The organism is Rhizobium acidisoli (assembly GCF_002531755.2).
Classification (GTDB): Bacteria; Pseudomonadota; Alphaproteobacteria; order Rhizobiales; family Rhizobiaceae; genus Rhizobium; species Rhizobium acidisoli.
The window spans coordinates 171879-286620 of the sequence record NZ_CP034999.1 but is presented as its reverse complement, the minus strand read 5'-3'; the positions used below and the strand labels follow the sequence as shown (position 1 = coordinate 286620).

Below are 114742 nucleotides of genomic sequence, written 5' to 3'. Positions count from 1 at the left end.
TTGACCGCGGCGGCATCGAGCGGCGTGCCGTCGCTGAAGGTCACGCCCTGTTTGAGATGAAACGTATAGACGCTGTTGTCGCTGTTGATCTCCCAGCGTTCGGCCAGCCACGGCACGAAACTATTGTCCTCGGCTTGCCCGACGAGGGAATCGACCAGGTTTCGGGTGATGACGGCGGTAATCGAGCTGCCTGTTATCGAAGGATCGATGATCGCCGTGTCGGTGGCGAGCCCAACGGTTAGCGTGCCGCCTTCCACCGGCTTTGCGCTCTCGGCCGCAGACGCCTGCGTGCCTGTAAATGCGACAAGGGAAAATGCCAACGCAACAGCGATGGGATTTCGTCTCGGGAATGTCTTGAAAGGCTTTACCGTCATCTCTGATCCCAGAATTGGTGATGCTTCAGCTCCGCTCGATGTCCATTCATATGTCGGCGAACAATCAGCGCGTCAGCATATATTGTCTATTAAATTTATAGACTAAAGGCATTCTGGTTCGTTTGCGCCCGCGGATGAAAAAATCCGTTCCGCAAGAATCTTGTCAGGGAGCTTTGGAAAAGCGGCCTCTTTACCGACATGACGGGTTGCGTCCTTCGCCGTCGTCAAAATGTGAAACGAAGGCCGTCGGTTTGAGCGGCGATCGAAATCGTCCCAGTCATCACCTCGTCGGTGCATGCGTCCTTGCTTGCTCATTGGCGCCCGCTGGAACGTGAGACAAGGGCGAAGGCTTAAACGGCGGCGGCAAGATTCGGCGTCGAATATTGCGCAAGCCGATCCGGCAGCCCGAGGTTGGAACGCAGCGTGGCCTCGACGTAGTCGGTCCGGTAGACGCCTCTTTCCTGGAGGATCGGCACGACCCGTTCGACGAATTCGTCGAAGCCGCCGGGGGTCAGGTGCGGTGCGAAGACAAATCCGTCGGCAGCGTCCGCCTGCACATAGTGGTTGATCTCCGTAGCGATCTCGTCCGGCGTACCCACGAAATGCTGCCGGCCGGTGACGCGAATGATCAACTGGCGAATACTGAGCTTGTCTCTCTCGGCCAGCTCGCGCCACACACGCGCCGTTTCCAGCCTGCTGGCGACGTCCTGATTGTTGGCGCGCCCTTGTGCCAGCCGCGTCTCGGAAATATCCGGCTCGATATCCGGCAAAGGTCCGTCCGGATCATAGTTCGAAAGATCCCGGTTCCAGACCTGCTCCAGAAAGACGATCGCATTCCTCGGGCTGACCTGCTGAAGACGGATTGCTCTCATTCTCCTGGGCATCCGCCTGCGTGTCGCCGATCACGAAATTGGCGCCGGGCAGGATCTTCAGCGCATCCGGGCTTCGGCCGTATTTCGTCAGACGACGTTTCACATCGGCATAAAAGGCCTGCCCGGCTTCGAGCGAGCCGTGGCAGGAATAGATCAGGTCGGCATGGCTGGCGGCAAGCACAGGCCGCTGCCAGATACATTGCTGCCGGAGGTGACCAGCATCAACCGCAGGCGCAGAAGAGTGGAAATTTTCCGTCGCTATGCGCGCCAGGGACTGACGCTGCGCGAACTGATCATTCAGGCGCAGGAGACCGGCCACTGGTCGATTGCCGGCACGCCGGAGCAGTTGGCAGATGCGATCGAGGAGCGCGTCAAGTCAGGCGTTCTCGATGTCTTGTCGCTGCACGGCCTAGGCAATCCCGATGAATGGATTGCTTCCGGAACTGCGGCGCCGTCAACTGATCGATACCGACTATGTCGGAGAAGATTTCCGTTCCAATCTGGAACTGCCGCCGCTGGCGCCGCCGACGGTCAGCCAGGCATCGCGAACGGCCTGACGGCAGGCCGTTCCCAGCTCTGGATGAAGCAGGTCACTCTTACACGTCGTCAAAGACATTGACGACGTCGCGGGCTTTGGCCGCCTCACCAATCCAGCCATTGAGCAATGACGCAGCCGCATGGCTTTGCGACACGATCTGAGGCACCAGATCGATATCCGGGAGGCTGCCGAGACCAAGCGGCCCCATTGCGAACAGCCCATGCAAGGCGGCCGACTTTGTCCGCCCGCTTTCGTCCACGACGATACCGATTTCGAGTTCGTCCCGCGTTGCAAGACCCGCAACGATCAGCGAGCGGACCAGCGGGCTATCGGTGCCGGACGGTCGGAAGCGGCAGTCTATCGTCAGATCCGCGGGAAGGACCTCGAGCCCGGCCGGGGCCGAAAACAGCACGCCGTTCGTGGCGACACGATCTACTTTTCCCTTCCTCACGGTAATCGCGCCGCTGGCGATCGCATGATGAAGGCGCTGATAGTGCTCAGGCGGCAAGCGGTTGCGATGGCTGTCGTAAATGGCCTTCACGTGGCGTTTGAACCGTGCCCGCTCTTGCGGCGTCAGTCCCGCCCAGAGATCGCGCGCGCGTGAACGAAAGCCGTTCATGATGCCTTGCCATCCTGTACCTTCCAGATCGGCCTTGTTCGCAGCCTCACGCAGGAAGCGGAAGGCGCCGCGCAGCGTGCCCGGCATGGGATGGTCGGTGAGAACAGCTCCGACGGCGGCAGGTGCATGCGACTGCGGCAGGAAACCCGATTCCGAAATCAAGGTGACATGCGAAATCTTGGCGTCTGCCAGCAATGCGAGCGCCCTGTCGACCGCGTGGATGCCGCCGCCGATCACGACAGCATTTTGCGCTCCGCCGGCAGGGGCTGCGTCCGACGTTTCCCGCAGGCCGTAACCGGTCGCGAGAAAGACGGCATCGAAGCGGGTTCGCTGCTCAGGCCCAAGGAAAACCGAATATCCCCCGCCGGGATGCCTGTCGATCGCCGTCACGGCATCCGAGCCAAACTGGACAATGACATCGGGCCGATGCGTCAGGGCTTCGGAGAAGCGTTTATACACATAGGTGCTGAAGATATCTCCGGGCACGAAGGCGTGTTCGAGACCGGCGGGATCCGAGGTCAGGCGATCGCGCCATGTGTCGTCCGTTTCCAACCACCGGCGAAAATCGGCCGGCAGCTCGGGATCAAGGGAAAGGTCGCGAACGCGGCTGGTCAGCACCGTCGACGCCGGCTGGCTGATGCCATCGCTAATATCGATCTTTGCGCGCGGGTCGAACATCACCAGATGGAAGGGCCGATCAACTCTCTTGAAAAGAGCGATCGCGGTCATGATCCCGGTAAAACCCCGACCGATAATCGCAATCCTTGCGAGATGGTCGGCATTCCTGTTCTCCGAATTCGAAGAACGTGACGAGAGAAGAGTCATTCATCGGCTCCTTCTGCGTTGGATCGCCCGGCCCTGTATCCGCCAGCTCCGATCGGCCGCATAATTCTCTACTAAAATAATAGAAAATGAAATCCGGAACGCAAGCCCTATTCGACGTGAAATGATGACGGCGTGGCTTGGCGCCTGGCGGAGCACAGGTGACAGCCGTCGCCCACTGGCTTTGGCATCACGACCGCCTCCATTTGGCGCGCCACATCCAGAGCGTATTTCTGAAGTTTTCGGTGTCGACATTCATCCCGCCGCAAAGATGGGCAGGAGCATCATGCTCGATCATGGGAGCGGCTTGGTTATCGGCGAGACGGCGGTTGTCGAAGACGACGTATCCATACTCCAGAATGCCACATTGGGAGGAACGGGTAAGGAGACCGGCGACCGGCACCCCAAGGTGCGGCGCGGCGCTCTGATTGGAGCGGGAGCCAAGATCCTTGGCAACATCGAAATCGGCGTCGGCGCCAAGGTCGGTGCTGGCAGCGTGGTCGTCAATGCCGTTACCGCCTATACATCCGTCGCCGGCATTCCGGCGAGGCAGGTGGGCAAGCGCCACTTCAACCTTCCCGGCATCACGATGGACCAAACCTTGTCTGAACCGGAGTACACGATCTAAGAGCCTGATTCAAAAGTTCATTCGTATATCCAACACCTTGCGATGCGCCTTGTGAGCATTCGGATTGAAGCGATTCGCCCCCATGCGGTTGCGCTTTCGATCGATTTCTCCCAGTCCTTGGCGAGACGGCGGCGGCGTCCAAACCCGGCGAAAGTCCTTTCCACCACCCATCGCTTAGGCAGGACGACGAAGCCTTTGGCTTGATCCGAACGCTTGACGATTTCGATCGTCCAGTCACCATGGCGGCGCATTGCTTGCCTCAACTTGCTGCCGGCGTAGCCGCCATCGGCAAAGATGTGGCGCAGCCAGGGAAAGCGGCGGCGGATCGCCTTGAGGACATAGGGAGCGCCGTCGCGATCCTGTATGTCGGCAGCATGGATGAGCACGAAGACCAGAAATCCAAGCGTATCGGTGACAATGTGACACTTGCGGCCTTTGTCTCAGCGCAAACGCAGCTTGTCGCGGCCTTGCCCGCATCATAGCCGGACATTCCGCAACTTTCCGTGGTCTTGACGCTTTGGCTGTCGATGATCCCTGAAGTGGGTTGCGCCTCCCGTCCCTCGAGTTCCCGCGTCGCCATCACCAGAAGCTGGTTGATACTCTGCCACAGTCCGATTGCACGCCAAGCATAAAAATAATCGCGCACTGTCGAAACCGGCGGAAAATCGCCCGGCAGCATGCGCCATTGGCAGCCGCTCGAGGCGATATAGAGGATCGCCTCCACGACCGAGCGCATATTCGTCGTCCGATGCCGCCCGCCACGACGCGCTGGCGGGATCAGCGGTTTCATCAACGCCCATTCCCGGTCCTTCAAATCATTTGGAAAACGAAGCACGTCTCGGCTATGCTCATGGCGAGCGATAGCAGTCCAACTCATCGAAACCCCATTTGATTTAGTACCAATAGGGAATCACAACTGCCCGTTATCGCTGAACTTTTTTTAAATCGGGCTCTCACAGAGAAATAATGGCCGCCTTGATGGGAGCTGAACCAACGACCCCGCCATTCCACAATCGTGCAGTCGATGGGACAGTAACCCGCGCGCCTGCAGCAAATATCACGCCGCTGGATTTGCACATCCGACGGCCGACGTATTGGAGTAAAGATCAGGCGTAGATTTTATCACCAAATGGTGCTATCCGTAACACCACAATTAGGAAGCCAGACGATGCGATCGACTATCAATCTCGACGACACCCTCATGGAAAGGGCTAGGTCTCTGACGGGCACGAAAGAAACCGCCACTCTGGTCCGCCAAGCGTTGGAGACGCTTGTTCGTGTGGAGTCGGGAAAACGTCTCATCGCGCTTGGCGGAACTATGCCGGATGCGGAGGCAGCCCCACGCCGCCGGAGCGCAGCTGCCAAGTGATACTTGCCGACACTTCCATCTGGATCGATCATTTCCGGCATGCCAAGATTGTGTGATGCGAGAGCACACAGCGTCGAGGTTCGGTCGATCTGCATCAACGGGCTTCAAGGAAGCCGAGGCCATCCGATTGCGGAAGATGCTGGACAAGCTGCGCTGCAAGCGAAAGCAGCCGCCCCCGCCCTATTCCTGAAGTGCCGCTAGTCGAGCCGACCCTGGTCGCCGAGAGCGAGTTTCCTGGACAGCTGATGGGAAACTTCGCCATCCATCCTAACGAGCGGAGGTGGCGCCTAAGGTGAAATACGCCGACTTCAACCAGATCACCCCGCAGCGAAAAGGTTCCGACGACCCTTCCGGCCATTGCGTACGGCCCCAGAACAGATCGTTAGCCTGCGGCTGACGCCAATCGTTCGGCCGCGGCTCACACAGCGCCACTTGGCGTATTCAAAAGCGCCGAGGCTCTTCGCGCAGCGCTGGAAGAGCGAAGCCATTGAATCTTGTGAAGCATTCGGTTGCGCGGCGGGCGGATTTCAACTAGGTTTCGCAGCGAGGCAGTACGCGCTGCCTTGGGGTGTGGAAACCCCTACAAGCGGTTGGTGTCGGCCGATTCGGCACCACACTCCTTGACCTTCGGTCGAGGAGCCTGTGGCGTATGTCCAGGTTCCTCGGAACTAAAGGCCACAGGACCGTCTTGTACGGTTTCCAACTCCCCGATCAGTGGGTTTAGCGAGTTTTCAGCGGGGGCGCACCGCGTGAAACTCTCCATCGGGGTGTCCACCATGAAGCGCTATGCAGCAGCACAGGTCCGGACTTCGAGGCCTGCGCAAGCCGAACAGTCGAATGTAGCGCGCGAGTTGGTGCATCCAGTTGATCGGCATGTCGGACAGCAAATCCGTATGCGCCGAATGCAGTCGAATGTATCCCTAGGGGATCTCGGCGCCGGCATCGGGGTCAGTTTGCAGCAGGTACAAAAATATGAAAGCGGTAAGAACCGCGTCAGCGCTTCGATGCTCTACGAGCTTGCCAATTGCCTCAAGATCCCTGTTTCGAGGTTTTTCGAAGGCCTTCCAGATCCCGAAACCACTCAGGGCCAGCAAATCATAACAGAGATCGATGAGAAGATTGCCTACATTTCTACGGCGGAGGGACGGCGTCTGATAGACGACGTTTTGCTCCTTTCCCCGCGTGTGCGTAGCCGCGTCGTTGCCCTCGTCAGCTCGATTGTCGATGAAGAGATGGAAGAACAGAAGTAAGCATCCGAGAGGGCCACTCAGGCGGCTTGATCTGTCGGTGGCGTAAGAGGTATTTGTGGAACTTCAGTGGCTCAGCCGTGGCTGGGTAGGTTCGATTGGTAGCGGTCCGTCTGTGGATACAGCCGACACGATATCTGTATAGTCATTTATTGATGGGTTGTTATGACGATAGGGCTGGTTCGACTCTTGCTATGGGTGAACGTTCTAGGCTGTGTGATGCAGACAATTGGACTTAGGTTGTCGGCGTGAGAAACGGTTGAGCGTAAAGTCTACAAGGCACCTCTGAGGCTAATAGCCTCGACGACTGTGCGTTCTGTTCGATGGCCGTAAACTCCGATCAACATCAGCGATGTGACAATCGTCGTGGTTATCGTCGATGTGATGAGGCTCCGCCTAACTTTGTCAGGCGTTCGAGAAATGACAAAAAGTGCTCCCCCGATCAACAATCCAAAGATCGTTTGAACACCGATCCCGCCGATCAGTTCACCGAAAAGGAACCAGAAACCGAGGTAAGGCTCTGTGAACATCGAGTCATCGCCCCAATGCAACCGCATCAGCTCGAGGACTAAGAAGGCGACAGCCCCAAACATAAAAGAAAGGCCGACAAATCTCAGCATTTTACCCTCCATACGAGAATGCGACCTTAGCTGCAACTTGCTTTCAATCTATGAAGAGAAATGATAAATTGCCGAACTGGCCAAGAACGTGAACACCATGGCAGCAGGCAGACGTCCCGCGCGGTCTCCCCAATCCACCGAAGCAGGACTTCGAGACGGCCATTGACGCCGTTCACGTTGTAACTGGCGATCACCGTCAGTGGCGATCAATCTCGGCCTCGACTTTTTTGCGGCTGTTACCGGCAGACTTGACCGCCTTCTTGACCGTATCCTTCGAAACGTTTTCCTTTTTCGCCTCGTATGCGACTTCATGCTTCTGACCGGCGGCGACGCGCGCCCGGTCCTGATTTCGTCCACGTGATGTAGTAGCCATGATAGAGCCTCCTGTGTTTCGACCATCTAAAAACGAACGCGGATTCAAGATGTTCCGGCCAATTCGTGCGGTGCAAGACATTCGTCGCAGGTGCCGCAACCGGCTGACCTCGATCCTGCACCGCAAAGACCTCCGCGGTGTCGCTCCGGCCGACTGGTAGTTGCTGGCTTCTCAAGGACGATAACGAAATCGAAGCTGCTGAGCACGTCTCTCCGCTGGGCGGGAAGCTGTCGATCAGCAAGGTGCAGGACGAAATCGGTTATCCCGTCGACCCGGCAGCTCAGTGAACGGCGGCCGACGTCGGCGCGTTTACGCGCGTCGCCCACCTGCCGACATAAGTGCCGATGAGCAACGTTGTGACATCCTCTAACGATGTCACGCCTTCGTTGAAGAACTCGATGGCGGCCGAGCACAAGGTTTGCGACGCCTGGTCGTCGGGTTCGACCTCGTAATAGCGGTACCAAGCCTGTACCGCTTCCGAAAGCATGCGGAAGTGTTCGTCGTGCGTTGGCATGTGACATCCTCCAGCTATCGACATAGCGGAGGAGCGATCTACAACAAGACCTCAGTCTCCAACTCTTCGGGATCCTGACGGCGGTCGTTCCTCACTCAAAGGACGCCACAGGTGGTGGTCGCAGCCGCAGTCTTTCCGTGAGCGGGTCAATCGGTCGGCGGCACGGCATGTTTTCGTGCAGGTTATACGGCAGGCAAGCAGACCACTGAACGCCGCTTCGTCTTCAGATCCGGCCGCATGCGCATCACCGTTTGGGCAACAGGCATCATGGAAGCGCCGCCAGGCAAGAAGAGCGTCGTCTGCGAAGAGAAAACCAAGCGGCTCGGCGTTGGCGGCTAACCGCTAACCAGCGACACCACGAAGGAGCCAGCCCGTCGGGGACAGATCGCCCCCTCAGCCGCTTCATCAATGTGATTTGGAGTTTGAAATGGATCAATTCGCTACCGCCGACAACACCTCCGCAGCCGCGAAGCCAGGATTGCGAGGGTTACAGTCTTGAGGACCTAGCCGTCGCCAGCGGACTTACGGTCGAGGAAATCGCAGCGGCCGAGGGACCCCTTCAGATCGTGCCTCAGTACCACCTCGAGCGCATTGAGCATGTGATCTCGTAGCTTTCCGTCTGGGTCAATCGCCGCCTTTGCGCAGATCCGACCTGCAAGGAGCGGCATGAGGGCGAGCCACTATCCAGGTGCGGCGACACGAGGCGGCGCGGCAGGAGCGCGACACTAAGCCCTCTTACCGGGGCGTGGCACAACAGGGCGCGATGTCGCTCGAGAAGTAAGCGCCCTCAACGCGAACCTTGCCCCGGAGACCATGGAACCAGTGGGCTTGGCAGCTCGCCCAACGAAGCCGGGAAGACGACAGTCGCCGAACAACGGCGGTCGCGGGGCCGGAGGCGCCAACTCGATCGTTGGCCGTGGCTCAAGCTGTCGCCATCATCGGCTGTATCTCAGTACAGCTGAGGATCCCTGTCCCGCGACATCCGAGAGACAGCAATGACCTGGTCTTCCGGCACCAGCAAATCGTGTTTTTCAGCGAACGCAGCGTACAGGCCGCGTGCCGTCTCCGGCTCGATCTCGCCGCGGAGCGCGGCACCGCAAGCCTTGAGAGCGATGGAATACGCACTATCCCGCAACGACGCCGGCCATTCGGCGAGATGCCGGTAGGCGTCCATCACGCTGCGGACCTCAACGGGAAATCCAAGACCAACAAGAACCGAAACAGGCTGTCTGAACATATCGGGCTTCATCATTCTCTCCTTCCCTAGCCGCGATGTTGATGGGCGCCATCGCGATGGCGCCGTTTGATGTCTTTGCGTTCGAACGTCGCCTGCGCTGAACAGTCGACGGCATCCGATTTGGTTTTTGGCTTTTTCGAATTCAAGAGGAATTGCAAAATAGCTCGTCCTCTCCCTGGCACTGATCCGCCCAGTGCCATGCGCTTTCAGCACGTCAGAACCAAACCATCCCATAGACAGAAAACAATGGAGGCACTCGGCCCTCTCTCGGTGGCAACAAAGCTGCTTCCTGTGAAAACATCAATGCGCTGAAGGTTTTGGAGGGGGGCGAAGGAAGGGCAACCTCGTCGACCGTCTTCAGCACCAAGAGAGTGTCATGGCGCCGCATGCGCGTGCGCCGGTTCAACAGCCGAGCTGATGCCGCTTTGGGATTGAATATGGAACGAGCCGCGTCCGCCCGTCGTGCGGTCGCAGCCCCGATGGCTGCTCCACCTCCACATCTGTGTCGTGGCGCCTCTGCTGAAATCAAGGCTCGACATCCGACGGGGGCCTGGCTCAGGCGCGCCGGATTTATGACGTCCACGACGAGTAGCTCGGACTTGAACCCGCTTCTATTCGTTTTGGTACGGTGCCGGACACGGTAGCGATGGGAACATGCAATTAGGAACTCTCGTGGATGCCTGAGGTTTAGGCCTCGCAAAGACAATCAACCCACAAAGGTGAACTCATGACTTTCAAGATCCTTGCGACGTCAGCACTCGCTCTTGCTCTTGCGACATCTGCCATGGCTCAATCCTCCGGAGGCTCTGGCGGCTCAGGAAGCTCCAGCGGCGGCGCATCGTCCGGCAGCGGTGCGTCCAGTACCAATGGCGGCGCATCGGGCACCAATGCGACGGGCGGCAGCAATATGAATGGCAGCAGCGTTGGTAGCAATTCCACCGGGTCTGGAGCTGACGCCGGCAATCCAACGGATAGCAGCAGCAACTCTGGCGCGTCAGGTGGTGATCCGAACGACTGCCAGCGCGCAGCGGGAAGTGGCACCGGCAATCCGACTCCCAATAGTTCCGCACAATCAGGCGCGGCCAATGCTTGCTGAAGTCATCCAGTCTGGTCGGTAGTAGCAAAGGTGCTCCAGGGACAAACGCAGGCTCGCCAGCTTTCGCGGGCCTGGGTGCCACTAGCGACCGCTTTCGACCTACCTTGTTGATCACGCCGAATTGCGATTTCGCAAAGCTGGGCGTCCGAACTCGCCTCAACGTCTTTGCGGTAGTGGAGATGCTTCCAATTACACTGCCTGGCGCCCCTGCAGCCTAACGGCTTCAATCTTGTCACGAAGCCCCGCTCAGTCGCCCGCTGTTGTGGATCGGCATGTGAGCCTCACTAGCAGCGCTGCCCGCTTCGGCGGCGGTATTTTGATGAGGGCGGCCCGGAGCAACATGCGGCGAGCGTTCCGTTCGTCGTTCAATAGAGCGATTAAGTCGAAGATCCCGTTCCCTTCTTTATCAAACTAACCACCCGCGCTATCTCCACGGGCTTGTCGAGGCGCTTTACCGTCTTAAATCGCGGAGGGATTCCACTGGAACCGTAACCGGTGACGAATGCAAAGGGTGCGTTCCGAGCCGCCAGCGCGTCTGCGATCGGGATAGCCGACTCTCCATCGAGATTCAGGTCAAGTATAACAAAGTCCAGGTGATCCGTTTCGTCGAGAAGTGCAAGCGCGTCACTCAAGGCGCCGACCGGCCCAACCACCTGCGCACCGGCACGTGAAAGCGAGCTCGCCAGTTCGTCGGCGATGAAATAATCGTCCTCAACAACGAGAATGGCCAGGCCAGCAAGGGTCTCAACAGTAATCGTGGACTATTCCTTCCGAGGTCGAAAGCTATGGGAGCGAGAATTGTGCAGCGGATGCCGCCGGCGCCCATTTCATAGGTGGTCTTAGCTTTGAGTTGATACGGGAGAGCGCGCTCGATGAGCTCCCGCCCATAGCCAGAGCCCTGCGCCGGCGCGTCGTCGCTCGGCATGTTTTCAACCCCGGTTTCCACCCACTCCAGGAGCAAGGCTGGCGATCGGCCGTCAGATCCATGCTCGAGACGCCATCGGATCGTAAGACGGCCTTGCTCCGATGCCAGCGCTCCGTATTTGACAGCGTTGGTTGCCAGTTCGTGGAGCGCCAGGGCGAATGTCTGGATCGCCCGTGACCGCAATCGGATGCCCGGCGGTCCATCGAGCGTTATCTTTTCCCTGTCGCTGACATGCGCGGCCAATTCCGCCTCAAGCCGATCATCGAGCGTAAGCCGTTCATATTCGCCCAGATGCGAGAGAAGACTTTGGACTCTAGCAACAGCGGCAAGCCTGTGACTGAAAGCCTCGGCGAAGTCTTCCAACGTCAGGCTTGACTCGATCGTCTTGAGCGACAGCGACCGTATGACCGCAACGATGTTGCGGGTTCGGTGCTGTAGCTCCGCCAGCATGACCTCCTGACTGGTCTGAAGTTCCTTCAGTTGCTGCACATCAGTACAGGTCCCGAGCCACTCGAACCCTAAGCCACTTCCTGGAAGCGAGCGGCTGTGGTGCCAGATATATTCCCCATCCGAAGCGCGACGGATACGATATTCGCAATCGAGCCCACCCTTGGCTTCCGCGTCCTCCCAGGCCGCCGTCACCAGATCGCGATCGTCGGGATGGACGGCCGCCAGCCAACCCATCCCAAGGCTGTCTTGATTATGTTGTCCTGTAAACCGTTCCCACTGCGGGCTTGACCAGATGCGAAGGCCAACGGATCGCGCCCGCCAGACCAGTTGCGGAACACCCGCTATGAGCGATCGCTGCAAGGCTTCGCTTTCCGAAAGCCGCTGTTCGGTTCGATGTTTCTCGGTGACATCCTGACCGATCTTGAGGAACCCTCTTACCGAGCCGTCCGGGTTTCGCAGGCATACGGTCGAGCCGTCAACGAAAACCTGCGAGCCATCCTTGCGCACGTGCCATCGCACGTCGGGAGCCGAACCTTCGCGTCTGGCCGTCTCGATTTCCTTGCGATCCTCGCCCTTCGCCCGATCTTCGGGAGTGAAGAGTTCGCTGCAAGACATTCCGGCGGCTTCCTTAGCCGTCCACCCGAAGACTTTCTCAGCACCCTTATGCCAGTCGACGATCCGATCCTGCGGGTCCGCGACGAAGATGGCATAGTCGCGGGCATTCTCAACGACGAGAGCGAAGCGTTCCGTCGTCGATTGAAGGGCCTGCATCTTGTGGAGCCTGTCGATCACCGGACCGAGGATCGTGGCGTAGGTTCTGAGGAATTGTGTGTCTTCCTCACAGAAATCCCTTGGCTCGACGTCGTCGACCTGAAGCAGACCGAAAGTGCGGTTGCCCGGTAAGAAGATCGGAACGTTGGCGAGCGCGGCGACACCGGCCGCTCGCATGAAATCGGGCGTTTTGAACCGCTCTTCCTTTGTGATGTCCTGAGTGATGACGGGCTCGCCGGTACGGATTGAATAGGTCTCCGACGAATGGTCCTCCATGTGCAATTCGAGACCGACGATGTCAGGCTCCCAGCCAACTGCCGCTCGCACGCGCAGCTTTTGACCACCCTCCTGAATTTCCAGTACCTTGGCGCGGCGCGTTTCGACTGCGTCGCTGACCAGACGACAGGCCTCGCGCAGGACTGCATCCAGATCGTCGGAGCGAAGCGCAAATTCCCCGAAGTCGGCGAGGACTTTCTGGCGCTTGACTAACTGCCCATGATCCAGCACTTGCTTCCTCGGGCCTGTCATTTGAATTCCCCCGAACATCCTTATAGACGATCAGTTCCCGGCGATGCGCGGCCAGCAGCTGGCATCATTCACCTGGAAACTGATTTAACGTTGGGACGGGATTTAGCTAGTTAGGGACGGAGGCCCTCCCAATCGTATGGCCACTGAAGCCATCGTCTTAGGAACTTACTCAAGGTTATCTGCCCGAGATAAGCGAGCGTCGCCAAATCTGCGGCGACACAGCTGTCCAGTCTCCCCCGCACCCCACCCACAATCCAGCCGCCCTCCTCCCTCGCCGACCTTGGGGAACCCAGACACCTCGGCGTTGTTACGCTCTCGGACCGCACGAAAATCAGTATCCAGTACGCTGCGCCCCATATGGCAGTGGTCGTGCGGTCCACCATACCTAAATCATTCGACCTCGCGATTGGTAGGACTTGCGGGAACTCTCGTCACTGACAGTGGTTAGGCGCTTGGATTGTTGGGTAGCGCATGCCTTGCGCTCTTCGCGATCCACCCCTTCCGCAGGGGTTCGGGCCGCGCAGTGGCAAGCTTTGGTCCCTTCCCACTTCGACCGCTGCTGCGCGGCCGCCTATTCATTGAGCTTCAGCGCGACGAGTTCTCCCGCGTGCGATAACTCCAAGGCTGGAAAGCTACAGAAATAGTCCCGCCGATTTATCGAAGATATCGAGGTCGAACTCAGCATGAGAGAGGCTATCCGGAAAGCACGAGGCTTTTGACCTTCTCCTCATATTGAGGAACTCGAGCGCAAGACGGTGGCGATCCGCGCGATGACCGCCACCCTGAAGCACTTGGTACTGCACTGTCAGGGATCCTGTCATTCTCCTCAGTAGTGAAGATGGCATACTCCAGCGTGCGCCGACGGAGGGTCTGAAGATGTCGCGACTACGCAAGGAGAAGAGCAAAAAGGGCGGCTAACTCTCGCCATGGAACTCAACGCCCCTTAGGACATTTCTTGCACGCAAATTTGGAGATGAAAAACATAGATCAGATTGTCATGTCAGATACGACCCCAGTAGCAAGCCGCAGGGCTGCTCGTATCTCCAGAGGCTACAGCCTCGAGGAGCTTGCAATTGCGACCGGACTTACGGTGGCGGAAATCGCCGCTGCCGAGGAACTGGCGAACAGTGCCGGAGCATCATGTCGAGCGCATCGAGCACGTTCTTGCCTAGCTGAAGGACGTCACCGGGAACTTCGCGGCGGCCTTGAAGTTATCAAGGCCGCTCAACAGACCGGAGATACCATGAACCGCCGTAAGATGTTGACGGGTTTCGCAGCCGCAGCCGCGCTTCCCACCCTGTTGTCGTCTACTTTCGTCCATGCTCAATCGCATTCCCCCGCCATGGGCGACGCTGAAAAGAAACATGCGGAAGATACCAAGAAGGTCGGCTCGCTGTCCTGGCCATAAGCCGCGTCGCGACCGAGAAGGCGTCCGACGGGATGGTGAAGTCGTTTGCAAAATGGGAAGTCGCTGAGCAGGAGACCATCGCCGCTCAGTGAGCTAATTGGTGAACGCACGAATTGGGTGAGTTTCGGCCAGCATATCGGCCTTTTTCAGGAAGCGACGAAAATTCTCCGCAACGGCGCTCACCGGAAATCTTCCAGCGGCAGCTTCGCGACACGCTTTGTACAAGGTCTCGTACGCCAGTCCCCGCCGCTCTTGCGGCCAGCTTTCCAGGTATTCTAGTACGTCGTCTAGGGTTTTGACGTCTTCAATGAGATAACCGCGTTGAACGCAGATGGCGCGATTAAATTGAGCAGTTGGTGTCATTCTCGGTGCTCCCTCCTACGCGGAACTTGGGAAAACGATGCGAGGCATCTGATAGGATAATCACCCGAAGGGTTGCTATCGGTTTCATATGCGCGAAGTCCTGTTCTTCATAATGTTCAGGAGCTCGTTCTTTCTGGTTCTTCCGACAAGCGGCCATCGCCACGCTTTCTCCAGAGCTTGAGTGGCTAACGCAGGTCCTCCAGCCTAAGAGCCAATAGTCGGCCGCCCAACATACAGGAGAACTAGATGCTCAGGGTGATAGCAACAAACAGTTGAGCGGCCTCATATTCAATATCAAAGAACAAGAAACGTTGTTACGTTTATTATACCTGCGCCGGGCTTTTGTCCTAAATCGCACAGTTCAAAACAGAGCGTTTTAACGAAGGATCGATAACTTAAATAGTATAATGACAAATAGAGCGTGTTCGCATAGATCTCTAACGTGCGATCGACGTCGGTCGCTTAGAACAAGTAGTTCGTCATTTGGGTTCTCCTTGCGCGTTGAGCCGCGGCGGGCCTTGATTGACGATCAGAGGATCGCTCGACGCGCGCATCGTCTCAATTACATGCGAGGTAATTGCCGTGCGCTGGCGGCTTGCCCTTTCCTCCTGGCGCGGAACGTCACCGCTCAATCCACGCGGCGACTGTCGCGCAGATTGTGCCTGTGAATGGGCGCGGGTGCAATTAGACGGGTCCGGTGCGACCGCGCGTGCTGTTTTCTTTAAGCAAGCCCCCGGGTCCGCGCCTCAACGTCTTTGCTAAGGCATTATGCTGCAGTGCGGAAGAACCTGGAACATCCGCCACCCGGAACCGTTCGTATCCGCCACGTCAAAAACAGGAGTCGACATGGAAAACGAAACCAGCATTGGACACCCCATACCGACCGCCGTCCTTACGCCCACCGAGATCATTTCGCAGGCTGATACCGCGGACCGGACGTCCCAGCAAACGAACCCGGTGGCGATCAACAGGCTGGAACTTCCTACGCCGGCGACAAACCTTCTGGTGGAAATGATATTCGCCCCGATCGGGTTCTGGGCATCGGTCTCGGCCTCATATTTCCGGCTCTTCGATCTCTCGGTCCAGGACCGTAGTTCCCTCCAGCGCCATCACTGATCTTGAGCGGCGGCCCATCATGAGCGAGCGTCGGCAAGGCGAACAGAAAGTCATTGCAACGCTCACCGTAAGCGTTGAAATTATTTGACCAGATCCCAACTTTCTTCAGCTCTGGAACTGCTTGGGTGGTCTGAATTCTTCGCGGACCAAGTCCAGCCCAGCGAAGCGGATTTGATCCCCCGACGCATCGCTTCAGTTCATCGGGCACGCATCGAGGCAATCGATGTCACCGGGCCGGTCGGACTCGAATTTCCATCCAATACCAGTACTGGTGATTACGCGGTGGGCGACTGGGTTCTTGCCGATCCACTGACTGACATGCTTATCAGACGTCTCGGCCGAAAAAGCGTCTTTCAACGACGCCCGGAAGGTGGGCGTGGCCAGCAACTTGTTGCCGCCAACATCGACACCCTGTTGATCGTGACCTCGTGCAATGCCGATTTTAATCTTGCTCGGCTGGAACGTTACCTGATCATGACCAACCAGGCCGGGAGCAATCCGGTGATTGTGCTGACGAAGGCTGACACCGCGGAAGATGCCGGCATATTCCAGACGCAAGCCGAGGCTTTGCAGCGCGATCTGAGTGTCATTGCCTTGAATGGGCGGTCCGCGGACGCCGTTTCCCTGTTGAGGCCCTGGTGTGGCGTTGGCCAGACGCTCCCGTTGGTGGGATCTTCTGGTGTCGGAAAATCAACGATGGTGAACACCATGACCGGGCCTGAATCCGACGCAAAGCAAAAGACAGGCACCATCCGCGAATATGATGCGCAGGGCCGCCACACAACCACGGCGCGATCCCTGCATGCAATTCAGGCGGCGGCTGGGTCATCGATACGCCGGGAATAAGAACGCTTCACCTGAGTGATGTCGGCGACGGTATAGACACCCTCTTTGCTGAAATAACTGAACTGGCGCCGCTTTGCCGCTTTCGCGATTGCACCCATGCCCATGAACCTGGGTGCGCGGTCCAGGCCGCTGTCGCAAGCGGTGCTCTGGTCGCCGAACGCCTGGAACGCTGGCGGAACCTGCTTACAGAAAACCGCGACCCAACACCGGTCGTGAGCGGACCCCGCGGCAACAAGATCGTCCGCAAGAAGAAAAATTGAAAGTGTAGAACGTTTGCGACGGTGCTCATCGGCGTCAGCCATGATCCGCCACCTGAATTGGCTGGGCTGAGGGATAGCGTCAGCGCTCAATGATTGGGATTGCGGTCACGAAGAAGAGCCTGCAAGCGGCCGCTCCCGCTTGTGAGGGACATGTCTTTGAACAATCGCGATATGAGGCGCGGTTGCAATCCTTGCCTCTCATCGATGAGGAGGAATGACATCCTCTTTATCTCGATCGTGATCACGCCTGCATTGTCATGGCGACGATAATTCCCGGAAGCCATCGCATGGAATCCATTTTCCACCGCCCAGGCGGCTATCATATCCGCGTTCATCAAGATCCTGCTTTAGGAGATGCGGACGTGCTGTCTCTAGCTGTCCCGCTCGCGCAAATCGCGTCGCAGTCCCAAGGGTATCGTAACTGAATCGCTTTAATCCAGCCAAATCCGTCCAACATTCCAGTTCCCGCTTAGGTGTTGCGAGAAAGACTCGGACGCAATCGTTGTCATCGGTGCGACTCAGCCGAGGCCGCGCCCGTTTAGTGCTCTTGAACCAATACGCACCGACCACCCGTCATTCCCTCCCGCGTCTCACTGAAAATTCCTGCTCTTCACCTTCAGCGTATCGATGTGAAGGTCAGGCACGAACATGTCGCGCGGGGTTACCACAGGCTTCGGCTTATCCCGTGGATCTGGGCCACCACCATGGGCAAACTCATCACCCCGCCCGGTCGGCAGTTTGAACTCTTGATCGCGATCCGCAAGGCCGACCAGGTCGCCTGACAGGTCGAACAGCTGCTGGGCAACAAGGTGGACAACCTCCCCTTCCCTCTGGATCCGGCCATTGATCCCCATCATCGAGGATCCGAGGACGACCCGGCGGCGTTTTTCAAAGAGTGTCGGCCAGACAACGAGGTTGGCTGGCCCCGTTTCGTCTTCTATCGTGATGAACATGACGCCTTTTGCCGATCCCGGCTTTTGCCGCACCAGGACGAGGCCTGCAGTATAGACCCACCTCCCGTCCCTCGAACTCATCGCCTCGGCACACGTGATGATGTTGCGTGCTGACAGGTCCTTGCGCAGGAAGGCGATCGGATGCTGCCGTAGTGTCAGGCCGGTATGGCTATAGTCCTCAATGACGTTATGGCCGTCCGTCATCTGTCGAAGCGCGACCTCCGGCTCTTGCTGCTCGGCAATGGCGGCCATTTCCCGTTCGGCCGCAGCTGCAAACAAGGGCAGCGGTTCGTCGCGCAGCGCCTTGATCGCCCAGAGCGCATCGCGGCGCTCAAGCGTAAGCGACGGAAGAAAGGCGTCCGCCTTGGCAAGCTGGACGAGCGCCTCGGTTGGCACGCCGGACCGGCGCCACATATCATCGACGGAGGCAAAGGCGCTGTTCCTGCGCGCCGCGACGATCCGCGCGGCATCAGCGACAGCCAATCCCTTCACCTGCCGGAAACCGAGCCGGACGGCGTGCCGGTCGGACCTGCCGATCCGCTCCAGCGTGCAGTCCCACCGGGAACGGTTGATGCAGACCGGCCGCACCTCGACGCCGTGCGCTCTCGCATCACCGACGATCTGCGCCGGCGCATAAAACCCCATTGGCTGCGAGTTCAGCAGCGCCGCACAGAAGACGTCCGGGTAGTGGCATTTCACATAGTTGGAGGCATAGGCGATGAGCGCGAACGACGCCGCATGGGATTCCGGGAACCCATAGCTGCCGAATCCTTCGAGCTGGGAGAATGTTTTTTCGGCAAATTCCGGCGTGTAGCCATTCCTCACCATTCCCGACACCAGCTTGTCCTTGAACCGCGAAACGCCACCGGTGAACTTGAAGGTCGCCATCGATTTGCGGAGCTGGTCGGCCTCCCCGCCGGTAAAACCGGCGCAGACCATCGCCACCCGCATGGCGCTCTCCTGGAACAACGGCACGCCGAGCGTCTTGCCAAGCACCGCCTCAAGTTCCGGCGTCGGATATTCGACCGGTTCCTTCCCCTCACGCCTCCGCAGATAGGGATGCACCATGTCGCCTTGGATCGGTCCGGGCCGGACGATCGCAACCTGCACGACGAGATCGTAAAAGGTACGGGGTTTTAGACGCGGGAGCATTGCCATCTGCGCCCGGCTTTCGATCTGGAAGGTGCCGAGCGTGTCTGCTCTGCGGATCATCGCATAAGTGGCCGGATCCTCCTGCGGGATTTTCGCCAGATCGAGATCATCCTCCTTATGATCGCAGATCAGATCGAACGCTTTCGCCATACAAGTCAGCATGCCGAGCGCCAGCACATCGACCTTCATGAACTTCAGCGCTTCAACATCGTCCTTGTCCCATTCGATGATCTGCCGGTCCTTCATCGTCGCCGGCTCGATCGGCACCAGATCATCGAGCCGATCATGCGTGAGCACGAAACCACCGGGATGCTGACCGAGGTGACGCGGCGCGCCCATCAACTGCTGTGCCAGTTTCAGGGTCAGCACTAGACGGCGATCATCCGGATTGAGATTGAGCTCCCGGATATTGCGGTCGCAGATCTCTTCCGACCAGGACCACATGCCCGACGACAGCGCCTTGATCACATCCTCTGGCAAGCCAAGCGCCTTGCCGACATCGCGGATCGCACCACGGGCGCGGTAGCGGGTGACGGTCGCACAGAGTGCTGCCTTTTCTCGGCTGTAGGTCTGGTAGATCCACTGAATGACCTCCTCGCGCCGCTCGTGTTCGAAATCGACATCGATATCCGGCGGCTCGTCGCGCTCCTGGGATACAAAGCGCTCGAACAAAAGATCGTTGGTCGAGGGATCGATGCTGGTGATGCCGAGAATGTAGCAGACGGCACTATTGGCCGCCGAACCCCTGCCCTGGCAGAGAATGCCTTGGGAGCGCGCATAGCGCACGATCGAGAAGACGGTGAGAAAATACGGGGCATATTTCATGGTGCGGATCAGATCGAGCTCGTGCCGCACGGTTTTCAAAACACCAGGTGGCAGACCTTCTGGATAGCGGTTTGGCACGCATTCCCAGACATAGTGCTCGAGCGAGGCCTGGGCGTCCTTGCCTGGCACGATCGCCTCCTCCGGATATTGATAGGTGAGTTCCTCAAGCGAAAACTTACAGCGGCGGACAATCTCCATTGTCCGCGCGAGCGCCTCGCTGTAGCGGGGAAAAAGGCGCTCCATTTCTTCCGGCGGCTTCAGGTATCGATCGGCATGGCGCTCGCGCTCGAAGCCTACATCGTCGATCGTCGTGCGGGTGCGAATGCAGGTGACGATGTCCTGCACCTGCCGGCGGCCCGGTTCATGGAAGAGCACATCATTGGTGACCACAGTCTTCACCTTGAACCGTGCCGCCAGATTGGAAATTTCATGCAGCCGCATCTGGTCGTTTTGCCGACGCCGCAGGCAAAGCGACACATAGGCGCGATCGCCGAATACCTCGGCCATCTTGCGCAGCTGGAGCCCACAGGTGTCATCCGGCAAATCCGGTACCAGGATGCCGATCATGCCTTCGGAATATGCGATGACGTCGTCCCAGTGCAGGATGCAGTTGTTTTTGCCGCCGCGCGACTTGCCGAGCGTAATCAACCGAGTGAGCCTGGAGTAGGCAGGGCGATCCGTCGGGTAGACCAGCACGGACATGCCATCGGTGAGATCGAGCCGGCAACCGACGACGAGGCGCAAACCGGTGGCGCGCGACGCCTCGAGCGCCCGCACAATCCCGGCCAGCGAATTGCGATCGACGACGCCGAGGGCCTCGATACCGAGAGCCTTGGCGGTCTCGAACAGTTCCTGCGCCGAGCTTGCACCGCGCAGGAAGGAAAAATGGGTCGTCACCTGCAGCTCGGCGTAGCTCATGCGAAGATCCCGTGCATGAACCAGCGGTGGCTACCGGTTTCAGGATCGATGCCATCACCCGAGCGAAAGACCCAGAGGCGTTCGCCAGCCTCGTCTTCGATGACAAAATAATCCCGCACCGCCTCCATCTCGGCGTCGCGCTGCCACCACTCGCCAAAAATCCGCTCAGGGCCATCGGCCCGCTTGACCTTGCGGCGCTTGCCACGCCAGGTGATGGAGACCGGCGGGCGGTCCGGCAGCAAGGCGATCGCCTCGATCAGCTCCGGACGCGCCAGCAACCGGACCGGCCGGCGCCAATGACTGACCCAGGTGACTACGACCGGATCGGCCGCGGCACTGATGCGCTGGACGGAGCGCTCCGGCACATCGGAGGCAACGGGCGCCACCCGATAAACACGCTGGCCACGGTTGCCGTAGATATCGATCAGCGGCGTCACGTCCGTGACTTCCTCCTCGACCAGCGATGAGGATTTCTGGCGCTCCTCCAGCGGCTCGGCCATGACAGCGACCAGGGTGAGCTTCTCTATCCCGAAGCCGGGCTCGATCTTTTCCGTCCGATCGCGAAACAGCTTCGTCAACCAGGCGACATCGCGCACTGGCTTCACCGTGCCGGCGCGGATCGCCTGCCGCGTTCCGTCGACCTTCTCGACGATCAGGTCAGCGCGTCGAACACCAAGGCCGCGCTTTTGCAGTTCCTCGATCAGTTGCACGACCAGCCGGCCGACATATTTGTCGATCGTCTCGGCAGCACCGATCGGCTCGGCAAAGGCTCTGGAGACCTCGATCAGATCGGCGGTGCGGATCGGGTCGATCGGTTCGGAGATACGGCCGCACATCTGGTCGAGCCGCCGGCCGATCTCCGGGCCGAAACGAAGCGTCAGCGGCGCGCGCGGCGTGTTTGCCAATTCGCCGATCGTCTGGAAGCCGAGCGTACGAAGGTCGCTGACGACCTTCCCCGGAAGGCGCAATAGCGATATCGGCAGTTTTTCGACGGCGCGCGCGGTCTCACCGATCGGCACGATAACCGTATCCCGACTGATGGCGCGCGCGCAGGCATGAGCTGCTCCCCAGGTGTCGGCGACAGCGACACGGGACGTGAGCTTTCTGGCCAGAAACTGATTGGCGATCTTCGTCAGCATCGGCAGTTCGCCGCCTTGCAGGTGATCGGCGCCCTCGGTATCCATGACAATGCCATCGATCCCATCGACCGCGACGATCGGGGAATAGAGCGTCAGAGCCCAGAGCGTGATCCGCTCGAGTGCTGCGGCATCCGTTGCAGGATCCGCATCGACCAGCATCAGGCCACGGAATAGAGCCTGCGCTTTCGCCGCCGGCATGCCGACATGAACGCCGGCTTGTCTGGCGGCCACGTCAGCGGCCGACACCCAGCGCTTCGAGCCGCTCCTGGCAATCACGGCGATTGGCTGTTCAGGCGGAATGGACGGATCGGCGCGACGAATGCGATCCGTCGGCAGATCCGGGAGATAGATCGAGACAACCCTTGTCATCGCACGCCCTTACGAGAAATTCAGCACATTCACCGGCTTTTACGCGCATCAATTCCAGCAACCATTGGGGCCTTCCGACACCCGGCACTGGCAGCTCCTCCGACGGCATGACGCTGACCCGCCACCTTGTGGTCGATGCCGTGGGTTGGCCAAGATCATTCGCCTCCGTCTGCCTGCGCCAGCGTCGGACGGCGAGCGCCATCGTCCCTGTTTTCTCGGCCGCCAGCTGGAGCCGGCGCGAGCCGACCATCGGCAGGCGGACGAGTTCACCGACCACAGCACCCAATCCGCCGAAGGACAGCCCCTCCTCCATATTGGCGAGCACATCCTCTTCCTTGTCGGACTCGACGAAAATCACCCGGTCCGCATGCAGCCCGACCTCAGCGAGTGCGGGAAAAAACAGGTCCGGCCGCGTCAGGCACCAGACCACAGGACCTTTGGTGCGCGCCGCGATGCCAGCTGCGCAAAGCGCCGCCGCGGCACCATCCACCGTGCCTTGCCCGCCGCCGGCAAACTCATGCAGGGCGCCATAGGCAAGACCACCGCCTGGGAGGACCGCATCAATTTCCGGCACGCCGAAGGAAAGACAACCAGCCTTTCTGGCTGACACGCCTTCCAGCGAGGCGATGCGCTCGCGCAAATCGGAAATCACCCTTTCGCGGGCAGCAGTCATCGTTCACGGCTCCCTCGTGTTGGCCGCCGACATCATGTCGAGCAAAATGCGGATGTTCTGTTTCTGTTCCCGCCGAACTGAAGAGTCAAGCAACCGGAATGATGGGAATATTATCCTGAACATGAGGAATCAGAAGAATATCCATGGGAATCAGGCCGGTAGCGACCGGCTGAGTTTTTTTCGCAGCGCCTGCACATCTCCAGCGTGGATTACGGGGACAAATGCCGTATCGTCACAGTGTCTTTAAGGTTTTTCTGCTGAACTGCCACGATGACGAAGCCTCCGAGATCAAAGCCGCTCCTTCGTGATACCGAGGCTCCGATTCGTTCGCGGCCGCGCAAGAAGCGCAATCCGGCCCAGCCACAGCTGCTTTTCGATCCGATGCCTGACCGTGTCGAGCCCGCGCTGGCGCAATTGAAGAGCCATGCTCCGAAGGGAGACAAGTGGAGCTGGGAGGTGAAGTGGGATGGCTATCGCCTCGCCGTTCATATCGAGCCGCAGGATATCCGGATCCTCACCCGCGGCGGCCATGACTGGACGCGCCGGTTTCCGGCGATCCTAGAAGCGGCCCGCGCGCTCGGGCCGGCGACGATGATCATCGATGGCGAGGCCGTTGTGCTCGACGCAGAGGGGCGGCCGGATTTCGGGCTGCTGCAGCAGTCGCTCGGCGCATCCGGCAAACAAGCGGGTAACCGAGCTTCCGGCGCCATCTTCTACGCGTTCGATCTCATTTATTTCGACGGACACGATCTGCGCGGCGTCGAATACCGGTCGCGCCGGCATCTCCTCGATGACCTGTTGACCGGCAAAGACGGTGGCATTCGGCTATCGGAGACACTCGACGTCGAACCAGCCGTCCTCCTTGAGCATGTCTGCCGCCTCGGCCTGGAAGGCATCGTCGGCAAGCACCTCGATCGGCCCTATCGTTCCGGCCGGACCGGGGATTGGGTGAAAATCAAATGCGTCCAGAGCGAGGCTTTCCTCATCATCGGCTATGAGAAGTCATCGGCATCCCCTGCCGGCTTTGGCTCGTTGGTGCTTGCTGCCTATCGCGGAGCCGATCTCGTCCACGTTGGAAGTGTCGGGACGGGCTTCAAGGAAACGGAAACCGTCCGGTTGCGGAAGATGCTGGACAAGCTGCGCTGGAAGCGAAAGCAGCCGCCCCTGCCCTATTCCGGAAGTGCCGATATTGTTTGGGTCGAGCCGACCCTGATTGCCGAGATCGAGTTTCGTGCCTGGACGACAGACCGGAAACTTCGCCATCCATCCTACAAGGGTTTGCGCGATCGCCAGGACAATGCCGACGTCTTCCGGCTCGACTAGCGAAATCAGCGCCATAGGCTAGATTGTCAGCCAGTCGAGCTCAGCGGAATAGATAGCCTACAATGTGCAATCTTTATCGCATGGAAGACAAGGACTGGGTCGCGAAGTTGGCCCAGGACGCCGAAAGCCTGATCAACTTGATGCCCGCCTACCAGATGAACCCCGATCAGATGGGGCCGATCGTCCGCAATACCGCGGACCGGAAGAAACAACTGGTCCATGCGCGCTGGGGCCTGCCCTCGCCGCGCTTCACGCTTGAGAAGGCCGCCAAAGCGAAAGCCGAGAAACTTGCGGCCAAGGGCAAGCCATTCGATCTCGAAGAGCTGATCCGCATGGAGGCCGACCGCGGCACCACCAATGTGCGCAAGCTCAATTTTCCGCATTGGAAGCGATGGTTCGGCGTCGAAAATAGATGCCTCGTCCCGGTCACCAGTTTCGCGGAACCGGATCCGGCCAGCCAAGCGGAAGGTGGTAAGGTGCCAAATGCCTGGTTCGCCCGCGACGAGCAAAAGTCGCTGATGTTCTTTGCCGGCATCCATGTGCCGCAGTGGCAGAGTGTCCGGAAGGTCCGAGACGGGCTGACCACCGACGATCTCTGTGGGTTTTTGACCACGGATCGCAACGACCTGGTGAAGCCAATCCATGGAAAGGCGATGCCAGTCCTGTTGCTGACGAAGGAAGAGACGGACACCTGGATGCGGGCGCCATGGGAAGAGGCCAAGGAACTGGCCCGCCCATTATCGGATGACGCGCTGATCATCTCGTCCCGCGAACCGTACGGATCCACGATCATTTCGAAATCCGGAGAGCCGGTGGAACATGGCAGCTTACTGTAGTCGAGCGGGTGCCGGTGAAATTAGGCAGAGGTTTGGTAAGCCTCAGTTGTGTCACCGTCGCAGTTCATCCAAGTCGCGATCGAGTCATGCAGCATCCAAGGTGATGGCGCGCTGAGGGTGACCTCAACGGTGTCGACTGCGGTGAAATGACACCACTCTTCATCATCTGAAGCCCATTCGCCGATAATTTCGCCGTCGACGCGCAATACGTCACCGTTAAAAGCACGGTTGTGATAGCCCGTCATAATTATACCGTTACGAACCATGCCTCCTGCATCGGTCATTTCACAGATGGCTCGAAACTGAGCCCTCACAGCCCCTACACTGGAACCGGAGATAAAGCCGACCTCGAAGATCCTGTAGCGCAAGGTTCCGACGTAGTGGTCCATCTCCTCATTAGCATCGATTTGACACGACATCTCACCATGTTGTTCAGTCTCAATATGCATGATGCAGAAACCCTCCTGTATATTAAGATGCCAACCGACTTCATCGCCTTGAAGGGATGTGAACCCACGACCCGCAATTCGAAAATCCCAACTGCCTGACAATTTGGGATAATCTCTATTAATGCTTTTCTCGACGGTGGTCCGTAACATATCCTCCCGATGATGGTGTAGACGCGTATGGTGTACCCGCTGTTCGGGATGTGCGGCGTAGTTACAGCTATGTGACGGGTGCCCCGTCCGGCAAATGAGCGTGGGGTTCTGTTGGCTGCGCGGCATAATCGCGCAAAAAGCGAGGTGAACGGCGTGGAATTCGATCCGGGTGTTTTATTGATCGTGGGGGCAGGTTTCTCAAAGACTGCCGGGCTGCCACTCGCTACCGATTTCACAGAGCACCTGCTCGATACGGCGTCCCTGAAAACTGACGGGCCGAGCGTCAAACAGGTCGAATTTCTCAGGAAGTTCGTAGACGATACTTTCAACGGTGGGGAGACGAATCCAAGCAAGCTGTGGCCGGAGTTGGAAGATATTTTCACACTTGTCGATCTTTCAGCCAACACGGGTCATCACTTGGGAACTTCGTATTCGGCAGCGAAACTCCGTCTCGTCCGACGGGCGATGATCGTTCGGATCGTTCGCATGCTGCAGCAGGACTACAACAGATACCTTCGGTCGCGATCTGCCGAAAGCAAGTTGCTAAATACTCTGTTCGACGAACTCAATGTCGACAATACGGCTGTTCTGAGCATGAATTGGGACATGGTCATCGAACGGGGGGTTGCCCTGCGTCAGAAAATCGATCGCATCGATTACGGATGCAATGCTTCGGATGCGGGCTTCTCAAAGGGAGAGGTCAGTCTTCGGCCTGCGGCCCCGCCGGAGGCGAAAACGCTGCGCCTGCTCAAACCGCATGGTTCTATCAACTGGCTCTACTGCGATGCTTGTCGAGAACTCTTTTGGGTCAAACCCGACCAAACGGAGGGGGTTGCTAGGACGTTGTTTCAAGCACGCGACTGGAAAGCGATGCCGAACCTCGACCCTGCGATGGAAATACCAAAGTCGTATGAACCGCATTGCCCTCATTGCAGGGCGCAGGCGCTTGGAACGCGCATTGCCACCTTCAGCTTTCGAAAGGCACTCGATTTTCCGATGCATGCGGCCACTTGGCGAACAGCCGAAAGCCACCTCAAAGACGCTCCTAGATGGATCTTTTTTGGCTATTCGATGCCCGCGGCTGACTTCGAGTTCAAACACCTACTAAAACGCATCCAGTTGACTGAAAGGATCAAGCCAAAGATCACGGTCATTACCGGCGGTGCGACGAGAGCCGCCGAGGATACTCTTGCGCGTTATCGGAAATTCTTCGGGAACGACGCGATTGAGCGCACCTTCACAGGTGGCCTGAATCAAGAAGTCATCGACTATTTTCGGAAAATTGGCGCTTTGAAGCGACCTTCGAAGAAGAAGCCGTCGAAAGTTCTGTCATCTGGCGCATAGCTCTCCGCTTTGAATACTGCGGATTGCTACGACCGCGCTCACAAGGTTGGTATCCATGCTGCAGATGACTGGTTACGCCTGGCGAATTCCAGCAATGCAAGTTCGTAGTCGTAGCCCATCCTACAGGTAATTGTGGCTCGTAGATCAGTACGGCACCATTCCTCAGCCAGGATTATTCCTTCGCAACCCGATCCGCCGACGGGACTATCCACTTCTATCAGATTGGCAAGGCGCCGCCCCGGCGCTGCGAGGGCAAGCCTCAAAACAGCCAAAAATTAATGCTACCGAAACTCATGGTGAATGACGAGCCCATCTCTGCGGTCAGATCGAAAATTATGGCGAGCGTCCGGCAAGTCAACACGAAGCCGGAAATGGCAGTAAGACGAGTTGCACATGCTCTTGGGTACCGCTTTCGCATCAACCGTAAGGACTTGCCCGGTAGCCCTGACGTAGTGTTTCCACGACGTAAAAAAGTAGTTTTCGTGCATGGGTGCTTCTGGCATCGCCACGCCGGCTGCAAACATGCCACGACCCCACGAACACGCGCCGATTTTTGGCAAGAAAAATTTCGCCGAAACAAGGAGCGGGATGCCTTGGCCGAGAGCAAACTTGAGGCCATGGGTTGGAGTGTTGTTATCGTCTGGGGGTGCGAAACACGTGATGCCGTTTCGCTAGGGAAAAAGTTGATTTCTTTCCTATCCTGACCTTTTCCTAACTGTTTCCTCGCATATCTGACTAGCTTCTAATCCGTATGGTCGCGCCGGGAATTTCAAATGCTTCTATCCATGGGGAAAATTTCGCCGCAACGAAAACTTTCCAGCCACACCCGGGGCGCGACCGCCGCCGGTAGCTGACTTCCTGTCGAATGGCTAAGTGGGGAACGACCGGCGTTGTGAAAAAGCCTCTGGTACGGCGTTACAAGCGCAAATGTCTTGCGCCAATCGCCTTCAAAGCCCCGCACAGATTTCAATACATCCAGCCGGCCTTCGCATCATGTGTCATAAAGCCATCAAAGTATGTCGCGTATACGGCGAAGCCGAGGTCAATGAAATCGTTCCGTGCTTTGTCGAGCCGTTGGGGCAGCTGGCTGCCGTTCCTGATCCACCACAGCGAATAAATGATAATTGCTAACGCATATCGATAGAGATACGCATCATAGCGATGGTCTGGAGAAACATGGCCAATAGACGTCTCGTACCTTGTCAATCAGCACCGAACATTGACCCCTTTTGCTTATCCAATTTTGACCCCCCTGTGCTGTAGATCAGCGCTTGGCCTTCCCGGCGCTGGCCGGGTTGCAGAGGGTAGGCCAAGTGCGGGTGATGGGGCTCTTCGGCTTTAGCTTTGAGAGCGGTTCTTGAAGCGCCAGGATTCGTTTCCGGTCTCGACGATCTCACAATGGTGCGTCAGGCGGTCGAGAAGTGCCGTCGTCATCTTGGCATCGCCGAACACCGTCGGCCATTCACCGAACGCCAGGTTCGTGGTGACAATGATCGACGTGCGCTCGTAGAGCCTGCTGATCAGATGGAATAGGAGTTGGCCGCCGGCCAGGGCAAATGGCAGGTATCCGAGTTCGTCGAGGATGATGAAGTCGAGACGATTGAGATAGTCGGCCGTCCGCCCTTGCTTGCCGCTGCGCGTTTCCGTTTCCAGCCGATTGACCAGATCGACGACGTTGAAGAAGCGCCCGCGTGTTCCGTTGCGGATCAGTGCACGGGCAATCGCGATGGCGAGATGGCTCTTTCCGGTTCCCGTGCCGCCGACGAGGACGACGTTACGCTGATCGGCGACGAAGGTGCCGGTAGCCAGCTCCCGCACCAGGGATTCATTGACCGGCGTATCGGTGAAGTCGAAATCGTCGATGTCCTTAGCGAGGGGCAGCTTGGCGATGCTGAGTTGGTAGCGAATGGAGCGGGCCTGCTTCTCGGCGATCTCCGACTGCAAGAGATCACCGACAATGCGCGGCGGTTCGTGCTGCCGTTTGATGCCGTTGCCCATGACCTCGTCGTAGGCGCTGCGCATTCCATAGAGCTTCAGCGTGCTCATCAGTTCGAGAACCTGTGTGCGTTCCATCAGCTTGCCCTCCTGAGGCTGTCATAGCGTGCGCAGTCGGCGACCGGTTCATGGGTCAATCGAAGCGCATCCGGGGTTTGCAGGGTTGCGGCCGGAGCCGGGTCACGACTACGAGCCAGAATGTTGATGATCACCGAGGCCGAGCAGACGCCTTGGTCCAGCGCCTCCTGACAGGCCGCATCGACGGCCGTCAGACCATCGGTGGGAACGCATGCAAGGATTGTGACCATTTGCCGATCACCGTCGTGGACGCTCTTCAGGCGCTTGCGGACCTTCTCCATCGCCGCTGGCAACACCCAGTCCCTGAACGGCGCACCATTGCGCAAAGCGCCGGGTTTGCGAGCCAGAACGGGTACATAATGCCAGGGATCGTAGATCGTCTCGCCACGGCCAAAGCAACGCGGATGCTCACCGACGTTCACGCCGTCCTGCCTGATGACGATCTTCTCGGCATAGGCGTGAACCTCAACAGGGCGGCCGACCGCAGTCGAGAGGACGGAGTATTTGTTGTTGTCGAAACGGACCGTGCAGGTCTTCGACACCGAGGCCGGGACGCTGTGGAAACCATCGAACGGCCCGACGTAATGCACGAGGCTGCCGCGTTCCTCCTCGAACACCTGCCAGATCATTCGCTCGGTCTGTTCAGGATGACGGTGTGCCTTGGCGTAAGCGATGCACTTATCGAGCAGCCAGACGTTCAGCTCTTCCAGGCTTTTAACCCGAAGACGTGGTGTGAAGAAGCGTTCTCGAACCAGTCCGACCTGGTTCTCGACCTGTCCCTTCTCCCATCCGGATGCGGGCGTGCAGGCAACGGGATGGACCAGATAGTGGCTACACATCTGCAGGAAGCGGCGATTGTATTGTCGCTCCTTGCCGACGAACACCGCCTCGACCGCAGTCTTCATGTTATCGTAGATGCCGCGCGTACAGGTGCCACGGAAGAAGGCGAAGGCCTTGTCATGGGCATCGAACACCATCTCCTGGCTCTCACGCATATAGGCTCGGGCGAACATCATCCGGCTGTGGCAGAGCCGGACATGCGCGACCTTCACGGTCGTAGTCACCCCGTTGATCAGAATGATCTCGTGGCTCCAGTCGAACTGGTAGGCTTCGCCCGGCGCGTAATAGAGGGGCACATAGGCTTCCGCCGTCACGGCTCCCCGGTTCTTCGCCCAGGTCTTGGCATATCGCCGGATCGCGTCATAACTGCCGTCGTAGCCGAGTGCCCGAACCTCCTCGTAAATCCGGATCAGCGTCAGCCGTTCGCGCGATGCCTTGCCTTCGTTGGCAATGAGGAACCGTTCAATATCACCCTTCCAGGCTCCGATCCTGGGCAACGGTTGATGTTCTCGTTTGTAGACAAAATCAGTCGCATCAGAACGCAGGATTTTGCGAACCGTATTACGCGAAACATTCAGCTCTCTGGTGATCTTCTTCACCGACCAGCCCTGAACATGGAAGGCTCGTCGGACACGGGCAATCGTATCCACTCTCTTCAACTCCCCACCCCATCCACTGGCAAAAGCCGGATGGTCGGATGAAATCCAAGGGGGGTCAAAATTGGATAAGTATCACCCCGCCAGAGGGGTCAACATTCCATGCTTAAACACACGTACCTACCTATAAATTCTTCGTAAAGCTGGTCAGCGGCTCCAAAAATTTTCTCCATCATCTCCAAGGTATATTTGGAACTCGTCCGACAGCGGCGCTTCTCTTCCGCGGTGAAGATGTCCGCAATTTCGGGAAGCGATTGGACGATATCTTCCGCACCTTCGAGCATCCCATCCATGTTCGCAGAAGCCGCCGACCAACGCTCCGCCAATTGCTTCAAGACCCAATCCTCGCCCTGCTCAGCAAGGACTATGGCCTCAAAGGTCGATCGCATCTTATCCGGCACGTCTTGATAAAGCATCCGTTCGACGAGATCAGCGCTCCTAGGATCCAGGCACGCCAACTCGCTCGCCGATCGCAGGCCGACGAGACGATCCGGAAAGTCGCGGATCACCGAGAAAGCGGACGCTAGGCTCATGATTGATTGCTGCTTGTAGATTTCAGCCCAGAGAAAATCCGGCATCACCACCAAATTATCGGGTGCTGCCAGGAAGTAGGCGCGCAAGCCCGGCTCTTGGAGCATGTTGCTGTCGACAATTACGCGCTGCACCAATCGAACCCTCCAAAAACAGCATTGTCCTTCTCACGCTACGGTGCCGCATCACTATACTCAAACTGATAGGCGTCGGATCGCGCGACGAGATCCCAGGATCAAGCGTCGTCCGAGCTTTGCCGATCAATGCGTGCGCCCATGGCCCTTAGAAAAATCGTGCGCATGTCGCCGCCATCAGGATCTCTTGGATCGACGAGCGCGGCCAAATCGTCGGCCAAATCGCGTCCTTGTATGTCCGGAAATACCAACTGTTCAGCCCCGTACCTGAATTCGCCGGCAGCCATGCGGATTAAGGTCGTACGGTCGAGTGGCTCAAGCTCGCGCTTCAAATAGTGCAGCTTCAAATCCGGGCCGAAGCCCACCACATCGCTATATCCCACAGGCACGCCAATCGCCCGCTCCGCGTCATGCATGGTGTATCTGAGGTACGCCATCCCTTCGATGGTAAAGGCAGCAGCGGGGCATGAGTAGAACGGGAAGGTGTTGGCGCAATCGGCAACCACGCCAGCAACCTTACGAAGTTGCTCGGCGCAGCAGCTACAGATGTCCCTATTATGCAATTCTTCAGGGACACGCTCCGAGCCATGAACAAATCTGTAGGTCCAGCCGCCATTGAGGCGACCCCCACCTACATAAGAGACGGGGCCCGCCTTTTGGGAAAGGTTTCGTAGTTTCAGGAAAAATACCATCGCCTTGTCCGCGGCCATTTCGACGCGGCGCTGCTCATACCACTCCAAAAAGCCGGGAACTTCAGAAAACGCGGACTGCAGTAGGAAGGTAACACTGCGACAGGCCGACAGGAACGCGTTAAGTTCGAATTGAAAGACGATCCCGTCAGCCTGCACCAGACGTGCTAGAAAGTGCTCGGCCTCCAAGAGCTTCTCAACCGGATGACGCAATGTAGTAAAGGTGTGCGCCATCTCCGGCCTCCCACAGGCAGTTTCAGGTCAACATGACGCTCAGGGAAATTCGGGTCAATTTCACTCACTGGATGTAGAAAAATCATCAATAGCGTTGAACACGCCCCAGAGATTATCAAGCTTCTCATGTGCTTCCAGATAATCTGCGTAGGATCGTTGAGCATTCTCCAGCAACTGATTGTAGAAGACGATTCGGGCATTTACGCCCGCCAACGCCGATTCAACACCTTGTGGACCGGTACCGTCAACATCGTAATATTCTGGTGGCGCCTTGCCGACGAGGCAAACTATCTCAATCGGCCAGCCTTTGTTTTGGGTAGTCGCCAGAACCTTTCTGGCTCCGTCGCGATATTTTCGGACTTGAGCTACTAGTGTATCGAGCGGAGTTGCGACATCGGCCCGTTTCATTTCGACGATGATGTGCTTACCTGTCGCGGTCCGATAGCCAATGTCGATGCGGCCCTTCTTCTCTTTCGCGGTCAGAGACGCGGTGTTCGAAGCGAGGTAGGTCTGAACGAGTGTTTCCACATGTTCGCTTCCTTTTGCCCGCTCCCAAGACGGATCGAGTAGCCACAAGTGCTCAAACACGTAAGCTTGTAGAAGCTTTTCCTTCTCGTTGTCATTGACCTTCTTCTGGAGCGTCTCAATGACTTTCACACGTCCCCGGACAATTTGGCCATAATAACTGACCTCAAGATCATCAATGCTTTCGAAGATCGGAAGTATCTCAGCAAGATTGGAGTCGCTGATCGTATCTAACCGGTCTAAGTCTTCACGGCGGCGATAGCTTTCGAACGCGAGGATTGATGCTTTCAACAGTTCGCGCCTATCGCCCTCATCGTTCGCCCTAATCGTATTCAGGCGTCCTATCCAGCGTTCAGCCTTCTTCTTCGTGTCTCCCTGCAGTCCATTAAGCCATGTGGCCACGGCAGGGACGCCAGCTGCAGCTTTTGCTCCATCTGATCGTCTCCAGTCGCTCCACTTGCTCGCTATATATCGCAACTCGGAAAGGACGACTTTCCGAAGAGCTTCAAATCTTGGATCGTCCTCTTTAAGCGATTGGCGGCTACTGGTGGCGATATCGCCATGGTCATCCAAGTCTAGTTCTTCACAGTGAAGCTCCCCAATTAGGTAGTCCGCATAAATCTCTTTTTGGCCAAATTCGTCCAAGATGTCTTCCTGCGCCATCTTACCGCGCATGAAGATCGCCAGGCGGTTTAGATTATCGCCTTCCTCGTCCTTCAATTGGTCTGGCTTTGCGACGCTCCCAAGCCATCCCGTAAGTGTAAGGCCGGCCTTCTTCAGCTCAACCGATATGTTTGCAAGTCGCGCCTCTGCTGGGCGCTCCAACTTCTTGCACTGACTGACGAACTCACTCTGATCGCCGTAGGTCCAGATATACTGAAGAGAGTTGTGGTAAGCGCGATCTTCAGGACCGATCTCGCTACCGTTTACTTTCACTTTGAAATTGTGCTTGGGACCGATTACCGAAAAGCGACGCGCCACCCGGCGCTTCAAACCCTCCACAGTCATCCCCGACAGTGATTTGGAGATTTTCGACAGGACGATCCGAGTACCTTTCGTCAGGCCTGCTGGCCAGGTCGTCAATTCTGTCGGTTCATATTCCTGCTGACCTTTTCCGGCAATTGCCTTTCTGATCACTTCTCGGTCCATACTAAAAGCCGTGTTCTGACCGTTGACCGTCGTGTAAACTTCAGCGACTTGGGCAATTGAAAAGATCGAAAGTTTTCCGATCCCCTTTCGGCCCATCGGCCGTCGCCCCGACGCCGTTTCCTCTCCGAGTTCGTCCCGGCGCTTGAAGCCAACGGTCAGAAAACGATCAATTACGCCATCACGGTCCATCCCCGTTCCGTCATCCTCAATCGTGATCGTTTCCGCGGCCTTGTCGATGATGACGGTGACCTCTTCCGCATCAGCATCCCAGGCATTTGCAACGACTTCTGAAAGGACGGCTGGAATGTTGCTATAAAGATTGATCCCTAAATGTTCGAGCGCGTTGAGACTTATGCGCATGACGAGCTTGCGGGGAATGGTCATTCGTATTGCCCTAAATGTAATTTGACGGCCTTAGCGATCGCATTTGCGAGTTTTACGGGCACAGCGTTTCCAATCAGGCGCCCAACTGCCTTGAAGTGGATACGATCACCCGGAGGGGCAAACTCGTAGTCACGAGGAAAACCCTGAAGCATAGCGCCTTCGCGCAACGAGAGGGCGCGCTCCTGTTCAGGGTGTCCGAACCTACCGTTTCCGAACCCGAAGAACTGCGTGGTTATCGTTGGCGATGGAGAATCCCATGTCATGCGGCCGTAGACAGACGAATACCCCTTGCCTGTTGTCGTTGTATGGCAACGAGCGACAAGCTCCTTCGGCCAATCGCGCCAAGTGCCGCCAGGCCTTGATGCTTCGATACGCTTGACGTTAATTTCAGACAACCGGCTTGCACAATGCAAATGGTCGGTCGGATCGACACTGCCATGCGTGAGTGCCGGCAAATCCCCAATTTCGTCCCGGACAGTCCGATAGCCATCAATGTGGGTCGGCACAGGTAGTTCAATCTTTCCAAGCCTCGAGGCCAAGAGAACTAATCGGGACCGTGTCTGGGCCATCCCAAAGTCTGGGCCATACAAGACCTTCCAGACGACATCATAGTCCGCATTGCGCAGCGTTGCGACGAAGTCGTTGAAGAGTTGCCCGTCTTTGAAGTCCAAAAGGCGGGGGACGTTCTCCATGGAAACGACGTCAGGACGAACCTGGTCGATCAGCTTGGCGAACTGCGAGAGCAATTCCCACTTTGGATCATCATTCTTCTGATTATAGGTCGAGAAGGGCTGACACGGAGCGCAACCGATCAGGACCCGCGGCCGCCCTGACAGGAACAAGCTATCGATTTCACGCGCAGTGAGCTTGGCGACATCTCGCCGGATGAAAGGAGCATCATTGTTCGCCTCGAAGGCGTATCGGCAGTTTTCATCGAAATCGACGCCACCGACGATCCTGAAGCCTTCCTGATAGAAACCATGAGACAGACCGCCTGCCCCACAAAAAAGATCGACTACAGATGCGACGGGGCCTGCCTGATCTATTGTCGGTTGGGCTTGTATTTGATCACCGGCTGTTGCGCCCTGAATCATTTCCTCTTCCTCCGATCCTGCAACTCCCCATCCGGCACTTGGATGCCGGCCTCCGCCAATGCCCGAAGGACGATTACTCGCATCGAATCTCCGCTTTCCGCAGCTCTAATCTTGAGGCTTTTCTTCGTTACGCTTGGGACCGTCACTTGAAGGTTCTCTTCCCCGTCCGGTGTCGTAGTTCGCATCGGCCCCTCCTCATTTAAAGAAATCATGATACCATGTTTTCATGGTCTATCAACCGGGACAACTGTCAGTGACCATCAAACGGCGGCTTGAGTTGTTATAAAAACCCACCGTTCAAGGACGCCGAGGCATCGTGCAGTTAGTAACTGCGCTGCGCGATGAAACTAACTCATGATTTCTGAAAGGAGATCATCAAGGCTGCCAGCCGTCGTTGAAATGCGACCGTCGACGAAGTGAGATTGCCCCGCCTGCGCCTCGAAATCATAGCTTCGTCGATATTCATCTGCTTCATCGCCCGAGATCGGAATGCTTGCCTCCACGAGCCGCTCGTATGCGTGAACCACGAAGTTGAAAAGACAAGGATTGATATTCACCGTCGTGCCGTACCAATGAAAAGCGAAGTCACATGCCGCTTGTGTTTGCGCTCTGAAACGATCTGGCGCTTGGACTATTGCCTCATTGATCAGGTCCCGCGGCGCGAGGCACATAAATAGCAGATCAGTCAGAATAGGCAGGCCTGCAGTCGGAACGACCCGCACAACGTGGCGCAACTCGTCATGGTGGTGGAAGAAATTTCGCAAGCATTTTAAGGCGATAAATTCGGGAATATCGATGAATTCAACACCGGCTGACTTCTTCAGCCGGTCATTAGCGCTGTGAGCCGCTTCTAAGAATCTAAACAGCGTATCAGGATCAGGTGCGACACAGTGGATATGGTAAGCTCGCATCAGACGCTCAGCGGTCGCCGATGCATTTATTACGTTCTCATTGCTCATACCTACTCTCACCGTGTCATCTCGTTTCATCATAAAATCCCCCATGCTCGAAACCTCCCCCTCCCTGTCATCTCCCTCAGGCCGAGCTCCGAAACAATCCGCCGCGCCGCCTGCGGCGTCACCTCGAGCGTCTTCGCCACCATCCCGGCCGACACCAATGGTTTTGCCATCACCAGCTCGACCAGCTCCGGCAGCTTTGAAGACGTCCGGCGTCCGCCCAGCTTTCGCTCAAACATCGTGCGCGCCAACGCCAGCCGGTCATGCTCCTTCAGACCGAGCTCGGCGCCCGCGATCAGGCCGTAAGCAATAGCGAGCAACCGGGTCTCCCGATCATGATGCCGGCGCCGATCGACTGGAATGGTTTTGAGGCCAAGATTGATGGCGGCGAGATGCGCGCCTGTCGTGACGGCGGATTGGCGCAGGATCGACGCCGCTAATAATCGGCCGAGCCAGGGAGCGTGCTGCAGGACGGCAAGCTCGCTCCAGGCATCGAGGGCGACGATGGCCTGCAGGACGGCCGGCAGGTTTTCCGCCTGGCGCAACACGCCGCGCCATTCGTCGAGCCGTTCATCCTCGTTCCAATCAATATCGTAGACCATCGGATCTTTGGCCCGAGCCGGGCCGGGCGTCTTTGCTTTCGCGATCGCCGCCTCCGAGCGGGCCAGCACGGCATCGATGGCGGCATAGTCGACACCAGGAAGGTGCTCGACGTCGTCACCGTCATCCACCTCTCCTTCCGGATCGGTCGGGATCGCACGTCTGGTGGTGCCAGGCTCCTCAGCGGAGTCTGCGCTGGCCGCCGTCACATCTGACGTCTGCCTCAGCGCACGAACGCCGTCGGAGGACAGCGCCCAGCCGGGGAGTTGGGCGGCGATGCGCCGGCGGGTGCGCAGCACGTCGCGGGCGATGGCCAGTTCGTGCGTGGGTGTGCGAATATCGCGTGTATGGTCGTGGAGGACGAGGTCTTCCAGGTGGACGAGCTCGCCGTCGATCCACAGCGAGGCGCAGGCATCCGTGAATTGGGTGCGCTCGATAAAGCCCTGCCCGACCGGCGAGCGGGCGATGCGCTCGTCCAAACGCGTGAGGGCGATGCCGGTGTGGCTTTTACTTTGTCATTTCAATCCGGAAAGCGTCATACGCCCGTTAGGTTTAGGTGCTAAATCTGCGGCGATTTTCCGCTAACGATTTCAATGAAGCACCTGTGCCAAAGCGATTGCACGACCGGATCTTGCCGGCACATCCTGCCATCTCGGACGAGCAGTGGTCGACTGCGCGGCGGGTCGCCCGCGTGTTGGACAAGATCCTAGATGGCAACGATCCGAGGCAGGTTGCCATAACATGCGCGGCGGCTGAACTGCGGCTCACCTCGCGGCAAATCTACAATCTACTCGCCCGTTATCGCGCTGATCGGACGGTAACGGCCCTGCTGCCTCGCACCGCCGTCAGTCGGCGCAAACGACTGCCGGAACAGGTCGAGGAGATCATCGAGGCCACGCTTCGCGAGAAGTGGCTAACGCTCGAGTCGACCGCACTTGCTCCCGTGGTCGACGAGATCCGCGCGCGCTGCGAGGAAGCCGGTCTTGCCGTGCCGGCTTATGTGACGGTCGCCCGGCGCATCCCGGCATTGTTTTCGCCGGTAGAGATCGCGAAGAAGCGTTCGGCCAATCCGAAGCACCTTTTGCGGCTGAAGCCGCGGCCCGGCTATATCCACGCTCCGCACCCGCTCGCCGTGTGCCAGATCGACCATACGCCGACCGATATCAATTTCGTGGAGGTGGTCGATGGGGCTGGTGTGTTTGTCGGCCGCCCCTATTTGACTGTCATCACGGACGTGGCGACACGATCCATTCTCGGCTTCTGCCTCACCTTGGAGAAGCCGTCGGTGCTGTCTGTGGCGCTATGCCTCGCCCAGGCCATGTGCCCGAAAGACACATGGCTTACCGCGCGCCAACTCAATCACGCTTGGCCGATGTTCGGTCGGCCGCGGCTGCTCGTCACGGACTCGGCGATGGAGTTTAAGGGGCATGCATTCCAACAAGGCTGTGATGATTACGGCATCCGTATCCGCCTTCGCGATCGTGGCCGGGTTCATCACGGCGGCGTGGTTGAACGGCTGTTGGGCAAGGTCAACGGGGTTCTCGCGAGCTATCCGGGCTCGTCGGGCCGTTCGGTGGCCGACCGTGACGAATATCCATCCGAGCGGCGCGCATGCTTGAGTTTTGCCGATCTGGAGCGCTGCGTTGCGCTGGCCGTGATTGATCACAATCTTCAGGAGAATTCCAAGATCCTGAAGGTGCCGCTGACGGAATGGCAACGCGACAGTTTGGCGCTGCCGGTTTTCGACGATGATCCGCAGCGCGTGCTGCTGTCGTTTCTGCCAAGGACGGAGAGGCAATTGTCACCGCAAGGGATCAGCATGTTCGCCCTGCACTTTTATTCACCGTGGCTAGGCATCTTCGTTCCAGAGCGTGACCGACTCGGAAAGATCGAGGTGCGATACGATCCCCGCGACATCAGCCACATCTACGTCCGCGACCCGGTAACCCGACAGTTTCGACCGGTCGGGCGACGCGACGGTCAGCTGACGTCAGTAACGCTGTGGGAGCATGAGGCAGAACGCGCCCGTCGACGTGCGGCAAACCATCGGTCAAGCACTCAGAAGGTTGCGCTCCGCCGAGAGATCTCAGCCATTGTTGAAGCTGCCAAACCGTCCAAGCGCCAGTTGCGCGATGCTGTCCGCAATACCCACGCCGTCGCGGCAGCAAAGCCTTATACGGTAATGCAGACACCAGCGGTTCCTCCCGCAGAGCATCCCCCGCGCCAAAAGAGCCGGCTGCCGGTGGAGGATTGGTAACGATGGCGGATCATTTGCTCGAGCATGTCCGATCGTATCTCGACCGTGATCAGGACGAGCGGATCGCCTATATCCGCGCGCCCCGGTGGATCGGACATCATGTTGCCCAGGATAGCCATCGGCGGCTGGCCGAACTCTTGGAGCGACCTCCGTCGCTGCGAACTCAGGGGCTGATGCTGGTCGGACCATATGCCAATGGCAAGACCATGATCGCCGAGCGGTTCGCCGTCGAGCACCTGAGAACCTCGCCCGAGCAAAAAGTATGGATCGCTCAGACGCGCGAAGGCGCCGGCCTTGGGCATTTCTATACCAGCATTCTCCAGGCCCTGCGCGCTCCTGGCAGCGACATATGGGACCTTCGCCGCAAGGCAGAGCAACTCGACCACTTGCTATCCAGCCTCAAACCGAGGGTGCTGATCTTCGACGAATTTCATAATGCGCTGCGGGGCCGTGCGCGCGACGTCGAAGCCGTCTTTGCTTTTCTGCGCCGGATCGGCCGCCAGTACGACATTTCGCCAGTGCTGATCGGCGAGGTGGTAGTCAGCGATTTCATCAATGGGACTAGCGAGATGGCGAGCCGCTTCGACCTGATCGCGGTTCCGCGCTGGCAATATGACGAGAACTATCTCATGCTGCTCGACAGTCTCGAAGCCGCGTTGCCGCTGGCAAAAAGCTCGGATTTGTCGAGCGAGCCGTTGGCCCGGCGAATATTCGGCCTGTCGGAAGGGTTGATCGGCGAGATCGTCACCGTCATCACCAAGGCGGCCGTCGCGGCGATCAGATCCGGGAGCGAACGCATCACCAAGGGCAGCATCGACGAGCTGCGCCACGTGCCGATCTCGCAGCGGCGCAGTTCGCCTTTGCGCGAAAGCCTCCTATGACAGCGATCGACGATCACGCGCCGACAATCGCCATACGTGAACGATATCGTGACGCCGTCTCTGACCGGTGGCCCGTCACGGTGATGCCGCAGCCCGACGAGTTGCTGTCGAGCTGGCTGCACCGGATTGCCTATGCCAATGGGGTTGCTCCTCGCGCCTTCGCTCGTGTACTCGGGCTTAATCCGGGAATGTGGTCGGCAGCCCTTGATCTCAGGCTGCCGGCCGACATTGTACAGCTGCTGAGCGCCAACACGGGTATAACGCCAACTCAGCTCTCCGCGATGACGTTGTCGCATGGCGTGCCGAGGAAACTCCTGCTGCCGCTACGCAACAACGGCCGTCAATGGAGTTCGACCTGGCTGCAGTTCTGCTGCCGTTGTCTGGCCGAGGATGCGCAACCATATTTTCGGCGTCGATGGCGGCTGGCGACCCGGGTTTCATGCACAAAGCATGGCTGCAGGTTGCGTGACCGATGTCCGTCCTGCCACTGCGGCATTGCGGTCTTTGACCAAGCCGAACTCGTGCCGCAACATTACTGCGTCCCTTGCGGCTATGACTTGCGCCGTGCCCCCATTCCCCACCTCAGTCCCGCGACGAGAACGCTTGACAGGTGTATCGACGATATCTGCAGCCTGGCAGCATTGACCGACACCCCGGCCGGCCATGTGCTTATTCGGCGGTTGTTGAGCATGCCCAGTGTCGGCGGCTACTACTCGCCGATGACCCTCACCAGCCTTTCGACGGCGGCCCGGACGTATTGTGCTCAACGTCTCAATCTCCCCAGTGAATGGCCGGTGGATAGCGCTAAGGATGGTGATGAGGAACGCGAAGCGCGCCGTCTGCGGCGTCTGATTCCGCCGACGAGTGATCACCGCGCGTGGATCGAGCTGCTTGCGAACGCTCTCAGGCGAAGAAGAGGACGGCCGGGTGCCTCGAAGGGCAACGAGCCCGCCATAAAGCTTCCAGACTTGCTCGGTGCCTATGCCATGATGAGCCCAGGTACTGGTCGTCGCCTGAGGCGGAAACCGAGAGGAGTGTAAGAAGGCCGAGTACCGACAGGAAAACGCTCGGCCGTCAGGGTTGAGAGGTGCAGATTCCACACCGGTGACAAAGAAGCGCTGGGCGCCTTAGAACTCTTCGTCGGCGACAGTAAACTTCTCGCCGAGGTTGGCCTTTACCAATTTGCTGTCCTCGACGATCTCAGCTAGTTCCTCGCCTTCATGCCCCATGCTCATAAAGGCTACGATCGTGACGATCGCGGCGAGGAAGATGGCACTCGTTATGATTGTGCCGAAGCCGAGCCCGCCATATTGTGCGGGCTGAGACATCCAATCGCCGAACGAAGCGCCCAGAGGCCTTGTCAGAATGTAGACCAGCCAGAATCCAAGTATCGGATCGAGATCCAAGAAGAGGTAGCCGATTGCAAGCGAGATGATGATCATGCCGAACAGGACACCGGTGGCTAGGTATCCCAGTGCAAATTTCTCGGCCACCAGATCGCCGGCCGCCGTGCCGAGCGCGAAGGTGAACAGAATAGCGAGCCAGTAGAAGGCCTCGCGCCGTCCGGTGGATATTGAGTGAATTGAAAGTGTCCGCTCCGTCTGGAACCACAGCAGGAAAGTCAGCGCCAGGGCGATTGAGAAAGCAAAGGTCGTATCCATCAGTGGCACCTGGAAGTTATCGACCAGATTGTCGGTAATCAACGTACCAACGATGCTGATCAGCACCATGGAAAGCCAATAGGCGGCGGGAACATATTTCTTCTGCGAAAATTGCCAGACCAACGCAACGGCAAGGATTGCAGACATGATCAGCGATGTCGCCGTCAAACCCAAACCCATCTGCACATTGAGATAATCGGCCGCCGTTTCCCCCATGGTGACGGCCATCAGTTTGATAAGCCAAAAATCAACCGTGACGCGGGGAACGCGATTGTAGACGGCAGCTTTGGCAGACAGTGCGGCCATAACGAGTCTCCTTGGACGAGTGTTGAGCACGGGGCGCGCGTTCACGCCGCCTATCGAGCAAGCTGAGTCGGATTTTTGAGAACGGCCATGAGATCGGTGAGCGTTTTATTGACTTCGTCAGCCGACGGAGCGGATCGACGCAGCGCCTTGAGCGCCGCGTCGGAGGCGGCGTCAATGTTATTCCAGTCAGTCGGGTTTAGCGGACGGATCGCGGTCTCGGCCTGGTCCCAGGCCGTCTCATAGTCGGTAATGCGCTTTGCGGCTCCAGGCAGGTCCCCCTTGGAAGCGAGGCTCTGAACGTCGGCGACGATGGTTTTGAACGGTGATAAATCGCCGAGATCCGCCGTTTTGGCGGGTGTATTGCTGGCGTAGAGTTCAAAACCGGTGAAGGCCGCCACCGGAGCGGCAATAAGCGCGATGGCAAGAAAGATCTGTCTCATCAGCGGATTTCCCCGAAATTGTGGAAGTGCAAGGAGGCACCACTTCCGTGTCGCCCCTCGCCGGTTGAATGGCGCCTGCGGTAATAGCGCGATACGCTCGCTGCTTTGCCAGTGGCGTTCGGCTGGTCTGCATTGACTACGCGGGTTCAATTAGGTGAGAATTAGAGCGGCCGGTAATGGCACCGGCCGCCGCAATTTCATTTCTGCGGAACCAGATGGGAGACAACCGCCTTACCGCCCTTGTCCGCATAGGTTAGCTGGACCTTCTCGCCGATGCGGAGTTTGGTGTCTTCGATCCCTTCGGGCAGGACGTAGGTCTTGCCGTCCGACAGCGTGATCGTATCGGCATTCTTGCTGATTGCGGTGATCGTGCCGGATGTCTGGGCAGCGAGTGCGGCACTGATCGGCGCCAGCACCAGCATCGCGGCCATAATCATTTGTGTTTTCATTCTCGTTCTCCTTTCACGGTTTCAGCCCCATCTCTGCAAACTTTCACAACGACAACATGGTCTTGCTGAATAACGCCCGTCCTTATTCACCTCTGAGCTTCTCGGTGACGTGTGTCCGGCTGCGCATCGCTTCGCCCGTCGCGGCCAGCAAAGCGGCGCCGGCCGCCGTGACGATAAGAGTGACGAGATAGGACCAGGGCACGGAAAGCACCTCGGGCGGCGGGTCGAACACGCCGGTCAGCAGCTTGACGAGCACATAGGCAATCAGGGCGCCAGCCAGGAGACCCAGAACCATGCCGCTACCGATGACCAGTGCGGCTTCGCTCCAGACAAACGCGCCGAGTTGTCGCGGCCGGGCTCCGAGAGCGACGAGGACTGCGAAGGAGCGCTCGCGATCGGCAAACCCGAGGCCAAGCACCAGTCCACCCGAAGCGGCAAGTATGACCAGCGCGAAGATCAGCTCAAGCCGCGTCAGACCGGCGAGATCGACCGCGGTGAGGCTCGACCCGATCAGGGCGACGGCATCGCCGATCTGGTTGACCTTGAGTCCAGGTAGACTCGCGGTCGCGTTTCGGGCGGCCAGCGCGACGCGGGCAGGATCGCCGCTCGAGCGGAGAAGGACGATCTCGCTTTCCGCCGAACCGGTCTGCTGGGCGATGTAAGCTGCGTTGGCGACCAGAAACGAATCCTTGGGTGCGGTCGGGAATTCGCGCACTACGCCGACAATGTGGAAGGGTACGACACGGTATTGGTGATCGGCCGCATTTTGCAGGCGAAGATTGATGCTGTCTCCGCGACTGAGCTGATAGTCGTTCACCGTTTCCTGCGATACGAGCACGCCGTCGGGCGTTTGTGCGAGGTCGGCGAGTGTCGCCCTGGCGTCGCCATTGGCGAAATAGGCGTCGGACATCGCCGTGGCTGTCCCGATGCGCGTCGGATCGATGCCATAGAGATCCTGAAGGTCGGTTCCGACGTAAGCGTATCGGTGTTGCATCGGCTGGGAAGCCGCTATGCCCGGCAGCTTGGAAAGGCGGTCGAGCGAATGGGATGCGGGCGCGGCGGATGTGCCCGTGACGGTGACGTCGGCTCCGTTGGTGAGTTCAGCGTCGACCCTTGCCTGAGCCTCATAGGTCGCATTGAAAATCGCAGTCGATGCGGCGAAGGCAAAAGCAAGCGAGGCCAGCCCGATGCCAGCACTCAGTCGCCGGCCTTGCCGTCCAAATGTCGCGGCCACCACACCCGCGAGACGTCCGGCGACCGGTCGCAAGCTCCTGGCGATCATCGAGCCGCCTTGCCGCAACACGGCCCCGACGAGCCTCATGGCCAATAGCGCCAGGCCGATCCATAGCAACACAGGGGCGAGGAAGGCCGTATAGTCGACCGCCGCCGCTGCCACGCCCTCCGGCGCGAGAACGACCTGGTATCCGCTCGCTGCCGACCGCCAGTAGAGCGCCGCAGCAAACGCCAGCAGGGCCAGATCAAGATAGAAGCGGCCCCAGAGCGGTGCCCGATCAATGCCGATTGGCCGCCGCGCGGCCGCAATGGTCGAGCCGCGGGCGTCCCGCCAGGCTGGGACCAGGATCGCTGCGAGCGAAAGCGCGATCCCGGCCACCGCCACAGCGCCGAGCAAAGGAAAAGCTGCGCTGCGCAAGAGCGCCACCCCGAGGATGAAATTCGCGGCAATCGCAGCAAGGAGAATACCGAGGATCGCACCGCCAACACCCGCAACTGCCGCTTCAGCGGCAGCCAAACGAAGAACTGTATCGACCGTTGCCCCGCGCAAGCGCAGCAACGCCTGGTCGCGGCGGCGCCTGTCCCGCCCAGCTCCGGCTATGGCAAGGGTCAGCAGGATGGCGAGGATGGCCCCAGGGGCGCCGAGGAACAGGAAAACCAGCCGCGCATAGAGGGCATCCTCGCGCACCGCCCCCAATCGAGCCGCCAGGTTGTTTGCAAGCAGCGCGGTTCCAGCGACGCGAACCTCGAAATTGTGGCCGCGCTCAGTTGCCCAAGTGCTCGCAAAGACCGGGTCGGAGGGCAAGTCGTGATGATCGAGCTTGACGTGGAACTCGGTTCGAATGGTATCGGGCCGGCTGGCGCCTTGCGACTCGAACATTTGCTGCCACTGAGACATCGGCAACAGCAGAACATTGTCGGGCGGGGCTTGTGGTGTGGCGCCAGCCGGGACACCAATTGCCTGAAACATCGCATCGGCGTTCGGCAAATCGACGATGCCGGCGATCGTCACGCTGATATCAGGCGCTTGGTGCCGGTGGATGATGACCTGATCCCCCACCGCGACATGCAGGTTGGCGGCGGTCTGCTGCGCTATCAGGACGCCATCGACCGATCCTACGAGCCGTCGAACCTGTGCCGGGAATTGGTCTAAATAGCCTGGTCCGATGCCAAGTACCGTGCCGCCGCCCGTGGTCTGCACGGTGCCTCCCGTGTTCGCCTCAAAACCAGGTACGTCGGCATAATCGATCGACTGCAGACCGGTTACCGGGGCGGCGGAGCGGATCGCAGCCTCGACCGCACTATGATCCGTTCCCGTCAGCGGTTGAACCTGCCAGTCGACGGGGACCTGGGCGACCGACCGTGCGGTCATCTGAGCCGCGCTGGATTGCAAAAACGCGCCTAGGCACGCGATGAAGGCGACCGTCAGCGCGACACCGCCGATGGTGCCGACCAATCGGCCGGAACGGGTTCGGATAAGTCCGGTCAGCCAGCGCCTGTACATGCTGACCTCTCAACCATTCTTTCGAATTTGCCGTGACGCATCCACCAGATGCGGCTCATCTTTGCAGCCATGCGCTCATCATGCGTCGCGATGATGATGGCGCTTCCCGTTCGCTGACCCCAGGCAAGGAGCCGATCGACCATTATCGAAGCGCCAGCCAGATCGAGCTGGCCTGTTGGCTCGTCAGCGACAACCAATTCTGGGTTAGTCACAATGGCCCGGGCTACGGCGATCCGCTCCGCCTGGCCGCCGGAGAGTTGCTCCGGCAACTTTGCCGCCAGCGCTTCGACGCCGAAAGTGGCAAGTGCTGTCAGGGCGCGCGCCTCGGCGTCGGAGCCGTTACCCAGAAGGATCGGTAGCGCGACATTCTCGACGGCAGTGAGCGCGGGGATCAGGTTCGCAGATTGGAAGACGACGCCGATCCGCTCGGGGCGCAATGTGTCGGACGAACCTAACCCAGGCCAATCCAATAGTCCTGAGCTTGGCACGTCCAGCCCCGCGATCAGGTTCAAAAGCGTCGTCTTTCCGCAGCCTGAAGGTCCCATGATGGCAATCGTTTCACCTGCGTGAATCCTGAAGGAGCAGCCCTGAACGGCCGCCACAATACCCCGACCGCGGTGAAAGCTGCGCCACAGATCCGTGGCCGTTGCCAGGAGCTTAGCCATGCACGATGCCTCCATCCCGGATGTCGACAATGCGATCGGCCCGTGCGGCGAGTGCGGGGCTGTGGGTGACGATCAGTACGGCGGCGCCGCTCCGGCAATTTTCGACGAGACGATCAATGACGAGCTGTTCTGTCGCTTCATCGACTTCGGCGGTGGGCTCATCGCAGAGCAGGATTGCCGGTTTTGCCGCCAGCGCCACGGCCAAGCCAGCGCGCGCAGCCTCACCGCCTGAAAGGTGGGAAGGTAATGCGTCGGCGAGCCCGTCGAGGCCCAACCCGCCGAGAAGGCCACCGATTTCATCCGGCCTGCCGCGACCGGAAATCTCCATCTGGAGACGAATGTTGGCCCGCACCGTCAGATGCTCGAACAGATTGCCGGACTGCATGAGCATGCCGAAATGACGGGCCCTAAGGCGAGCCCGTTCCGGCTCGGAGCGTCGGGTAACGCGCTCGCCCAGGACAGACACGACGCCACCGTCCGGCTCATCGAGCCCGGCAAGACAAGCAAGCAACGTCGATTTGCCGCTGCCCGACGGGCCTCTCAACGCGGCGAATTCTCCGGCATCGAGCGTGAGGGCAACCCCGCGCAAAGCCATGACTTCGTCGTCGCCGGAATGATAGAAGCGGTAAAGCTCGGTTGCTTCCAGTGCAGGCATGAACTCATCTCCACTTCAAGGAATTGGAGATCAGTTGCCACTGGTCGACATTGTCAGCACCGGCCGGAGCAGCAAGATCAAGCGTGACCGTCTTACCATCCTTGAACAGGATGAAGCGCTCATGCTCAAGCCTGATCTGTTTGCTTGTGACCGAATTAGGCGCCGAGTTCGACAGATAGCTGATGCGAACAGCCGGTCCGGCTGCGAGCTTCACATCCTTGACCGCAGTGACTTTGACGGCGTGGCCGGCCGTCTTGAGGTCCGGGATCTCGTGAGCCTTGGCTGAAGAAGCCGTTGGAACAGCACTCGCGTCAACAACGGTAGCATCTATCTCATCGTATTTGTCAAAGAATCGAACGCCGTGATCGATCATCGTCCGCGACCATCCTTCGGGCACCTTCAGATCAAATCCGTCGGGAGACTTATAGGTAACGAAGACTTGGTTATCCGGAATATCACCCGGCGGGTTCGTCTCAGGCGCAATGAGTTTCTCCTGCGCTACAGCAGGAGCAAATGCGCCGGATGATACCATGAGCAGCATGGCTAATGCGGCGGATATTCGATAGCGGACAGTCATGATTGGCGCTCCTCTACGGACTTGAGGAGGCATGTGACGCCCACAGAATTAGGAGGGTCTTAGATGGTCAGCCGCAATACGGTCGGCCTGCATCAGAATCTGTGCAGGGCAATCCGTTTAGGTTATTTTGAAGCATGCGTGTTCTTGTGGTCGAAGACGATGTCATGCTTGGCCGGGCTCTCGTGCAAGCCCTCGACGATGCCGGCATGTCGGTGGACTGGGTGCGTGACGGGCAACTCGGGGGCGAAGCCGTCGCCGTCGGCGGGCATGGTCTTGTATTGCTCGACCTCGGCCTACCCGGTCGTTCGGGCCTGGAAATCCTGCGCTCGCTGCGGACGGCCGGCGACAAGAGGCCAATCCTGGTGATTACCGCTCGTGACGAACTCGACGATCGGGTCACGGGGCTCGACCTCGGGGCCGACGACTACCTGGTGAAGCCATTCGAGGTCAAAGAACTGCTCGCGCGCATGCGTGCAGTCCTGCGCCGACATGGCGGTCAGGCGGTTTCGATCCTCTCCACGAGCGAAATCGAGCTCGATCTATCGAGTCATGAAGTGAAATATCGTGGGTGCGGCGAAGTATTGCCAGCGCGCGAATTTGCCTTGATTCAGGCACTGCTGGAACGTCCCGGCACCATTCTATCGCGCAGCCAGCTTGAGGAAAGGCTCTATGGTTGGGGTGAGGAGGTAGAAAGCAACGCTATCGACGTGCTCATCCATTACGTGCGACGCAAGTTCGACAAGGACATCATACGCAACGTCCGAGGGGCCGGCTGGATGGTTTCCAAGTGAAAGGCACGATTTCGATCCGACGCACGGCCTTCATATGGCTCGCGGGGTTAATGGCGACTATCGGCGTCTGCGCGGCGACAGCATCATACTTCCTCGTTCAGAACGAGGCCTCCGACTTCCTCGACAATCAGCTGCGGCAGATCGCACTCTATGTCGGGGATGCGCGTTCATCGCCAGAAACAGGCCCAGATAGCGGTGCGCCGCACGATCCCGAGGACGACTTCGTCATCCAGGTCTGGGACGCGGCCGGCAAACCGTTGCGACAATCGCATCCCGCCGTTGGCATTCCCCGACTATCAGCAACGGGGTTTGCCGACATTTCGACCGACAGTGACTATTGGCGCGTCTACACGCTGGCCGCGCCGGATCGAACTGTTCAGGTTTCCCAGGATATGAGCGTCCGGGAGGAACTGGCGGCCAATGCGGCGCTCCAGGCGGCGCTTCCAATCATCGTTCTGATTCCACTGTCATTGCTGACGCTGAGCTGGATCATCGATCGGATCATGGCCCGGCTCAATCGCCTAGCCGTCGCGGTCGCCTCCCGGGACACGACGGTGGACAGCCCTGTTCCGATCGACGACGTGCCAGCTGAAGTCGTTCCCTTCGTAAGTTCGATCAATCTGTTGCTCGCCCGGCTACGCGCATTGCTGGAGAGACAGCGGCGGTTCGTCTCGGATGCGGCCCATGAACTGCGCACACCGCTCTCGGCGCTTCAAATTCAAATCGACAACCTTCGGCACGACGACCGCGATGGCCGGTTTTCCCAGCGTTTAGCTGAGCTCGAAGCCGGCATCGGTAGGGCCACCCGCCTCGTGAACAAGCTCTTGCGCCTCGCCCGCTACGATGCCCATGAGAGCGCACCCGCGTCGCAGCCTATCGACCTTGTCCAGCTTGCAGTCGACACGGTTGCGCGCCTGACCCCGCTTGCCGAGAGCCGGGGGATTGACCTAGGCATCACTCGCCGGGACAAGGCTATCACGATCGGTGCGTTGGCCGACTTCGAAATCATCCTGGACAACCTGGTCGAGAACGCCGTGCGGTACACGCCGCCGACCGGGACCGTCGACGTCGCGGTGGTTGTCGCCGGGCAAGAAGCACGGATCGAAATCCGCGACACCGGCCCCGGCATTGCGGAAGAAGAGATGCCCCGCGTCTTTGAACGGTTCTTCCGCGCAAGGCCTCAGGATAGCGAGGGCAGCGGCTTGGGGCTGGCGATCGCGAAAGCCGCAGCCGAAAGACAAGGGGCGCGGCTAACACTCGCCATGCGTGAGGACGGGCCTGGCCTTGTCGCAAGCCTCATTGTGTGAACGGTCTTACCGAGTGCTTAGATTTCGTTTCCGCCCAACGACGTTCGGGGGCGAAGACTGGTCGAACGGTGAAGTTGGCCGACCTGCCAGTGCCCGCTCACCTGTTGAAGTTTGCGTGCCGCTGCTGCGTCCAACCGAATTGGATGATTTTGGACACGAGGGTGATAGCGGACCGCGCCGATGTCTGCCAACGCCGTTCTGCCACCTCCCGGGCGAATTGTCGCCATCCAATCGTTTCTACCGCGGCTTGCCACAACTCTGCTTCAAATCGGAGCTCACATTGGCTCATTTGCATGTGACAGGAACGGATCGAACATGCGCATTCTGCTTGTGGAAGACGACGGTATTCTCGGCTCGTCCCTTAAAAGGGCGCTGGAGAAGCACGCCTACGGCGTCGATTGGATGCGAGACGGCGAGTCGGGGCTCGAGGCGGCCGAGCAGTTGCATTTTGCAGCCGTCATCCTCGATATCAACCTGCCGGTGCTTAGTGGCATCGAGGTTCTTAAAGGCGTGAGACGCAAAGGCAACGCTGTCCCCATCTTGCTTTTGACTGCACTAGACAATGTTCGGCGCAAGGTTGAAGGTCTCGACGAGGGAGCGGACGATTACCTGGTCAAACCGTTCGATCTCGACGAATTGCTTGCCCGCCTGCGCGCGCTCATCCGACGACGCGACGGCCGGACTGAAAGCCTGCTTCGGTGCGGCGATGTCGAGATGGATCCTTCGGCAATGGTCGCGCGCAAAGGCAATATACAAGTGCACACAACGGCAAAGGAGTTTCACTTACTCAAGCTCCTGATGGAGCGCAGCGGTCGCTATGTGACGAAGAACGATATCGAATACGCGCTTTACGATGCCTATAGCAGCGTTGAAAGCAATGCCATCGAGGTAACGATCTACAATCTGCGCAAGAAGCTCGGCACCGAATTCATCAAATCGATCCGCGGCATCGGCTACATGATCGATCGATGAGGAAATCCACCCTTACCCGCAAGCTCTTCCTGCGGATCGCCCCTGTGGTTGTGGTGACGATCCTGGTGATCGGCGCCTTCGCCTTCAACAGCGCCACGCGCGAGATCAACAATATCTACGACGCGCAGCTCATCAACGATGCGAATGTCTTGTGGGGACTGCTGCACAACCGGTTGCGACACTCGCCGGAGCGCACGCCGCAACAGATCGACGACATCGATTTCAGCATGGACAATCAACTCGCTTTTAACGAGGACGCGGACGACTATGCCGATGCGCATATGTTCCGCGCCTGGGTGGACGGCAAGATCATGTTCTATTCCAGCACGGCCTTTCTCTCCGACGTGCCCTACCAGAAGGCGGGCTTCACCGACCTTTCTTACCGGGGCGAGAACTGGCGGGTCTATTCGTTGCCGATCCCGGCTTCAGGCATCGTCATGGAAGTCGGTGAAAAGACGTCCCTACGATACACGCTGGTTTCCAACATCCTTCTGAACCTGGTCTTTCCGCTGCTCGTACTGGTGCCGGTGATCGGCTGTCTGATTTGGCTCGGGATCAACAATGGCCTGCGGACGATCTACGGGCTTGTGCATCAGATCCGCACCCGTTCGCCGGACGATCTTTCAGCCATTGCGGTCGAGGACCTGCCGAGGGACCTCCTGCCTCTCGGCCGGTCGATCAACCAGCTTCTCGAAAAGCTCGGCCGGTCACTCACCCTTGAGCGGCGTTTTTCCGATCTGGCGGCCCACCAGCTGCGCACGCCGCAGGCAAGCGTCAAGCTGCTGCTGCAGTTGCTGGCAAGCACCGATGACCAGCAGGAGCAGAAGGCGATCATCTCGGATCTGGTGACCAGCAACAACAGAGCCATCCATCTCATCGAGCAGTTGCTACGCCTTGCCAGGGTCAGCCACCATCCGCTCAACCCGATGCCATTTCCGCTGTATCACATGATCGCGTCGACCGTGGCGGACTTTGGCAACATCATCAATAGCCGCAATCTCGACGTCTCGCTGGAAGGGCCGGAATCCGCCGAGATCAGGACGGATGAATCGCTGCTGCAGATGATGGTCAGCAACCTCCTAGACAATGCGATCAAATATACGCCTGCCGGTGGCATGATTGAGGTCATCCTCTCCTCTGAAGGGGAGTTCTGGCTGATATCGATCAGCGATAGTGGACCGGGCATAGCCCCCGTGGACCGTGAGGCCGTCTTCAAGCGGTTCTATCGCCTGGACACGCTGCATGCCGAAGGCGCCGGCCTTGGCCTTGCGATCGTCGCGGATACCGCCGAGCGCCTTTCCGTGTCGATAGCGCTTTCGACACCCCCTTGGGGTAACGGCCTGCAGGTCGAATTGCGCCTGCCCAGAGACTGAGGCGCTGCCGCTGCCCGTTCATTTTTCATTTTGGCATCATTTTGCCCTCAGGCTTGCCTCATCGACTCCCGGTAGACACAGCCGCGGATCAAGTCGAAGGGCCATTGAATGCAAGTATTTTCCGATTTTGACGGCACGATTTCCGTTCAGGATGTGACGGATATTGTCCTGTCCTGCTTTGCCGATTCGCAATGGGAAGACATCGAGCAGGAATGGAAGGACGGTCGGATCGGCTCGGCCGAGTGCATGCGCCGCCAGATCGCCCTCATCCGGGCAAACCGGCACGAGCTCGACGCCCTCCTCGACACCGTGGCAATCGATCCCGGCTTCGTGGCCTTCCGTGATTACTGCTACGAAAACGGTCTGCCGATCACCGTCGTCAGTGATGGCGTCGATTACTTCATTCGCCATGTCCTGGCGCTGAACGGCATCAGGGATCTGCCCGTCATCGCCAATATCCTGACCCATCTGGTCGTCGAGGGTCACGACACCTATGCGCTTGCACCTTCGGCGGCGACAGCCGGTTGTTCGGCAGGCTCAGGCGTCTGCAAATGCAAGGTCATCGGCGGCATCGAACGGCAGATCTACATCGGCGATGGACGGAGCGATTTCTGCGTCTCCGGCCGGGCCGGCCTCGTCTTCGCCAAGGGCAAGCTCGCCGAATACTGCAGCGACCAGGGCATTTCCTACATCGGCTTCGACGATTTCACCGACTTGATCCCCAAGATGCAAGCCGTCCTTCCCGGCATCGCGCGGGCCCCCCGCGCACTGCTCCAATCTTCAATCGCATAACCAGACCGAGAGGTTCACTATGAACATTGTCAACGCCGACACCTTCAAAGAGAAAACTGCGCTCACCGAAAGGTCGGAAGCCGAGTTGCGGTTTCTGGAGGAGACCTATTGCTCGCATGGCGATACGGTCCACTATGCGGCGGAACCGAAATTCTTCGAGGAATGCAAAGGCTCCTACGTCTATGACGCAAAGGGGACGCCGTTTCTCGATCTGCAGATGTGGTATTCCGCCGTCAATTTCGGCTATCGCAACGAGAGGCTGAATGCCGCCGTCCATCGGCAGCTCGACCGGCTGCCGCAAATCGCCTCGCAATATCTGCATCGCGAGAAGGTCGAGCTTGCGACGATGATCGCGCAAGATGCCGAGCGCAAGTTCGGCCGCAAAGGGCGCGTTCATTTCAATGTCGGCGGCTCGCAGGCGGTCGAAGATTCGCTGAAGCTGGTGCGCAATTATACGGGCGGCAAAAGCCTGATGTTCGCCTTCGAAGGCGGCTATCACGGCCGCACCCTCGGCGCCTCCGCCATCACCTCCAGCTACCGCTATCGCCGCCGCTTCGGCCATTTCGGCGAACGGGCGCAGTTCATCGAGTTTCCCTATCACTTCCGCGGCCCGAAGGGCATGTCGAAGGAAGAATACGGAGAGCATTGCGTCCGCAAGTTCGCTCGCCTCTTTGAAAGCGAATATAACGGCGTCTGGGATCCCAAGGTCGGCAGTGCCGAATATGCGGCCTTCTATATCGAACCGATCCAGGGCACCGGCGGCTACGTCATTCCGCCGATGAACTTCTTCACCGAACTCAAGAAGGTCCTGGATCAGTACGGCATCCTGCTTGTCGTCGATGAGATCCAGATGGGCGTCTACCGGACCGGAAAACTCTGGTCGATCGAGCATTTCGGCGTCTCGCCCGACGTTCTCGTCTTCGGCAAGGCGATCACCAATGGGCTTAACCCGCTCTCGGGTGTCTGGGCCAGGGAGGAAATGATCAACCCGACCGTCTTCCCGCCCGGCTCCACCCATTCCACCTTTGCCAGCAATCCGATGGGAACGGCCGTTGCGCTCGAAACCATGAAGATGCTGGAAGAGGAGGATTTCGGCGCGGCGATCATGGCCAAGGGCGCCTATTTCCTCGATGGCCTGAAGCAGCTTCAAAAGCGCCATGCGATCGTCGGCGACGTCGACGGGCTCGGATTGGCCCTGAGATGCGAAATCTGCAAGGAAGACGGTTTCACGCCCGACAAGGCGACGATGGACTGGCTTTGCGACGAAGGCATGAAGGGCGACCTCGAGGTCGGCAACAAGGTCTATGGCCTCGTTCTCGATGTCGGCGGCTACCACAAAAACGTCATCACCCTGGCGCCGAACCTGCTGATCTCACACAAAGAGATCGATCTGGCGCTGACGCTGCTCGACCAGCTCTTCACGCGCGCGGCCCTGAGGTAGCACGGTGCAGCTTCTCCTCCTTCATCTCGACGATGCTTTGGAGTTGCAGCCTGATTTCGTGCGCGCCTGCACGCTTGCAGGCGCGTACCACCATGTCGACAAGCGGGGCGGCAGTGCAATCAGATTGTGGGGCAAGCAGAAGATGCTCTCCGACCTTGGCCGGGATATCTCCCGGTCACTGCCCTCTCGAGGCAGGGGTCCGCAGCTTGCCTTCATGGGCTCGGGCGATTTCCACCATGTGACCGCTCTGCTTCTCGACACGGCCCTCGAACGGCGGCCGGTTTCGACCACCCTCGTTCATTTCGACAATCACCCGGACTGGGTGAACTTCGAGGGCGGCATGCATTGCGGCTCGTGGATCAACAGCGCCCTGTCGAACCCCAAGATAGACAAGGTCGTCACGGTCGGCGTCTGCAGCGGCGATCTGCGCAACCCCGAACGCAAGGGAGCCAATCTGCGCTGGCTGAGGGAAGGCAAGCTGGAGCTTTACCCTTACGAGCATCCGCCAAGCCGTGTCTCTGCCGAATACGGCAGCGGCGCCAGCTACCGGCAGGACGGGCGCGCCCTGTACTGGAATTCCATCTCCGCGATCGGCGAGGACAATTTCATCGACCGGATCCTCAGCCGTATCGGCACCGAAGCAGTTTATGTCACGGTCGACAAGGACGTGCTGGCCGCCGATGACGCCGTGACCAACTGGGATCAGGGGCGCATGCGGCTGCCCTATCTGATGGCGCTGATCAGCGAGATCGGCAGCCGCCATCGCATCATCGGCGCCGATGTCATCGGCGACTATTCGGTGCCGAGCTATGCTGGCGGCTTCACGACCCGGCTCCTGAAGCAGGCGGAAATCTTCATCGATCAGCCGCGGCTTCGGCAGGCGGCGGACGCCGTGCGCAACATCAACAGCGCCGCAAATCACGCGTTGCTGGAAGTCCTGGCGGAAGCAATGGAATGACTGGCGGCCTCACCTTGCCGACGTTCGGCCTGATCCTGTTCTGCGTGGTCGCGGAAACCGCCCGCGAGGTTTGCTTCAAGCAGGCGGCCAGCGACAGCGCCGTTCTGGCAACCCTGGCCAAGCCGCTGACCTGGCTCGGCATCGCCTTCTGGGCGATCGAGCTGCTTGCCTGGGCGGCCGTGCTCGCCCGCGTGCCGCTGACCACCGCCTTTCCGCTGATGGCGCTCAGCTACGTCGGGACCGTGGTCGCCGGCGCGGTCGTCTTCAAAGAAAAGATCAACCTTCGCCACGCGACGGGCGTGTTTCTCATTACCGCCGGCGTGGCCTGTGTGGGAGCAACCGGACTATGAAAATTTTTGCTCATACCAGATGGGATGCCGCCCCCGTGCTTGCTTCCTTCGCGCATCTCGTCTTTGACGTCTACCTGATCGTCGGCTTCGAAAGCCGGCCGCTCTGGGTCTCCGCGATCCTGGGTTGCCTCTATGCCGTGTCGATATCCTGGAACATCAACAGCATCTCGCACAATTTCATCCACACGCCCTATTTCAAGCCGCGCTGGATGAATTACGGCTTCAGCATGCTGGAGTCGATTGCGATCGGTTTTTCTCAGACCTATTACCACTGGGTGCACATGCGCCATCACTCCGGCAACAGCGACCGGCCGGACGGAAACGGCGGCACGATCGATCTCCTGTCGATCTACCGCTATGGCCGGAACGGCGAGCCGGAGAATGTCTGGTCCTACACGCTGAAGAGCTTCTTCCGCGACAGTCTCGGCGATATTCATAAGGCCATCGCCAAGAACCGTCCTTTCGACGCCGCATGGGGCCGTTTCGAACTGCTTGCATTCCTCGGCCTTGCTGCGATCGCGCTGATCTACGATTGGAAGGCCGTGCTGTTTTTCGTGCCGTTTTACTACGCCGGCAATTGCCTCTCGTCGCTCAACGGCTACTACGAACACCTGCATGGCGATCCGGACGAACCGATTGCCTGGGGCGTGAGCAGCCACAAACCGTTCTACAATTGGCTTTGGTTCGGCAATGGTTACCATGCCGAACATCATTACCGGCCGCGCACCCATTGGACGAAACTTGCGGCACTGCACGAACAGATCAGGGAAGACCAGGAAAAGGCCGGCACGCATGTGATCAGCACCTGCCATGCCCTGGGCTTCATGGCTCCGGAAAACCGCGAGTTGGAGCTTCGGCATGAGGTCTGAGCAGTTGAGCTTCTTTCTGCCCGGAACCAATGGCAAAGGTGTGCTGCTGATCCACGGCTTGACGGGCGCCCCGGCCGAAATGAAGCTCGTGGCGCGCCAGCTCAACCGGCGCGGCTACAGCGTTCACGCGCCGTTGCTGGCCGGTCATGGCGAAGACATCAGGACGCTGCGCAGCACGCAGTGGGAAGACTGGCTGGCAAGCGTCGTGAGCGGATCCGAATTCCTGGCAGAGCACACGCAAGCGGTTTTTGCTGCCGGCATCTGCGTCGGCGGCAAGCTGTCATTGCTGGCCGCCAAGCACCGGCCGGATCTGATCAAGGCGGTGGCGATCTACTCGCCCTGCTTCCACTATGACGGCTGGGACGTTCCGCGACATTATACGATGCTGTCGCCGCATATCGGCTGGCTGTCGCGGGTGCCGTTTCTCGACCGTCTCAATTTCAGGGAAAACCAATCGCTCGGCATCAAGGATGATCGCATGCGGCGCATGGTCGAAGGCATGGCGGGTGAAGGCATGCTCGAGAAATTCCCCGGCCGCGGCATCGTCGAAATGCACCGGCTGGGCAAAGCGCTTCGCGGGAACCTTCCGCAGATCCGAACACCGACTTTGATCCTGCATGCGGAAGAAGACGATCTGAGCAATCCCAGACATGCCGTCTACATTTCCGAGCATATCGGCGGGCCGCATGAGCTCAAGTGGATCAAGGACAGCTACCACATGATCCATCTCGACCGCCAGCATCGACAGGTCGCGGAATTCACGGCCAATTTCTTTGAGGCAGACCATGCTGAAGCTCGCTTATAGACAATTTCCCGCCGAAGACGGCGAGCCGGTCGCACAGGTCTACGACACGATCCGCGCCATCGGCCGCGAAGCGTGGAATGCCTGCCACCGCGGCCAGGTCGAAGATTATGATTGCCTGCTTGCGATCGAAGACGCCGGCATCGGCGAATTCGATTGGCGCTACATTACGATCGTCGAGGACGGAAGGATCAGCGCCGCCATGCCGGCGTTCCTGTGCCCCTATCCGCTGGACACGACACTGGAAGAAGGTTTGCCGCGCCGGCTGATCCGCCGCGTGCGACGACACCTTTCAGACTTCCTGGTGCTGCGGCTCGCATGCCTCGGCTCGCCGTGCACCGAAAACGGCGTCATAGGCTTTCATGCCGAGGTGCCGGAGGAACGTCGTGAGGCACTGCTCGGCGAACTGCTTGACGCCTTCGAAAGTCTTGCGGCTCAGGAAGGCTGCGCGCTGATGGGGATCAAGGATATTCCCGCGCCGGTCGCCCTGGAATTTGGCACCGTGTTTTCGGAACGGCGCTATGCCGCAATCGGCGGCCTGCCATCCGCCTGGCTCGATATCGATTTTCGGACGATCGACGAATACATGGCCCGGCTGTCTGCGGGCACACGCAAGGACATGCGGCGCAAGATGAAGTCCTTCGACGTTGTCCGGGTCGAGATCAGAACGGATGTGGGTGACGTGCTGGCGCGGATCATGGCGCTCTACCACGATACGCGCAATCGCAGCGAATGGCAGTTCGAAGAGCTGACGTCCGCCTATTTCGATGGAATCCTCACCCATATGCGCGGCCGTTCGTTCTGCGTCCTCTATTTTGTTGAAGACGAGCTGCTGGCTGCCAATCTTATCGTTCACGATGATGGCGTCGCGATCGACAAGTTCTTCTGCATGGATGGCGAACAGGGACGGCCGCACAATCTCTATTTCCTCAGCTGGTTCACTAATCTGCGCTATTGCCTCGATCACGGCCTTTGCCGCTACCAGAGCGGCCAGGCCTATTATGAAAACAAGGTGCGGCTCGGCAGCCAACTGACGGCCAACACAATGTTCTTCCGCCACCGCAATCCGCTGCTGCAGGCGCTGTTGCGGCTGATCTCCCCGCTTTTTTCCGGGGAGCAGGCGAAATGATGACATCGATGCGCTTGACATGGCTTGCCGTGCCTGTTCTTAATACGCTGTTTCAGATTTTTATGAAGCTCGGCGCGACGCAGTTAAACGGTGCCGAGGGGGCGATCTCGCTGCAGGACGCGCTTGCATCCCACTGGATCCTGGCTGCTCTTGTCGTCGAGGTCGTCTGCTTCTTCGTTTGGATGACCATTCTGGCCGAACTCGACCTCAGCCGGGCCTTTCCGCTCTCGGGTATCAGCTATGTCCTGATCATTGCGAGCGGCTGGTTGATGTTCGGCGAGCCGATCGTCGCGCTCCAGATCGTCGGCAGCGGCCTGATCCTTGCCGGCGTCTGGCTGATCGCCGGCGCATCGGAGGCGACGCACCCGGTCAAGGACCCTGGCAGCGTACCCGCCCTGCCCCCCGCGCAACTTGGCAAGGATCGGTGATGGCGCAAGCACAAGGCTTTCTTTTCGAGAGGATCGGCGCCGTGGCCGCGGCTTTCACCAACTGGATCATGACGCGGGCGCTTTCTCGCATTGTCACGCACGGCTTCCTTGACGTTACCACGTCCGATGGCCGCCTTCTCTCCTTTGGTGACGCATCCGGTGAACGGGTGCATGTGCGCTTTGCCGATCTGGCCGCGCAATGGGCATTCCTCATCGATGCCGATCTACGGCTCGGCGAACTCTATATGGATCGCCGCTTTCTCATCGAACGGGGCTCGCTCCACGACTTCCTGGCGATGATGTTGCGCGAGGCGCAGAACGCCAGGCATCCTCTTGTCGCTCGGCTGATCGATGGCGCCCGCACCCGGTTGCGCACCTTCCGCCATCGCAATCTGCCGACGCGTTCGAAAGCCAATGTCGCGCATCACTACGATCTCGACGGGCGGCTCTACGAGCTCTTCCTCGACGTGGACCGGCAATATTCCTGCGCCTATTTTGAAAGCCCCGACCAGTCGCTCGATGGCGCGCAGCTTGCCAAAAAACGGCATCTCGCCGCGAAATTGCTGCTTGAGCCAGGCAAGAGCGTGCTCGATATCGGCTGCGGCTGGGGTGGACTGGCCCTGCACATGGCGGATCATGCACGGGGTGGCCATGTGCTTGGTATCACGCTGTCCGAAGAGCAGCATGCCTACGCGATAAAGCGGATTGCCGAACGCGGCGAAAGCTCAGAGGCGGTCGAGTTTGCGCTTCAAGACTATCGCAGCCTGACGGAACGTTTCGACCGGATTGTCTCAGTCGGCATGTTCGAGCATGTCGGGCTGGCATCCTATCGCGCCTTCTTCGAAAAATGCGCGGAACTGCTGGAAGTTGACGGCATCATGGTCTTGCACACGATCGGGTGTTCCGCGACACCCGGCTTCACCACACCTTGGCTCGACAAATATATCTTCCCCGGCGGCTACATTCCCGCGCTGTCGGAGATCCTTCCCCAAATTGAAAAAGCCGGTCTTGCGGTTACCGATATCGAAATCCTGCGCCTGCATTATGCCTGGACGCTGGCACATTGGCGAAAGCGCTTCCTGGCGCGCTGGCACGAGGCAGCCGCACTTTACGACGAGCGCTTCTGCCGCATGTGGGAATTCTACCTTGCAAGCGCCGAAGCCGCTTTCCGCTACGAGGATCTGGTGGTTTTCCAGATTCAGTTAAGCAAGCGCAATGACGTCATTCCCGTCACGCGGGATTATATCGGCCAGCATGAGAGAGCGGCAACGCAAAGCTCAAAAGCCGATCTGGAAGGAGCGGTTGAGCGTGATACCGATGACGTTCTGATCGGCTGAGCCAAGTCTTGAGGCGATCGGGCTGTCGGCGGCATCGCCCACCAGGCGGCTATATGTGTCGTAGATCTGCACACTCCAAGCCGGTGAGAGCGTATAGGTGGCGGCCACCGTTAAACCGATGGATTTGAGACCGCCATTCGCGTTGAACGCCTCGACGCGGCCACTATTGGCAGCTTCCTCGGCGGAAACCCCGAAATTGTTGCGCATATAGGTGCCGTTTGCCAGAGACAGGCGCGGACCGGCAGACAGAAGCCAGCGATCGCCGACCGGCTGGAACCAATCGAGATAGAGATCGGCCAGCAGACCGTCGCCGCCCCACAGCGCCTGCCGTGTTTCCACCCGCACTCGCAGGCGATCCTCTATCGGCCAGTATTGCGCAAAGACGCCGGCGTCCAGATTCCACTGGACCGAATGCAAACCCTTCAGTTCGGATTCGTCGAATGCCGACCGTCCCCCTCTCAGGCCGACGACGGGACCGATTTCGACGCCGCCGATATCGAACAGCCCGTAGTCGATATTATCGTCCGGCGCGCTGTGTTCAGGGGCTTCTCCGAGGCGTCGAAAATCGAAAGACGGCATGCCGCTGAAGGAAAGGTGCTTCGATCCTTCATACGAGGGACCGTATTCGACGGACCCGCCAAGCGTTATGATCCACTGGTTATCGGAGGATTTTGCATCCTGGCTCAAGGCCGAATGAGACCCCAGGAATATCAGCGGCAACGTTAGCGCCGCCGCCCGGAATAATGCCGTGTCCGATGAGACCATTTACGCCTGCTCCGCACCTCGAACGTCAGCGACAATCCCACTTTGGGAGGCGGCTCCGCTGTAGCCTTTTAGAGTAATTTTCTCTTCTACGCCAACTGTGGTTGCCACAGGATGATGACGATTGCACCGCTTGCTGGATTATGACGCATGGCGCGCCTCCGTCTTTCTGAAGGAATTGTATCGTTCGACACTGGCCTTCGGCTCGTTGATAAGCGTCCGGCCCCGAGATGCGTCGATAGTAGGTGGTGTGAAGGATTTGCCGTCGACGATGCGCTGGTGAGGCGCGCCATAATCGGCAGCGCAATGCCTCGCCCTCCCCGCAGCCGTCGCACTTTATACGCTCTTCCATAGCACGAAGCGGCGACGTGCTTGGGTCAATTGGGGACACCGTCGAATTTTACGGAAAATTAGGTTAATTTTGTCGATCTGAAGCTGCTGTTTCGATCTGAGAAAAGAAAGCTACACTTGTTACCAACACGTCCCCGGATCGACCAAGCCAGTGCCGACTGGGACTTCCAGATTTTGCCAAACTGTTGCCGAGGTGGCTTTTCCGTGCCCGGACTCTCACTTCCCGGTTCAGCATGAAAATTGACCGAAATATATCGATTGCCTACGGGCGTGAGATCTCATCAAGACAGTCTTTCGGTCTCCTGCTTCTCGGTTCGAACAGCCGAATCTCCGATGTCCTTACAGCGTGATTTTCTCTGCTATCTTTTTTGGGCCAACAGAACACGCCCATCCCACTCGTTGCTCGGTTGCTCGCCAGCCCGTGACACGAGGCTGCCGCGTTCAAAAGACTGCCCCAGCACCTGCCTCGGCGCGTTGAAGTCGGGTTGCGTCGACACAAGAGTGATCAGTGAGAGCGGGTGATAGATCCGCTCTTCCATGACCGAGCCGATCCAAAGCGGTACAATCTGTCCGTTTGTGACTTCCAGATCGGTTGCCCACAGTCGAAGAACGAGACGCGAACTGGCCGCGGTTGTCGTGTCCGCAGATCGCACGAACGTCAGATAAGGAAGACGTCCGCTTGCGAACAGAGGAACTACAGGAACAGCTGCAGCGTCGGTGGATGCAGTAAGCCATGCTAGGGCGGTTACCGGCGTCCAACCCGTCGAGGGCCTCCAACCATATTGCTGCAACACATCCTGCAAATCTGGTAGACCGCCCGCCCACTGGAACGTCAGCGGTTCCTCCACTTCCCCGGTGAGATCTATCCGCCGCTCGGGTAGCCTCTGCCAACCTGTCGCCCACCAGTCGGCAACAGCCGTGATCTGTGTCGCGCTCTTAGCTGCATACCGTTCCACATCCGTCGTATGGCTTCGATAGATGTTGCCTCCGCCGGCAAGGAGAAGTGCTGCGGACGCCGCAACAAGCAACGCTGGGGATCCTATTCGTTCGGCCGGACGCCGCAGATAAAAGAGGCCGAGCAGGATCAACCACGCGGATCCGAATGCCGCCCCGCCAACCACGTCGGAAAACCAATGCGCACCGAGGTACAGACGCGAGAACGCGATCAGGAAGATCAGGGCCGCTGCGCCCAGGGCGACGAACAGCTGCAGCGCGGGACGAAGCTCGCGGGCAATGAGAAACGCAAGAAAACCGTAGAGCACCATGTTCGTCGTGCTATGGCCGCTCGGGAAGGAAAATGCACTCCAGCCGGAATAGAGCAACTCATCTGGTCTCGCTCTGTGGAGTGAAACTTTGATGACGGTGTTGAGGGTCGACGCCCCTGCGACAGCAACCAGCCAGAAAATAGCCGTGCGCCACGCACGTCTCCACAGGAGCCATAGGAACACGATGGCCGTGACTGCTACTACGACTCTGGTGTCGCCAAGCTCGGTGATGCCGATCATGATCGCATCGCCGGCTGGCGTGCGAACCTCCTGCAGGATATTGTAGATGGCGTCGTCGGCGAGAACCAACGGATCACCGTTGATCACGTCCTCGAGAACCCCGAAGAACAGCCAGGCCGCGCCGCCGAGGAGTACAAGCATCAAGGCGAGAACCCGTGCTTCGGAACGCTCCGGGTCGAGCAGGCCAGCGATACTGCGACGGAGCCATGTGTCGCGGGTCTCAGCCCAGCTCCGCATCAATGCGATGCCATCGTTCAGAAGCGGAACAACGCGCCTCAATGTCCAACGCACAAGACGCCACGTGACCCATCCGGCTGCGAGCAGAATGACCAAAAGGATTGCCAGTGGCTTTGCGGCTTGACCAAGAACGCCGAATGCGGCGCCGGCGATTACGCCGGGCAAAATGTGTGACGGCGCCCAGACAAGGGCCGACGCGATGTTGACGGCATAGAACCGCCTCACCGACATTCCAAGCATGCCGGCGAGAAGTGGGACGAACGCACGAACCCCCGGCGCAAAGCGAGCGATAAAGACGCTCTTGTCGCCGTGCCGCTTGAAAAAGGCCTCGCTACGCTCGATCAGTTCCGGGTACCTATTCAGCGGCCAGCGCCCAAGAATTTCGCGGTGGTATCGATGGCCAAGCCAGAAAGAGACACCATCGCCGACGATCGCGCCTGATGTCGCTGCGGCCAGCAAAGGCCACAGCACCAGGACACCACTCGGCACGAGAGCGCCGAGAGCCAGTATCACCGCCGTGCCTGGAACGATGACACCGATCATTGGGATCGACTCAGAGAGCGCAAGCAGGAACACCGCGAGATAGGCAATGTGCGAATGCGCGCTTAGCCAGTCGATGACCGATGAGACTAAGGACGCCATTGCCGTCGTCCTATAGGATGCTGGTGATCAGTCGGTCGGCTCTGCTGCCTTCCCGATATACCGCACGGACAATGAGCGCTGCAAAAACCCCCGTCAGCGCGCCGCCGAGGACGTCGCTGGCATAGTGGGTGCCGATATAAATGCGGGAGAAGGTGACCAGACAGGCTGCGGCAAGGAACGCGAGGCCGGCTCGTCGCGAGCCATGAACGAGAAAAGCTGCCGCAATGGCGAATGTCGCGGTTGCATGGTCGGAGGGAAACGAAAAGTCGGCGCTGCGTTCTATCAGCAGGTTGGTTATTCCGCCGTCATAAGGGCGGGCCCTGTGAATCAAGAGAAGAACGAGCTGGTTGATGCCGAGCCCCAATAGAAACGAGAACCCTGCCGCGACGAGGACATGCCGTATGTGCAGCCTGTCGGGTCCGCGCCACCACTGAACGGCGACCGCCAGAACCATAAGCGGAACACCAATACTGGAGATCCAGATCATCAGAAGATCGAGAGCAGCGCTATGTCCTGCCAGTCCGTTGATCGCATGCGTTACAGCGGCGTCGAGTTCATACATTGGCGGTCTCCGGTTTGACTCAAGCAGCCTCAGACGCGCTGCCTCGGTGATTTATTTGACGGGATTACATGCGGGCGGCCGGTGGTCAAACATGGATCCGATCTCCCAGCCGGACGCGGACGACAAACAAGCCGGCGAGAGTCATCATGGTGAAAGCGGCTCCCGCTAGGAATGTGCCCCGCGGGCCTGTCATGTCCCAAACAGCACCGGCGACGACGCTGGCTACGAGCAGGGCGATCCCTGTCACCAGGTTGAACACGCCGAAGGCAGTTCCTCGCAGCTCAGGGGGAGCGCTCTCGGCAATCAATGTGGCCAGCAAGCCTTGGGTGAAGCCCATATGAAGACCCCAGAGCACGACGCCCACCCCAACCCAAACGACATCTGATGCGAAGGCAAGCGCGAGGTCGGCTCCGAGCAGAAGGACGAGTCCGATGGCAAGAAGCGTCGTGCGATTAACGCGATCCGACAGCACGCCAACGGGATAGGCGGAAAGGGAATAGGCGAGGCTCATGACGACCAGGACAACGGGGATCACCGTTACCGAGAAGCCGATGGATTGTGCCCGCAAGATCAAAAATGCTTCGCTGAAACGGGCGAGCGTGAAGACAGCCGCGACCGCGACCACCCACCAATAGGTTGCTCCCAATCGGCGCAGTTCATCGCGATGCAGCGGCATCCGGGCACGACGCTGCCCCTCGGGCCGATCCGGCTCCTTGACTGCAACGACGATCAGACCAACGGACAGGAACGCCGGAATAACGGCGATCCAGAACACCGCCTGGAAATGGTCGGCTGTTAGCCACATCAAGCCAATGGCAAACAACGGTCCGAGGAAGGCGCCGACGGTGTCGAGTGATTGCCGCAGGCCAAAGCTGGCGCCACGCAGATCGGGTGGGGCGATGTCAGCGACGAGGGCGTCGCGTGGCGCCCCTCGAATGCCTTTGCCGACACGGTCGATGAATCGCGCCGCGATGAGCCATTCGATGGAAGCAGCCAGCGGGAAGATAGGCTTGGTGAGGGCGGCAAGGCCATAGCCCAATGCCGCAAGGAGTTTGCGCTTTCCGAGCCAGTCACTGAGTCCACCGGAAAAGACCTTCGTGATTGAGGCCGTCGCCTCGGCGATCCCTTCAATGATGCCGACGCTCAAGGCTGACGTCCCGAGCACTGTGACCATGTAGATGGGCAACAGTGCGTGGATCATCTCGGAGGAGATATCCATGAGCATCGAGACGAACCCAAGGATCCAGATCCCCGTCGGGAGACCGGAACTGCGGATAAGCCAGCTGCCGGTGCTCGTTGTGGCGCGGTCAGGCCTTTCCAGTCGGCCGCTCATTCATCGGTTCTCGTCTTGAGCATCGAAGACCCTTTGCGCGTAGCTGTCGAGCAACGCCTCGCACCCGCGCAAGCGCTCGCTTGCCTCTGCAGCGAGCGTGGCTCCGTAAAAATCGAGCTTCTCGATCTTCTCCAGCCAGCCCTGGAGCTTCCTTAAATCAGTGTCTTCCTCTTCGAGTTCGGCATAAGTGAACTTGTTGATCGCGATCTCCTTTGCGATCTCGGCCTCGAAATCGGCGCACCGTCCTAGAAACTCGCGATACTGATCGTCGCGATCGGCTTTGAAGCGGGATACGACCTTGTCCTCTTGCGCACGGTCGAGGGCGACTGTCTCCAGGATAACGGATTCACCGCCCATCTTAGAAACATCGTTCTCGAGCATCTTCAAGCGTCGGACATGATCGTCGGTCTTCGGCAGTAAGCAGACCCCGTTCTGGAGATAGACGGCGCCCATTCCCTTCAGCCGCCGCCAAAGCGCGATGCGTTTGGTCGCAGGATCCGGGGGCACTTTGTATGTGAGAAGAAGCCAAGCCAGGTTCGTCATGTAGCGATAATATTGTAACGACCGTTGCAAATCAACAATGCTGTACTGTGCGTCGAGCGCGACATCGAAAGCACGCGCAGATTTCGGGGCATTCCCGACAGCTGTGGTGCTCCGGGCCGATTAGCATGAAATGCGCCAAGGTCCGGCAGATGTCCGCGCTGGCAATCATTAGCTTGAGCGCGGGGGCCTTCGTGTGCTGCCCGCCCAGTTCGAGTCAACGGCCCATGGCCATCGACAGACATTCGCTGTCGCACCGCAGCCTCGAGTTCAGTCTTCTTCAGACGGCTCCTCGTGGCGATCGCCAGTTTGCGCAGCGAAGCTATCGGCCGCAAGCGCCTGCCGGCTGAGTAGCCCGGCATCCTCCAGCGCCTCGACATCTGGCAGATCGCGCAGCGTCTCCATGCCGAATGCCGACAGGAAATGCTGCGTGGTCGTGTAAGTATAAGGCGCCCCCGGTGTCGGACTTCGCGGCCCGGAGCCGATGAACCCCCCACCACGCAAATTGCCAATGGTGTCGCGGCTGACCTCCTTACCGAAGATTTTCGACAGCTCCCCGCGGGTGACCGGCTGGAAGTACCCAACCGCCATCAGCACCATCGCCTCGAACTCTGACAATGCCGCTGCCCCTCCCCGCGTCGGCGCCGATGAAGCTCGGATCGTCTCGGCGAACCGCGGTCGGGTCCGGTGCTGCCAGCCGCCTGCGATAGACACCAGTTCGTACGGTCTATCACGCAACTCTTCGCTCAGGTCGTCGATCAGGAGATCGATGCTGCAGTCTGTTCCGACCACTCGCGCCAGCGTCTCGCGGCTGACGGGTTCGGCAGAGGCAAAAATCACTGCCTCGACCCGCAGCATCCATTCCCGCCATCGGAGCTCTTGCGGCAGGTCCTCGAGCTCGCGATCGTACAGCACTTCCTGCTGACGCTCCTTCGCCCGTCGCCGACTGTTTTTGGCTGCGCTCGCTCCCGCCATCGTCACAGCCCAAAAATCCGAAAGGAGGACCGGCCGGACAGTTCGCGCACTGCCTCGAAACTCTCCAGGCGCTCGAACAGCCGATTGGCCGCCCAGCGTGACAGAGCGCTGCCCGGAGCGGACGCCAGTACCGCGTCTTCGGTCAGCAATCTGCGGATCACCGGCTCGGCGCCCTTGGTTCGGACCTTCGGCGCCACTGCCAGCAACCGCGCGGCGCGGCGGTCGATCTCGATGGCAGATCGCATCGCTGCCTCGACGCCGTCAACCAATGCCAGGCAGACCGCTTTCGAATAAGCCGGCTCTCCCGGTCGGACGCGACCGCGGCCGCCGATGGTGCGGAAGGCGGAGCCATAACGTTCGGGCAGCAGCAACGGCACGGGTTTCGGCCAGTTCAGTTTATGCGCCAGCACGACCTCAGCGAGGCCGAGTGCGATCGCCTCGGCGTCCGGGCGAACGGCAGAGATCGCCGTTATCAGGTCCGCCGCCGCGAAGGGTGCTGCTCGCCCGGACTGATTTGCAGAATCGACCATGTCGGAGATCGAGGCAAGGCTGTCGTCCCACTTCATCCCCAACAGCGCGACCAGCTCCTTGACGAACGGTGTGGTCGTTGTCCCGGATCGACGCGTCAACATTCGTGTGGCCAAGAACAGCCTGCCGGCTGGGCCGGGATCGTCGCCAGCCGCAGTCAACAAAACCGCATCGCGGATCGCGTGTTCATCCTCGGTGCGGCCAAAAAACACTCTGGCGGCCAGGGCGGCCGATTTCAAGGCAAGTCGATCGCGCCAGCAGCCGAGCCATGGCGGATTGGCCCGAATCAAATCATCGAGTGATTTCAGCGCGATACCAGCGGCGAAGGCGGCGTCAAGTTCGGTGAGGTCGTGGATTCGCGGTCGCGTCCAGCCGGGCAGGCGGGGCAACCAGATCGCGGCAGCTTCGGTGACGGGCGGTAGCGAATCCATGGGAAAGACTATAAACTATGGGTGCAGTTTGTACCATCGATATGCTCATAAACCGCACGGCCCGTCGGCAAGACAAAATGAACGATAAACTTCCATTATCGTTCATTTCTGTCATCATAGAGGAATGGCCCAAATCATCGAGCAAAACAGCGAAATTCATGGCGAGGAGAGTTCTGCTCCGCCTCTCAGCACGGCGGCCAACGCCGATCTTTCGGCGCCGCAGGTGTCGGCTGACATCTCCATGCCCAACGCCGGGCTCCCCTCCCCTCTTCCGGAAGCAGTTGCTGCATTGCCCGCCCACCTCGAGCAGCTTGCAGATCAGGCGCGCGGCTACGTGGAGGCCGCCAGCTCGGCGAACACGCGCAAGGCCTATGCCTCCGATTGGAAGCATTTTTCAGGATGGTGCCGCCGGCAAGGGCTGGAGATCCTACCGCCCGATCCCCTGACGGTTGGCCTCTATATCACCGCCTGTGCCGCCGGCAGTGACGGGGTCACCGCCTCGGGCACGGCGATCGCCGGCCGCAAGCCGAATTCGGTGACGACGATCGAGCGGCGGCTTTCGGCCATAACCTCGAACTATTCTCAGCGGGGCACACCGCTGGACCGCAAGGATCGCCATATCGCCACCGTGCTCGCCGGCATCCGCAATACCCATGCAGCCCCTCCCCGGCAGAAGGAAGCTGTATTGCCCGAACACCTGATCGCCATGCTAGAGACGCTTCCCCGCGGCACCTTGCGTGGCCTGCGCGACCGGGCGATGCTGCTGATCGGTTTTGCCGGCGGGCTGCGCCGTTCCGAGATCGTCGGGCTCGATGTCGGCCGGGACCAGACGAAGGACAGCCGCGGCTGGGTCGAGATCCTCGACAAAGGCATGGTTGTCACGGTCCGTGGAAAACGAGGTTGGCGCGAAGTGGAGATCGGTCGCGGCTCCTCGGATGCGACCTGCCCCGTCGTCGCGCTGCAGACCTGGCTAAAACTCGCGAGGATCGCCCACGGCCCGTTTTTCCGGCGGGTGACCGGTCAAGGCAAGGACGTCGGCCCCGACCGGTTGCTCGATCAGGAAGTGGCGCGCCTCGTCAAGAAGGCGGCATTGGCGGCCGGCGTACGGCCCGAGCTCACGGCGGACGAGCGCGCCGAAAAGTTCTCCGGCCACTCGCTGCGGGCGGGCCTCGCCTCCTCGGCAGAGGTCGACGAGCGCTACGTGCAGAAGCAACTCGGCCACGCATCCGCCGAGATGACCCGCAAGTACCAGCGCCGCCGCGATCGCTTCCGGGTCAACCTCACCAAGGCATCCGGGCTTTGACACCCCCTCCCCTACCACCGTGCAGCGGCAAAGAAAAATCGAGGCTTTCAGATTAGCATTCAGCCGAACGTGGCAGGCAGCGGCGGCGGCCGCCGACGCATCTGTACAGCATCTTATGCCGACCGCCCGGTTTAGGCGTCGTGCGAGCAGATCCAGTCACCCGCAGCAGCCTTTCGTCTGCGGCGTTGCCATGTCCTTGAAAATCACACAGTCGCTGCCCGGTCCACCGGCGCAGACGTCATTGCAACGCGTGACGAAACCCTGCAGCCGGGTTTCCAAGGCCCGTAATTCGACCATCTTGGCGCGGACCTCATCAAGATGCGCCTGCGCGATGTCCCGGGTCTCCACACAGTCCCGCTTTGAGCTGATTGAAAGATCCGAGAGGACCCGGACCTGCTCGATGCTGAAGCCGAAGTCCCGGCACTGCTTGATGAAGGTCAGCCGACCAATGTCGGATTCGTCGTAGGTGCGCTGTCCGCTTGCAGTCCGGTTTGCGGGTGGCAGAAGACCGATTTCCTCATAGTAGCGGATGGTTGGCGTACTGGTGCCCGTCGCCTTCGCAAGGGCGCCGATGCTGAACACGCGGATGTGAACGTTCATGGCAGATTATCTCCTTGCGCTTCAAGTTACTTGAAGGAGTAGGCTTCGACCAGCCTGAAAATAGGAGGTCGAAGATGAATACCGCAATGAAGCTGACAGGTGCTGCAGTCGCGGCCTGTGCCGCCTGCTGCGCGGTCAGCGTCGTGCCTCTTATGCTCGCCAGCGCCAGCGCTGTTTTGGTTGGCGGTGCTCTTGTCAAATGGGGCGCTGTCGCGATCCTGCTCATTGTGCCTGCAGCCGGCCTGTTGTTGCTGTCACGGCGAAAGGCTGCGCCTCCGGCCGCCCCTGAAAACCTGATGGTGGCGAACAGCTGTGGCTGCGGCTCTTGCAGCACCGACGGTAAACAAGACGCCCCGATTGCCTGTACGCTCGACGCCAACGAATTCAAGGCCCGGACCGAGCTCATCCGGACACTGATGTCGCGCCATCTTCGGCAGGCAACCCGAACCGCCCTGCGCCTGAACCTGACCTATGCGCCCGAAGCGCTCGCCGAGGTCCGCGAACTGATGCGGATGGAGCAGGCGTGCTGCGCCTTCCTGACCTTCGACCTGACGGAAAACGCCACTGGTGTGTTCGTTACCATCACCGCGCCACAGGCCGCAGCCGCCGCAGTTGATGACCTGTTCGCCCACTTCGCCCCTGCATCTCGTGCCATGGAGACTTCTGCATGAACCGCCGTCACGTCCTTCTTTCCTTCGCCGCTGTCGCCCTCGCAATCGCGACACCCGTCTTTGCTGCCGGTAAAGACCCACTGCCTGGCTTCAAGGACGCGGTAGCAGCCGGCGGACCGGTCCTCGTCCACGTCACCGCACCCTGGTGCGGGGAATGCAAACTGCAAAAGCCGGTCGTTGCCAAGCTTCTCAGCACACCGGACTTCAAGGACATGAAAGAGTTTAAGGTCGATTTTGATACGCAGAAGGACGTGCTGAAGCTGCTGCATGTCCAGATGCAAAGCACATTGATCGTCTACAAGGACGGCAAGGAGGTCGACCGGATGACCGGCAAGACCAACCCGGCCGTCATCGAGGCGATCATGCGCAAGGCGCTGTAGACCGATGCTGCTCGCCTTGCTCGCCGGTATCCTCTCGATCCTGTCGCCCTGTGTCCTGCCACTTATCCCCGTCGTCTTGACCGGCGCCGTCGCGGAACACCGGCTGGCGCCGCTGGCCTTGGCAGCTGGAGTGGCGCTGTCGTTCACGGCAATCGGTCTGTTCGTCGCCACCGTCGGGTTCTCGATCGGCCTGGACATGACGGTCTTCCGCACCGGCGCGGCCATGCTGTTGATCCTTGTCGGAGCGGTGCTGCTGGTGCCGCGTCTGCAGGTTGGTTTTGCCACCGCGGCAGGTCCGGTGAGCAACTGGACGCAAAACCGCTTCAGCGGCCTGTCCACCTCGGGCATCTTCGGACAGTTCGGTGTCGGCCTGCTCCTCGGCGCGGTGTGGACGCCGTGTGTCGGCCCCACGTTGGGCGCCGCCTCCATCATGGCCACCCGCGGCGAGAATCTTGGCATGGTTACATTGACCATGCTGGCGTTTGGCATCGGCACGGCCTTGCCATTGCTGTTGCTATCGACGCTGTCGCGAGAGGCTTTGCTGCGCTGGCGCGGGCGCATGAGGAGCACTGCCATTGGCCTCAAGATGGCGCTCGGAGTGCTGCTCATTCTTGCCGGCGCCATGACGCTCACCGGCTTCGATCGCACGGTTCAAACAGTTCTGCTTGACGCCCTGCCGAGTTGGATGCTGACCCTCACGACTGCCATCTGAATATCGAATTCCAGCGTCTGGCGCCGCGGGGCAAACTGTGAAAATCTGACAGCCATGTTGACCTTGTTTGCATATGTGGGGGCGGCTCTCGCCGAAATCGCCGGCTGCTTCGCCTTCTGGGCCTGGCTTCGGCTCGACAAATCTCCGTGGTGGCTGGCGCCGGGCATGTTATCCCTCGCGGCCTTCGCCTATCTCCTGACGTTGGTTGATAGCGAGGCCGCCGGCCGCACCTATGCGGCGTATGGCGGCGTCTACATCGTTGCGGCGATTCTTTGGCTTTGGGCGGTCGAAGGCCACCGTCCCGATCGCTGGGATCTTACCGGCGGAATGGTCTGCCTGATCGGCGCCTGCATTATCCTGGCCGGGCCACGTCCCTGAGGCGACACGGGTGGCCCGCACCATGCCAGTGCCGCCGCGACCGCTTTGGTGTCAACCTCACCAAGGCCTCGGGCGTTTGAACGGCCCCTCCCCTGCCGACGTGAAGCCCTTAGGTCAAATTTAAGTGCCGGATTTTCAGCTAAGCGCTTCAATTGAAATCAGGAAGTAAAAGCCACAGCCGGCGTCCGAGATAGGCCGCAGCAGGGCTGTCATGCTAATTTTTGCGAGATCGTAAGCCATTGAAATCATGGTAAACGATTTCTTTCAGGAACTCTATCTAAATATTACGGTTCGTCACATGGAATGATCGTGGGTTGGGCGTCTAACCATCGATAAGTAATGCTTATCGGAAGTGATTGCCACAAGCCCGCAAATCAGCGATGTCAGTCGTCTTACATGACCGGAAACCCTTAGTTTTCCGGCCTTTTGGGTAGATTTCGGCGAGGTTCGGCGGAACCGTCTTCGCTTTGTGGTCCCTTCGAGCAGCACTCTCGCGTGGGTGAGTGCAGAATTCTCCGTCGTCTCTGTCGCTCGAACGGCCTTTGATCGCCCTCCCCTCCTCCGATCTCCTTATATTCAGGCATTTCCGTCGCAGAGGGCCACCAGTGCGCGTTTCAGGCAGGTTACGGCCGGATGCTCATTCGGCGTCGCATTTCGAGTCTGACGGGGCTGCATTTAGGCCATAAAACACGCTTGCAACTGTTCATTTTCTCATCCATTCCTTATTTGTACAAAGCATCTGAAAAACGCGCGGGAAAATCATGGCAAAACGGCAGGCCGCCAATCCATCGCCGGCCCCAAGACGTCTAATCGGCTATGCACGCGTCTCGACCGACGATCAGCTCCATGACGCGCAGATGGACGAGCTGCGCGCCGCTGGCTGTGAGCGGATTTTTCAGGAGCAAGCATCAGGTGCTTCACGGGCACGGCCCGTCCTAACGAGACTGCTCGGCGAGCTCGCCGCCGGCGACGTGCTTGTTGTTGTCCGGCTGGATCGCCTCGCTCGGTCGGTCAGCCATCTGTTGCAGGTGATCGAGGACCTTGAAGAACGCGGCGTCCATTTCCGTTCGATCCGCGATCCGATCGATACGTCCACACCTCAGGGCATGTTTTCTCTCCAGGTCCTTGGTGCCGTCGCGCAGCTCGAACGAGCGCTGATCGCTGAGCGAACCAAGGCTGGCATCAAGGCGGCAAAAGCCCGCGGCAAGCTGCCGGGCAATCCAGGCCTTCGGGAGAGGCGACCGGAAGCGATCAAGGCGGTATCGAAGGCTCGGGAAAAACTCTATCTTGACGAGCTGATCTCCTCTGCCCAGACCTGGCTTCCGACCGTTCGGCAACTTCGCCCAAAGCATAGCTGGGACAATGTCGTGCGGGTCCTCAATCGCCGAGGCCATGACTGGACGGTGGAAAGACTGCGCCGCGCCGTGCATCGCATGGTTCGCGAGAAGCTGGCCGAACCCGAGCTGCTGGCTCGCTCGCCCCGCCGGGCGCCAGAGGATTATTTGATGAAGCTCGTCGCGGCGATTGCGATTGCCGATCCCACCCTGTCGTTGCGCGACATCGCCGCCCAATTGGATGAGATGGGAGAGCGGCCGGCGCGCGGTGGACGCAAATGGCAGCCGTCTTCTGTCCGCGACCTGCTGGATGAGGCGCATCGGTTCGGTCTCGTCCGTCATTGAGGGTACGGTGCACATCAACCTTCCAATCGCGCAATTTCTTGCGCGTCCTGTTTCGGCGGTAGGGCGTTCCAATCCTGGCTCTCAATTATGTCGCGGGCGAGCTGTCGATATTCTGTCTCCGCGCGACGTTTTAAGACTGGCGTCACCCGCTTCGGTAAAGAGGCATCATGATCTTTGAGGACTGGTTCGAGCTTGAAATGCCGAAAGGCATTGCTAACGTGCGGAGGAAGTCGTGCTGCTTCGGATGCCATCCCCATGAGGCTGTACACGCGTTACGTCGCGGGTCCCCGGTCCACCCTGTCGACTGAGTCGCAAAGACCAGCCACGCAAATATGCCAAATTATCAACGTCGATGGGTTGGACGTCTGTTGCTCGGGCACGGTGTGCAAAGAATCCAGTTGACGGATTCAAGCCGCTTTATTTGCGCGGCGGCTCTAACGCTCTGTTTGTAAACGACATACCTGGGGCGCGGTGTTCTTTCAGGTAAGCGCGTTAAGGTTTTGTTAACCCTAAATAGCTTGCCAGTCTGTTAGAATCGATGCTTATTGTCAGCAGCGGAGTGATTGGGAATTTCCGCTCAGAAGCGCTATTTTAAGAAATCAGGTTCGGGGATGCCCAAAATCGCTGCAAAATTACCGCCAAAAGATGAAGACCTGATGGGCTTGATTGAGCGCCATTCTCGTTCCTTGTCGGCGCAACTGCAAGAGCATCAGCTTGCGACCTTTCCCCCCACAGCGGAAAAAGGCATTCGCACGTTTCAGCCGGCGGAAGCAGCAAAGCTGGTCGGTGTGAAAGAGGTGTATCTCCGTCAACTCGCAAACGAGCTCGAGGGTTTGCAGGTCAGCACCAGTCCGACCGGTCGTCGGTCCTATTCCGTCGAGGACATGCATAAGATCCGAAAGCATCTTGACCAGGTGGGTCGCGGAAATCGCCGCTATCTTCCCCATCGCCGTGAGAACGAAGCGCTCCAGATCATCTCCGTGATGAATTTCAAGGGCGGGTCCGGCAAGACGACGACGGCTGCTCATCTCGCCCAGTATCTCGCTCTTCGGGGCTACCGAGTGCTTGCCATCGATCTCGACCCCCAGGCGAGCCTGTCCACTCTCTTTGGCAACCAACCAGAGACCGATGTCGGTGCAAACGAGACACTATACGGTGCGATACGCTACGACGACGCACGTCCGATGGCCGAAATCGTGCGCGCCACCTATATCCCCGACCTTCATCTGATCCCTGGCAACCTCGAACTGATGGAGTTCGAACACGATACGCCGCGGGCGCTGATGAAGCGGAAGATCGGCGATACGATGTTCTTCCATCGCATCAGCGAGGTGCTTGACCAAGTCGCACCCAGTTACGATGTCGTGGTGATTGATTGCCCGCCACAGCTCGGCTACCTCACCCTGTCTGCTTTGACCGCCGCAACCTCTGTTTTGATCACCGTGCACCCCCAGATGCTCGACGTGATGTCGATGAACCAGTTCCTGTCGATGACATCGGACCTGCTTCGGGAGATCTCATCTCACGGCGCCCGCTTCGATTACAACTGGATGCGCTATCTGGTGACGCGTTTCGAGCCCAGTGACGGGCCACAAAACCAGATGGTCGGCTACCTGAGGGCCATTTTCGGGGAAAACGTCCTTAATTTCCCGATGCTGAAAACGACAGCCGTTTCGGACGCAGGCCTGACCAACCAGACCCTTTTCGAAGTGGAAAGAGGTCAATTCACCCGCGCCACCTATGACCGCGCGTTGGAGGCGATGAACAACGTCAACGATGAGATCGAGTCGCTGATCAAGAAAGCATGGGGAAGAAAGCCATGAGCAGGAAGGATATACTCCGGGCCCCGACGACAACCGGTGCTGTGACGGGGCCAGTCGAAAGACCGGTCAAAAGCCGGAGCATCCTTCCACTCCTCGGCACCACTCCAGCCGAACCAGCGCCGGCGGCGTCGCGCCTGACCGCCCAGGTTGGCGGTGCCTTCGCAGAAAGCAAGGCTCGCTTCGAGCGCGCCAAAGAAATTGAAAAACGTCTTGCGGAAGGCCAGACGATCGTCGAGCTCGATAGCGATAGCATTGATCCGTCCTTCGTACAGGACCGGATGCCCGGCGATATCTCTGCACTCGTCGAAGCGATCCGAGAACACGGCCAGCAGATCCCGATCCTCGTTCGCCCTCACCCGGAAACACCGGGCCGGTATCAGGTTGCCTTCGGCCATCGTCGTTTGCGTGCGGTCACGGAACTGAACCGTGCCGTCAAGGCGGTCGTCAGGGACCTTACCGACGAGCAACTCGTCATTGCTCAGGGCCAGGAAAACAATGAACGCCAGGACCTCACATTCATCGAAAAGGCACGCTTCGCCTCTCGACTAAATGAACAGTTTTCGCGGGATGTGGTAATGGCCGCGTTGTCCGTCTACAAAAGCGACCTGTCGAACATGCTGTCGGTCGTGACGCGCATTCCCGCAGATGTTATCGACGCGATCGGCTCGGCGCCCGGGATCGGGTTGAAAAGTTGGGTGGGTCTCGCCGATCTTCTTACGCGCGACAGCGTTCTTGAACGGGCTTCATCTTTCTTGCGATCTGCGGAGGCGAAAGCCCTTCCCTCCCCCGACCGGTTCAAGTCGCTTTTCGCTCACCTGAAACCGGAACCTGCAAAACGTGGACTTCCAGAGCTTTTGACGACGCCCACGGGCGTGCGTCTGGCCCAGGTGACGAAGAGCAAAACCAAGTTGGACCTCTCGATCGATCGACGCGAGATGCCTGATTTCGCGGCCTTCGTCCTCGAACGGTTGCCGGCCCTTTTTGAGGAGCATCGCTCCAAGAGCGGCGCTCTAGAGCAAATGAATAACGGAGATTAAGCGGAAAAAGAAAAAGGCCCCCAAAACGTCGCCGTCGTGGAAACCTCTTTCAGATCTAAGCAACCTGAGAATCGCACTTCCACGAATATTCGTCAAGAGTCTTTGGCACCGATTTGGTGAGCTGATTTCTTTTGCCTTCTGAAAGGTGAAAGACGATGCAGACAGGAAGTGTGACGACGCCCTTCGGGCGGCGGCCTATGACGCTTGCTCTCGTAAAGCGGCAAGTTGCCGCAAACGAGGTCAAGGCAGGCAAATCCGTCGACAAGTGGAAGGCCTTTCGGGACGCTTCCGAAGCCCGGGAAGAGCTCGGATTGCAGTCAAACAGCCTCGCTGTTCTCGACGCGCTGCTGAGTTTCTATCCGGAAACCGAACTTCGCCAGGGCGCACAATTGGTCGTGTTCCCTTCGAATGCACAATTGATCCTTCGCGCCCACGGCATGGCTGGGGCGACGCTTCGGCGCCACCTGGCAATTCTCGTGGACTGCGGGCTGATTGTCCGCAGAGACAGCGCCAACGGCAAACGGTATGCTCGGAAGAACGGCGCAGGCGAGATCGACAATGCGTTTGGCTTCGACCTGTCGCCGATCCTTGCCCGCGCCGAAGAACTTGCGCTTGTCGCTCAGAAGGTCGTCGCGGCGCGTTCAGCTTTTAGGAAGGCCAAGGAGAATTTGACAATCTGCAGGCGTGACGTCCGCAAACTGATTTCGGCCGCTATGGAGGAGGGCGCCGACGGCAACTGGGTGGCTGTTGAAGCAATGTATGTGGACCTTGTAGGCCGCATCCCGCGGACACCGACCAGGACAGACATCACAAACATTCTCGATGAGATGGAGCTTCTTCGCGAGGAAATCCTTAATCGTTTGGATATGCAGTCAGATTCACGATCTAATAGCACCAATGATGCTCATACTGAGCAGCACATACAGAATTCAGATTCCGAATCCATCAGTGAACTTGAACCTAGCTCTGAAAAAGAGCGGGGCGCGAAATTGGAGATAACCCGCCGGCCGAAGAACGAGCCGCTAAAAGCGTTCCCACTCGGGATTGTGGTGAAAGCCTGCCCGCAAATCAGCGACTATGGGCCGGGCGGAGCGGTGGTGAGCTGGCGCGACCTGATGTTGGCCGCCGTGGTGGTAAGATCGATGCTGGGCGTAAGCCCGTCCGCCTATCAGGATGCTTGCGATGCCATGGGACCGGAAAACGCCGCTGTCGCAGTGTCCTGCATTCTGGAGCGCGCAAATCTGATCAATTCTCCCGGTGGCTATCTGCGAGATCTGACGCGGCGGACAGAGCGGGGTGAGTTTTCTCTCGGGCCGGTTATTATGTCATTACTTCGCAGCCATGGTGAAAAGGTCGATAAAGCGGGATAATGGCGTTAGTTGCGACTAACTACGCTAAATCACTGAAATTTCATAACTTTCCGGATTGCTTGGATACGGCCTTGCCTTCGACCAACGAATCTGGATCTGGCATCAAAGGCGCCGAACTGCGATACTCAAGGGATGGAAAGCCAGCTCTTGGCTGTCCGCGGCGGGTGTAGGGCGTGGACAAGGCAGAGACCCGGCAGTGCTTAAGACTTTCAAAGCGTTCGTCTTCCACTTCTCCGTTTTGGCGCAGAAGACAGGCATTGGCGGATGCTGGCTGGAAACCGATCACAGGCTCTCGCCGCGTGGAGCCACCGGTCGTTAGTCGCGACTAACCGCGCCAAGCCATTGAAATCAGGCTACCTTAGATGGTGAGCAACGGCCTGCCCCCGCCCGGGCCGCCAGGTTCGCACTGTTTCGAGTTGGACGCTTCGAGCTCCATTGCGGTCGGCAGCTCCTCTGCATACTAAATCGACGACTACCGCGATTTCTGGTCGCCCGACAGAGCAACCGTGAGATGGTCGAGCGGAGTGCCAGGAGTTGAGGTGCAACATCCTGCCCGCATCCGGCCGAAAGCGAGCATGACATCGGCACCGTCAGTCGGCATGTTCCAGTCCATCGGCGGATCTGGCCAAGCTTGACACTCCGCTCGCAAAAGACTTGTTAAAACGCAACGTTTAAACAGCTAGTCATGGATGGAGCTGCGACGAGATGAATGTTACGGAAATCATATCCGCGATAGAGCAGGTCATTGAAAGCGCGACCCCAGGGCCTTTGGTATGGACGTGGTCCCAAGGGTTCTGAAAGCTATGGCGGCGGGTGCGTTGCCACGACGACGACGTATCAAGATATAAACTTTAAAGCGATTGCCGACGTAAGATCGCACTCGTCTGAAATCAGCTACGATCAAGCTGCGGCAACCCGCGAATTTATCGCTGCTTGCAATCCGGAAAACATCGCTATCCTCATCTCAGCCTATAAAGAGATGCAGCAAAAACTGGTGGCTCACGGCTTAGCAGGTTGAAGTGCCAGCAATCGCTCCAAACCGATCTACAGCCCGTGGCCCGAGAACATCGCTTACGTATTTCTTCCGGGTGCTTTCTCTGCACAGCAAAACTAGCCTCTTCACTGGGCGGTTGAGCAAAGTGCGGCGGAAATTTTGGGGCTTTGCGTGAGCAGTAGGCTTGACGAGGAGTTTTAAACGGCTGCGCTTTTCGAAGGCTCTGGGCCAACCTCAGAGTCCACGCAGCGTTGGATCCGACGCTTGGGGAAGAGGGTAGACTTCGTTTTGATTTTGCAGATTGCAAATCGGGGTCAACTGAAAGCGCCCTCGGCGCTGACTTTGCGCTGATTTATCCGCTCTCGGAAAACCGGTTTAATGTCGCCTTGTTTCAGGCCACGATCGCTCACCACGGATTGGCCGTTGGTTACTGGTATAACGCCCGCAGGCGCACTCACCAGCTCGATCAGCTGGCCGCCATTAACAGGGCTTCCCGATAGGCCCGCGGCGGCGAGCTGCGGGAGAGGCGAGCCAGTGGTCGGATTATCGATCCTGCAGATCGGCCAACGGCGCATCATCGTGTGAATAGCCGCTCGATCTCCTCGCGCTGTTCGGCGTGTTTGGGCGGATTGTCATTCCTTAGCTTTTGCAGGTTGAGAATCTTCCAGCGGACGGCCGGCAAGGCGAGCGCGTGCGGCAAGCCGATAACCTCGAAGTCGGGTTCGCCATCGTGAAGGGACAGCAGAAACGTTCGGCCTTTATCATCAAGGCGCGCCTGGATGTCGCTCAGGAACCGCTCCCGGACATCCAGCAATTCGTCCAGTGAGACCTTCTCGACTGTCATTCCATCGAATTCTTGATTGAAGACATGTACGACGTTGACTCTATGGGCTGCAGCAACTCGTGCGGGGCCCCGCCGGAACTCGCCACGTAGACAAGGAAAGTACGAAACAGCGGGTCAGTCAGTCCCTCGTTTTCATAAAGCAACTTGATGTCGAAGAGATGGCGCGGATGTTGCCGATCGACTGCTGCATGCATCTTGCCGCCGAAGAGGTCTTCGAAGGCAACAACCTGCATTTCTACAAAACCAAACTGGTCTTCGACCCGCTCGCTGACCCTGCGTCGTTCGACGGGGTGCACTGTGCCGCGGGCGACCGGAGAGGTCTCGATCTTGACTGCGGTCTGGCCCGCCTCACTTCGACGCGCGTATCGCCGCCGCCACCGCCAGCTATTCGCTTTGCTCGGACTCCCTTGATCCTTTCAACCTTGGCGGCGACCCGGTCGAGGACCTCGTCATTTCGGCCAAGCTCTCGTCCCTCGGTTTGAGCGGAAGGTAGGTCAGGTCGATATCGACTGAGAGGCGGGGGAAGTCTCTGTAGAAGAGATTGATGGCGGTTCCACCCTTCAATGCGAAAGCCGGCTCGTCGGCAATTATCGGCAAGGCCTGGACGAGGAGATCGAGCTGGAAAGATACTGGTCACGGGCCATCGGCGCTCTCTGGCTTTCCTGGAAGGTATTCTTCTGGGATGGTGATGCGGTATGTGGGATGCAGCTTGCCGCCCTTGATGAATGAACGGTCGCCGCTCCCAAGATCGATGTTCGACCGGTCGATATGTTTGAGCCAGGCGTGATCATGGCGGTCGGCAAAGACGAAGAAGAGCCGTTTCACCTGGACTTTCGTGCAGTCTGTGAGAAGTTCGGTTATACGGCGCGGACGAAGGGTGGTCAGACCCTCGAAGATCGCATCGATGTTGTGAAAGCTCTCGTTTTCGGGCAGTTCGTCCAGCGCCTCGATAATAGCCCGCTCCGGCGTTGAGGCGCGTATCTTCCAGCTCTGCAGAAACAGGATGTGATTGCCGTCCGGTTCCGCCGCCAGTGGTTCAATGCCGAGACCCGCTGTCTTGAAGAGACGCGTGCTGCGAAGGAGAGGGAGGCCATTGGTAGGGAGGTTCGCGAGCCAGCGCGGCGCATCGCCATAGATGAAGATCTTCTCGGCAGCCCCAAGTGCCAGGTAGTGCACATGACCACGAAGCGCCAGCGCCGTGCGGGCGCCAACATGGAACGGGTAATCCATGATTGTCTGTGCAGACATGACGGCGATGCGCCAGTCGATGTGTTCTTTCGGTGAACCGTCCCGTCCTGAGGGGCGTCGATAGACGCCATGAATGACCGGCTGCAGCCAACCGCGGCGGAGATAGTCATGTGTGGAGCTCCGGCGGATTTGCATTTTGCGCATCCATGCTGAATCCACGAGGAAGCCGGCAGGAACCTCATCCAGCATTGACTTTAATTTATCGCGTTTTTGATCGCCCATGACGGACAAAAATGGCACTAATTAAAGCCGGTAGCAAGTTTACTTTGAAAAAAGCATAAAAAGTCCGTTTGCAGCGGACTTTTGCGATCAATTGTAAGGCGATGAATTGGCACTTCTCGTTGGGCCGGGCAATGTGCCGCGCTTACGGAAGCGTTGACGCCATACCCTTCATCTGCTCACATTGATCCCGACCGAGGGTGCCGCAGCTCCGACTGGGACGACGGATAAATTGCGCTGACACCTGCAACTAGGCCTGCAATGCCGTGCATAGGTCTCTGGACGCGTCGGGTCTGTTTAGCTTCACGTCACCAGATGATCGCCGTCATAGATCCGACAGCGCCCTGTGCTCAGACGCAGCTGCCTTCAACGTTTCGACCGTTCGGTTTCCTTCGCGAAACAGGTTGAGCATGACAGCTGCTGCAAGCTCGACATCTGGACTGTCCTTAGGCAAACCGCGCCGCGACCTCCACTCCTCGAGCACACTGTCCAGGATGTCCAGCTCCTCCGGCCCAAACGTCGTTTCCAGAAACTGCTGCATGCTCGAATGACCCCTTCACAAGTGACGGCCGCAATGTGGGGAGGGCACGGCGCGGATCAAGGGCGGGTTCGCAGGCGGCGCGGTTGCAGAGAGGAAGAGGAGGGAAGGGGAGCTGTGACGGATTGAGAGGGTTGGAGAGAGCCTCCGCCCGGTCCGTCATGGAGAAACGACATGGTACAAGCCACCCCGAAAATCACCCTCAGTTCAGGCCGGGACATCCCCTTCAACAAGCTCGTGCTGAGCCAGGATAACGTCCGCAAGATCAAGGCGGGTGTGTCGATCGAAGAGCTGGCGGAGGACATCGCCCATCGCGGTCTTCTGACCAGCCTCAACGTGCGTCCGGAAGTCGATGCAGAGGGCAAGGAAACCGGTATCTACCGGATCCCGGCCGGCGGCCGCCGGTATCGCGCCCTTGAACGGCTCGTATCGCAAAAGCGGCTTGCCAAGACGGCCGGTGTTCCCTGCATTGTCAGCAACGGCGAGACCCCCGAAGTCGAAGATTCGCTTGCCGAAAACGTCCAGCGCGTCGGCCTGCATCCGCTCGATCAGTTCCGAGCCTTCCAGATGCTGCGGGAGCAGGGGCTTGGCGAGGAAGACATCGCTGCGCGCTTCTTCGTCTCCGCCGCCACGGTGAAGCAGCGCCTGCGCCTTGCGTCCGTCTCACCGCGCCTTCTCGACTTCTATGCCGAGGACCAAATGACGCTCGAGCAGGTCATGGCCTTCTCGATCACCAACGATCATGTTCGCCAGGAACAGGTCTGGGATACGATCTCGCGGTCCCATAGCCGTGAGCCGTATTACATCCGGCGCCTGCTGACCGAAACCGCGATCCGCGCCGGCGATCGCCGTGCCGTCTATGTCGGCATCGAAGCCTATGAAGCCGCCGGCGGTGTCGTGATGCGCGATCTATTCGAACAGGATCAGGGTGGATGGCTCCAAGATCCGGCAATGCTGGAGCAGCTCGTGCTGGAAAAACTCAAGGCCGACGCCGAAGCGATCCAGACGAGCGAGGGCTGGAAATGGGCCGAGGCTGCCTTCGATTTCCCGTACGGCCACGCCTCGGGTCTTCGCCGCTTCTATGGCGAGCAGGCCGAGATGACCGAAGAGGAGCTTGCCCGCTACGATGCAACGCGTGCCGAATATGAGAGGCTCGACGCCGAATATGCCGAGGCCAGTGAATATTCGGAGGCGGCTGAGCAGAAGCTGGAAGAGCTTGGCTCCGAACTCGACCGGCTCAAAGATCGGCCCTACATCTTCGATCCGCAGGCGATGGCTCGCGGCGGTGTCTTCGTTTCGCTGGGCGCCGGCGGCGAGCTTAAGATCGAACGCGGTTTCGTGCGACCCGAAGATGAGCCGACGGCGGAGGACGATGCCTCCGATCCTGACAGGGATGAAAAAGTCGTTCCTGGCGGCCATTCGTCGGTCTCGGAGGCCTCTGGCGTCGCGTCCGATCAGGCCGAAGACGAGGATGAGGCGATCAAGCCGCTCCCCGACCGCCTGGTCCTCGACCTGACCGCAGCCCGAACGGTCGCGCTACGCAACGCGCTCGCCAACGACCCGGTCGTAGCCTTTATCGCGGTGCTGCACGCTTTCGTGCTGAAGTGCTTCTATCTGTACGGTTCGGACTCGTGCCTGGAAATCACCCTGCAGAGCGGGAAGTTCAGCCAGACCCAGGGGCTTGGCGACACGCTCTGGGCGAAGGAAATCGACCAACGCCACGAGGCTTGGGGCCAAGATCTCCCCAAGGTTCCTAACGATCTCTGGGCTTTCCTGATCGCGCTCGATGACGTCAGCCGGCAGGCGCTGTTTGCCCATTGCGCTTCGTTGTCGGTCAACGCGGTGATCGAGCCCTGGAACAAGCGGACCCGAACCATCGCCCATGCCGATCAGCTCGCCGGCTCGATCGGCTTCGACATGGTCGAAGCGGGGTGGGTGCCGACGGTCGAAAATTACCTCGGCCGCGTCACCAAGGCCCGCATCCTGCAGGCGGTCCGGGAGGCGAAGGGCGATCAGTCGGCCGAGCTCATCGGCCATCTCAAGAAAGTGGACATGGCGCGCGAAGCAGAACGACTGATGACCGATAGCGGCTGGCTGCCTGAACCGCTCCGGCTCCTGCCGGACAGCGCTTCGGCGGAGCAGGCAACAACTGAAGCCCAGGAGACCGCCGACGACAGCTCTGTCGAGACGTCGGCGCCTGATCTCCCCGCGTTCCTGACTGATAGTGAGGAGGATCCTGACGCCGCGACTGACGAAGTCGACGAAGAACGGCATCTCGACGCCGCCGAATAACTGTTCTCTCAGAGTTCAACCAGCGGCCCGGCTCCGAAAGGAGACTGGGCCGCCCCCGTTTTCAAGAGCAGTTCTATGCCCGACTTTACGATCACCACCTTCATATCCCTCAACTCAGCCCGGCCACTGCGCCGGGTTCTTGCTTTTCAGGAGATAGTCCAATGAACACCCTCAGCACCAACACCCAGCGCACATCGTCCCGCTTCAAGGTCGATATTTCCCGTGGCGAACGGATCGGCCGCGTTTCGTCGGAGTGGTTTTCGCGCCCTGACGACGAGCGGTTCCTGTCGCTGACGGAACTCTACGATACCGTCCGGTCCCGAGCCGATCGCGCACATGCGCGAACGATCGAGAGCGCGGCAATCCGGGTGGAGGCGACACGCGACAATGCCGAGCGGCTTGAGCTCCTTGTTCCCGGCCAGCGCCAGCCGATCGCGCCCACCCACTGGAGCTACGGTCAACTCTGCAGCCTGGTCGGCGCGCCGGCCACCTATATGCGCCAGCTGCCGGCGCCGCTCGCGGCCATCAATCTTCAACATGGATTGCTCAACCACCGTGCCGAACTGGTGAAGACGCTCGAGATGGAAGACGGACGGATGGAATTGCGAGCCGTTACCGGGCCGGAATATGGCCGCATCTGGGACCACGAACTGGTTGCGGCTGTGATGAAGATTGCCGGCAACGGTACTGGCGACACGATGTGGAAGGTGCCGGGCGTACTCGATTGGTCGACGATGACCCACAATCCCTTCGTCGACATCACCAAGGACACGACGACGCTTTATGCCAGCGACCGCGACGTCTTCCTTTTCCTGGTGGACGACACCCATCCAATCGAAGCCGGACGCCTGCCAAACGGGGAGCCCGATCTCTACTTCCGCGGCTTCTATGCCTGGAATTCGGAGGTTGGATCGAAGACACTGGGCATCGCTTCGTTCTACCTCCGAGCGGTCTGCGCGAACAGGAACCTCTGGGGTACGGAGAACTTCGAGGAGATCACCATTCGTCACTCTAAATTCGCGGCCCAGCGGTTTGCGCATGAGGCAGCACCCGCGCTGACCAGCTTTGCCAACTCGTCGCCCGCGCCCTTCATCGCCGGCATCAAGGCGGCGCGCGAGCGGATCGTCGCGCGTAAGGACGACGACCGTGAAACCTTCCTGCGCCGACGCGGCTTTTCGAAAGGCGAGACCGGCAAGGTGATCGAGATGGTGCTGTCGGAGGAGGGAAGGCCGCCGGAATCGATCTTCGATTTCGTGCAGGGCATCACCGCGCTGGCGCGCACCAAGACCAATCAGGACACGCGGCTCGAACTCGAAGGCAAAGCGAAAAAGCTGCTGGGGAGCGCCTCCTGATCCGGCTTCGAGGAGATCCATAGAACCTCAACACTCGAAATCACCATCAGCCCGGCCGCCGTACCGGGCATTTTTGTTTATGGAGCACTGCAATGGCTATACCCGATTATGCCCGCACGAACTTCAACACGCTGCTGCGCGCCGCGTCCGATGGCAATCTTGCCCTCATGGAATGCCTGGATGCCGCAACACGCGAGCCGCGTTACGTACTCTGCGCCGTAGGTCGTAGTGACGGTGAATTCGTCTTCACGCCATTTGGCCATCTCAGCGACGGCAATCCCTACGACGCCTACCTGCCACCCGATCCTGACGATCCGATTGGCGCCATCGCAAGCCCGATGACATGACGCTGACGATCGCCGGCAGTTCAAGCTGGCGATCCCCGACCCTTCCGTGGCTGCCCCATTATCGCTCCTGCGAACCTTCGGCAGGACGCTGGGGACCGCTGTTCTTTCCTCACTCCTGGAGCATCCTTCGATGAATATTATCGCGCATCATCAAACTGTTTCCACCTCTCCACGTCCTGATATCAAAGCCGGCGCTGAAGCACTCATAGTTGCTGCCGGTCGAATCACGTCACTGCTGGAGCAAGGTAGAGTCCTCGCTACAGGTAACCTGCGGCAGATCATGACCGAAGTCTACGGCGGCAGCGACGCTGAGGGCCTCTGGCTCTGGAAGCAGGCCTATGAGGCGACCGAGATCGCCCAGGTTCTCTTCCTGCGCAAATTCCACGCAATCGTGTCCTGCCACCATTCGCCCCAATCGACGCTCGCGATGCTGACGAAGGCGGTCCGTCTTCTACCGACCCACAGCCGCCGATCCGAAGAGAGCCAGGCCCTGCAGCAGTTCTCGACTCCGATCCCGCTTGCCTTCGTCGCATCTCGTGCTGCCGGCATCACGTCCGCTGACGTGGTGCTCGAACCGTCGGCTGGAACCGGCCTGCTGGCGATCTTTGCAAAACTCGCACATGCTCGTCTGGCACTCAACGAATATGCGGCTGTCCGGTGCTCGCTGCTGGCGCAGCTTTTCCCCCGCGTTCCGGTATCGCAACACGACGGCGCGCATATCGACGATTACCTCGACCGTCGCATTCAGCCGACCGTGGTGCTGATGAACCCGCCATTTTCCGCCGGTGTTCATGTCGAAGGTCGCGTCACCGAAGCTGCCTGGCGGCATCTCACATCCGCATTCGCTCGCCTTGCCCCCGGCGGGCGGTTGGTCGCGATCACTGGGGCCAGCCTTTCTCCGGAGAGTTCGGCATGGCGCGACGCTTTCGTTCGTCTTCAGGGGCAGGGCTCGGTGCTGTTCACCGCGGCGATCGGCGGAAGCATCTACGCCCGCCATGGCACAACGACGGAAACGCGCCTGATCGTCATCGACAAGATCCCGGCGCGTGATCCTTCGAAGCTGATGACGTCGAGCGGCACTGCGCACGATCTGGAAACACTGCTGACCTGGATCGGCGGCATTCCAACGCGCTTGTCCGTGACGACGCCGAACTCTAGTGGTGCACTCCGCAGCGGTATCCTGGGCGCGGACACAATGCGTCCAGCAGCAAGCGCCACGTCGCATCGCCCCGCGGTCGGAGGACAGGCGGGGCCTGCAGCAACGGTCCGTCCGATACCTGTCGATGGCGAAATCATCGAACTTTCCTATGAGCTGCGAAACGCTCAGCCCAAAGATGAGACCAATGCCGCTGATGGCATCTACGAGGCCTACCGGCTGCAATCGATCCACATCCCCAATGCAAAACCGCATCCCGATAGGTTGGTCGAATCCGTGGCGATGGCATCCGTCGCGCCACCAAAGCCGAGTTATCGTCCACACCTGCCGGAGCGCGTCGTCACCGGCGGCGATCTCTCCAATGCCCAGCTCGAGAGCGTCATCTATGCTGGCGAAGCCCATTCCGGCTATCTCGCCGGCCATTGGAGCCTCGATGCCTCCTTCGACAATCTCAAGGCCGTCGCATCGGATGCAGAACATGCTGTCCGCTTCCGTCGCGGCTGGTTTCTCGGCGACGGAACAGGCGCCGGCAAGGGTCGCCAGGCCGCCGGCATCATTTTGGACAACTGGCTAAAAGGCCGCAGACGCCATGTCTGGATTTCAAAATCGGATAAGCTGATCGAGGATGCCCAGCGCGACTGGAGCGCGCTGGGCCAAGAAAAGCTGCTTGTGACACCCCTGTCGCGTTTCCGGCAGGGCAAGCCGGTCAAGCTGGACGAAGGCATCCTCTTCACCACCTTTGCCACGCTGCGCACTGACGAGCGTGAGGGCAAGCGCTCGCGCGTGCAACAAATCGTCCAGTGGCTCGGCGCCGACTTCGATGGTGTTATCGTCTTCGATGAAGGCCATGCCATGGCGAATGCGGCCGGTGGCAAGACGGAGCGCGGTGATAAAGCGGCGTCACAACAGGGCAGGGCGGGACTTCGCCTGCAACGCGCGCTTCCTGACGCCCGCGTCGTCTACGTCTCTGCGACTGGCGCAACAGACGTCGAATCCCTTGGCTATGCCGAACGGCTCGGTCTTTGGGGCAGCAGCGACTTTCCCTTCCCGACCCGTTCCGAGTTCATCGCCGCGATCGAGGATGGCGGTGTCGCGGCGATGGAAGTGCTGGCCCGCGACCTCAAGGCAATGGGGCTTTATGCCTCGCGTTCGCTCTCCTTCGAAGGCGTGCAATACGAAATCCTCGAACACGAGCTGACCGAGGAACAGGTCCGCATCTACGACGCCTATGCCGAGGCGTTCCAGGTCATCCACAACCATCTCGACGCTGCCATGGAGGCGTCCGGAATAACCGGCAAAACTGGGACGTTGAACAAAAACGCCAAGGCAGCCGCGCGCTCGGCCTTTGAAAGCTCGAAGCAGCGTTTCTTCAACCATCTTCTGACCTCGATGAAGACGCCGGCCCTCCTCAAAGCGACCGCTGCAGATTTGGACGATGGTCATGCTGCCATCGTCCAGCTCGTTTCGACGGGAGCGGCTCTGACCGAGCGCCGGTTGGCGCAGATCCCGACCGAGGAATGGAGCGATCTGCAGGTCGACGTCACGCCGCGGGAATATGTCATCGAATACCTGATGCACTCCTTCCCGGTGCAGCTCTTCGAGGAATTTTCCGATGCTGATGGAAATCTGAGTTCCCGGCCGGTCCATGACGTGGACGGCAACCCAGTCATTTGCCGGGAGGCCGAACGGCGTCGCGACGAACTGATCGAAACCTTGGGCAGCCTGCCGGCGATCCCGACCGCCCTTGACCAGATCGTCCAGCATTTCGGCATCAGCAAGGTCGCCGAGATCACCGGCCGCTCCCGCCGCATCATTCGCCGGGAGGACAGCAGCTCCATCGCGCGCTATGCCGTGCAAAACCGGCCGGGCAGCGCCAATCTCGATGAGGCCCGCGCCTTCATGGATGACGAAAGGGGCATTCTTGTCTTCAGCGACGCCGGCGGAACCGGCAGATCCTACCACGCGGATCTTGCCGCCAAAAATCAGCGCCTGCGTCTTCACAACCTTCTGGAAGCGGGCTGGCGCGCCGATGTGGCGATCCAGGGGCTTGGGCGCAGTCATCGCACCAACCAGAAACAGCCACCGCGGTTTCGGATGATCGCTACCAACGTCAAGGCGGAGCGGCGCTTCCTCTCGACGATCGCCCGGCGTCTCGACACGCTTGGCGCCATCACACGCGGTCAGCGCCAAACCGGCGGGCAGGGCATGTTCCGGTCCGAGGACAATCTCGAATCGCAATATGCTCGCGACGCGCTGCGGCAACTCTACGGACTGCTGCACGCCGGCAGGATCGAAGGCTGCTCGCTCGACAAGTTCGAAAGCATCACCGGCCTGTCGCTCACCTCGGAGGAAGGTGGATTGAAGGATGAGCTGCCGCCGATCCAGACCTTCCTCAACCGCATGCTGGCACTGACGATCGTCATGCAGAACGTGTTGTTCGAAGCCTTCGAGCAGCTGCTGGCCGCTCGTATCGAAGGGGCGATTGCCGCCGGCATCTATGACAAGGGGCTTGAGACGATCACCGCCGACAGCATGACGGTCACCGACCGGCGGCTGATCTATACGCATCCGGTCACCGGCGCCCAATCGCATCTCTTGACCATCGAGCGCCGGGACCGCAACGCACCCATGCAGCTTAAGGACGTTCATAGCATGCTGAAGCAGGATCCGCGCGCCAGGCTGATGATCAACGGCAAGTCTGGCCGACCAGCGGTGATGGTGCCGACTCGCTCGATCATGCTGGACGACGGCTCCATTCAACCGCGCGTGTCGCTGATCCGGCCGATGGACGAGCTCCGCTTCGAAGTCCGTCAGCTCGAAGAGACGAATTGGCAGGAGGCTGATGAACAGGCTTTCGCAATTGCCTGGGATGCCGAAGTCGCGGCAGTGCCGGAATTTTCGACGTCGACAATGCATATCGTCAGCGGTTTGTTGCTGCCGATCTGGAAATTGCTGCCCCAGGATTTCTGCCGCGTGCGGCGTCTGCAGACGGACGACGGCGAACGGATCGTCGGCCGTGTCATCGCTCCCGATCGGCTGGCCGGGCTTTGCCGCAACTTCGGGATCGACCAGACCATGGTGATCGCGCCGGACCAGGCCTGGGCATCGCTGGTCGTCGGATCCTCGATCATCGGGCTCGCCGGCGACATGACGCTGCGGCGGGCGCGTGTCATGAACGACTACCGCGTCGAACTGACTGGCTTTACCGACGGCATGCGCGACTGGCTGCGGTCGATCGGCCTGTTCCCCGAGATGATCAACTGGAAGCTGCGCTTCTTCGTGCCTGTCACAGACCAAGGGCCGGAGATCCTGTCGAAGCTGATGCAGCGTCATCGCCTCATCGACATTGTGCGCCGGTCGTGATGGAGGTCTGTCATGCTGTCCGCCGCCGATCTGGCGGGCCGTCTCGCGGAAAACGCGGAGGGGGTCTGCCGCCACTATCTCTCCGCCGGTCGCCGGGCCGGCAACTACTGGCTTGTCGGCGATGTCGGCAACAACAAGGGCCAGTCGCTCTACGTGCATCTGGTCGGTCCACGGGCCGGCCGATGGACGGATGCCGCGACCGGGCAGTTCGGCGATCTGCTCGATCTCGTTCGTGAGACCTGTGGCCTGGTCGACTTCCGCCACGTCGCGGAGGAGGTACGGCATTTCCTGAGCCTGCCGCGACCCGGGCCTGTTTCGTCCAACTGCGCTTATGGCGATGACAATCGGCCTTTCGATAGGCCAGCCGCAGAACGGGCGCGCCGCCTGTTTCGGATGACCGTACCGCTGGCCCTCACTTTAGCAGACGCATATTTGCGCGAGCGAGGAATCCTGCGGGCATCCACGCATACAGCGCTCCGCTTCCATCCGTCCTGCTACTACCGTGATCTCGTCACCGGCCGGGCGACAAGCTATCCGGCACTGATCGCAGCCGTCACCGATGCGGCCGGAGCGATTACCGGCGTCCACCGCACCTGGCTCGATGCGGATGGCGACGGCAAGGCCAGGGTAGACGATCCCCGCCGTGCGCTCGGCGGCCTGCTCGGCAATGCGGTCCGCTTCGGCTTTCCGATCAACGATCCTGTGCCGGTCCTGGCGGCGGGCGAGGGGCTCGAAACCATGCTGTCGCTCTCGCATGTGATGCCCGCCATGCCGATGGTCGCCGCCCTGACGGCCAATCACCTCGCGGCCTTCAACTTCCCTCCCGGATGCCGGCGCATCTATATCGCCGCCGACGCGGATGCGGCCGGCCGCCACGGGATCGAGGGACTGAGCCGCAGGGCACAGGGATGCGGGATCCTGCCGCTGGTGCTGTCGCCGGAACTCGGCGACTTTAACGAGGATCTGCGCTGGCTGGGTCCCGACCGGCTGACCGCAAGCCTCAGGGCTCAACTCACTCCGGAAGATGCGACGGCCTTCCTGCCCTGATGAGGCTGTCGGAAGGGGTAGGCGGGATTGCTGCGGCGTGGGCGATGGACGGTCCACGGAGCGTGGCTCCCGTGTGGGCGCCCGCCCGCGGGCCTGCCGAGAGGCGACCCTTACCACGCGGGCCTCCGGGCCTTCAGCGGGTCAGTCGGGTTTCCTCCCCTGCCGGGCCATTTTATGCATCGGCTCTTCCGAAAACGGTTCCCATTTTTCGGGCCGATGCGATGGCCCGTCATTCCTCGCGGACCAAGAAACCCTTCTTCCGCCGCCCGGCGCTTCGCTGGGCCGCTTCGCTCTGCTTGCGGTTCCGGCCTCGGCCCGCGTGACCGGGTTCGCCGTCAGGCCGCGAGAGGCGCGGCCCATGAACGGAGACCACCATGGACCTGATCCTTCACCCCGACGACGGCATCGAGCCCCACCATGCATCCTCCCCGACCGATCGCTTCATCTACGAGATGCAAATCTTCGGCTATCGTCCCTTCCAGGACGAGCCCGATCCGCGGCCATTGCCGGAAGAGCCACAGGTCCAGTCATCGATCACCGCGATCTTCGGTGCCTTCGCCGAGATGCTCGGTGACACACGCCTGGAGCCCGATCTCGAAGACCTATTCTGGTCGATCCCCAATCTCTTCCATCGCGCCGGCGAGCGCATTCAGCGCGAACTCGACCGCAATGAGGAGGCGCAGCGCACCGGACAGGGCGAGCAGGACGGCTCGGAGGTGAAGAGTGTCGAACTCGAACGCCTCATTGCCGAAGGCATCACTTTGCTGGAGCGCCGCAACGCCTTCGAGTTCATGCGCGACTACGCGGCCGACCTGTTCGAGGCGCAGACCGGTTCGTCCTGGCGGCCACGTACCGGCTCGAAGGTCAACCACGCCAATATGACGGCGGCGATGATCGACAGCCGGGACTTCCTCTCCGCCCGTCGCCGCGACGAGACGGAGGTGCTGATCCCTGCCGGTACCAAGATCGCGTTCTCCGGCGGCATGGACTATAACGATCACGAGCGGATCTGGGCCAGGCTCGATCAGGTGCGTGCCAAGCACCCGGACATGGTGCTGCTGCACGGCGGCTCGCCAAAAGGCGCCGAACGGATCGCCGCCTGCTGGGCCGACGCCCGCAAGGTTACGCAGATCACCTTCAAGCCCAACTGGACCAAGCATGCGAAGGCCGCCCCCTTCCGGCGCAATGACGAGATGCTGTCGGTCATGCCCGCCGGATTGATCGTTTTTCCGGGAAACGGGATCACGGGCAATCTTGCCGATAAGGCGCGCCGGCTCGGCATCCCGGTCTGGCAGGCTTCAGGAGACGGCGCATGAGCGCCGTTTTCCTGAAAACGTGGAAAACATGGAAAAGATGGAAAAAATGGAAAAATATATTATATGGAAACCGTACCGGAGACTATAGCCATGAAGCAGTTCACGACAGGCGACTTGAATAAACAAATCGGCGATATCACCGATGCCGCGAGCCGCGAGCCGGTGATGCTCACCCGGCACAAGAAGCCGCGTTTCGTGCTGATGAGCTACGAGCACTATGAGCGCATGCGCACCGGCGGCGACCCCCGCCGTGCCTATCATATTTCGGAGATGCCCGACGAGCATGCAGCACTGTTCGACGAGGCGCTCGATCGGCTGACGCGCGGCGAAGGCTATGACGATGAGCCGTGAATTCCGCCCCGGTGAAGTCATTTCCTATCCGTACCTGTGGGCCTGGCAGCAGCAGCGCGGCGAAACCGAGGGTCGCAAGCAGCGCCCCGTCTGCGTCGTCATCGCGATCCACAGTGCAAAAGACGGCAATACCCATCTGGCGCTTCTCGCCATCACCACCCAACCGCCGCAGACTGACCGGATCGCTCTGGAGATCCCCGAAATCGAGCGCAAGCGTGCGGGCTTAAGTGATCTGAAGCAGTGCTGGATTATGGCCGACGATTACAATTACGATATCGTCGAACGCTCCTGGTACATCGAGCCCGATCAGGACATCCTCGGCCGCTTCAGCAAATCCTTCATGGTGAAGATTGCCAGACTGTTTGCCGACGCGCGCGGACGAACCGGTCGGGTCAACCGGCTCGATTGAGACTTGCCGCGGCTTCAGGCCGCTTCTTCCCTCTTGATCCCCGTCGCGTCGTCGCAGTGGCGGATCCCCGGCGCTATCGAATCGATGCAGCCACGATTGCGTAGTCGGCCGGCCGTCGCGGGCTCTTCTCGATCGATCTTGATGCCGAGCCACCGCTGCACACCAGGACGACAATCCCTCAAATCACGGTTTCCGCTCCGCAGAACTGCAGTTGCGTCGGGAGAGGCCGACAATTCGAGTGTCACGCCCCCGAAGCCGTCGTTGATGATGAGGCTGGGATCAGACGGTGCTGATATATCGCGTCGCGAGTGGTTGACCGCCACCGTCCGTTGACCCCGAACTCCAGCGACGCATGTCACGAGCGCGGCTCTTGAATGGTCCGCAAAGGGCAGCCACGGCGAGGTCTCCTGCCGACGTCGCAATCAAGGACCATTCCCGTTCTTCATGTCGCCTTTCTAAGGGACCGGCCGCCATCAGCGTCAACCCGCAAGGGGTTTCCCTTCGCTTAAGCTGCGGTGACGCCTGCGGCGCGGTCCCTTCTTCGGGCGCCATCGGGAATGGTCCCGATGCAACGAAGGAGACAATCCCATGGCTACCACGATCGCAACCCTCACCGAAAAGACCGACGGCACGCTCGAAGGCGTCTTCGCCACCATCCGGGTCAACGCCCCGATCGCCCTCGTCCCGAACGCCAGCAAGGCGAGCGAAGAGGCGCCGGACTATCGCATCATCCACCGCAAGACCGGCTTTGAGATCGGCGCAGGCTGGAACCGCATCTCTCGCCAGACCGGCGAAGAATACATCTCCACGAAAATCGAAGCACCAGAGATCGGCGTGATCTTCGGCAACGTCGCCCCGGCCCCCGGTGGCGAGCCCGGCAAGAAGGTCATCCTCTGGAACAGCCCGGCCTGAACCGCATCGCCGGCCCCGCAGACGGGGCCGGCGTCCCCATTCCAAAGGAGGCCGCCATGAGCCGCTACACAATAACCGTCACCAGGACCGCATCCCGCGACTACGATCCGGATGCCATCATCGGCTACGACCGCCCGCTTCAGACGTTCTTCCTCCAGGCTTTTCCGGACGCCGGTGGCGACAATCTTGAACTCTGGCTGGGTACGGATTTCCGGGCGTTCGAAACACTGTCGCAACTGCGTGCCGCAGCAATCGCGCTCGGTTTCGACTTCATACCCTTGGCATCCGGCATTCTTCACAAGCTGCTGGACGACCATGCTCGCGAAGCCCATCAGGCGGTCAGCGACTCGATCATCCAGGATGTTCTCAACGGGACATCCGCCCGCTGACGCAAACCCAAAACGAAAATAGCCCGGCACGGCGCCGGGCTATTTTTTTATTGCTGACAAGATTACTTGTTCAGCGCATCCTTCAGCGCCTTGGCTGGCGTAAAAGCTAGCTTCTTGGCGGCGGCAACCTTAATGGTCGCACCGGTCGCAGGGTTGCGTGCCTCACGCTCCGGTGTCGCCTTCACCTTGAACTTGCCGAAGCCAGGCAGCGACGTCTCGTTGCCGGCAACCGCAGCCTCGGTAATGGAGGCGATCACCGCCTCGACGATTGCTTTGCCCTGCACCTTGGTCAGGCCGTGCTCGCCTGCAATCTTGTCGGCAATTTCGTTGGTCGTGGTCATTTTCGTCTCCGCATCAGTGTTGATAAGAAATCCCTGACATCGGATTGAGACGCTGTCATTGACGCAATGCCGAAGGAAGATCCGGAAAGCCAGGATTTCCACAGCTTCCCATTGACCCAAAGCCTTCTTACGACGCCGCAGACCCGCTTTACCGACCGCACAAGCTATCAGTGGCACACGAGAGGGGGCTGTCTGCTCAGTCCCAGGGATGCCATGGCGAGATGCCGATCCTACCGAGCGTCGCCAGATCGAGGGTGAACTCGAACAGGCGCTGGCTGGGCGCGAGGTGATCTGGGCCGAGCAAGACGGTCGCATCGGCGCCGAGCCACCCTTCTGAGGGTGGCTCTCTGTTACCAGGTGAGCCGGTCCCGCCGGGATCGACCGGCGTGTCCGGCTCGAAGCTTTGCTTCGCAAGCCTTCATCCACTCGATCAGGTCAGGCAGTGGATTTCGGGCGATAGCCACGCAGCCGCTTCTGACGCAAGAGCTGGAGGAAGAGTCCGACGGCCTCCTCCTCGTACTCGAAATGATGCACCAGCCTCTGACCGCCAGCACCGATGCGACCCCACCGACGGATGAGGCATGCCTCCCCAAACAGCGTAGGCTCCATTGATATGGCATAATAGCGGGCCACGTTCTTCGTGGCGCCCGCGCGTTCGATATAAAGCTGATAAGGCTTCATTGTTTGAGTGGAACCCGCCTGCGGGCGGGTTGCCCCATTACCTGATCGCTGCCGGCAACCATACGATCGGGACTGCCAGATGATTCGCATCTCACTCCATTAAAGCCGAAAATTAGTCAGTTTAACCCCGCCTCCTGGCTGGTGCGGAAAGAGCTCAGCTTGCTCAGGAGGTCCTGAGAGATCTCGAATTGCCGCGCCGTCCCCCGGCCCATGGAGTTCTTCCCCATCGTCTCCAAAAGCATTCCGCGCTTTACCAAAAGGTCGACCGTCTCCTTCACACCGCTGCGTGTTAGCTCGGTAATCTCAATTATATTAGAGAGGGTTAGCTTCTGATGGGCCTGAGTCATCGTATAGAGGATCGTCATCATGCCGATCTGCTTCAGCCTCGCCTGCGGGGTCTCGTCCTCCAGCGGATGGTCGAGGATCTCATGGAGAATAAGTCCCGAGAAGGCAAGGTTGTGCCATTGCGTTTTAATCGCGCTTGTCATGTCATTTAACTATGTTATATACGACAGTATGAATGCGGGCAGGCGGATTGGGTCTCCCGAAACGCGATAGGGCGCCATCGTCTCGAAGGATCCTGTTCATGAAAAGCCTTCTCCTGAATTCACTGCTTACGGTCTGCTTCGTTGCGCCACCCTATCTTATTTTCGGCAGTAAAGCGCGGGCCGAGGATTGGGGATGCCAGGTTATCCTATGCCTTTCCAATCCCGGCGGGCCGACGCAATATGCCGAATGCCGGCCGCCGATCCAGAAGCTGTGGCGGGAGCTTGCCGAGGGGCACTCATTCCCGACCTGTAGCGGCGTCGGTTTTCAGAGTTCGCGGCCGGGCTATGAACCCTACTATTGCGATGCGGGGTACAAGCTCACGACTGATAGCGGTCGCGGCGGTCGGCAAGCAACCTGTGTGTCGACATCGCCGCAGCCGGTGAGCAACAGCCTCTGCTGGGATGGGAACGACTATACGTCCCGCGACAATTCGGTCCTGTCGCCACATTGGCAGCGCGTGGACGGGCACCGCCAGTGCAAGGGCTATCCGATAAGTCGTCCGAATGTGCGATCGCAGCCGCACTATGTCGATGTCACCATCGACGGCGCCGGTAAACAGCGCGTTTGGTACTGACGATGGGTGCTGCATTCGTCGAAATCGCGCAAACCTGTGCGCCGATGGTTCAGGTGGAGACGCTGGCCGGCATTGTCAGCCTTGAGAGCCGGTTTCAGCCCTTCGCCATCCGCATCAACAGCGCCCCGCCACTCGCCGCTCAACCCGCATCGAAGGCCGAAGCGATCGAGGTTGCCACGTCTCTGATTGCCGATCACCAGGATATTCAGATCGGGCTCGGCGGTATTGCGATAGAGGCGCTTCAAAAATTGAAGCTATCCGTCGCCGACGCCTTTGATCCCTGCCTGAACCTCAAGGCGACGGCCACGCTTCTCGACGGATACTACCGCGCCGCATTGCGCGCGGGGGATCCGGCTCAGGCCGAAAGGGTGATGCTCCAGTCCTATTATGGCCGCGATGATCCATCCATCGGCGCCATAGTCAAATATGACAGGCAGGTGCGTCAGGAAGCAACGCGGCTATCGCCGACGCTTGCCTCGCTCACCATTGGCGAACGCGGTGACCAGGCCGGGTCTGGCGGGCAGCCACAGGATGAGGTGATACCGGCACTTCCCGAACCGCCTTTACAACCCTCCCAAACCGTCGAGGCCCCATCCTGGGAAGTGTTCAGCTCAGGGCGGCAATCTTCGGTTCTCGTTTTCCAGAATGATCGATCGGAGCAGAGTGAATGATCTCCAAAGCCAGACTTCGCCCCCTTGCCGCATCCACGCTGATGGCGGCCGCCATTGTCGTCTGCATGGTCGAGCCGGCCTTCGCCCAGGCCGCCGGTATCGAAACCGTCTTGCAGAACATCGTCGACATGCTGACCGGCAATATCGCCCGTCTGCTGGCAGTGATCGCCGTCATCATCATCTGCATCGCTTGGATGTTTGGCTACATGGATTTGAGGCGGGCCGGCTTCTGGATTATCGGGATCGGCGGCATTTTTGGCGCCACCGAACTGGTCAACACCATCGTCGGGAATTGAGCGCGATGGCGAACATTCCGAGCCTCGAAGACGACACGCTGTTTCTGGCCTGCACCCGCCCGGCGATGATCGCCGGCGTGACGATGGAGGCGATGGGCGTCAATATCATGCTGACGACCGTCTTCTACATCACAGCGGGATCGATCGCCTACGCGCTCACCGGGATCGTCTTCCATGTCCTGTTTCGCGCGCTCGTCAAGCACGACCACAATATGTTTCGGATCCTGATCGCTTGGATCGAAACCCGTGGCCGCTCCCGCAATGCCGCCTATTGGGGCGGCGCCACACTCTCGCCTCTGACGCTCACCCGGCGTTATGACGAAAGGGATCTCAGCTTTGTTTAACATTGCGACGCTCCGGTCGCGCGAGCTCGGGCCGGAGACCTTCATTCCCTATATCAGGCATGTCGACGAGACGACCATTGCGCTCGAAACCCGAGCTTTGATGGCGATGATCGCCCTCGACGGAGTTTCCTTCGAAACATCGGACATCAGGGACCTCAATGGCCTGCATCGCAGCCTGAACACGCTCTATCGCAATATCGCCGACGAGCGGCTGGCGCTCTGGACGCATGTCGTGCGCCGCCGCGACAATGCCTATCCCGACGGACGCTTCGCCAATCCCTTCTCCGACGGTCTGAATGCCAAATACCGCGAGCGGATGGTTGGCGAAGATCTGTTTCGCAACGATCTCTATCTCACCCTCGTCTGGCATCCCGGCCGGGATCCCGCCGAACAGGCCGCCAGGCTTCTCTCCCGGCTCGGCAAGGCGCGCCGCTCCGGTATCGAGCTTGACGAGCACGCCTTGAAGCATCTGCGCGACCGGGTGGCGGATGTCGTCGCCGGCCTGCAGCGGTTCGAGCCGAGGCTGCTCACTCTGGACGAACAGGACGGCATCCTGTTCTCCGGCCCGAGCGAAGTGCTCCACCAGATCGTCGGCGGGCGGCGGGAACCGATTCCGTTGACGGAGGGACGAATTTCCTCGGCGATCTATTCCGATCGGGTGATATTCGGGCGCGAGACCGTCGAGATCCGTCACGAGGCCGACAGCCGCTATGCCGGCATGTTCGGCTTCAAGGAATATCCGGCGACGACGCGCAGCGGCATGCTCGACGCTATCCTGACCGCACCTTTCGAGCTCATCCTGACGCAGTCCTTCGCCTTCACCTCAAAGGCCGATGCCCGCACGATCATGGGTCGCAAGCAGAACCAGATGGTCAGTGCCGGCGACAAGGCAGCCTCGCAGATCGAAGAACTCGGTGAGGCGATGGACGACCTTGAATCCAATCGCTTCGTTCTTGGGGAACATCATCTTACGCTTGCCGTCTTCGCTCCCTCGGTCAAGGAACTGACCGATCACATGGCGAAGGCGCGCGCCTATCTCACCAGCGGCGGCGCGGTCGTCGCCCGCGAGGATCTTGGGCTCGAGGCTGCCTGGTGGGCACAACTGCCGGGCAATTTCCGCTATCGCGCGCGCTCGGGAGCGATCACGTCGCGCAACTTCGCAGCCCTTGCTCCCTATCACTCCTATCCGACAGGTCAGAAGGACGGCAACGAGTGGGGACCGGCCGTCGCCATGCTCAAGACCGCATCCGGTTCACCCTTCTATTTCAATTTCCACCACGGCGACCTCGGCAACACTTTCGTCTGCGGCCCGTCGGGTGCGGGCAAGACGGTGCTCTTGAACTTCATGCTGTCGCAGCTCGAAAAGCATGATCCGCATATGGTCTTCTTCGACAAGGACCGCGGCGCCGATCTCTTCGTACGCGCGGCCGGTGGCACCTATCTGCCGCTCAGTAACGGTGCCGCCACCGGCTGCGCGCCGTTGAAAGCACTGGAATTCACTGCGGAAAACAAAGTATTCCTCACCGGCTGGATCGCCAAGCTGGTGCGACCCGCATCTGGAGAATTATCGATTACCGAGTTGCGCGACATCGCCTTGGCGGTCGACGGGGTGGCGGACCTGCCGGTGGAGCGTCGCTCCATCGGCGCCCTGCGCACGTTCCTCAACAACACCGATCCCGAGGGCATTGCCGCACGTCTCCGACGATGGGAAAAGGGCGGCCCGCTCGGCTGGGTCTTCGACAACGAGGCTGACGACATCGGCATCGGCGCCAGGTTCATCGGCTACGACATGACCGATTTCCTCGACAATGAGGAGATCCGCACGCCGTTGATGGCCTACCTGTTCTATCGCATCGAGCAGCTGATCGACGGGCGTCGCATCATCATTGTCATCGACGAGTTCTGGAAGGCGCTGCAGGACGAAGGCTTTCGTGATCTCGCCCAGAACAAGCTCAAGACGATCCGCAAGCAGAACGGTCTCATGCTGTTTGCGACCCAGAGCCCGCGCGACGCCATCGTATCGCCGATCGCCCACACTATCATCGAGCAGTGCCCGACCCAGATCTTTCTTCCGAACCCGCGCGGCGACCGCGCCGACTATGTCGACGGCTTCAAGCTGACTGAGCGCGAATTCGAGCTCGTCTCGCGCGAGCTCTCCGTCGAGAGCCGCCGGTTTATCGTAAAGCAGGGGCACAATAGCGTCGTCGCCGAGCTGAACCTCAACGGCTTCGACGACGAACTCGCCATCCTCTCCGGCCGGACGGCCAATGTCGAGCTTGCCGATGCCATCCGCGCGGAGATCGGCGAGGGACGGGAGGACTGGCTTGCCGCGTTTCACCAGAGGAGGAAGACAGCATGATCCGCACAGGAACGATGCGTCTATTCTTTTTATCGGCCGCTCTTTTGGCGCCGGCGATGCTGGCATCGGCCCAGGGAATCCCCGTCATCGATCAAACATCGATCGCCAAGCAGATTGAGAGCATCGCGCAGCTGAAGTCCCAGCTCGACACCTTGAACCAGCAGCTCCAGCAAGCCCAGCAGCTCTACGGCTCGCTGAACAAGATCACCAACATGGCCGACGTCGCCAACCTGCTGAACGATCCGTCGATCCGCAAGGCGCTTCCGCAGGACTTCGACGGGATCGAGGGGCTGTTCAAAGGTTCCGGCAGCGGCGTCTTCGGTAGTTCCGCTTCGAAGTTCCTTCAGGACAATTCCACCTACCGCACCGATGCCGACGATTTCTATGCGCAGGAGCTGTCGCGCATCCAGAACCAGAACGCCGGGCAGATGAGCCTCGGCCAGCAGATCTACGATGCGGCGACCAAGCGCATCGACGGCATCGATGAGCTTCGCCAGAAAATCTCAAGTGCCGCCGATGCCAAGGACATCGCCGATCTGCAGGCCCGCCTCCAAGCCGAGACCGCCTTCCTGCAAACCGATGTTCTGCGCATGCAAGGCCTGCAGATGGTCCAGCAGGCTCAGGTGCAGGTCGATGAGCAGCGCAAGGCTGAGGACTGGCGCAAGCGCATGGACACGATGGGAGCGGCGCTGAAATGAAGTGGCTTCCTTCTCGCGCGGCGATGCTTTTACTGGCGGCCTGCTCCCCACAGGCGGATAAGATTTACACCGTCGATGAGCTCATGGCGGACGATAGTCTGCTCGCTACGATTATCGGCGAATGCCGTAACAATCCCGGAGAACTCCACGATAAGCCCAATTGCCGCAACGCCGAGGCAGCCGACGGCAAGCTGCGGCTGGAGCGGATGGGCAAGTCGTTGGGAGGCTGACGATGTATCAGGTCTTCAGCTTCGTCGACGGACAGTTCAAGACACCGCTCGAGAACTTCATTTCGTCGGGCACCTCCAATATCGCCAGCTGGGTCAGCGGCCCGCTGACGGCCGCACTCACGCTCTATGTCGTGCTCTACGGTTATCTCGTTCTGCGCGGCTCCGTGCAGGAACCGATCCTCGAATTTGCCTTCCGGGCGATGAAGCTCGCCATCATCGTCATGCTGGTGAGGAACGCCGGCGACTATCAGACCTACGTCACCAATATTTTTTTCGATGCGCTGCCGCGCGGAATCTCGCAGGCGCTGAACTCCGGCACGGCGCCGAGCGCATCGACCTTCGACAGCCTGCTCGATAAGGGCCAGAAATGCGCCAAAGAGATATGGTCGCGGGGTTCCTGGCCTATCGATATCGTCACCGGCGTGGGCGGCCTACTGGTTATCGGCGCAAGCTTTCTTGTCGCGGCGATCGGTTATATCGTTTCGCTCTATGCCCGGCTGGCGCTTGCCATCGTGCTGGCAATAGGTCCGATCTTCATCGCGCTCGCCATGTTCCAGTCGACCCGCCGGTTCACCGAATCCTGGATCGGCCAGCTCGTCAATTTCGTCATCCTTCAGGTGCTGGTCGTTGCCATCGGCTCGCTGCTGATCACCTGCATCGATACGACGTTTACGGCGATCGAAGGCTATAGCGACGTGCTGATGCGGCCGATCGCGCTCTGCGCCATTTGCGTCGCCGCTCTTTATGTATTCTATCAACTGCCCGGCATTGCTTCGGCTCTTGCGGCGGGCGGGGCGTCGCTCACCTATGGCTACGGCGCGGCCCGCGATGCGCATGAAAGCACGCTCGCCTGGGCGACATCCCACACAGTCAGAGCGGTCGGCCGCGGCGCGCGTTCCGTCGGCCGCCGCCTGACGCCAGGCCGGACCGAATGACGGCCCCAACGCTTCAGATAGTTGAACAGGTTTTTTTGGATGCTCCGTATCGTTTTATCGCTTTTGTTGACCGCTGGTCTCGTAGGCTGCGGTTCGATTTCCCACCCGTTGCCCAAATGTGATGGTTATTCCCGCCGGCCGCTGAACCGCGCCATGTGGCAATGGCAGGACAGTGGAGGCGAGCAGCCGGCGACCCGGGCCATTCCCGCTGAGCCGACCAGTCACGCTGCCTCCTATGTGGCGGAACCATCTTCAGCCACACCGGCCGCTTTCGCGCATTTCGATGTCGCGGGCTCCTACCGTCCATGCGAGGGCGAATGACATGGTGACCACGGATAACCTCAAAAGTTACTTCGACAAGGCCCGTCGGTTCGATCAGGACCGGATGATCCAGGTCGAGCGTTCCGCCCGCATTGCCTGGTTCGTCGCTGCTTGCGCCGGGACGCTTGCTGCCGTTTCCGTCTTTGCCGTTGCCGGCCTCACGCCTTTGAAAACCGTCGAGCCCTTCGTCGTGCGGGTCGATAATTCCACCGGTATCGTCGATGTGGTCTCGGCGCTGACATCGACCGCCGGCACCTACGACGAGGCCGTCACCAAATATTTCGCGGCCAAATATGTCCGCGCCCGCGAGGGCTACGTCTGGAGCGAGGGTGAGGAGAATTTCCGCACCGTCGCCTTGCTGTCGACGCAGCCGGAACAGACTCGATTTGCCGCTGTCTACCGCGGCAGCAATCCCGATTCCCCGCAGAACATTTATGGCCGCAGCGCCACGTCGCGGATCAACATTGTTTCCATCTCGCTGATCAATGCCAATGTGGCATCCGTCCGCTATATGAGGACCGTGACCCGCGGTGACGAGGTGCGCACCACGCACTGGGTTACGACCCTGACCTTCTCCTATGCCAACGCTCCGATGTCCTCGACCGACCGGCTGACCAATCCGCTCGGCTTCGTCGTCAGCGAATATCGCGCCGATCCGGAGGCCATCAATTGAGACCGCACTTTCTCCTTCCGCTCATCCTGGCCACCGGGTTTTCGTCTGCAGCGCTCGCCCTCGAGACGCCGCGCGGCGCCGCGCAGGACAGCCGCATCCGTTTCGTCGACTACCAGCCCTATAACATCACCAAAGTCGTCGGCACACTGCGGTCTTCGGTGCAAATCGAATTCGCCGCCGACGAGGAAATCGCTCATGTGGCGCTTGGCAACAGCGTTGCTTGGGAAGTGGCGCCGGCCGGCAACATCCTGTTCCTGAAGCCCAGGGAAAATCAGCCGGTGACGAATATCTCGGTCGTGACGACACGACGGGACGGCTCGACCCGCAGCTATCAGATGGAACTCACCGTCCGCGACGGCAGCGTCGAAGCCGGTCAGAACACCTATTTCTATGTGAAATATCGCTATCCCGCTGATGAGGCGGAGCGGCGCCGCCAGGAAGCGGCTGCGCGCGCGCAGGCGGCGGAGGCCGGTGAGGCCGATCGCGTGCTTGCCCTTCACGAAGCCTATGGACCGCGCAACTGGCGTTATTCCGCGCAAGGATCTCAGGCGCTCGAACCGCAAGCGGTCTATGACAACGGCAAGGTCACCACCTTCGCTTTTGCCGGCAACCAGGAAATGCCGGCGATCTATATGGAAAACTCCGACGGCAGCGAAAGCCTGGTTCCGAAGTCAGTCGACGGCAATCTCGTCCTCGTTCACGCGATCAGCCGCAAGTTCATCCTGCGCCGTGGCGGCGACGTGCTTTGCGTCTTCAACGAAGCCTACGATCGCGTCGGCACCAATCCCGAGACCAACACGACGTCACCATCGGTCGAGCGCGTCGTCAAAGTGCCGCCCGGCGCGGCGCAATAGGAGGTGACATGGCCGAGGAAGAGATGACCCAGATCCCGGGCGAGCGCGCCGAGACGTCGGCCGGCGGCCGGCTCGACAATAACCCGATCCTCAAACGTGGCGCTGTCGCCTTGGCGATCGTCGTCTTTGTCGCGTTTGCTCTCTGGTCGATGCGAGGGCAGGACAAGCCGTCAGACGGTGCCCCGCCGGAGCGCGTCGTCATCCGGCAGACATCGGATTTCGAACCGGCGAAGGAACCGGTCCAGCCTGTAGCGCCTCTTCCGCAGGTCCAACTGCCGACGCCCGCTGTCACAGAACAAGCGCCCACGGACGACGATAAGCTGCTCGACGCTGCCCGCCGTGCGCCGGTCATCGCCTATGGCGGCGAGAAATCGCCGGCGACGCGGCGGCAGGATCAAGGCGAGGCGTCGGATCAGGCCTCGAATTACGTGCCGCTCGGCGCCAATCCCGGCGGCTTCGCCTCGCAGGGCGAAAACGAAGATCAGCGCTTCAACCGCTTGCTGACGCCGACGCAGTTGCAGGGATCGCGCGCCGGCACGCTTGGCAACCGCGATTTCATCGTCGCTATGGGGACGTCCATTCCTTGCGTTCTCGAGACCGCGCTCTCCTCCGATCAGCCGGGGTTCACGAGCTGCGTCATCAACCGGGACGTTCTTTCAGATAACGGCCGCGTGGTGCTGATGGAAAAAGGCACGCAGATCGTCGGTGAATATCGCGGCGGCATTCGGCGCGGACAAAAGCGTCTGTTTGCCCTTTGGAACCGGGCGAAGACGCCGAAAGGCGTGATCATCACTTTGGCATCGCCGGCAACCGATGCGCTTGGCCGGGCCGGCATCGATGGTTATGTCGACACCCATTGGTGGGAGCGGTTTGGCAGCGCAGTGCTCCTGTCGATCGTCGGTGATGCCAGTTCCTATGCCAGCAGCCGGCTGCAGGACAGCGATGTCGAAGCGCGAAACACCACCAGTGCCGGTCAGCAGGCCGCGGCGATCGCCGTCGAGCAATCGATCAACATTCCGCCGACGCTCTTGAAACATCAGGGCGAGCTCGTTTCGATCTTCGTCGCACGCGATCTCGATTTCTCCAGCGTCTACCGGCTTCGTGTGACTGAGCCCCGCAATCGTGTCTATGACCGTGCTGTCCTTGGGGATTTCAGCCCCTCCTCGAAGCTCGTGACAAAATAGGTTCGGCAATGACTGAAGCTGCCGACTCCGGCGTCGTGCGCGAACTGCTTTCGCCACTATCACGCTTCCTACGCGACAAGACGCTCTATGAGGTCATCGTCAACCGGCCGGGACAGGTCGTCACGGAGGGTAGGGACGGATGGCAGACCTATGAGATGCCCGAACTTTCGTTCGACCGGCTGATGCGTCTCGCCCGCGCCGTCGCGAGCTTCTCCGATCAATCGATCGACGAGACGCGGCCGATCCTGTCGGCGACCCTGCCGGATGATGAGCGGATCCAGATCGTCATCCCGCCGGCAACGACGAAGGGAACCGTCAGCATCACCATCCGCAAGCCGTCCTTCGTGTCGCTGACCCTTGAGGATCTCGATCATGGAGGATTGTTCGCCGACGTTTTGCGGGTCGACGGCGACGGGAGCCGATCGGACCAAAGGCTGTTGGAATACTATCGCATTGGCGCCTACAAAGCGTTTCTCCGGGAGGCGGTGTTTGCAAGAAAGAACATCATCATCTCCGGCGCCACCGGGTCGGGAAAAACAACTCTATCAAAAGCGCTGATCCGCCACATTCCGCAAAGCGAGCGGATTATTTCGATCGAAGACACTCCCGAGCTGGTGGTCCCGCAGCCCAACCATGTTCGGCTCCTTTACTCCAAAGGCGGGCAGGGGCTCGCCAAGGTCGGCGCGAAGGACCTGCTCGAATCCTGCCTGCGCATGCGGCCCGACCGCATTTTGCTGCAGGAGCTGCGGGACGGGACGGCATTCTACTACATCCGCAATGTCAACTCCGGCCATCCTGGCTCCATCACCACGGTCCATGCCGACTCCGCCCGCCTCGCCTTTGAGCAGCTGACTTTGCTGGTCAAGGAGTCGGAGGGTGGTGGGGACCTCGAACGGCACGACATCCGCGAGATGTTGACGATCGCGGTCGACATCATCATCCAATGCAAGCGGATCGACGGCCGGTTTCGGGTGAGCGAGATCTACTATCGAGACGCCACGACTGACCTCGGCCGCTCTTCGTCGGATCGAGCTTAACAGGTTGCGTCCGGGCCTCTAACAATTCTGTTGGTCTCGACCGTCAGTCCAATTGTGCGGCCTTGTCACGCAGGACCACTGAAAACGCGCGGAGCCCCTGATGGTCCAGTGCATCAATGAATTCGTGAACCGCCGGCACCGTCTTCCGCAAATTCAACCGGGCGCGCCTGATGCTGTCGATCAATGCGCTCGAAAAGGTGGAATGGAGGCCCACGAGGAAATTGTCTGGCGATGCGCAGGCCACCCCATGAGGCCGAAGGTCCGCGGCTGGGAAATCCTTTAGATTCCACGTGACAATCACAGAAGCCTTTCCGGCGATGGCTGCAGCTAAAACATGACGATCATCCGGATCCGGTAGCGAGAGGTCGGGGATGAGAATTCGGTGGTTGCCGACATCGGCATCGGGCAAAACTTCCTTGATCCGATCACGGGTCGCTTCCAGACGGGAGAAGGGTATCTCGGGTGAGCCGATGGCCAGATTGCGAATCCACTCGGCGTGGATGTCGTCGGTCCAGCGTGCGTCGACGAGACCGTCGAAAGCACACTGGACCAAGACATTACGCAAATGGAAAGGGTAGAGGACGCAGGCATCATAGACCGCGACAGGCGGCTTAGAGGCCATGATTGACGGTCAGATCCTCTGTGTCCTCGGCCAGCGCGTCGAGGCTTTTCTGGCGAGCATCGAGCTTGGCCTTGAGCGCGAGAACATCCTTCAACTTGGCTCGGCGGTGCTTGCCGACATAGCGGAAGGGCAGATCGCCGCGATCCATGCGCAGCACCACGAGAGGACGTGAGATGCCGAGGATGGTGGAGGCGTCGGTCGGGCTCAATTCCTGATCTTCCGTGAGCACGGCAACACGCTTGCCGCGCAACAGATGATCGAGGAGTGCCTCGACAGGCGCGAGAGCCGAGGCTGGGAGAGAAAGGGTTTGAAGTTGTCCACCTTCACGGCGAATCCGTAGTTCCAGTTGGTCGCCCTCCGCCAGATTTGGCATAGGCGCGACGGCCTTGCGGTCGCGATCCGACAACTTGGTAAATTGAAGAACATGGCTGGTCATGGCGAACACCTCTGACCATGTATATAGGGCAAGTCGCTCATAACTGCAATAACTGAAATATCTTCCGCTTTCCATCTCCGATTTCCGGGTGCCATAGGAGCGCGCGGCGAACGAGCTCGACCCGCCAACTTGAAGCGTGGGTTACCGCCAACGGCAAGCGCTCCGCTTCCGATGTGATCGTGCAATGCAAAGGGGCCGCCTCACCAACTATGCAGAAAAATAGGGCCGCTGGAAAACCAGGGCCCTTTAAGGTGTGAAGGTCAATAACCTCCAGAGGGGAACAGCTGATACGATGGCACTGGGAGGAAAACCATCGACTGCATCAACTGGAGGCAATATGCTCATATTTTGACCGCCTGGTAAAACATTTTTTGTGCAGTGCAGCTATGCAGAAATGGCAGAGAGTTCTCTGGGCCGATTTGACCGGGATATAGCTTCACGCAGTCGAGATCGCCCGGGCGATGGCTTCCTTTTAGGGCGTCTACGTCGCTGACCAAGGAGGCTGGTGTGGATCATGGCAGCCGCGGCATTTCGCCTTCGGCCACACGCCAGATCCACGGCGTCATCTCGGCTCTCGCGGCGATCATCTCATTCAGTGCAACGTCATAGTCTTCGTCGGCCTTCGTCGGAACGATGAACATGGCGATCGGCGCTGGCTTTGCCTCCGGTAAGGTCACGGAGGCAATCGGCTGGTCGCGCGAAAGATCGAACCGGAGTCCTTTCACGCTCCTTCGCTTCAGGCTTGAGAGCCGCTCCAGGAGACGCTGTTCATGGATGGTTTCGAACGGGATCCAGTTCTCGTTGACCACCATCAGCGCCACTTCCTCGACCGAAGCTATCCCCGCTCCCGAAATGCCGAACGTGGCGATGACGATGAGATGAAACCCCTCGTTGGATCGCCACAGTTCCAGTTCGGTTTCATATCGGGCATTCAACCGTTTCCACGCACCCTCATCGAGCATGAAGGGGAAAGGCAGGTGGCGCACCAGCATCTTCTGGCCATCGCGCGCTGAGGAAAATTCCTTTACCTCTCCGACGGTCATCATCAGTTTCCGCGGACCGGGACCGGTTAACTGGGCGCCGGCCAACATAGCCGCACGCCGCGCTGAAATCCCCTCTTTGTCGTCCTGATGAAACACTTCCGGGACAAACAAGATATCGCTGAGAGGGCCGCCGCGGACGATCATCTGCTTTGCCGCGTTCACCAGACTGCTGCGCACGCGCCCCCAGCCGCGTTTCCCGGCCCATAGCGAGGTCCATTCCGTCAGCTCCCCCATGTCCCAGAGATAATGGAGCATCGCCCTGAGCGAGAGCTTCTTGGGCTCGCTTCGCACAGTCTCCGACGGCTCCGAAGGCGATGTCGACGTCGATCGGCCCCCTCGTTTCGACAGCGAAAAATCGAGTTTCAGCGTTGCCGCACCGGTCGCCGCGTCGATTTGGATGGCGTTGCCGATCAACGGCCCGAGGCCGGATAGCTCATACGGCGGGTCGTAAGACGAGCAGCCGGGATCATGCTGCCGGCCTGAGAGCGGCATGCGTTTGATCAGGAATTGGCCATCCATCCGGGCAATGTACATCGGCACCGGCGGTTGCCGGCACTGGCAAAGTGGCCTGAGCTTCTGTTCGTAAGCGCGTTCGAGCTGCGGCAGAAACTCTGGAGAACTGTCGTCGAACGCCTGGTTGCCGATCAAAAACTGTCGCACGTCGTTCCTCCCTTGCCTGACCAAAGGCTGATCGAACCGTAAAAGGAAGGCGTAGCATGAGCTTCGCGGACTTTACTAGCGCAAAATAGTTAGTATGTAAATGTTACGGCCGCTGGGGCCGATTTCAACGCCATAGGCAGGAACGTGCATTCCAGCCTCCAAAAATTAAAATTAACGATCATGATAATTAGAAGTCAACGGTGCGTTGATTAGAAGTCAGCCCGTCAAAATGTAGAGGCTGCGCCAGCATAAAGTGAGTTCTAATCGCGTGCTACCCAGCCCTTCGAGCCGGCCGGCGCTGAACCGCCAATCACCTTGCCGCCTTCCGACTGCCCAATGGCTGCCGGCGTCTCTACATCGCAGCTGACGCCGATGCGGCCGGCCGGCACGTATCGAGGGATTGAGCTGCCGCGCCCAGGCGCTGGGGATCCTGCCGCTAGTGCTTGCCCCGGAGCTCGGCGACTTCAACGAGGATCTGCGCCGGCTCAGTCCGGAACGGCTCATCGCTAATCTCAGGGCGCAGCTCGTTCTGGAAAACGCTCTGGCCTTTCTGCCCGCATGATCGAGCCGGACGGGGAAGGTGAGGGCGTGAGGGCCTACAGGATGGCCGGTCTCTGCCGGTCGCCGCACGGGTGGGCGCCCGCCCGCGGGCCTGCCGAGAGGCGACCCTTACCATGCGGCGGGCGGGCCTTCAGCGGGTCGCTCAGGTTTCTTCCCCTGGCTTAGGCCGCGTGCGGCCCGCCATTCCTGGCACAGCAAGAAACCTTCCTTCCGCCGCCCGGCGCTTCGCTGGGCCGCGGCGTCAGGCGCCGCGGTTCCGGCCCGTCTGCCGCGTGGACAGGGATCGCCGTCAGGCCGCGAGAGGCGCGGCCCAAATCCGACGGAGACCATCATGAACCTAAGTCTTCCCATCGACGACGCCTTCGAGCCCCGCCCCGCCTCGTCCCCAACCGACCGTTTCATCTACGAGATGCAGATCTACGGCCATCGCCCCTTCCAGGATGAACCGGACCCGCGTCCGCTGCCGGAGGAGCCGGTCGTCCAGTCGGCGCTGACCGCCATGTTCGATGCTCTATTCGAAATGCTCGGCGATACCCGCCTGGAGCCCGATCTCGAAGACCTCCTGTGGTCGACGGTCAATCTCTTCCACCGCGCCGGCGAGCGCATCCAGCGTTTGAGCTTCAGCGTAATGAGGATAGCCAACGCAACGGTCAGCGCGAGCAGGACGGCTCGGAGGTCAAGAGTGTCGAGTTGGAGCGCCTCGTTGCCGAAGGCATCACGCTGCTTGAGCGCCGCAATGCCTTCGAGTTCATGCACGCCTATGCGGGCGACCTCTTCGAAGCCAATGCGGCTCGGCATAGCGGCCGCGGACGGGCTCCAAGGTCAGCCACGCCAACATGACCGCGGCGATGATCGACTCCAGAGACTTTCTATCCGCCCGCCGGCGCGCCGAGACCGAAGTGCTGATCCCGGCAGGCACCAAGATCGCCTCCGGCGGCGGCATCGACTACAATGATCACGAACGAATCTGGGCGAAACTCGATCAAGCCCTCGCTAAATATCCCGACATGGTGCTGCTGCACGGCGGCTCGCCGAAGGGCGCCGAACGTATCGCTGCCTGCTGGGCAGAAGCGCGCAAGGTGATACAGATCGCCTTCAAGCCGAACTGGACGAAGCACGCCAAGGCCGCACCGTTCCGCCGCAAATGACGACATGCTCTCGGTCATGCCGGCTGGCGTCGTCATCTTCCCCGGCAATCTGGCCGACAAGGCCCGCCGACTTGGCATCTCCGTTTGGCAAGCGGCGGGAGATGGCGCGTAAGCGCCATCTGTCCATACGGCTGAAGGAGATGCTTGCATTTCGTAAAAATTGTGTACACATTTGCCGTTGAAACGGAGCTTCGCCATGACCCAATCTCGGCAGCAGATACCATCTCCCCGCCGTGTCGGCGTGCGGGAATTTCGCGGCAACCTGACGTCTTTCCTCAAGCAGGTCGAAGACGGCCAGCGGTTCGTCCTGACGTCGCATCACAAGGTTGTCGCCGAAATCGGCCCGCCGTCAGCCGGCGTCGTCATGCGGAAACCAGGCGCGTTGCGCGGAAAGATCAAAGTTGCCGATGACTTCGATGGTCTGCCGGCGGATGTTCTGAAGTCCATGGAAGACGGGACGTGAGGCTGCTGCTCGATACACATGCCTTGCTGTGGTGGCTGAACGACGACGAGAAGCTAGGGAACCATGCGCGTCGCCTTATCGGCGATCCCGAGAATGATGTCCTCGTCAGTGCTGTCTCCCTTTGGGAAATCACTGTGAAGCTGCGCATCGGCAAACTTGATGCCGATATCGAAGAGATTGTTGCGATTTTGCCGGATCAAGGTTTCGACCGGCTGGATATCTCGGACGCGCATCTTATCGTTCTCGCTGCTCTTCCACTTCATCACCGCGATCCTTTCGATCATCTGCTCATGGCGCAAGCCGTGGCGGAGGGAGCGTATTTGGTTTCGGACGATCAAAATGTCGCGCTTTATGGCATTCCGTTTGTGACTTGCTCCGATCCTGTTGCCTGGTGATCTCACCGAGCTTGGCTCCGCGGATGAAGCCGGCTCAGACCGTTCCGGTTGCGTGTTTGCCAATGGCGATGTACCTGGCGACCCATCGGCGGCTCAGGTGCTTGGGAGCGGGCACGTTTGGGGAAGATCACTCATTCGACGCCCGCGTGAACAGCTTCACCCGGGATTGGAGCGTCTGCAGACGGCAATGCGGTGCTGCGGCGACCTCGCCGATCAGCAGAAATGCTATCGAGGTGCTCACAGCCTGCCGCAGCCGGGAGCGGGCGAGGGTATTATGTTGATCGACATGCGGGCGAAGCGTCCGTGGAGTGCGCGGTCAATATCCCCCAGTGCTTGGACCGGGGGGCCATGATGGTTTGTCGCAGCCTTCGATTGCCCCGAACCATTCCCGTTTTATGTCGCTCGTATAGACGACCGCCTGCTTTTGCGGCCAACCCCTGAAGGGGTAAGACTCGCCCGAAATTTTTGCAAAATTCGATTTCGGTTCGTTTGTCCTGGTGGAAAATAGAATTTTGCAAAATTTTCAGGCGAGCTGACCGCAGCAGGTCGGCCGTCTCTTCGTGCGCCATCGGGAATGGTCCCGAGCAACCGAAGGAGACAACAACCATGGCCACCACGATCGCAACGCTCACGCAGAAGACCGACGGCATCCTCGAAGGCGTCTTCGCCACGATCCGGGTCAACGCCCCGATCGCCATCGTCCCAAATGCCAGCAAGGCAAGCGAAGAAGCGCCCGACTACCGCGTCATCCACCGCAAGACGGGCTTCGAGATCGGCGCCGCCTGGAACCGCATCGCGCGGCAGACCGGCGAGGAATACCTCTCAGTGAAGCTTGAGGCCCCCGAGATCGGTGTGATCTTCGGCAATCTCGCACCGGCACCCGGCGGCGATCCGAGCAAGAAGGTGATCCTCTGGAACAGCCCGAACTGAAGAACAAAGCGAGCGGCCCCGAGCAATCGGGGCCGGCTTCGCCGTATCTCAAGTTTTGCGCGCAATAGCGGGATTGAAAGCGGGCATCGAGCCCGCTTTCAATCCTCCTGTCGTGCCACGCGAGACCAAGGACCCTGTCTGCTCAGATACTTGAAGTCTGCCGTGAGGCTCGTGCCGCCTCAAGGACTTCGCGGCCCCTCCAATTTTCAGCCGGCGCCCTGAAGGGCACCGTCAGAAAATCGGTTCCTCCGCTCGCCGGCTCCGCCGGTCGCTGACGCGATCCTTGACCCGGCCCGATCCTCACGACCCCGGGCGTCATCTTTCACATTTCAGGAGATGACGACGATGACGATTGCACTCGAAATTCAGGTTGAGGAACTGCGGGCCGAGCTCAGGAACGCCGATCCGGCTGAGCGCCGCCAGATCGAAGCGGAGCTGGAGATCGCTCGGGCCGAACTGAGGGTAGCGATCGCCGAGCAGGAGGGCGCCATCGACGCCGCGCCACCCTTCTGAGGGCGGCGTTTGCCTCCTCGCCTGGGCCGGCGCGTCGACCCGAAGCTGCGCTTCACTCCGATAATCACCGGCAAGGACCAGGAAGACTTCCGCGGACAGCCCGGACCATGGGTTCCCGTCCGGCATTTGTGTTCGGCCTATAGCCGCGCGCCCGTTTTGATCGGAGAAGTTCGAGGAACATACGGACTGCATCCTCCTCTCTGTCGAAGTGATGCACCATGGCTTGTCCGATCGTTCCGATGCGTCCCCATCGCCGCGTCAGGCAAGGTGTACCGAACAACGTCGGTTCGATTGCGAGCGCGTAGAAGCGCGCCATGTTTTTCGTCGCGTCCGTGCGTTCGATGTAGAGCTGATAGGGTTGAGTGAGCATGACGGAGAGTCGCCTCTTCCAGCTTTTGCGTCTAACGACACTTATGAATCGATCGGCCCACACCGATTCATTTTTGTGATGATCGTCGAAGCCGAAGATCATGGATTTGGGCGAGCCGGCCAATCGCCGGCCGGGTGCTATTCGCTCCGCTCACGGAGCCCGAACACCGTCTGCGCCTCCGGTCACGCCCCCTCTCGCGGAATGACGTGAGCGAATTGCCCAGCCGCAGGGCGGGGTTCTATCCTCGACACCTGCTGCCGGCTCACGCCGGAAACGGTCGCGTCCCCTTCGGGTCCGCGGGTCTCTTCTCTCTCTGACGTCCAATTTTACTCCAGCAAATCCGGCGTCAAGGACGGCGCGTCTCCCCCAATTTTTCCGCTGCTGCGTTTCACTGCGCTCTGGAAAAATCGGTTCCCCCGCTTGCGAGCCGCGTTCCGCGGTCCTTGACCCCTCTTTGCAACAGAGTGGCCGAACTCCGTCATCAAGATGAAGGAGATCACATTGTGACAACCGATCAGAACCTCATGCTCTACACCAAGCTTGCCGGCTTCCGGCTCGTCGTCCTGGCAAACCGCTTCGGCTGCGACAGCGATTTTTCGCGAGAGCTTCACGATCGCCTGGTTGAGGGGCTCGACGCGGCAATCGATCGGATCCGCGTCATCATGGAATTGGAACGAAGTGTTCTCATCGGGGAGGATGAATTCGCCGAATATCAGCTGGAGGGCGAGATCGAGATTTTCGGGCGCTTCACTATCAATCTGCTGGACGAACTCGAATTTGATTACGACACGCGTGAATTCCGCGTCAACGGCGGCGATTGGATGACCGCTTGGGCTGCCGACGACACTGGCGTCGATATCAACTATCCTGAGCTCGTTGCGCTGATTGCGGACGAACTCGGCTCGCTGGCGCCGATCATCAAGGATATCACGTTGGCAACTCGCATCCCGGTCTATGCGGGGCGCGCCGTTTGGTCATGGTGGTAGCAGCACCATCTCACATACTGAGAGGCGACAGACGAGGTTGCCTCTCAGTTGCCGATGGCCCTCAAGTGAGCCGAGGAAGGACGGCTGCGAAGTTTCACAACAATCGCAGTAATGTTGTAAGCG

The 114742-nt window shown here is 59.6% G+C and carries 107 protein-coding genes and 13 pseudogenes (1 of these 120 running past the window's edge); 69 read left to right on the top strand and 51 right to left on the bottom strand.

Translation table 11 applies throughout. The features are described 5' to 3' along the window. A protein-coding gene (locus CO657_RS23765) for an ABC transporter substrate-binding protein (RefSeq protein WP_054185696.1) crosses the window boundary here: on the bottom strand, positions 1-374 show its 5' portion. 1252 nt of this gene lie to the left of the window's left edge; the window shows 374 of its 1626 coding nt (coding positions 1-374); its start codon is at positions 372-374; the stop codon falls past the left edge of the window. Positions 375-724: 350 nt separating this feature from the next. After that, positions 725-1421 (bottom strand): annotated as a pseudogene (locus CO657_RS23760) (LLM class flavin-dependent oxidoreductase); the annotation flags it as partial. Positions 1422-1427: 6 nt separating this feature from the next. Between CO657_RS23760 and CO657_RS23755 the strand changes: the two are divergent. Further along, positions 1428-1803 (top strand): annotated as a pseudogene (locus tag CO657_RS23755) (LLM class flavin-dependent oxidoreductase); the annotation flags it as partial. 39 nt (positions 1804-1842) lie between these two features. Here CO657_RS23755 and CO657_RS23750 read toward each other — a convergent pair. Next, positions 1843-3228: an FAD/NAD(P)-binding protein gene (locus CO657_RS23750; RefSeq protein ID WP_054185695.1), complete on the bottom strand. Its 1386-nt coding sequence runs from the start codon at positions 3226-3228 to the stop codon at positions 1843-1845. A 167-nt stretch (positions 3229-3395) separates the two neighbouring features. Here CO657_RS23750 and CO657_RS23745 point away from each other — a divergent pair. Beyond that, positions 3396-3853: pseudogene (locus CO657_RS23745) on the top strand (LbetaH domain-containing protein); the annotation flags it as partial. A gap of 17 nt (positions 3854-3870) precedes the next feature. Here the strand turns inward: CO657_RS23745 and CO657_RS23740 are convergent. Beyond that, positions 3871-4730, bottom strand: a pseudogene (locus CO657_RS23740) (IS5 family transposase). A gap of 291 nt (positions 4731-5021) precedes the next feature. On the opposite strand from CO657_RS23740, the gene CO657_RS23735 reads away from it, so the two are divergent. The 3 genes and pseudogenes from CO657_RS23735 (at position 5022) to CO657_RS23725 (ending at position 6472) form a co-directional block, all read left to right on the top strand. Continuing rightward, on the top strand, positions 5022-5222 hold the full coding sequence (locus tag CO657_RS23735; RefSeq protein WP_016736583.1) for a type II toxin-antitoxin system VapB family antitoxin: 201 nt from the start codon (positions 5022-5024) through the stop codon (positions 5220-5222). Between the two features lie 88 nt (positions 5223-5310). Then, a pseudogene (locus CO657_RS37455) lies at positions 5311-5493 on the top strand (ATP dependent DNA ligase); the annotation flags it as partial. A 505-nt stretch (positions 5494-5998) separates the two neighbouring features. Next, positions 5999-6472: a helix-turn-helix domain-containing protein gene (locus tag CO657_RS23725; protein ID WP_054185694.1), complete on the top strand. Its 474-nt coding sequence runs from the start codon at positions 5999-6001 to the stop codon at positions 6470-6472. Between the two features lie 269 nt (positions 6473-6741). Here the strand turns inward: CO657_RS23725 and CO657_RS23720 are convergent, their stop codons facing one another. The 7 genes and pseudogenes from CO657_RS23720 to CO657_RS23680 form a co-directional block, all read right to left on the bottom strand. Continuing rightward, positions 6742-7089, bottom strand: coding sequence for a hypothetical protein (locus CO657_RS23720; RefSeq protein ID WP_064842400.1), 348 nt, complete (start codon positions 7087-7089; stop codon positions 6742-6744). A 101-nt stretch (positions 7090-7190) separates the two neighbouring features. Next, a pseudogene (locus CO657_RS37450) lies at positions 7191-7283 on the bottom strand (exodeoxyribonuclease III); the annotation flags it as partial. Positions 7284-7285: 2 nt separating this feature from the next. Further along, positions 7286-7462 carry a DUF3606 domain-containing protein gene (locus CO657_RS23710; RefSeq protein ID WP_080771747.1) on the bottom strand — a complete coding sequence of 59 codons (177 nt, stop codon included), beginning with the start codon at positions 7460-7462 and terminating at the stop codon, positions 7286-7288. Between the two features lie 280 nt (positions 7463-7742). Then, positions 7743-7976 (bottom strand): hypothetical protein, encoded by a 234-nt coding sequence (locus tag CO657_RS23705; RefSeq protein WP_054185692.1) that lies wholly within the window; start codon positions 7974-7976, stop codon positions 7743-7745. A 949-nt stretch (positions 7977-8925) separates the two neighbouring features. Beyond that, the gene (locus CO657_RS23695; protein WP_054185723.1) at positions 8926-9225 is read right to left on the bottom strand and encodes a DUF982 domain-containing protein; all 300 of its coding nucleotides are present in this window, start codon (positions 9223-9225) and stop codon (positions 8926-8928) included. Between the two features lie 1461 nt (positions 9226-10686). Then, on the bottom strand, positions 10687-10995 hold the full coding sequence (locus CO657_RS23685) for a response regulator (RefSeq protein WP_245293053.1): 309 nt from the start codon (positions 10993-10995) through the stop codon (positions 10687-10689). Beyond that, positions 10938-12983, bottom strand: a complete 2046-nt coding sequence (locus CO657_RS23680) for a PAS domain S-box protein (RefSeq protein ID WP_245293045.1) — start codon at positions 12981-12983, stop codon at positions 10938-10940. Before CO657_RS23680 ends, CO657_RS23685 begins: the two co-directional genes overlap by 58 nt. Before the next feature lie 973 nt (positions 12984-13956). Between CO657_RS23680 and CO657_RS38100 the strand changes: the two genes are divergently transcribed. Continuing rightward, positions 13957-14391 (top strand): hypothetical protein, encoded by a 435-nt coding sequence (locus CO657_RS38100; protein WP_342585737.1) that lies wholly within the window; start codon positions 13957-13959, stop codon positions 14389-14391. Between the two features lie 93 nt (positions 14392-14484). On the opposite strand, the gene CO657_RS23665 is transcribed toward CO657_RS38100, so the two are convergent. After that, complete coding sequence (locus tag CO657_RS23665; protein ID WP_054185688.1) at positions 14485-14754, bottom strand: DUF982 domain-containing protein; 270 nt, start codon at positions 14752-14754, stop codon at positions 14485-14487. Positions 14755-15600: 846 nt separating this feature from the next. On the opposite strand from CO657_RS23665, the gene CO657_RS23660 reads away from it, so the two are divergent. Both CO657_RS23660 and rsgA read left to right on the top strand, forming a co-directional pair. After that, complete coding sequence (locus CO657_RS23660; protein WP_054185687.1) at positions 15601-15870, top strand: hypothetical protein; 270 nt, start codon at positions 15601-15603, stop codon at positions 15868-15870. An 84-nt stretch (positions 15871-15954) separates the two neighbouring features. After that, positions 15955-16976: pseudogene (gene rsgA / locus CO657_RS23655) on the top strand (ribosome small subunit-dependent GTPase A). 86 nt (positions 16977-17062) lie between these two features. On the opposite strand, the gene CO657_RS23650 reads toward rsgA, so the two are convergent. The 4 genes from CO657_RS23650 to CO657_RS23635 all read right to left on the bottom strand — a co-directional run bounded on the left by CO657_RS23650 (position 17063) and on the right by CO657_RS23635 (position 23005). Next, positions 17063-17311: a hypothetical protein gene (locus CO657_RS23650; RefSeq protein ID WP_054185686.1), complete on the bottom strand. Its 249-nt coding sequence runs from the start codon at positions 17309-17311 to the stop codon at positions 17063-17065. A gap of 255 nt (positions 17312-17566) precedes the next feature. Continuing rightward, the gene (locus CO657_RS23645) at positions 17567-20824 is read right to left on the bottom strand and encodes an error-prone DNA polymerase (protein WP_054185685.1); all 3258 of its coding nucleotides are present in this window, start codon (positions 20822-20824) and stop codon (positions 17567-17569) included. After that, positions 20821-22332, bottom strand: coding sequence for a Y-family DNA polymerase (locus CO657_RS23640; protein WP_054185684.1), 1512 nt, complete (start codon positions 22330-22332; stop codon positions 20821-20823). The genes CO657_RS23645 and CO657_RS23640 overlap by 4 nt, the downstream gene beginning before the upstream one ends. After that, positions 22253-23005 (bottom strand): ImuA family protein, encoded by a 753-nt coding sequence (locus CO657_RS23635; protein ID WP_128715593.1) that lies wholly within the window; start codon positions 23003-23005, stop codon positions 22253-22255. The genes CO657_RS23640 and CO657_RS23635 overlap by 80 nt, the downstream gene beginning before the upstream one ends. Before the next feature lie 270 nt (positions 23006-23275). On the opposite strand from CO657_RS23635, the gene ligD reads away from it, so the two are divergent. Both ligD and CO657_RS23620 read left to right on the top strand, forming a co-directional pair. Continuing rightward, positions 23276-24328 carry a non-homologous end-joining DNA ligase gene (gene ligD, locus CO657_RS23625; RefSeq protein WP_054186384.1) on the top strand — a complete coding sequence of 351 codons (1053 nt, stop codon included), beginning with the start codon at positions 23276-23278 and terminating at the stop codon, positions 24326-24328. A 62-nt stretch (positions 24329-24390) separates the two neighbouring features. Continuing rightward, a complete protein-coding gene (locus CO657_RS23620) occupies positions 24391-25164 on the top strand; it encodes an SOS response-associated peptidase family protein (protein WP_054186111.1) in 774 nt (257 codons plus the stop codon). 20 nt (positions 25165-25184) lie between these two features. On the opposite strand, the gene CO657_RS23615 is transcribed toward CO657_RS23620, so the two are convergent. Beyond that, positions 25185-25613, bottom strand: coding sequence for a hypothetical protein (locus tag CO657_RS23615; RefSeq protein WP_054186125.1), 429 nt, complete (start codon positions 25611-25613; stop codon positions 25185-25187). 303 nt (positions 25614-25916) lie between these two features. Between CO657_RS23615 and CO657_RS23610 the strand changes: the two genes are divergently transcribed. Both CO657_RS23610 and CO657_RS23605 read left to right on the top strand, forming a co-directional pair. After that, positions 25917-27107, top strand: coding sequence for a hypothetical protein (locus CO657_RS23610; protein WP_128715592.1), 1191 nt, complete (start codon positions 25917-25919; stop codon positions 27105-27107). Between the two features lie 278 nt (positions 27108-27385). Then, positions 27386-27811 (top strand): very short patch repair endonuclease, encoded by a 426-nt coding sequence (locus CO657_RS23605; RefSeq protein WP_342637201.1) that lies wholly within the window; start codon positions 27386-27388, stop codon positions 27809-27811. Positions 27812-28445: 634 nt separating this feature from the next. On the opposite strand, the gene istB is transcribed toward CO657_RS23605, so the two are convergent. The 8 genes and pseudogenes from istB to CO657_RS23565 all read right to left on the bottom strand — a co-directional run. Next, the gene (gene istB / locus CO657_RS23600; RefSeq protein WP_017996675.1) at positions 28446-29180 is read right to left on the bottom strand and encodes an IS21-like element helper ATPase IstB; all 735 of its coding nucleotides are present in this window, start codon (positions 29178-29180) and stop codon (positions 28446-28448) included. Between the two features lie 5 nt (positions 29181-29185). Then, positions 29186-30679, bottom strand: a pseudogene (gene istA, locus CO657_RS23595) (IS21 family transposase); the annotation flags it as partial. 89 nt (positions 30680-30768) lie between these two features. Beyond that, complete coding sequence (locus CO657_RS23590; RefSeq protein ID WP_054186115.1) at positions 30769-31344, bottom strand: hypothetical protein; 576 nt, start codon at positions 31342-31344, stop codon at positions 30769-30771. 98 nt (positions 31345-31442) lie between these two features. Next, complete coding sequence (locus CO657_RS23585) at positions 31443-32264, bottom strand: hypothetical protein (protein ID WP_054186116.1); 822 nt, start codon at positions 32262-32264, stop codon at positions 31443-31445. Between the two features lie 60 nt (positions 32265-32324). Continuing rightward, the gene (locus tag CO657_RS23580) at positions 32325-34322 is read right to left on the bottom strand and encodes a BbrUII/HgiDII family restriction enzyme (RefSeq protein ID WP_054186117.1); all 1998 of its coding nucleotides are present in this window, start codon (positions 34320-34322) and stop codon (positions 32325-32327) included. Then, a complete protein-coding gene (locus CO657_RS23575; RefSeq protein WP_425375998.1) occupies positions 34319-35413 on the bottom strand; it encodes a DNA cytosine methyltransferase in 1095 nt (364 codons plus the stop codon). The genes CO657_RS23580 and CO657_RS23575 overlap by 4 nt, the downstream gene beginning before the upstream one ends. Positions 35414-35763: 350 nt before the next feature. After that, on the bottom strand, positions 35764-36375 hold the full coding sequence (locus CO657_RS23570) for a hypothetical protein (protein WP_245293088.1): 612 nt from the start codon (positions 36373-36375) through the stop codon (positions 35764-35766). A gap of 29 nt (positions 36376-36404) precedes the next feature. Next, a pseudogene (locus CO657_RS23565) lies at positions 36405-37469 on the bottom strand (RHE_PE00001 family protein); the annotation flags it as partial. A gap of 107 nt (positions 37470-37576) precedes the next feature. Between CO657_RS23565 and CO657_RS23560 the strand changes: the two are divergent. From CO657_RS23560 to CO657_RS23550, 3 genes are read left to right on the top strand one after another with little or no spacing between them, the layout of a single operon-like run. After that, entirely contained in the window at positions 37577-39229 is a 1653-nt protein-coding gene (locus CO657_RS23560) for a Mu transposase C-terminal domain-containing protein (protein WP_054186119.1), read from the top strand. 2 nt (positions 39230-39231) lie between these two features. Beyond that, the gene (locus CO657_RS23555; RefSeq protein ID WP_054186120.1) at positions 39232-40110 is read left to right on the top strand and encodes a TniB family NTP-binding protein; all 879 of its coding nucleotides are present in this window, start codon (positions 39232-39234) and stop codon (positions 40108-40110) included. Next, positions 40107-41150, top strand: coding sequence for a TniQ family protein (locus tag CO657_RS23550; protein ID WP_054186121.1), 1044 nt, complete (start codon positions 40107-40109; stop codon positions 41148-41150). The genes CO657_RS23555 and CO657_RS23550 overlap by 4 nt, the downstream gene beginning before the upstream one ends. 87 nt (positions 41151-41237) lie before the next feature. Here CO657_RS23550 and CO657_RS23545 read toward each other — a convergent pair whose 3' ends face one another. The 7 genes from CO657_RS23545 to CO657_RS23515 all read right to left on the bottom strand — a co-directional run bounded on the left by CO657_RS23545 (position 41238) and on the right by CO657_RS23515 (position 47600). Further along, positions 41238-42077 carry a COG4705 family protein gene (locus tag CO657_RS23545; protein WP_054186122.1) on the bottom strand — a complete coding sequence of 280 codons (840 nt, stop codon included), beginning with the start codon at positions 42075-42077 and terminating at the stop codon, positions 41238-41240. A gap of 50 nt (positions 42078-42127) precedes the next feature. After that, positions 42128-42517 (bottom strand): hypothetical protein, encoded by a 390-nt coding sequence (locus CO657_RS23540; protein ID WP_054186123.1) that lies wholly within the window; start codon positions 42515-42517, stop codon positions 42128-42130. Between the two features lie 197 nt (positions 42518-42714). After that, positions 42715-42966: a DUF1344 domain-containing protein gene (locus CO657_RS23535; protein WP_054186124.1), complete on the bottom strand. Its 252-nt coding sequence runs from the start codon at positions 42964-42966 to the stop codon at positions 42715-42717. Between the two features lie 82 nt (positions 42967-43048). Then, positions 43049-45703, bottom strand: coding sequence for an ABC transporter permease (locus CO657_RS23530; protein ID WP_128715591.1), 2655 nt, complete (start codon positions 45701-45703; stop codon positions 43049-43051). Beyond that, a complete protein-coding gene (locus CO657_RS23525) occupies positions 45685-46368 on the bottom strand; it encodes an ABC transporter ATP-binding protein (protein ID WP_063856476.1) in 684 nt (227 codons plus the stop codon). Before CO657_RS23525 ends, CO657_RS23530 begins: the two co-directional genes overlap by 19 nt. Next, on the bottom strand, positions 46361-47023 hold the full coding sequence (locus tag CO657_RS23520) for an ABC transporter ATP-binding protein (protein WP_054186130.1): 663 nt from the start codon (positions 47021-47023) through the stop codon (positions 46361-46363). The genes CO657_RS23525 and CO657_RS23520 overlap by 8 nt, the downstream gene beginning before the upstream one ends. Before the next feature lie 4 nt (positions 47024-47027). Then, the gene (locus CO657_RS23515) at positions 47028-47600 is read right to left on the bottom strand and encodes a hypothetical protein (protein ID WP_054186131.1); all 573 of its coding nucleotides are present in this window, start codon (positions 47598-47600) and stop codon (positions 47028-47030) included. Positions 47601-47734: 134 nt separating this feature from the next. On the opposite strand from CO657_RS23515, the gene CO657_RS23510 reads away from it, so the two are divergent. The 13 genes from CO657_RS23510 to CO657_RS23450 all read left to right on the top strand — a co-directional run bounded on the left by CO657_RS23510 (position 47735) and on the right by CO657_RS23450 (position 60149). Next, a complete protein-coding gene (locus CO657_RS23510; RefSeq protein WP_054186132.1) occupies positions 47735-48391 on the top strand; it encodes a response regulator transcription factor in 657 nt (218 codons plus the stop codon). Beyond that, positions 48388-49698, top strand: a complete 1311-nt coding sequence (locus tag CO657_RS23505; RefSeq protein WP_097609989.1) for an ATP-binding protein — start codon at positions 48388-48390, stop codon at positions 49696-49698. The genes CO657_RS23510 and CO657_RS23505 overlap by 4 nt, the downstream gene beginning before the upstream one ends. A gap of 315 nt (positions 49699-50013) precedes the next feature. Further along, complete coding sequence (locus CO657_RS23500; RefSeq protein ID WP_054186134.1) at positions 50014-50670, top strand: response regulator transcription factor; 657 nt, start codon at positions 50014-50016, stop codon at positions 50668-50670. After that, positions 50667-52043: a sensor histidine kinase gene (locus tag CO657_RS23495; RefSeq protein WP_054186135.1), complete on the top strand. Its 1377-nt coding sequence runs from the start codon at positions 50667-50669 to the stop codon at positions 52041-52043. Before CO657_RS23500 ends, CO657_RS23495 begins: the two co-directional genes overlap by 4 nt. Positions 52044-52151: 108 nt before the next feature. Next, a complete protein-coding gene (locus CO657_RS23490; protein ID WP_054186136.1) occupies positions 52152-52835 on the top strand; it encodes an MtnX-like HAD-IB family phosphatase in 684 nt (227 codons plus the stop codon). A gap of 19 nt (positions 52836-52854) precedes the next feature. Then, entirely contained in the window at positions 52855-54276 is a 1422-nt protein-coding gene (locus tag CO657_RS23485; RefSeq protein ID WP_128715590.1) for an aspartate aminotransferase family protein, read from the top strand. Positions 54277-54280: 4 nt separating this feature from the next. Then, the gene (locus tag CO657_RS23480; protein WP_054186388.1) at positions 54281-55234 is read left to right on the top strand and encodes an arginase family protein; all 954 of its coding nucleotides are present in this window, start codon (positions 54281-54283) and stop codon (positions 55232-55234) included. Then, positions 55231-55584, top strand: a complete 354-nt coding sequence (locus tag CO657_RS23475) for a DMT family transporter (RefSeq protein WP_054186389.1) — start codon at positions 55231-55233, stop codon at positions 55582-55584. The genes CO657_RS23480 and CO657_RS23475 overlap by 4 nt, the downstream gene beginning before the upstream one ends. After that, positions 55581-56453: a fatty acid desaturase family protein gene (locus CO657_RS23470; protein ID WP_054185391.1), complete on the top strand. Its 873-nt coding sequence runs from the start codon at positions 55581-55583 to the stop codon at positions 56451-56453. The genes CO657_RS23475 and CO657_RS23470 overlap by 4 nt, the downstream gene beginning before the upstream one ends. Further along, a complete protein-coding gene (locus tag CO657_RS23465; protein ID WP_054185390.1) occupies positions 56443-57258 on the top strand; it encodes an alpha/beta hydrolase in 816 nt (271 codons plus the stop codon). The genes CO657_RS23470 and CO657_RS23465 overlap by 11 nt, the downstream gene beginning before the upstream one ends. Beyond that, the gene (locus CO657_RS23460; RefSeq protein WP_054185389.1) at positions 57239-58384 is read left to right on the top strand and encodes a peptidogalycan biosysnthesis protein; all 1146 of its coding nucleotides are present in this window, start codon (positions 57239-57241) and stop codon (positions 58382-58384) included. The genes CO657_RS23465 and CO657_RS23460 overlap by 20 nt, the downstream gene beginning before the upstream one ends. Continuing rightward, a complete protein-coding gene (locus tag CO657_RS23455; protein ID WP_425375997.1) occupies positions 58381-58812 on the top strand; it encodes an EamA family transporter in 432 nt (143 codons plus the stop codon). The genes CO657_RS23460 and CO657_RS23455 overlap by 4 nt, the downstream gene beginning before the upstream one ends. Beyond that, on the top strand, positions 58812-60149 hold the full coding sequence (locus tag CO657_RS23450) for an SAM-dependent methyltransferase (protein ID WP_054185388.1): 1338 nt from the start codon (positions 58812-58814) through the stop codon (positions 60147-60149). Before CO657_RS23455 ends, CO657_RS23450 begins: the two co-directional genes overlap by 1 nt. Here the strand turns inward: CO657_RS23450 and CO657_RS23445 are convergent. The 8 genes and pseudogenes from CO657_RS23445 to CO657_RS23410 all read right to left on the bottom strand — a co-directional run bounded on the left by CO657_RS23445 (position 60090) and on the right by CO657_RS23410 (position 68015). Further along, entirely contained in the window at positions 60090-60914 is an 825-nt protein-coding gene (locus CO657_RS23445; protein ID WP_054185387.1) for a MipA/OmpV family protein, read from the bottom strand. The two genes, CO657_RS23450 and CO657_RS23445, sit on opposite strands and share 60 nt — an antisense overlap. A 707-nt stretch (positions 60915-61621) precedes the next feature. Beyond that, positions 61622-63646 carry a bifunctional DedA family/phosphatase PAP2 family protein gene (locus CO657_RS23440; protein ID WP_054185386.1) on the bottom strand — a complete coding sequence of 675 codons (2025 nt, stop codon included), beginning with the start codon at positions 63644-63646 and terminating at the stop codon, positions 61622-61624. A gap of 10 nt (positions 63647-63656) precedes the next feature. After that, positions 63657-64208, bottom strand: coding sequence for a phosphatase PAP2 family protein (locus tag CO657_RS23435; protein ID WP_054185385.1), 552 nt, complete (start codon positions 64206-64208; stop codon positions 63657-63659). An 85-nt stretch (positions 64209-64293) separates the two neighbouring features. Then, complete coding sequence (locus CO657_RS23430) at positions 64294-65541, bottom strand: MFS transporter (protein WP_082366351.1); 1248 nt, start codon at positions 65539-65541, stop codon at positions 64294-64296. Next, the gene (locus tag CO657_RS23425; RefSeq protein WP_054185384.1) at positions 65542-66084 is read right to left on the bottom strand and encodes a Chromate resistance protein ChrB; all 543 of its coding nucleotides are present in this window, start codon (positions 66082-66084) and stop codon (positions 65542-65544) included. A gap of 76 nt (positions 66085-66160) precedes the next feature. Continuing rightward, positions 66161-66355, bottom strand: a pseudogene (locus CO657_RS37445) (four-helix bundle copper-binding protein); the annotation flags it as partial. Then, the gene (scpB, locus tag CO657_RS23415) at positions 66352-67056 is read right to left on the bottom strand and encodes an SMC-Scp complex subunit ScpB (RefSeq protein WP_054185383.1); all 705 of its coding nucleotides are present in this window, start codon (positions 67054-67056) and stop codon (positions 66352-66354) included. The gene scpB and the pseudogene CO657_RS37445, both read right to left, overlap by 4 nt. A gap of 2 nt (positions 67057-67058) precedes the next feature. After that, the gene (locus CO657_RS23410) at positions 67059-68015 is read right to left on the bottom strand and encodes a DUF1403 family protein (protein ID WP_054185382.1); all 957 of its coding nucleotides are present in this window, start codon (positions 68013-68015) and stop codon (positions 67059-67061) included. Between the two features lie 124 nt (positions 68016-68139). On the opposite strand from CO657_RS23410, the gene CO657_RS23405 reads away from it, so the two are divergent. Continuing rightward, a complete protein-coding gene (locus CO657_RS23405) occupies positions 68140-69318 on the top strand; it encodes a site-specific integrase (protein ID WP_054185381.1) in 1179 nt (392 codons plus the stop codon). A gap of 156 nt (positions 69319-69474) precedes the next feature. Here CO657_RS23405 and CO657_RS23400 read toward each other — a convergent pair whose 3' ends face one another. After that, on the bottom strand, positions 69475-69918 hold the full coding sequence (locus tag CO657_RS23400; protein ID WP_054185380.1) for a MerR family transcriptional regulator: 444 nt from the start codon (positions 69916-69918) through the stop codon (positions 69475-69477). Between the two features lie 74 nt (positions 69919-69992). On the opposite strand from CO657_RS23400, the gene CO657_RS23395 reads away from it, so the two are divergent. From CO657_RS23395 to CO657_RS23355, 9 genes are all read left to right on the top strand, one after another. Next, the gene (locus tag CO657_RS23395) at positions 69993-70589 is read left to right on the top strand and encodes a hypothetical protein (RefSeq protein ID WP_054185379.1); all 597 of its coding nucleotides are present in this window, start codon (positions 69993-69995) and stop codon (positions 70587-70589) included. Further along, entirely contained in the window at positions 70586-70969 is a 384-nt protein-coding gene (locus CO657_RS23390; RefSeq protein WP_054185378.1) for a thioredoxin family protein, read from the top strand. The genes CO657_RS23395 and CO657_RS23390 overlap by 4 nt, the downstream gene beginning before the upstream one ends. 4 nt (positions 70970-70973) lie before the next feature. Next, positions 70974-71681, top strand: a complete 708-nt coding sequence (locus CO657_RS23385; RefSeq protein WP_054185377.1) for a cytochrome c biogenesis CcdA family protein — start codon at positions 70974-70976, stop codon at positions 71679-71681. Positions 71682-71735: 54 nt separating this feature from the next. After that, entirely contained in the window at positions 71736-72059 is a 324-nt protein-coding gene (locus tag CO657_RS23380) for a YnfA family protein (RefSeq protein WP_054185376.1), read from the top strand. Between the two features lie 761 nt (positions 72060-72820). Beyond that, a complete protein-coding gene (locus CO657_RS23375; RefSeq protein ID WP_054185375.1) occupies positions 72821-73738 on the top strand; it encodes a recombinase family protein in 918 nt (305 codons plus the stop codon). 611 nt (positions 73739-74349) lie between these two features. Next, positions 74350-75561, top strand: a complete 1212-nt coding sequence (repA, locus tag CO657_RS23370; protein ID WP_054185374.1) for a plasmid partitioning protein RepA — start codon at positions 74350-74352, stop codon at positions 75559-75561. Next, positions 75558-76598, top strand: a complete 1041-nt coding sequence (repB, locus tag CO657_RS23365) for a plasmid partitioning protein RepB (protein ID WP_054185373.1) — start codon at positions 75558-75560, stop codon at positions 76596-76598. Before repA ends, repB begins: the two co-directional genes overlap by 4 nt. Before the next feature lie 155 nt (positions 76599-76753). Next, the gene (gene repC / locus CO657_RS23360; RefSeq protein ID WP_054185372.1) at positions 76754-77968 is read left to right on the top strand and encodes a plasmid replication protein RepC; all 1215 of its coding nucleotides are present in this window, start codon (positions 76754-76756) and stop codon (positions 77966-77968) included. 745 nt (positions 77969-78713) lie between these two features. Further along, a complete protein-coding gene (locus tag CO657_RS23355; protein ID WP_116680392.1) occupies positions 78714-78986 on the top strand; it encodes a hypothetical protein in 273 nt (90 codons plus the stop codon). 550 nt (positions 78987-79536) lie between these two features. On the opposite strand, the pseudogene CO657_RS38095 reads toward CO657_RS23355, so the two are convergent. The 3 genes and pseudogenes from CO657_RS38095 to CO657_RS23340 all read right to left on the bottom strand — a co-directional run bounded on the left by CO657_RS38095 (position 79537) and on the right by CO657_RS23340 (position 81814). Next, positions 79537-80450, bottom strand: a pseudogene (locus CO657_RS38095) (nucleotidyl transferase AbiEii/AbiGii toxin family protein). Next, a complete protein-coding gene (locus CO657_RS23345) occupies positions 80440-81294 on the bottom strand; it encodes a type IV toxin-antitoxin system AbiEi family antitoxin domain-containing protein (RefSeq protein ID WP_245293023.1) in 855 nt (284 codons plus the stop codon). The pseudogene CO657_RS38095 and the gene CO657_RS23345 overlap by 11 nt, the downstream one beginning before the upstream one ends. A 304-nt stretch (positions 81295-81598) precedes the next feature. Beyond that, positions 81599-81814, bottom strand: coding sequence for a hypothetical protein (locus CO657_RS23340; protein ID WP_054185369.1), 216 nt, complete (start codon positions 81812-81814; stop codon positions 81599-81601). Between the two features lie 171 nt (positions 81815-81985). Between CO657_RS23340 and CO657_RS23335 the strand changes: the two genes are divergently transcribed. From CO657_RS23335 to CO657_RS23290, 10 genes are all read left to right on the top strand, one after another. After that, positions 81986-84103, top strand: a complete 2118-nt coding sequence (locus tag CO657_RS23335; RefSeq protein WP_054185368.1) for a ParB/RepB/Spo0J family partition protein — start codon at positions 81986-81988, stop codon at positions 84101-84103. A gap of 161 nt (positions 84104-84264) precedes the next feature. Beyond that, positions 84265-85455 (top strand): hypothetical protein, encoded by a 1191-nt coding sequence (locus CO657_RS23330; RefSeq protein WP_054185367.1) that lies wholly within the window; start codon positions 84265-84267, stop codon positions 85453-85455. Between the two features lie 92 nt (positions 85456-85547). Next, complete coding sequence (locus CO657_RS23325) at positions 85548-85802, top strand: DUF6117 family protein (protein WP_054185366.1); 255 nt, start codon at positions 85548-85550, stop codon at positions 85800-85802. A gap of 130 nt (positions 85803-85932) precedes the next feature. Further along, positions 85933-90321 carry a strawberry notch family protein gene (locus CO657_RS23320; RefSeq protein ID WP_054185365.1) on the top strand — a complete coding sequence of 1463 codons (4389 nt, stop codon included), beginning with the start codon at positions 85933-85935 and terminating at the stop codon, positions 90319-90321. Between the two features lie 12 nt (positions 90322-90333). After that, a complete protein-coding gene (locus CO657_RS23315; RefSeq protein ID WP_054185364.1) occupies positions 90334-91368 on the top strand; it encodes a DUF7146 domain-containing protein in 1035 nt (344 codons plus the stop codon). A 374-nt stretch (positions 91369-91742) separates the two neighbouring features. Further along, positions 91743-92684: a DUF2493 domain-containing protein gene (locus CO657_RS23310; RefSeq protein WP_054185363.1), complete on the top strand. Its 942-nt coding sequence runs from the start codon at positions 91743-91745 to the stop codon at positions 92682-92684. Positions 92685-92774: 90 nt separating this feature from the next. Further along, positions 92775-93035 (top strand): type II toxin-antitoxin system prevent-host-death family antitoxin, encoded by a 261-nt coding sequence (locus CO657_RS23305; RefSeq protein WP_054185362.1) that lies wholly within the window; start codon positions 92775-92777, stop codon positions 93033-93035. Continuing rightward, the gene (locus CO657_RS23300) at positions 93025-93444 is read left to right on the top strand and encodes a hypothetical protein (RefSeq protein WP_054185392.1); all 420 of its coding nucleotides are present in this window, start codon (positions 93025-93027) and stop codon (positions 93442-93444) included. Before CO657_RS23305 ends, CO657_RS23300 begins: the two co-directional genes overlap by 11 nt. Positions 93445-94032: 588 nt before the next feature. Beyond that, positions 94033-94356 carry a DUF736 domain-containing protein gene (locus CO657_RS23295; RefSeq protein WP_017958522.1) on the top strand — a complete coding sequence of 108 codons (324 nt, stop codon included), beginning with the start codon at positions 94033-94035 and terminating at the stop codon, positions 94354-94356. Positions 94357-94412: 56 nt separating this feature from the next. Further along, positions 94413-94745 carry a hypothetical protein gene (locus CO657_RS23290; protein WP_054185361.1) on the top strand — a complete coding sequence of 111 codons (333 nt, stop codon included), beginning with the start codon at positions 94413-94415 and terminating at the stop codon, positions 94743-94745. Between the two features lie 62 nt (positions 94746-94807). Here the strand turns inward: CO657_RS23290 and CO657_RS23285 are convergent, their stop codons facing one another. Then, the gene (locus CO657_RS23285; RefSeq protein ID WP_049730551.1) at positions 94808-95086 is read right to left on the bottom strand and encodes an HU family DNA-binding protein; all 279 of its coding nucleotides are present in this window, start codon (positions 95084-95086) and stop codon (positions 94808-94810) included. Between the two features lie 208 nt (positions 95087-95294). Here CO657_RS23285 and CO657_RS37935 point away from each other — a divergent pair, with 208 nt between their 5' ends. Further along, a complete protein-coding gene (locus CO657_RS37935) occupies positions 95295-95423 on the top strand; it encodes a hypothetical protein (protein ID WP_280950503.1) in 129 nt (42 codons plus the stop codon). 98 nt (positions 95424-95521) lie between these two features. Here CO657_RS37935 and CO657_RS23280 read toward each other — a convergent pair whose 3' ends face one another. Both CO657_RS23280 and CO657_RS23275 read right to left on the bottom strand, forming a co-directional pair. After that, a complete protein-coding gene (locus tag CO657_RS23280; protein WP_054185360.1) occupies positions 95522-95767 on the bottom strand; it encodes a WGR domain-containing protein in 246 nt (81 codons plus the stop codon). 116 nt (positions 95768-95883) lie between these two features. Then, the gene (locus tag CO657_RS23275; RefSeq protein WP_054185359.1) at positions 95884-96255 is read right to left on the bottom strand and encodes a hypothetical protein; all 372 of its coding nucleotides are present in this window, start codon (positions 96253-96255) and stop codon (positions 95884-95886) included. 98 nt (positions 96256-96353) lie between these two features. On the opposite strand from CO657_RS23275, the gene CO657_RS23270 reads away from it, so the two are divergent. Genes CO657_RS23270 through virB11 form a run of 13 tightly spaced genes read left to right on the top strand, consistent with a single transcriptional unit; the run spans position 96354 to position 106492 of the window. After that, positions 96354-96890 carry a hypothetical protein gene (locus CO657_RS23270; RefSeq protein WP_054185358.1) on the top strand — a complete coding sequence of 179 codons (537 nt, stop codon included), beginning with the start codon at positions 96354-96356 and terminating at the stop codon, positions 96888-96890. A gap of 2 nt (positions 96891-96892) precedes the next feature. After that, the gene (locus CO657_RS23265) at positions 96893-97561 is read left to right on the top strand and encodes a lytic transglycosylase domain-containing protein (RefSeq protein WP_054185357.1); all 669 of its coding nucleotides are present in this window, start codon (positions 96893-96895) and stop codon (positions 97559-97561) included. Then, entirely contained in the window at positions 97558-97857 is a 300-nt protein-coding gene (locus CO657_RS23260) for a TrbC/VirB2 family protein (RefSeq protein ID WP_054185356.1), read from the top strand. The genes CO657_RS23265 and CO657_RS23260 overlap by 4 nt, the downstream gene beginning before the upstream one ends. 5 nt (positions 97858-97862) lie before the next feature. Beyond that, positions 97863-98201: a VirB3 family type IV secretion system protein gene (locus tag CO657_RS23255; protein ID WP_054185355.1), complete on the top strand. Its 339-nt coding sequence runs from the start codon at positions 97863-97865 to the stop codon at positions 98199-98201. Further along, positions 98194-100560 carry a VirB4 family type IV secretion/conjugal transfer ATPase gene (locus CO657_RS23250; RefSeq protein WP_054185354.1) on the top strand — a complete coding sequence of 789 codons (2367 nt, stop codon included), beginning with the start codon at positions 98194-98196 and terminating at the stop codon, positions 100558-100560. Before CO657_RS23255 ends, CO657_RS23250 begins: the two co-directional genes overlap by 8 nt. Continuing rightward, positions 100557-101258 (top strand): P-type DNA transfer protein VirB5, encoded by a 702-nt coding sequence (gene virB5, locus CO657_RS23245; RefSeq protein ID WP_054185353.1) that lies wholly within the window; start codon positions 100557-100559, stop codon positions 101256-101258. The genes CO657_RS23250 and virB5 overlap by 4 nt, the downstream gene beginning before the upstream one ends. Next, positions 101255-101488, top strand: a complete 234-nt coding sequence (locus CO657_RS23240; RefSeq protein ID WP_054185352.1) for an EexN family lipoprotein — start codon at positions 101255-101257, stop codon at positions 101486-101488. Before virB5 ends, CO657_RS23240 begins: the two co-directional genes overlap by 4 nt. A 2-nt stretch (positions 101489-101490) precedes the next feature. Next, on the top strand, positions 101491-102423 hold the full coding sequence (locus CO657_RS23235) for a TrbL/VirB6 family protein (RefSeq protein ID WP_054185351.1): 933 nt from the start codon (positions 101491-101493) through the stop codon (positions 102421-102423). 39 nt (positions 102424-102462) lie between these two features. Next, entirely contained in the window at positions 102463-102744 is a 282-nt protein-coding gene (locus CO657_RS37435; protein ID WP_082366350.1) for a hypothetical protein, read from the top strand. A 1-nt stretch (position 102745) separates the two neighbouring features. Next, entirely contained in the window at positions 102746-103417 is a 672-nt protein-coding gene (locus tag CO657_RS23225; protein ID WP_054185350.1) for a VirB8 family type IV secretion system protein, read from the top strand. Continuing rightward, positions 103414-104271, top strand: a complete 858-nt coding sequence (virB9, locus tag CO657_RS23220; protein ID WP_054185349.1) for a P-type conjugative transfer protein VirB9 — start codon at positions 103414-103416, stop codon at positions 104269-104271. Before CO657_RS23225 ends, virB9 begins: the two co-directional genes overlap by 4 nt. Before the next feature lie 8 nt (positions 104272-104279). Beyond that, positions 104280-105455 (top strand): type IV secretion system protein VirB10, encoded by a 1176-nt coding sequence (gene virB10, locus CO657_RS23215; RefSeq protein ID WP_054185348.1) that lies wholly within the window; start codon positions 104280-104282, stop codon positions 105453-105455. 8 nt (positions 105456-105463) lie between these two features. Further along, positions 105464-106492 (top strand): P-type DNA transfer ATPase VirB11, encoded by a 1029-nt coding sequence (gene virB11 / locus CO657_RS23210; protein WP_054185347.1) that lies wholly within the window; start codon positions 105464-105466, stop codon positions 106490-106492. 43 nt (positions 106493-106535) lie between these two features. Here virB11 and CO657_RS23205 read toward each other — a convergent pair whose 3' ends face one another. The 3 genes from CO657_RS23205 to CO657_RS23195 form a co-directional block, all read right to left on the bottom strand. Further along, positions 106536-107114, bottom strand: a complete 579-nt coding sequence (locus tag CO657_RS23205) for a PIN domain-containing protein (RefSeq protein WP_054185346.1) — start codon at positions 107112-107114, stop codon at positions 106536-106538. After that, the gene (locus CO657_RS23200; RefSeq protein WP_245293022.1) at positions 107104-107550 is read right to left on the bottom strand and encodes a MerR family transcriptional regulator; all 447 of its coding nucleotides are present in this window, start codon (positions 107548-107550) and stop codon (positions 107104-107106) included. The genes CO657_RS23205 and CO657_RS23200 overlap by 11 nt, the downstream gene beginning before the upstream one ends. Before the next feature lie 512 nt (positions 107551-108062). Beyond that, entirely contained in the window at positions 108063-109253 is a 1191-nt protein-coding gene (locus CO657_RS23195; protein ID WP_054185344.1) for a DUF1173 domain-containing protein, read from the bottom strand. A gap of 302 nt (positions 109254-109555) precedes the next feature. On the opposite strand from CO657_RS23195, the pseudogene CO657_RS37430 reads away from it, so the two are divergent. From CO657_RS37430 to CO657_RS36875, 6 genes and pseudogenes are all read left to right on the top strand, one after another. After that, positions 109556-109815: pseudogene (locus CO657_RS37430) on the top strand (toprim domain-containing protein); the annotation flags it as partial. A 330-nt stretch (positions 109816-110145) separates the two neighbouring features. Continuing rightward, positions 110146-111074 (top strand): annotated as a pseudogene (locus CO657_RS23190) (DUF2493 domain-containing protein). An 84-nt stretch (positions 111075-111158) separates the two neighbouring features. Continuing rightward, positions 111159-111425, top strand: coding sequence for a type II toxin-antitoxin system Phd/YefM family antitoxin (locus CO657_RS23185; RefSeq protein ID WP_004676093.1), 267 nt, complete (start codon positions 111159-111161; stop codon positions 111423-111425). Further along, positions 111422-111820: a type II toxin-antitoxin system VapC family toxin gene (locus CO657_RS23180; protein WP_054185343.1), complete on the top strand. Its 399-nt coding sequence runs from the start codon at positions 111422-111424 to the stop codon at positions 111818-111820. The genes CO657_RS23185 and CO657_RS23180 overlap by 4 nt, the downstream gene beginning before the upstream one ends. A gap of 606 nt (positions 111821-112426) precedes the next feature. Next, entirely contained in the window at positions 112427-112750 is a 324-nt protein-coding gene (locus CO657_RS23170; protein ID WP_004676095.1) for a DUF736 domain-containing protein, read from the top strand. Between the two features lie 345 nt (positions 112751-113095). Then, complete coding sequence (locus tag CO657_RS36875) at positions 113096-113263, top strand: hypothetical protein (protein ID WP_004676096.1); 168 nt, start codon at positions 113096-113098, stop codon at positions 113261-113263. Positions 113264-113327: 64 nt separating this feature from the next. Here the strand turns inward: CO657_RS36875 and CO657_RS23165 are convergent, their stop codons facing one another. Further along, on the bottom strand, positions 113328-113633 hold the full coding sequence (locus CO657_RS23165; protein ID WP_012489498.1) for a WGR domain-containing protein: 306 nt from the start codon (positions 113631-113633) through the stop codon (positions 113328-113330). Positions 113634-114136: 503 nt separating this feature from the next. On the opposite strand from CO657_RS23165, the gene CO657_RS23155 reads away from it, so the two are divergent. Next, positions 114137-114619, top strand: a complete 483-nt coding sequence (locus CO657_RS23155; protein ID WP_054185342.1) for a hypothetical protein — start codon at positions 114137-114139, stop codon at positions 114617-114619. Positions 114620-114742: the final 123 nt, after the last annotated feature.

What these genes read in the sequence shown, in the direction of transcription:
- CO657_RS23750 (WP_054185695.1), bottom strand. Translation starts at nt 3,228, where the DNA reads ATGACTCTTCTCTCGTCACGTTCTTCGAATTCGGAGAACAGGAATGCC.
- CO657_RS23735 (WP_016736583.1), top strand. Translation starts at nt 5,022, where the DNA reads ATGCGATCGACTATCAATCTCGACGACACCCTCATGGAAAGGGCTAGG.
- CO657_RS23725 (WP_054185694.1), top strand. Translation starts at nt 5,999, where the DNA reads ATGAAGCGCTATGCAGCAGCACAGGTCCGGACTTCGAGGCCTGCGCAA.
- CO657_RS23720 (WP_064842400.1), bottom strand. Translation starts at nt 7,089, where the DNA reads ATGCTGAGATTTGTCGGCCTTTCTTTTATGTTTGGGGCTGTCGCCTTC.
- CO657_RS23710 (WP_080771747.1), bottom strand. Translation starts at nt 7,462, where the DNA reads ATGGCTACTACATCACGTGGACGAAATCAGGACCGGGCGCGCGTCGCC.
- CO657_RS23705 (WP_054185692.1), bottom strand. Translation starts at nt 7,976, where the DNA reads ATGCCAACGCACGACGAACACTTCCGCATGCTTTCGGAAGCGGTACAG.
- CO657_RS23695 (WP_054185723.1), bottom strand. Translation starts at nt 9,225, where the DNA reads ATGAAGCCCGATATGTTCAGACAGCCTGTTTCGGTTCTTGTTGGTCTT.
- CO657_RS23680 (WP_245293045.1), bottom strand. Translation starts at nt 12,983, where the DNA reads ATGACAGGCCCGAGGAAGCAAGTGCTGGATCATGGGCAGTTAGTCAAG.
- CO657_RS38100 (WP_342585737.1), top strand. Translation starts at nt 13,957, where the DNA reads ATGAAAAACATAGATCAGATTGTCATGTCAGATACGACCCCAGTAGCA.
- CO657_RS23665 (WP_054185688.1), bottom strand. Translation starts at nt 14,754, where the DNA reads ATGACACCAACTGCTCAATTTAATCGCGCCATCTGCGTTCAACGCGGT.
- CO657_RS23660 (WP_054185687.1), top strand. Translation starts at nt 15,601, where the DNA reads ATGGAAAACGAAACCAGCATTGGACACCCCATACCGACCGCCGTCCTT.
- CO657_RS23650 (WP_054185686.1), bottom strand. Translation starts at nt 17,311, where the DNA reads ATGAACGCGGATATGATAGCCGCCTGGGCGGTGGAAAATGGATTCCAT.
- CO657_RS23645 (WP_054185685.1), bottom strand. Translation starts at nt 20,824, where the DNA reads ATGAGCTACGCCGAGCTGCAGGTGACGACCCATTTTTCCTTCCTGCGC.
- CO657_RS23640 (WP_054185684.1), bottom strand. Translation starts at nt 22,332, where the DNA reads ATGACAAGGGTTGTCTCGATCTATCTCCCGGATCTGCCGACGGATCGC.
- CO657_RS23635 (WP_128715593.1), bottom strand. Translation starts at nt 23,005, where the DNA reads ATGACTGCTGCCCGCGAAAGGGTGATTTCCGATTTGCGCGAGCGCATC.
- ligD (WP_054186384.1), top strand. Translation starts at nt 23,276, where the DNA reads ATGACGAAGCCTCCGAGATCAAAGCCGCTCCTTCGTGATACCGAGGCT.
- CO657_RS23620 (WP_054186111.1), top strand. Translation starts at nt 24,391, where the DNA reads ATGTGCAATCTTTATCGCATGGAAGACAAGGACTGGGTCGCGAAGTTG.
- CO657_RS23615 (WP_054186125.1), bottom strand. Translation starts at nt 25,613, where the DNA reads ATGCATATTGAGACTGAACAACATGGTGAGATGTCGTGTCAAATCGAT.
- CO657_RS23605 (WP_342637201.1), top strand. Translation starts at nt 27,386, where the DNA reads ATGCTACCGAAACTCATGGTGAATGACGAGCCCATCTCTGCGGTCAGA.
- istB (WP_017996675.1), bottom strand. Translation starts at nt 29,180, where the DNA reads ATGGAACGCACACAGGTTCTCGAACTGATGAGCACGCTGAAGCTCTAT.
- CO657_RS23585 (WP_054186116.1), bottom strand. Translation starts at nt 32,264, where the DNA reads ATGGCGCACACCTTTACTACATTGCGTCATCCGGTTGAGAAGCTCTTG.
- CO657_RS23580 (WP_054186117.1), bottom strand. Translation starts at nt 34,322, where the DNA reads ATGACCATTCCCCGCAAGCTCGTCATGCGCATAAGTCTCAACGCGCTC.
- CO657_RS23570 (WP_245293088.1), bottom strand. Translation starts at nt 36,375, where the DNA reads ATGAGCAATGAGAACGTAATAAATGCATCGGCGACCGCTGAGCGTCTG.
- CO657_RS23555 (WP_054186120.1), top strand. Translation starts at nt 39,232, where the DNA reads ATGGCGGATCATTTGCTCGAGCATGTCCGATCGTATCTCGACCGTGAT.
- CO657_RS23550 (WP_054186121.1), top strand. Translation starts at nt 40,107, where the DNA reads ATGACAGCGATCGACGATCACGCGCCGACAATCGCCATACGTGAACGA.
- CO657_RS23545 (WP_054186122.1), bottom strand. Translation starts at nt 42,077, where the DNA reads ATGGCCGCACTGTCTGCCAAAGCTGCCGTCTACAATCGCGTTCCCCGC.
- CO657_RS23540 (WP_054186123.1), bottom strand. Translation starts at nt 42,517, where the DNA reads ATGAGACAGATCTTTCTTGCCATCGCGCTTATTGCCGCTCCGGTGGCG.
- CO657_RS23535 (WP_054186124.1), bottom strand. Translation starts at nt 42,966, where the DNA reads ATGAAAACACAAATGATTATGGCCGCGATGCTGGTGCTGGCGCCGATC.
- CO657_RS23530 (WP_128715591.1), bottom strand. Translation starts at nt 45,703, where the DNA reads ATGTACAGGCGCTGGCTGACCGGACTTATCCGAACCCGTTCCGGCCGA.
- CO657_RS23525 (WP_063856476.1), bottom strand. Translation starts at nt 46,368, where the DNA reads ATGGCTAAGCTCCTGGCAACGGCCACGGATCTGTGGCGCAGCTTTCAC.
- CO657_RS23520 (WP_054186130.1), bottom strand. Translation starts at nt 47,023, where the DNA reads ATGCCTGCACTGGAAGCAACCGAGCTTTACCGCTTCTATCATTCCGGC.
- CO657_RS23515 (WP_054186131.1), bottom strand. Translation starts at nt 47,600, where the DNA reads ATGACTGTCCGCTATCGAATATCCGCCGCATTAGCCATGCTGCTCATG.
- CO657_RS23510 (WP_054186132.1), top strand. Translation starts at nt 47,735, where the DNA reads ATGCGTGTTCTTGTGGTCGAAGACGATGTCATGCTTGGCCGGGCTCTC.
- CO657_RS23500 (WP_054186134.1), top strand. Translation starts at nt 50,014, where the DNA reads ATGCGCATTCTGCTTGTGGAAGACGACGGTATTCTCGGCTCGTCCCTT.
- CO657_RS23495 (WP_054186135.1), top strand. Translation starts at nt 50,667, where the DNA reads ATGAGGAAATCCACCCTTACCCGCAAGCTCTTCCTGCGGATCGCCCCT.
- CO657_RS23490 (WP_054186136.1), top strand. Translation starts at nt 52,152, where the DNA reads ATGCAAGTATTTTCCGATTTTGACGGCACGATTTCCGTTCAGGATGTG.
- CO657_RS23485 (WP_128715590.1), top strand. Translation starts at nt 52,855, where the DNA reads ATGAACATTGTCAACGCCGACACCTTCAAAGAGAAAACTGCGCTCACC.
- CO657_RS23475 (WP_054186389.1), top strand. Translation starts at nt 55,231, where the DNA reads ATGACTGGCGGCCTCACCTTGCCGACGTTCGGCCTGATCCTGTTCTGC.
- CO657_RS23470 (WP_054185391.1), top strand. Translation starts at nt 55,581, where the DNA reads ATGAAAATTTTTGCTCATACCAGATGGGATGCCGCCCCCGTGCTTGCT.
- CO657_RS23465 (WP_054185390.1), top strand. Translation starts at nt 56,443, where the DNA reads ATGAGGTCTGAGCAGTTGAGCTTCTTTCTGCCCGGAACCAATGGCAAA.
- CO657_RS23460 (WP_054185389.1), top strand. Translation starts at nt 57,239, where the DNA reads ATGCTGAAGCTCGCTTATAGACAATTTCCCGCCGAAGACGGCGAGCCG.
- CO657_RS23455 (WP_425375997.1), top strand. Translation starts at nt 58,381, where the DNA reads ATGATGACATCGATGCGCTTGACATGGCTTGCCGTGCCTGTTCTTAAT.
- CO657_RS23450 (WP_054185388.1), top strand. Translation starts at nt 58,812, where the DNA reads ATGGCGCAAGCACAAGGCTTTCTTTTCGAGAGGATCGGCGCCGTGGCC.
- CO657_RS23445 (WP_054185387.1), bottom strand. Translation starts at nt 60,914, where the DNA reads ATGGTCTCATCGGACACGGCATTATTCCGGGCGGCGGCGCTAACGTTG.
- CO657_RS23440 (WP_054185386.1), bottom strand. Translation starts at nt 63,646, where the DNA reads ATGGCGTCCTTAGTCTCATCGGTCATCGACTGGCTAAGCGCGCATTCG.
- CO657_RS23435 (WP_054185385.1), bottom strand. Translation starts at nt 64,208, where the DNA reads ATGTATGAACTCGACGCCGCTGTAACGCATGCGATCAACGGACTGGCA.
- CO657_RS23430 (WP_082366351.1), bottom strand. Translation starts at nt 65,541, where the DNA reads ATGAGCGGCCGACTGGAAAGGCCTGACCGCGCCACAACGAGCACCGGC.
- CO657_RS23425 (WP_054185384.1), bottom strand. Translation starts at nt 66,084, where the DNA reads ATGACGAACCTGGCTTGGCTTCTTCTCACATACAAAGTGCCCCCGGAT.
- scpB (WP_054185383.1), bottom strand. Translation starts at nt 67,056, where the DNA reads ATGGCGGGAGCGAGCGCAGCCAAAAACAGTCGGCGACGGGCGAAGGAG.
- CO657_RS23410 (WP_054185382.1), bottom strand. Translation starts at nt 68,015, where the DNA reads ATGGATTCGCTACCGCCCGTCACCGAAGCTGCCGCGATCTGGTTGCCC.
- CO657_RS23405 (WP_054185381.1), top strand. Translation starts at nt 68,140, where the DNA reads ATGGCCCAAATCATCGAGCAAAACAGCGAAATTCATGGCGAGGAGAGT.
- CO657_RS23400 (WP_054185380.1), bottom strand. Translation starts at nt 69,918, where the DNA reads ATGAACGTTCACATCCGCGTGTTCAGCATCGGCGCCCTTGCGAAGGCG.
- CO657_RS23395 (WP_054185379.1), top strand. Translation starts at nt 69,993, where the DNA reads ATGAATACCGCAATGAAGCTGACAGGTGCTGCAGTCGCGGCCTGTGCC.
- CO657_RS23390 (WP_054185378.1), top strand. Translation starts at nt 70,586, where the DNA reads ATGAACCGCCGTCACGTCCTTCTTTCCTTCGCCGCTGTCGCCCTCGCA.
- CO657_RS23385 (WP_054185377.1), top strand. Translation starts at nt 70,974, where the DNA reads ATGCTGCTCGCCTTGCTCGCCGGTATCCTCTCGATCCTGTCGCCCTGT.
- CO657_RS23380 (WP_054185376.1), top strand. Translation starts at nt 71,736, where the DNA reads ATGTTGACCTTGTTTGCATATGTGGGGGCGGCTCTCGCCGAAATCGCC.
- CO657_RS23375 (WP_054185375.1), top strand. Translation starts at nt 72,821, where the DNA reads ATGGCAAAACGGCAGGCCGCCAATCCATCGCCGGCCCCAAGACGTCTA.
- repA (WP_054185374.1), top strand. Translation starts at nt 74,350, where the DNA reads ATGCCCAAAATCGCTGCAAAATTACCGCCAAAAGATGAAGACCTGATG.
- repB (WP_054185373.1), top strand. Translation starts at nt 75,558, where the DNA reads ATGAGCAGGAAGGATATACTCCGGGCCCCGACGACAACCGGTGCTGTG.
- repC (WP_054185372.1), top strand. Translation starts at nt 76,754, where the DNA reads ATGCAGACAGGAAGTGTGACGACGCCCTTCGGGCGGCGGCCTATGACG.
- CO657_RS23340 (WP_054185369.1), bottom strand. Translation starts at nt 81,814, where the DNA reads ATGCAGCAGTTTCTGGAAACGACGTTTGGGCCGGAGGAGCTGGACATC.
- CO657_RS23335 (WP_054185368.1), top strand. Translation starts at nt 81,986, where the DNA reads ATGGTACAAGCCACCCCGAAAATCACCCTCAGTTCAGGCCGGGACATC.
- CO657_RS23330 (WP_054185367.1), top strand. Translation starts at nt 84,265, where the DNA reads ATGAACACCCTCAGCACCAACACCCAGCGCACATCGTCCCGCTTCAAG.
- CO657_RS23325 (WP_054185366.1), top strand. Translation starts at nt 85,548, where the DNA reads ATGGCTATACCCGATTATGCCCGCACGAACTTCAACACGCTGCTGCGC.
- CO657_RS23320 (WP_054185365.1), top strand. Translation starts at nt 85,933, where the DNA reads ATGAATATTATCGCGCATCATCAAACTGTTTCCACCTCTCCACGTCCT.
- CO657_RS23315 (WP_054185364.1), top strand. Translation starts at nt 90,334, where the DNA reads ATGCTGTCCGCCGCCGATCTGGCGGGCCGTCTCGCGGAAAACGCGGAG.
- CO657_RS23310 (WP_054185363.1), top strand. Translation starts at nt 91,743, where the DNA reads ATGGACCTGATCCTTCACCCCGACGACGGCATCGAGCCCCACCATGCA.
- CO657_RS23305 (WP_054185362.1), top strand. Translation starts at nt 92,775, where the DNA reads ATGAAGCAGTTCACGACAGGCGACTTGAATAAACAAATCGGCGATATC.
- CO657_RS23300 (WP_054185392.1), top strand. Translation starts at nt 93,025, where the DNA reads ATGAGCCGTGAATTCCGCCCCGGTGAAGTCATTTCCTATCCGTACCTG.
- CO657_RS23295 (WP_017958522.1), top strand. Translation starts at nt 94,033, where the DNA reads ATGGCTACCACGATCGCAACCCTCACCGAAAAGACCGACGGCACGCTC.
- CO657_RS23290 (WP_054185361.1), top strand. Translation starts at nt 94,413, where the DNA reads ATGAGCCGCTACACAATAACCGTCACCAGGACCGCATCCCGCGACTAC.
- CO657_RS23285 (WP_049730551.1), bottom strand. Translation starts at nt 95,086, where the DNA reads ATGACCACGACCAACGAAATTGCCGACAAGATTGCAGGCGAGCACGGC.
- CO657_RS37935 (WP_280950503.1), top strand. Translation starts at nt 95,295, where the DNA reads ATGCCATGGCGAGATGCCGATCCTACCGAGCGTCGCCAGATCGAGGGT.
- CO657_RS23280 (WP_054185360.1), bottom strand. Translation starts at nt 95,767, where the DNA reads ATGAAGCCTTATCAGCTTTATATCGAACGCGCGGGCGCCACGAAGAAC.
- CO657_RS23275 (WP_054185359.1), bottom strand. Translation starts at nt 96,255, where the DNA reads ATGACAAGCGCGATTAAAACGCAATGGCACAACCTTGCCTTCTCGGGA.
- CO657_RS23270 (WP_054185358.1), top strand. Translation starts at nt 96,354, where the DNA reads ATGAAAAGCCTTCTCCTGAATTCACTGCTTACGGTCTGCTTCGTTGCG.
- CO657_RS23265 (WP_054185357.1), top strand. Translation starts at nt 96,893, where the DNA reads ATGGGTGCTGCATTCGTCGAAATCGCGCAAACCTGTGCGCCGATGGTT.
- CO657_RS23260 (WP_054185356.1), top strand. Translation starts at nt 97,558, where the DNA reads ATGATCTCCAAAGCCAGACTTCGCCCCCTTGCCGCATCCACGCTGATG.
- CO657_RS23255 (WP_054185355.1), top strand. Translation starts at nt 97,863, where the DNA reads ATGGCGAACATTCCGAGCCTCGAAGACGACACGCTGTTTCTGGCCTGC.
- virB5 (WP_054185353.1), top strand. Translation starts at nt 100,557, where the DNA reads ATGATCCGCACAGGAACGATGCGTCTATTCTTTTTATCGGCCGCTCTT.
- CO657_RS23240 (WP_054185352.1), top strand. Translation starts at nt 101,255, where the DNA reads ATGAAGTGGCTTCCTTCTCGCGCGGCGATGCTTTTACTGGCGGCCTGC.
- CO657_RS23235 (WP_054185351.1), top strand. Translation starts at nt 101,491, where the DNA reads ATGTATCAGGTCTTCAGCTTCGTCGACGGACAGTTCAAGACACCGCTC.
- CO657_RS37435 (WP_082366350.1), top strand. Translation starts at nt 102,463, where the DNA reads ATGCTCCGTATCGTTTTATCGCTTTTGTTGACCGCTGGTCTCGTAGGC.
- CO657_RS23225 (WP_054185350.1), top strand. Translation starts at nt 102,746, where the DNA reads ATGGTGACCACGGATAACCTCAAAAGTTACTTCGACAAGGCCCGTCGG.
- virB10 (WP_054185348.1), top strand. Translation starts at nt 104,280, where the DNA reads ATGGCCGAGGAAGAGATGACCCAGATCCCGGGCGAGCGCGCCGAGACG.
- virB11 (WP_054185347.1), top strand. Translation starts at nt 105,464, where the DNA reads ATGACTGAAGCTGCCGACTCCGGCGTCGTGCGCGAACTGCTTTCGCCA.
- CO657_RS23205 (WP_054185346.1), bottom strand. Translation starts at nt 107,114, where the DNA reads ATGGCCTCTAAGCCGCCTGTCGCGGTCTATGATGCCTGCGTCCTCTAC.
- CO657_RS23200 (WP_245293022.1), bottom strand. Translation starts at nt 107,550, where the DNA reads ATGACCAGCCATGTTCTTCAATTTACCAAGTTGTCGGATCGCGACCGC.
- CO657_RS23185 (WP_004676093.1), top strand. Translation starts at nt 111,159, where the DNA reads ATGACCCAATCTCGGCAGCAGATACCATCTCCCCGCCGTGTCGGCGTG.
- CO657_RS23170 (WP_004676095.1), top strand. Translation starts at nt 112,427, where the DNA reads ATGGCCACCACGATCGCAACGCTCACGCAGAAGACCGACGGCATCCTC.
- CO657_RS36875 (WP_004676096.1), top strand. Translation starts at nt 113,096, where the DNA reads ATGACGATTGCACTCGAAATTCAGGTTGAGGAACTGCGGGCCGAGCTC.
- CO657_RS23165 (WP_012489498.1), bottom strand. Translation starts at nt 113,633, where the DNA reads ATGCTCACTCAACCCTATCAGCTCTACATCGAACGCACGGACGCGACG.